Origin of the sequence: Photobacterium aquimaris (assembly GCF_002954455.1) — a bacterium.
Taxonomy (GTDB): Bacteria; Pseudomonadota; Gammaproteobacteria; order Enterobacterales; family Vibrionaceae; genus Photobacterium; species Photobacterium aquimaris.
This window is the reverse complement of the sequence record NZ_MSCC01000002.1, coordinates 1,058,304-1,173,646: the sequence shown is the minus strand read 5'-3', so window position 1 is coordinate 1,173,646 and position 115,343 is coordinate 1,058,304. Positions and strand designations below refer to the sequence as shown.

The 115,343-nt window shown below is 37.6% G+C and carries 106 protein-coding genes and 6 pseudogenes (1 of these 112 only partly in view); 51 read left to right on the top strand and 61 right to left on the bottom strand.

The window, feature by feature from the left end:
- Nucleotides 1–1,125, top strand: partial view of an EAL domain-containing protein gene (locus BTN98_RS15985; RefSeq protein ID WP_231730698.1) — the 3' portion only. It extends 912 nt beyond the left edge of the window; 1,125 of the gene's 2,037 nt are visible here — the last part of the coding sequence; the start codon falls outside the window, past its left edge; it ends in the stop codon at nucleotides 1,123–1,125.
- A 100-nt stretch (nucleotides 1,126–1,225) separates the two neighbouring features.
- Entirely contained in the window at nucleotides 1,226–1,489 is a 264-nt protein-coding gene (locus BTN98_RS15980; RefSeq protein WP_060998403.1) for a DUF2960 family protein, read from the top strand.
- A gap of 62 nt (nucleotides 1,490–1,551) precedes the next feature.
- Here BTN98_RS15980 and BTN98_RS15975 read toward each other — a convergent pair whose 3' ends face one another.
- Together BTN98_RS15975 and rarD are read right to left on the bottom strand one after the other, a co-directional pair.
- The gene (locus BTN98_RS15975; RefSeq protein ID WP_060998404.1) at nucleotides 1,552–1,920 is read right to left on the bottom strand and encodes a nucleotide pyrophosphohydrolase; all 369 of its coding nucleotides are present in this window, start codon (nucleotides 1,918–1,920) and stop codon (nucleotides 1,552–1,554) included.
- Nucleotides 1,921–2,013: 93 nt separating this feature from the next.
- Nucleotides 2,014–2,919, bottom strand: a complete 906-nt coding sequence (gene rarD, locus BTN98_RS15970) for an EamA family transporter RarD (RefSeq protein WP_060998405.1) — start codon at nucleotides 2,917–2,919, stop codon at nucleotides 2,014–2,016.
- Between the two features lie 336 nt (nucleotides 2,920–3,255).
- Between rarD and BTN98_RS15965 the strand changes: the two genes are divergently transcribed.
- Nucleotides 3,256–3,609 (top strand): DUF2750 domain-containing protein, encoded by a 354-nt coding sequence (locus tag BTN98_RS15965; protein WP_060998406.1) that lies wholly within the window; start codon nucleotides 3,256–3,258, stop codon nucleotides 3,607–3,609.
- A gap of 474 nt (nucleotides 3,610–4,083) precedes the next feature.
- Nucleotides 4,084–4,605 carry an NlpC/P60 family protein gene (locus BTN98_RS15960; protein WP_082732158.1) on the top strand — a complete coding sequence of 174 codons (522 nt, stop codon included), beginning with the start codon at nucleotides 4,084–4,086 and terminating at the stop codon, nucleotides 4,603–4,605.
- A 33-nt stretch (nucleotides 4,606–4,638) separates the two neighbouring features.
- Here the strand turns inward: BTN98_RS15960 and BTN98_RS15955 are convergent, their stop codons facing one another.
- From BTN98_RS15955 to BTN98_RS15945, 3 genes are all read right to left on the bottom strand, one after another.
- Nucleotides 4,639–5,187, bottom strand: a complete 549-nt coding sequence (locus BTN98_RS15955; RefSeq protein WP_060998407.1) for a thioredoxin domain-containing protein — start codon at nucleotides 5,185–5,187, stop codon at nucleotides 4,639–4,641.
- Entirely contained in the window at nucleotides 5,187–7,289 is a 2,103-nt protein-coding gene (locus BTN98_RS15950) for a protein-disulfide reductase DsbD family protein (RefSeq protein WP_060998408.1), read from the bottom strand. The genes BTN98_RS15955 and BTN98_RS15950 overlap by 1 nt, the downstream gene beginning before the upstream one ends.
- A gap of 292 nt (nucleotides 7,290–7,581) precedes the next feature.
- Complete coding sequence (locus tag BTN98_RS15945; protein WP_060998409.1) at nucleotides 7,582–8,127, bottom strand: hypothetical protein; 546 nt, start codon at nucleotides 8,125–8,127, stop codon at nucleotides 7,582–7,584.
- A 516-nt stretch (nucleotides 8,128–8,643) separates the two neighbouring features.
- On the opposite strand from BTN98_RS15945, the gene BTN98_RS15940 reads away from it, so the two are divergent.
- Both BTN98_RS15940 and rimK read left to right on the top strand, forming a co-directional pair.
- Nucleotides 8,644–9,108 carry an ATP-dependent zinc protease family protein gene (locus BTN98_RS15940; RefSeq protein ID WP_060998410.1) on the top strand — a complete coding sequence of 155 codons (465 nt, stop codon included), beginning with the start codon at nucleotides 8,644–8,646 and terminating at the stop codon, nucleotides 9,106–9,108.
- Nucleotides 9,109–9,113: 5 nt separating this feature from the next.
- Nucleotides 9,114–10,016: a 30S ribosomal protein S6--L-glutamate ligase gene (gene rimK / locus BTN98_RS15935; RefSeq protein WP_060998411.1), complete on the top strand. Its 903-nt coding sequence runs from the start codon at nucleotides 9,114–9,116 to the stop codon at nucleotides 10,014–10,016.
- A gap of 74 nt (nucleotides 10,017–10,090) precedes the next feature.
- Here the strand turns inward: rimK and BTN98_RS15930 are convergent, their stop codons facing one another.
- Both BTN98_RS15930 and BTN98_RS15925 read right to left on the bottom strand, forming a co-directional pair.
- Entirely contained in the window at nucleotides 10,091–11,620 is a 1,530-nt protein-coding gene (locus BTN98_RS15930) for a phospholipase D family protein (RefSeq protein WP_060998412.1), read from the bottom strand.
- Nucleotides 11,621–11,843: 223 nt separating this feature from the next.
- A complete protein-coding gene (locus BTN98_RS15925; RefSeq protein ID WP_060998413.1) occupies nucleotides 11,844–12,866 on the bottom strand; it encodes a hypothetical protein in 1,023 nt (340 codons plus the stop codon).
- 466 nt (nucleotides 12,867–13,332) lie between these two features.
- Here BTN98_RS15925 and BTN98_RS15920 point away from each other — a divergent pair, with 466 nt between their 5' ends.
- Both BTN98_RS15920 and ansB read left to right on the top strand, forming a co-directional pair.
- Nucleotides 13,333–13,626 carry a hypothetical protein gene (locus BTN98_RS15920; protein WP_129583722.1) on the top strand — a complete coding sequence of 98 codons (294 nt, stop codon included), beginning with the start codon at nucleotides 13,333–13,335 and terminating at the stop codon, nucleotides 13,624–13,626.
- Between the two features lie 227 nt (nucleotides 13,627–13,853).
- Entirely contained in the window at nucleotides 13,854–14,918 is a 1,065-nt protein-coding gene (gene ansB / locus BTN98_RS15915) for an L-asparaginase 2 (protein ID WP_060998415.1), read from the top strand.
- 77 nt (nucleotides 14,919–14,995) lie between these two features.
- Here ansB and BTN98_RS15910 read toward each other — a convergent pair whose 3' ends face one another.
- Nucleotides 14,996–15,778 (bottom strand): DsbA family protein, encoded by a 783-nt coding sequence (locus tag BTN98_RS15910; RefSeq protein WP_060998416.1) that lies wholly within the window; start codon nucleotides 15,776–15,778, stop codon nucleotides 14,996–14,998.
- Between the two features lie 280 nt (nucleotides 15,779–16,058).
- On the opposite strand from BTN98_RS15910, the gene aphA reads away from it, so the two are divergent.
- Complete coding sequence (gene aphA, locus BTN98_RS15905; protein ID WP_060998474.1) at nucleotides 16,059–16,778, top strand: acid phosphatase AphA; 720 nt, start codon at nucleotides 16,059–16,061, stop codon at nucleotides 16,776–16,778.
- Nucleotides 16,779–16,862: 84 nt separating this feature from the next.
- On the opposite strand, the gene BTN98_RS15900 is transcribed toward aphA, so the two are convergent.
- The gene (locus tag BTN98_RS15900; RefSeq protein ID WP_060998475.1) at nucleotides 16,863–17,219 is read right to left on the bottom strand and encodes a DUF333 domain-containing protein; all 357 of its coding nucleotides are present in this window, start codon (nucleotides 17,217–17,219) and stop codon (nucleotides 16,863–16,865) included.
- A 265-nt stretch (nucleotides 17,220–17,484) separates the two neighbouring features.
- Here BTN98_RS15900 and arfB point away from each other — a divergent pair, with 265 nt between their 5' ends.
- The 3 genes from arfB (at nucleotide 17,485) to BTN98_RS15885 (ending at nucleotide 19,490) form a co-directional block, all read left to right on the top strand.
- Nucleotides 17,485–17,898, top strand: coding sequence for an alternative ribosome rescue aminoacyl-tRNA hydrolase ArfB (gene arfB / locus BTN98_RS15895; RefSeq protein WP_060998417.1), 414 nt, complete (start codon nucleotides 17,485–17,487; stop codon nucleotides 17,896–17,898).
- 166 nt (nucleotides 17,899–18,064) lie between these two features.
- Complete coding sequence (locus tag BTN98_RS15890) at nucleotides 18,065–18,508, top strand: hypothetical protein (RefSeq protein ID WP_060998418.1); 444 nt, start codon at nucleotides 18,065–18,067, stop codon at nucleotides 18,506–18,508.
- Between the two features lie 94 nt (nucleotides 18,509–18,602).
- Entirely contained in the window at nucleotides 18,603–19,490 is an 888-nt protein-coding gene (locus BTN98_RS15885; protein ID WP_105030038.1) for an aspartoacylase, read from the top strand.
- Nucleotides 19,491–19,572: 82 nt separating this feature from the next.
- Here BTN98_RS15885 and BTN98_RS15880 read toward each other — a convergent pair whose 3' ends face one another.
- The 3 genes from BTN98_RS15880 to BTN98_RS15870 are packed head-to-tail and all read right to left on the bottom strand — an operon-like array spanning nucleotide 19,573 to nucleotide 22,543.
- Entirely contained in the window at nucleotides 19,573–20,346 is a 774-nt protein-coding gene (locus BTN98_RS15880; RefSeq protein WP_060998420.1) for an ABC transporter ATP-binding protein, read from the bottom strand.
- A complete protein-coding gene (locus BTN98_RS15875) occupies nucleotides 20,346–21,392 on the bottom strand; it encodes a FecCD family ABC transporter permease (protein ID WP_060998421.1) in 1,047 nt (348 codons plus the stop codon). Before BTN98_RS15875 ends, BTN98_RS15880 begins: the two co-directional genes overlap by 1 nt.
- A complete protein-coding gene (locus BTN98_RS15870) occupies nucleotides 21,392–22,543 on the bottom strand; it encodes an ABC transporter substrate-binding protein (RefSeq protein WP_060998422.1) in 1,152 nt (383 codons plus the stop codon). The genes BTN98_RS15875 and BTN98_RS15870 overlap by 1 nt, the downstream gene beginning before the upstream one ends.
- Before the next feature lie 301 nt (nucleotides 22,544–22,844).
- On the opposite strand from BTN98_RS15870, the gene BTN98_RS15865 reads away from it, so the two are divergent.
- The 4 genes from BTN98_RS15865 (at nucleotide 22,845) to BTN98_RS15850 (ending at nucleotide 26,395) form a co-directional block, all read left to right on the top strand.
- A complete protein-coding gene (locus BTN98_RS15865) occupies nucleotides 22,845–23,546 on the top strand; it encodes a DNA alkylation repair protein (protein ID WP_060998423.1) in 702 nt (233 codons plus the stop codon).
- Nucleotides 23,547–23,674: 128 nt separating this feature from the next.
- On the top strand, nucleotides 23,675–24,325 hold the full coding sequence (locus BTN98_RS15860; protein WP_060998476.1) for a DNA-methyltransferase: 651 nt from the start codon (nucleotides 23,675–23,677) through the stop codon (nucleotides 24,323–24,325).
- A gap of 50 nt (nucleotides 24,326–24,375) precedes the next feature.
- Nucleotides 24,376–25,302 carry a LysR substrate-binding domain-containing protein gene (locus BTN98_RS15855; RefSeq protein WP_060998424.1) on the top strand — a complete coding sequence of 309 codons (927 nt, stop codon included), beginning with the start codon at nucleotides 24,376–24,378 and terminating at the stop codon, nucleotides 25,300–25,302.
- Nucleotides 25,303–25,693: 391 nt separating this feature from the next.
- A complete protein-coding gene (locus BTN98_RS15850; protein ID WP_060998425.1) occupies nucleotides 25,694–26,395 on the top strand; it encodes an SH3 domain-containing protein in 702 nt (233 codons plus the stop codon).
- Between the two features lie 88 nt (nucleotides 26,396–26,483).
- Here the strand turns inward: BTN98_RS15850 and BTN98_RS15845 are convergent.
- Nucleotides 26,484–28,341 (bottom strand): annotated as a pseudogene (locus BTN98_RS15845) (MFS transporter).
- A gap of 180 nt (nucleotides 28,342–28,521) precedes the next feature.
- On the opposite strand from BTN98_RS15845, the gene BTN98_RS15840 reads away from it, so the two are divergent.
- Both BTN98_RS15840 and hflX read left to right on the top strand, forming a co-directional pair.
- Complete coding sequence (locus BTN98_RS15840) at nucleotides 28,522–29,280, top strand: TatD family hydrolase (RefSeq protein ID WP_060998427.1); 759 nt, start codon at nucleotides 28,522–28,524, stop codon at nucleotides 29,278–29,280.
- A gap of 124 nt (nucleotides 29,281–29,404) precedes the next feature.
- Entirely contained in the window at nucleotides 29,405–30,751 is a 1,347-nt protein-coding gene (hflX, locus tag BTN98_RS15835) for a GTPase HflX (protein ID WP_060998428.1), read from the top strand.
- Between the two features lie 82 nt (nucleotides 30,752–30,833).
- Here the strand turns inward: hflX and BTN98_RS15830 are convergent, their stop codons facing one another.
- From BTN98_RS15830 to BTN98_RS15810, 5 genes are all read right to left on the bottom strand, one after another.
- Entirely contained in the window at nucleotides 30,834–31,823 is a 990-nt protein-coding gene (locus BTN98_RS15830; RefSeq protein WP_060998429.1) for an LBF_2804 family protein, read from the bottom strand.
- A gap of 184 nt (nucleotides 31,824–32,007) precedes the next feature.
- A complete protein-coding gene (locus BTN98_RS15825; protein ID WP_060998430.1) occupies nucleotides 32,008–32,460 on the bottom strand; it encodes a hypothetical protein in 453 nt (150 codons plus the stop codon).
- 107 nt (nucleotides 32,461–32,567) lie between these two features.
- Entirely contained in the window at nucleotides 32,568–33,479 is a 912-nt protein-coding gene (locus BTN98_RS15820; protein WP_060998431.1) for a DnaJ C-terminal domain-containing protein, read from the bottom strand.
- Nucleotides 33,480–33,745: 266 nt separating this feature from the next.
- Nucleotides 33,746–35,653 carry a molecular chaperone DnaK gene (gene dnaK, locus BTN98_RS15815; protein ID WP_060998432.1) on the bottom strand — a complete coding sequence of 636 codons (1,908 nt, stop codon included), beginning with the start codon at nucleotides 35,651–35,653 and terminating at the stop codon, nucleotides 33,746–33,748.
- Nucleotides 35,654–35,909: 256 nt separating this feature from the next.
- Entirely contained in the window at nucleotides 35,910–36,353 is a 444-nt protein-coding gene (locus BTN98_RS15810; protein WP_060998433.1) for an Hsp20 family protein, read from the bottom strand.
- A gap of 583 nt (nucleotides 36,354–36,936) precedes the next feature.
- Here BTN98_RS15810 and BTN98_RS20805 point away from each other — a divergent pair.
- From BTN98_RS20805 to BTN98_RS15785, 5 genes and pseudogenes are all read left to right on the top strand, one after another.
- Nucleotides 36,937–38,229: pseudogene (locus tag BTN98_RS20805) on the top strand (DUF294 nucleotidyltransferase-like domain-containing protein); the annotation flags it as partial.
- 30 nt (nucleotides 38,230–38,259) lie between these two features.
- Nucleotides 38,260–38,823, top strand: coding sequence for a putative nucleotidyltransferase substrate binding domain-containing protein (locus BTN98_RS15800; protein WP_328585763.1), 564 nt, complete (start codon nucleotides 38,260–38,262; stop codon nucleotides 38,821–38,823).
- The gene (locus BTN98_RS15795) at nucleotides 38,823–39,575 is read left to right on the top strand and encodes a 3'-5' exonuclease (RefSeq protein WP_060998436.1); all 753 of its coding nucleotides are present in this window, start codon (nucleotides 38,823–38,825) and stop codon (nucleotides 39,573–39,575) included. The genes BTN98_RS15800 and BTN98_RS15795 overlap by 1 nt, the downstream gene beginning before the upstream one ends.
- A 108-nt stretch (nucleotides 39,576–39,683) precedes the next feature.
- Entirely contained in the window at nucleotides 39,684–40,907 is a 1,224-nt protein-coding gene (locus BTN98_RS15790; RefSeq protein WP_060998437.1) for an efflux RND transporter periplasmic adaptor subunit, read from the top strand.
- A 3-nt stretch (nucleotides 40,908–40,910) separates the two neighbouring features.
- Complete coding sequence (locus tag BTN98_RS15785) at nucleotides 40,911–44,033, top strand: efflux RND transporter permease subunit (protein ID WP_060998438.1); 3,123 nt, start codon at nucleotides 40,911–40,913, stop codon at nucleotides 44,031–44,033.
- 5 nt (nucleotides 44,034–44,038) lie between these two features.
- Here the strand turns inward: BTN98_RS15785 and BTN98_RS15780 are convergent, their stop codons facing one another.
- The 3 genes from BTN98_RS15780 to BTN98_RS15770 all read right to left on the bottom strand — a co-directional run bounded on the left by BTN98_RS15780 (nucleotide 44,039) and on the right by BTN98_RS15770 (nucleotide 46,194).
- A complete protein-coding gene (locus tag BTN98_RS15780) occupies nucleotides 44,039–45,145 on the bottom strand; it encodes a YadA-like family protein (RefSeq protein ID WP_060998439.1) in 1,107 nt (368 codons plus the stop codon).
- A gap of 344 nt (nucleotides 45,146–45,489) precedes the next feature.
- Entirely contained in the window at nucleotides 45,490–45,807 is a 318-nt protein-coding gene (locus tag BTN98_RS15775; protein WP_060998440.1) for a hypothetical protein, read from the bottom strand.
- Nucleotides 45,808–45,951: 144 nt separating this feature from the next.
- Entirely contained in the window at nucleotides 45,952–46,194 is a 243-nt protein-coding gene (locus tag BTN98_RS15770; RefSeq protein ID WP_060998441.1) for a hypothetical protein, read from the bottom strand.
- Between the two features lie 316 nt (nucleotides 46,195–46,510).
- Here BTN98_RS15770 and BTN98_RS15765 point away from each other — a divergent pair, with 316 nt between their 5' ends.
- Complete coding sequence (locus BTN98_RS15765) at nucleotides 46,511–47,266, top strand: ZIP family metal transporter (protein WP_060998442.1); 756 nt, start codon at nucleotides 46,511–46,513, stop codon at nucleotides 47,264–47,266.
- A 58-nt stretch (nucleotides 47,267–47,324) separates the two neighbouring features.
- On the opposite strand, the pseudogene BTN98_RS15760 reads toward BTN98_RS15765, so the two are convergent.
- Nucleotides 47,325–49,391, bottom strand: a pseudogene (locus tag BTN98_RS15760) (S9 family peptidase).
- Nucleotides 49,392–49,816: 425 nt separating this feature from the next.
- On the opposite strand from BTN98_RS15760, the gene BTN98_RS15755 reads away from it, so the two are divergent.
- From BTN98_RS15755 to BTN98_RS15745, 4 genes are all read left to right on the top strand, one after another.
- Nucleotides 49,817–50,335, top strand: coding sequence for a hypothetical protein (locus BTN98_RS15755; RefSeq protein ID WP_060998443.1), 519 nt, complete (start codon nucleotides 49,817–49,819; stop codon nucleotides 50,333–50,335).
- Nucleotides 50,336–50,481: 146 nt separating this feature from the next.
- The gene (locus tag BTN98_RS20525; RefSeq protein ID WP_197432879.1) at nucleotides 50,482–50,955 is read left to right on the top strand and encodes a transposase; all 474 of its coding nucleotides are present in this window, start codon (nucleotides 50,482–50,484) and stop codon (nucleotides 50,953–50,955) included.
- Nucleotides 50,956–50,992: 37 nt separating this feature from the next.
- Nucleotides 50,993–51,490, top strand: coding sequence for a Mobile element protein (locus BTN98_RS20520; RefSeq protein ID WP_197432880.1), 498 nt, complete (start codon nucleotides 50,993–50,995; stop codon nucleotides 51,488–51,490).
- Nucleotides 51,491–51,872: 382 nt separating this feature from the next.
- A complete protein-coding gene (locus BTN98_RS15745; RefSeq protein WP_240616131.1) occupies nucleotides 51,873–52,181 on the top strand; it encodes a DUF6404 family protein in 309 nt (102 codons plus the stop codon).
- Between the two features lie 163 nt (nucleotides 52,182–52,344).
- Here BTN98_RS15745 and BTN98_RS15740 read toward each other — a convergent pair whose 3' ends face one another.
- The 5 genes and pseudogenes from BTN98_RS15740 to BTN98_RS20700 form a co-directional block, all read right to left on the bottom strand.
- Entirely contained in the window at nucleotides 52,345–52,962 is a 618-nt protein-coding gene (locus BTN98_RS15740) for a TPM domain-containing protein (RefSeq protein WP_060998445.1), read from the bottom strand.
- Entirely contained in the window at nucleotides 52,962–53,714 is a 753-nt protein-coding gene (locus tag BTN98_RS15735; RefSeq protein WP_060998446.1) for a TPM domain-containing protein, read from the bottom strand. The genes BTN98_RS15740 and BTN98_RS15735 overlap by 1 nt, the downstream gene beginning before the upstream one ends.
- A complete protein-coding gene (locus tag BTN98_RS15730; RefSeq protein ID WP_060998447.1) occupies nucleotides 53,715–54,314 on the bottom strand; it encodes a LemA family protein in 600 nt (199 codons plus the stop codon).
- 274 nt (nucleotides 54,315–54,588) lie between these two features.
- Nucleotides 54,589–54,842, bottom strand: a pseudogene (locus BTN98_RS20705) (putative basic amino acid antiporter YfcC); the annotation flags it as partial.
- Complete coding sequence (locus tag BTN98_RS20700) at nucleotides 54,821–55,123, bottom strand: hypothetical protein (RefSeq protein ID WP_060998448.1); 303 nt, start codon at nucleotides 55,121–55,123, stop codon at nucleotides 54,821–54,823. The pseudogene BTN98_RS20705 and the gene BTN98_RS20700, both read right to left, overlap by 22 nt.
- Nucleotides 55,124–55,523: 400 nt before the next feature.
- Between BTN98_RS20700 and BTN98_RS15720 the strand changes: the two genes are divergently transcribed.
- From BTN98_RS15720 to pcp, 3 genes are read left to right on the top strand one after another with little or no spacing between them, the layout of a single operon-like run.
- Nucleotides 55,524–56,231, top strand: coding sequence for a DUF969 domain-containing protein (locus tag BTN98_RS15720; RefSeq protein WP_060998449.1), 708 nt, complete (start codon nucleotides 55,524–55,526; stop codon nucleotides 56,229–56,231).
- Nucleotides 56,224–57,129 (top strand): DUF979 domain-containing protein, encoded by a 906-nt coding sequence (locus BTN98_RS15715; protein WP_060998450.1) that lies wholly within the window; start codon nucleotides 56,224–56,226, stop codon nucleotides 57,127–57,129. The genes BTN98_RS15720 and BTN98_RS15715 overlap by 8 nt, the downstream gene beginning before the upstream one ends.
- A gap of 13 nt (nucleotides 57,130–57,142) precedes the next feature.
- Nucleotides 57,143–57,781 (top strand): pyroglutamyl-peptidase I, encoded by a 639-nt coding sequence (gene pcp / locus BTN98_RS15710; protein WP_060998451.1) that lies wholly within the window; start codon nucleotides 57,143–57,145, stop codon nucleotides 57,779–57,781.
- Nucleotides 57,782–57,807: 26 nt separating this feature from the next.
- On the opposite strand, the gene BTN98_RS15705 is transcribed toward pcp, so the two are convergent.
- From BTN98_RS15705 to gcvH, 5 genes are all read right to left on the bottom strand, one after another.
- Complete coding sequence (locus BTN98_RS15705) at nucleotides 57,808–58,422, bottom strand: HD-GYP domain-containing protein (protein WP_167390209.1); 615 nt, start codon at nucleotides 58,420–58,422, stop codon at nucleotides 57,808–57,810.
- Between the two features lie 106 nt (nucleotides 58,423–58,528).
- Nucleotides 58,529–58,924, bottom strand: a complete 396-nt coding sequence (locus tag BTN98_RS15700) for a hypothetical protein (RefSeq protein WP_105030036.1) — start codon at nucleotides 58,922–58,924, stop codon at nucleotides 58,529–58,531.
- Between the two features lie 147 nt (nucleotides 58,925–59,071).
- A complete protein-coding gene (locus tag BTN98_RS15695; protein WP_060998453.1) occupies nucleotides 59,072–59,749 on the bottom strand; it encodes a hypothetical protein in 678 nt (225 codons plus the stop codon).
- A gap of 362 nt (nucleotides 59,750–60,111) precedes the next feature.
- Complete coding sequence (gene gcvP, locus BTN98_RS15690) at nucleotides 60,112–62,991, bottom strand: aminomethyl-transferring glycine dehydrogenase (RefSeq protein ID WP_060998454.1); 2,880 nt, start codon at nucleotides 62,989–62,991, stop codon at nucleotides 60,112–60,114.
- A gap of 22 nt (nucleotides 62,992–63,013) precedes the next feature.
- Nucleotides 63,014–63,394: a glycine cleavage system protein GcvH gene (gene gcvH, locus BTN98_RS15685; protein WP_060998455.1), complete on the bottom strand. Its 381-nt coding sequence runs from the start codon at nucleotides 63,392–63,394 to the stop codon at nucleotides 63,014–63,016.
- Between the two features lie 250 nt (nucleotides 63,395–63,644).
- Between gcvH and gcvT the strand changes: the two genes are divergently transcribed.
- The gene (gene gcvT / locus BTN98_RS15680) at nucleotides 63,645–64,763 is read left to right on the top strand and encodes a glycine cleavage system aminomethyltransferase GcvT (protein ID WP_060998456.1); all 1,119 of its coding nucleotides are present in this window, start codon (nucleotides 63,645–63,647) and stop codon (nucleotides 64,761–64,763) included.
- Between the two features lie 89 nt (nucleotides 64,764–64,852).
- Here the strand turns inward: gcvT and BTN98_RS20395 are convergent, their stop codons facing one another.
- From BTN98_RS20395 to BTN98_RS20200, 7 genes are all read right to left on the bottom strand, one after another.
- On the bottom strand, nucleotides 64,853–65,023 hold the full coding sequence (locus tag BTN98_RS20395; RefSeq protein ID WP_156451836.1) for a hypothetical protein: 171 nt from the start codon (nucleotides 65,021–65,023) through the stop codon (nucleotides 64,853–64,855).
- Between the two features lie 307 nt (nucleotides 65,024–65,330).
- Nucleotides 65,331–66,443 carry a M20/M25/M40 family metallo-hydrolase gene (locus BTN98_RS15675; RefSeq protein ID WP_060998457.1) on the bottom strand — a complete coding sequence of 371 codons (1,113 nt, stop codon included), beginning with the start codon at nucleotides 66,441–66,443 and terminating at the stop codon, nucleotides 65,331–65,333.
- Nucleotides 66,444–66,742: 299 nt separating this feature from the next.
- Entirely contained in the window at nucleotides 66,743–68,017 is a 1,275-nt protein-coding gene (gene tyrS / locus BTN98_RS15670) for a tyrosine--tRNA ligase (protein WP_060998458.1), read from the bottom strand.
- A gap of 29 nt (nucleotides 68,018–68,046) precedes the next feature.
- Nucleotides 68,047–69,270 carry an aromatic amino acid transporter gene (locus BTN98_RS15665; RefSeq protein ID WP_060998459.1) on the bottom strand — a complete coding sequence of 408 codons (1,224 nt, stop codon included), beginning with the start codon at nucleotides 69,268–69,270 and terminating at the stop codon, nucleotides 68,047–68,049.
- Between the two features lie 159 nt (nucleotides 69,271–69,429).
- Nucleotides 69,430–71,343: a pyridoxal phosphate-dependent decarboxylase family protein gene (locus BTN98_RS15660; RefSeq protein ID WP_060998460.1), complete on the bottom strand. Its 1,914-nt coding sequence runs from the start codon at nucleotides 71,341–71,343 to the stop codon at nucleotides 69,430–69,432.
- Nucleotides 71,344–71,567: 224 nt separating this feature from the next.
- Entirely contained in the window at nucleotides 71,568–73,001 is a 1,434-nt protein-coding gene (locus tag BTN98_RS15655) for an APC family permease (RefSeq protein WP_082732163.1), read from the bottom strand.
- A 259-nt stretch (nucleotides 73,002–73,260) separates the two neighbouring features.
- A complete protein-coding gene (locus BTN98_RS20200; RefSeq protein WP_146107033.1) occupies nucleotides 73,261–73,656 on the bottom strand; it encodes a hypothetical protein in 396 nt (131 codons plus the stop codon).
- A gap of 485 nt (nucleotides 73,657–74,141) precedes the next feature.
- Here BTN98_RS20200 and BTN98_RS15650 point away from each other — a divergent pair, with 485 nt between their 5' ends.
- A complete protein-coding gene (locus tag BTN98_RS15650; protein WP_065190083.1) occupies nucleotides 74,142–74,858 on the top strand; it encodes a GntR family transcriptional regulator in 717 nt (238 codons plus the stop codon).
- Between the two features lie 158 nt (nucleotides 74,859–75,016).
- The gene (locus tag BTN98_RS15645; protein ID WP_060998462.1) at nucleotides 75,017–76,198 is read left to right on the top strand and encodes an amino acid aminotransferase; all 1,182 of its coding nucleotides are present in this window, start codon (nucleotides 75,017–75,019) and stop codon (nucleotides 76,196–76,198) included.
- 74 nt (nucleotides 76,199–76,272) lie between these two features.
- Here the strand turns inward: BTN98_RS15645 and BTN98_RS15640 are convergent, their stop codons facing one another.
- The 3 genes from BTN98_RS15640 to BTN98_RS15630 all read right to left on the bottom strand — a co-directional run bounded on the left by BTN98_RS15640 (nucleotide 76,273) and on the right by BTN98_RS15630 (nucleotide 78,082).
- Complete coding sequence (locus BTN98_RS15640) at nucleotides 76,273–76,653, bottom strand: PH domain-containing protein (RefSeq protein ID WP_060998463.1); 381 nt, start codon at nucleotides 76,651–76,653, stop codon at nucleotides 76,273–76,275.
- A 75-nt stretch (nucleotides 76,654–76,728) separates the two neighbouring features.
- Nucleotides 76,729–77,151 carry a DUF3859 domain-containing protein gene (locus BTN98_RS15635; RefSeq protein ID WP_060998464.1) on the bottom strand — a complete coding sequence of 141 codons (423 nt, stop codon included), beginning with the start codon at nucleotides 77,149–77,151 and terminating at the stop codon, nucleotides 76,729–76,731.
- Nucleotides 77,152–77,257: 106 nt separating this feature from the next.
- Nucleotides 77,258–78,082, bottom strand: coding sequence for a 5'-methylthioadenosine/S-adenosylhomocysteine nucleosidase (locus BTN98_RS15630; protein WP_060998465.1), 825 nt, complete (start codon nucleotides 78,080–78,082; stop codon nucleotides 77,258–77,260).
- Between the two features lie 195 nt (nucleotides 78,083–78,277).
- Between BTN98_RS15630 and BTN98_RS15625 the strand changes: the two genes are divergently transcribed.
- Nucleotides 78,278–81,715, top strand: a complete 3,438-nt coding sequence (locus BTN98_RS15625; protein ID WP_060998466.1) for a M66 family metalloprotease — start codon at nucleotides 78,278–78,280, stop codon at nucleotides 81,713–81,715.
- A 112-nt stretch (nucleotides 81,716–81,827) separates the two neighbouring features.
- Here BTN98_RS15625 and BTN98_RS15620 read toward each other — a convergent pair whose 3' ends face one another.
- Both BTN98_RS15620 and BTN98_RS15615 read right to left on the bottom strand, forming a co-directional pair.
- Nucleotides 81,828–82,745, bottom strand: a complete 918-nt coding sequence (locus BTN98_RS15620; protein WP_060998467.1) for a permease — start codon at nucleotides 82,743–82,745, stop codon at nucleotides 81,828–81,830.
- Nucleotides 82,746–82,890: 145 nt separating this feature from the next.
- Entirely contained in the window at nucleotides 82,891–83,196 is a 306-nt protein-coding gene (locus BTN98_RS15615) for an ArsR/SmtB family transcription factor (protein ID WP_412779387.1), read from the bottom strand.
- A gap of 124 nt (nucleotides 83,197–83,320) precedes the next feature.
- Here BTN98_RS15615 and BTN98_RS20695 point away from each other — a divergent pair.
- Nucleotides 83,321–83,569 (top strand): annotated as a pseudogene (locus tag BTN98_RS20695) (hypothetical protein); the annotation flags it as partial.
- Here BTN98_RS20695 and BTN98_RS15605 read toward each other — a convergent pair.
- Complete coding sequence (locus tag BTN98_RS15605) at nucleotides 83,511–84,836, bottom strand: acyltransferase family protein (protein ID WP_060998468.1); 1,326 nt, start codon at nucleotides 84,834–84,836, stop codon at nucleotides 83,511–83,513. The pseudogene BTN98_RS20695 and the gene BTN98_RS15605 sit on opposite strands and share 59 nt — an antisense overlap.
- A 533-nt stretch (nucleotides 84,837–85,369) precedes the next feature.
- Between BTN98_RS15605 and BTN98_RS15600 the strand changes: the two genes are divergently transcribed.
- Complete coding sequence (locus BTN98_RS15600; protein WP_328585762.1) at nucleotides 85,370–86,155, top strand: acyltransferase family protein; 786 nt, start codon at nucleotides 85,370–85,372, stop codon at nucleotides 86,153–86,155.
- Nucleotides 86,156–86,326: 171 nt separating this feature from the next.
- Here the strand turns inward: BTN98_RS15600 and BTN98_RS20865 are convergent, their stop codons facing one another.
- The 3 genes and pseudogenes from BTN98_RS20865 to BTN98_RS15585 all read right to left on the bottom strand — a co-directional run bounded on the left by BTN98_RS20865 (nucleotide 86,327) and on the right by BTN98_RS15585 (nucleotide 88,044).
- Entirely contained in the window at nucleotides 86,327–86,563 is a 237-nt protein-coding gene (locus tag BTN98_RS20865) for a glycosyltransferase family 9 protein (protein WP_082732166.1), read from the bottom strand.
- A gap of 14 nt (nucleotides 86,564–86,577) precedes the next feature.
- Nucleotides 86,578–86,844: a glycosyltransferase family 9 protein gene (locus tag BTN98_RS15590; RefSeq protein ID WP_060998470.1), complete on the bottom strand. Its 267-nt coding sequence runs from the start codon at nucleotides 86,842–86,844 to the stop codon at nucleotides 86,578–86,580.
- Between the two features lie 42 nt (nucleotides 86,845–86,886).
- Nucleotides 86,887–88,044, bottom strand: a pseudogene (locus BTN98_RS15585) (IS3 family transposase).
- Nucleotides 88,045–88,965: 921 nt separating this feature from the next.
- Here BTN98_RS15585 and ltrA point away from each other — a divergent pair.
- On the top strand, nucleotides 88,966–90,438 hold the full coding sequence (gene ltrA, locus BTN98_RS15580) for a group II intron reverse transcriptase/maturase (RefSeq protein ID WP_061000697.1): 1,473 nt from the start codon (nucleotides 88,966–88,968) through the stop codon (nucleotides 90,436–90,438).
- Nucleotides 90,439–90,764: 326 nt separating this feature from the next.
- Here the strand turns inward: ltrA and BTN98_RS15570 are convergent, their stop codons facing one another.
- Nucleotides 90,765–91,910 carry a M14 family metallopeptidase gene (locus tag BTN98_RS15570; RefSeq protein ID WP_061000688.1) on the bottom strand — a complete coding sequence of 382 codons (1,146 nt, stop codon included), beginning with the start codon at nucleotides 91,908–91,910 and terminating at the stop codon, nucleotides 90,765–90,767.
- Between the two features lie 304 nt (nucleotides 91,911–92,214).
- Between BTN98_RS15570 and BTN98_RS15565 the strand changes: the two genes are divergently transcribed.
- The gene (locus BTN98_RS15565) at nucleotides 92,215–93,261 is read left to right on the top strand and encodes an FUSC family protein (RefSeq protein WP_061000686.1); all 1,047 of its coding nucleotides are present in this window, start codon (nucleotides 92,215–92,217) and stop codon (nucleotides 93,259–93,261) included.
- A gap of 9 nt (nucleotides 93,262–93,270) precedes the next feature.
- Here BTN98_RS15565 and BTN98_RS15560 read toward each other — a convergent pair whose 3' ends face one another.
- Nucleotides 93,271–93,606: a c-type cytochrome gene (locus BTN98_RS15560; protein WP_087820357.1), complete on the bottom strand. Its 336-nt coding sequence runs from the start codon at nucleotides 93,604–93,606 to the stop codon at nucleotides 93,271–93,273.
- A 150-nt stretch (nucleotides 93,607–93,756) separates the two neighbouring features.
- Nucleotides 93,757–94,728, bottom strand: a complete 972-nt coding sequence (locus tag BTN98_RS15555) for a DNA ligase (RefSeq protein WP_105030035.1) — start codon at nucleotides 94,726–94,728, stop codon at nucleotides 93,757–93,759.
- A gap of 286 nt (nucleotides 94,729–95,014) precedes the next feature.
- Here BTN98_RS15555 and BTN98_RS15550 point away from each other — a divergent pair, with 286 nt between their 5' ends.
- A complete protein-coding gene (locus BTN98_RS15550) occupies nucleotides 95,015–96,073 on the top strand; it encodes a PTS sugar transporter subunit IIC (protein ID WP_061000683.1) in 1,059 nt (352 codons plus the stop codon).
- Nucleotides 96,074–96,092: 19 nt separating this feature from the next.
- Here BTN98_RS15550 and BTN98_RS15545 read toward each other — a convergent pair whose 3' ends face one another.
- Nucleotides 96,093–96,596, bottom strand: a complete 504-nt coding sequence (locus tag BTN98_RS15545; protein ID WP_061000682.1) for a hypothetical protein — start codon at nucleotides 96,594–96,596, stop codon at nucleotides 96,093–96,095.
- A 297-nt stretch (nucleotides 96,597–96,893) separates the two neighbouring features.
- Here BTN98_RS15545 and BTN98_RS15540 point away from each other — a divergent pair, with 297 nt between their 5' ends.
- On the top strand, nucleotides 96,894–97,607 hold the full coding sequence (locus BTN98_RS15540; RefSeq protein WP_061000680.1) for a hypothetical protein: 714 nt from the start codon (nucleotides 96,894–96,896) through the stop codon (nucleotides 97,605–97,607).
- 77 nt (nucleotides 97,608–97,684) lie between these two features.
- Here BTN98_RS15540 and BTN98_RS15535 read toward each other — a convergent pair whose 3' ends face one another.
- Nucleotides 97,685–99,157, bottom strand: coding sequence for an FAD-dependent oxidoreductase (locus BTN98_RS15535; RefSeq protein ID WP_061000678.1), 1,473 nt, complete (start codon nucleotides 99,155–99,157; stop codon nucleotides 97,685–97,687).
- A 561-nt stretch (nucleotides 99,158–99,718) separates the two neighbouring features.
- Here BTN98_RS15535 and BTN98_RS15530 point away from each other — a divergent pair.
- The 4 genes from BTN98_RS15530 (at nucleotide 99,719) to BTN98_RS15515 (ending at nucleotide 102,806) form a co-directional block, all read left to right on the top strand.
- On the top strand, nucleotides 99,719–100,762 hold the full coding sequence (locus tag BTN98_RS15530; RefSeq protein ID WP_061000676.1) for an OmpA family protein: 1,044 nt from the start codon (nucleotides 99,719–99,721) through the stop codon (nucleotides 100,760–100,762).
- 203 nt (nucleotides 100,763–100,965) lie between these two features.
- Nucleotides 100,966–101,394, top strand: a complete 429-nt coding sequence (locus tag BTN98_RS15525) for a hotdog fold thioesterase (RefSeq protein WP_061000674.1) — start codon at nucleotides 100,966–100,968, stop codon at nucleotides 101,392–101,394.
- A gap of 5 nt (nucleotides 101,395–101,399) precedes the next feature.
- Entirely contained in the window at nucleotides 101,400–101,636 is a 237-nt protein-coding gene (locus BTN98_RS15520; RefSeq protein ID WP_061000672.1) for a DUF3389 domain-containing protein, read from the top strand.
- Between the two features lie 171 nt (nucleotides 101,637–101,807).
- Nucleotides 101,808–102,806, top strand: coding sequence for an outer membrane beta-barrel protein (locus tag BTN98_RS15515; protein ID WP_061000692.1), 999 nt, complete (start codon nucleotides 101,808–101,810; stop codon nucleotides 102,804–102,806).
- Between the two features lie 96 nt (nucleotides 102,807–102,902).
- Here BTN98_RS15515 and rodA read toward each other — a convergent pair whose 3' ends face one another.
- Nucleotides 102,903–103,994 (bottom strand): rod shape-determining protein RodA, encoded by a 1,092-nt coding sequence (rodA, locus tag BTN98_RS15510; RefSeq protein ID WP_061000670.1) that lies wholly within the window; start codon nucleotides 103,992–103,994, stop codon nucleotides 102,903–102,905.
- 255 nt (nucleotides 103,995–104,249) lie between these two features.
- On the opposite strand from rodA, the gene BTN98_RS15505 reads away from it, so the two are divergent.
- A complete protein-coding gene (locus BTN98_RS15505; RefSeq protein ID WP_061000668.1) occupies nucleotides 104,250–105,155 on the top strand; it encodes an ROK family protein in 906 nt (301 codons plus the stop codon).
- A gap of 72 nt (nucleotides 105,156–105,227) precedes the next feature.
- On the opposite strand, the gene BTN98_RS15500 is transcribed toward BTN98_RS15505, so the two are convergent.
- The 4 genes from BTN98_RS15500 to BTN98_RS15485 all read right to left on the bottom strand — a co-directional run bounded on the left by BTN98_RS15500 (nucleotide 105,228) and on the right by BTN98_RS15485 (nucleotide 109,523).
- Nucleotides 105,228–106,388: an MFS transporter gene (locus tag BTN98_RS15500; RefSeq protein WP_197432893.1), complete on the bottom strand. Its 1,161-nt coding sequence runs from the start codon at nucleotides 106,386–106,388 to the stop codon at nucleotides 105,228–105,230.
- Between the two features lie 554 nt (nucleotides 106,389–106,942).
- Nucleotides 106,943–107,899 (bottom strand): ribosome biogenesis GTPase YlqF, encoded by a 957-nt coding sequence (gene ylqF, locus BTN98_RS15495; protein ID WP_061000665.1) that lies wholly within the window; start codon nucleotides 107,897–107,899, stop codon nucleotides 106,943–106,945.
- 260 nt (nucleotides 107,900–108,159) lie between these two features.
- Nucleotides 108,160–108,675, bottom strand: coding sequence for a macro domain-containing protein (locus BTN98_RS15490; protein WP_061000664.1), 516 nt, complete (start codon nucleotides 108,673–108,675; stop codon nucleotides 108,160–108,162).
- Nucleotides 108,675–109,523: a hypothetical protein gene (locus BTN98_RS15485; RefSeq protein ID WP_105030033.1), complete on the bottom strand. Its 849-nt coding sequence runs from the start codon at nucleotides 109,521–109,523 to the stop codon at nucleotides 108,675–108,677. Before BTN98_RS15485 ends, BTN98_RS15490 begins: the two co-directional genes overlap by 1 nt.
- Before the next feature lie 532 nt (nucleotides 109,524–110,055).
- On the opposite strand from BTN98_RS15485, the gene BTN98_RS15480 reads away from it, so the two are divergent.
- Nucleotides 110,056–110,721 carry an inovirus Gp2 family protein gene (locus BTN98_RS15480; protein ID WP_061000660.1) on the top strand — a complete coding sequence of 222 codons (666 nt, stop codon included), beginning with the start codon at nucleotides 110,056–110,058 and terminating at the stop codon, nucleotides 110,719–110,721.
- 72 nt (nucleotides 110,722–110,793) lie between these two features.
- Here the strand turns inward: BTN98_RS15480 and BTN98_RS15475 are convergent, their stop codons facing one another.
- The 3 genes from BTN98_RS15475 to radC form a co-directional block, all read right to left on the bottom strand.
- Nucleotides 110,794–111,243: a DUF2787 domain-containing protein gene (locus BTN98_RS15475; RefSeq protein WP_061000658.1), complete on the bottom strand. Its 450-nt coding sequence runs from the start codon at nucleotides 111,241–111,243 to the stop codon at nucleotides 110,794–110,796.
- Nucleotides 111,244–111,305: 62 nt separating this feature from the next.
- Complete coding sequence (locus BTN98_RS15470; RefSeq protein ID WP_061000656.1) at nucleotides 111,306–111,731, bottom strand: DUF2787 family protein; 426 nt, start codon at nucleotides 111,729–111,731, stop codon at nucleotides 111,306–111,308.
- Nucleotides 111,728–112,198, bottom strand: a complete 471-nt coding sequence (gene radC / locus BTN98_RS15465) for a RadC family protein (RefSeq protein ID WP_058119145.1) — start codon at nucleotides 112,196–112,198, stop codon at nucleotides 111,728–111,730. The genes BTN98_RS15470 and radC overlap by 4 nt, the downstream gene beginning before the upstream one ends.
- A 178-nt stretch (nucleotides 112,199–112,376) precedes the next feature.
- Between radC and BTN98_RS15460 the strand changes: the two genes are divergently transcribed.
- The 4 genes from BTN98_RS15460 to BTN98_RS20390 form a co-directional block, all read left to right on the top strand.
- Entirely contained in the window at nucleotides 112,377–112,553 is a 177-nt protein-coding gene (locus tag BTN98_RS15460; protein ID WP_061000654.1) for an AlpA family transcriptional regulator, read from the top strand.
- Nucleotides 112,554–112,678: 125 nt separating this feature from the next.
- Nucleotides 112,679–113,821: a CRISPR-associated ring nuclease Csm6 gene (gene csm6, locus BTN98_RS15455; protein WP_061000652.1), complete on the top strand. Its 1,143-nt coding sequence runs from the start codon at nucleotides 112,679–112,681 to the stop codon at nucleotides 113,819–113,821.
- Between the two features lie 111 nt (nucleotides 113,822–113,932).
- Nucleotides 113,933–114,265 carry a hypothetical protein gene (locus tag BTN98_RS15450; protein WP_061000650.1) on the top strand — a complete coding sequence of 111 codons (333 nt, stop codon included), beginning with the start codon at nucleotides 113,933–113,935 and terminating at the stop codon, nucleotides 114,263–114,265.
- Nucleotides 114,266–114,558: 293 nt separating this feature from the next.
- On the top strand, nucleotides 114,559–115,343 hold a 785-nt coding region (locus BTN98_RS20390), incomplete at its 3' end, for an STY4851/ECs_5259 family protein (protein WP_205853518.1).

Genomic DNA, 115,343 nt, shown 5'->3' with positions numbered 1-115,343 from the left:
CCGATTATGATTATTCCATTTTTAGTCGCCCCTGTTGTAAGCTTTGTTATTTCTTATGGTGCTATTTATTTTGGGGTTGTTCCACCATTAAGTGAAATCCATAGTTGGTTCATGCCGCCTTTGATTAGTGGTTATATGGCAACAGGGGGAGCAATTTCTGGAGCGTTGCTACAATTATTATTAATATGTATTGGTATTGCGATATATTTACCATTTTTTAAGCTCATGGATAAGCGTAGTTTAGGTATTGGTGTTTCTGATATACTATCTAATCGGTTATTTACTAGTGATGAAATTGAATCAAAAACACGTTTAACCAGTTTTATTCCATCACTACATAATAATCTTATTGCACAGCGGAATATTGAAAAACTTCAAAATAGCGGTGAATTTATTTTATATTTTCAGCCACAAGTAAATATTGATAATAATCGTGTTGTTGGTTGTGAAGTTTTACTGCGTTTTCAAAATAAGCAAAGTGAAATCTTACCACCGAAATTTATTGAAGATTTTAATCAATTAGGTCTGATGCCGGAACTTGATTTTTGGGTTTTAGATAAAGTCGTAAAATCAGCTGAACGTTTTATTGTGGTTAATCCTGATTTTGTGGTGTCGATTAATATTTCACCAATGACTGTTTTATCAAAAAACTTCGTTAAGATAGTTAAAAAACGTATTATTGAAAGTACATTATCTTTTCATCATATAGAACTTGAGTTTACCGAAGAATTATTGATTCTTGATGAAAAAAAGGTTGCTGAGGTTATCACGGAATTACAATGTTTGGGTATTTCTGTCGCCTTAGATGATTTTGGTACTGGCTACTCATCACTAGCATATTTATCTCGTTTTGAGTTTGATAAGGTGAAGATTGATCGCTCTTTAGTATTGAACCTTGATACACAGCGCGGAAGAGAATTATTTAAAATAGCAGTTCAATTGGGCAAAATTACCAACGCCGATATTGTGGTAGAGGGGGTAGAAAAGCGGTCTGAGTTAGATTTTATTACTTCACTTGGTGTGCGCTATATTCAAGGTTTTTATTTTTATAAGCCAATGGCTGAAGATACCTTGTTTCAACGTGGCTTATTAACACCGCAGCAGTGTGAAGTGGTTGATAATTAACACCCACGCAAGTAAATCGTTATTTGAAATACGGTTCTACTTCCATATTGGACGCTTATACGGTAAATTCGCTCTCCTTTTATGCTCTATTGGGGACGTTATGTCACGCACTATTGTTTATACCTATAAAGAAGAAGAGAAGCGTTTAATTTTCTCTTTTGATATACACCGTAACATTCATGAAGCGGTAGCTGCTGCTGAAGGTATCGACTTAACGGCCTTTTTAAAAATGGAACAACAAGTCGAAGCAGTATCTACGTGCAGTAAAGCTGGACGTGAATATCGTGATAGCTATTTCCGCAAGTTAGGCTTTGGTAAGATTGCACTTGCAAAGAAAGAAAACCGCGGCGTCGGTGAGAAATAAATTATTAAAAAAAGCTGACCATGCGTCAGCTTTTTTAATGGTCGTATTTCAGATGTATGTCGTTAGTCTAATTCATTATATTTTTTAGCAGAGCCGTAGCATTTATCAATCGGATATTTGGCAGCGTTTTGGTGCATCTTTTGTTGGCATGCTTGCATTACGTCAATATCACATTTATCCGCTAAACGTAGTAAATACATCATCACATCAGCAATTTCTTCACTTACATGTTGTTTTTTCTCTGCTGATAATTGTTGGCTTTGTGCTGGCGTTAACCATTGGAAAATTTCGGTTAATTCTCCTACCTCACCGCTAAGTGCCATCACTAAATTTTTGGGTGAGTGAAATTGTTCCCAATCTCGTTGCTGGGCAAATTCAGTGAGAGCTGATTGTAATTGTTTGATGTCTGAACTAAAGGTGGAGGCGGTCATTATAATTATCGATATTGTGGAGTTTGTAATAGCATAAACGTAAACATCGTTAGAAACACGATGTTTACGCTAGGGGCCAAAACTGATGGATGTTTAGTGAGTGGCAATAGAGGTTTTTTTACGGCGAGAAAATGGTGGTAATGCTTCTAGTGTGCAAAAGATCAATCCTAGCCAAATCAAGCTAAAACTGATGGCTTTGGTATGATCAAAGACCTCGCCAAATAAGAAAACGGCTAATAAAAACTGTAGACTTGGCTCAATATATTGCATTAAGCCAACCATCGTCAGGCTGGTACGATTTAATGCTAAGGCAAAAAAGATTAATGGTGCTACGGTAACTGGAGCAGCTCCAGCATATAATAAAAAAGTACTTGTGCCAGAAGATAGTGCAATGCTATCACCATTAAAATATAGCCAGATCATATAGATAAGTGCAAATGGTGTTAGTAGAGCAGCTTCAATCATGACCGAGGTTAGTGCATCATATTTTATGTATTTTTTGGTTAAGCCATAGACTGCAAAAAAGCTACCCATAATTAAAGATAGCCAAGGTAATTGACCATACTGCCAAACTTGATAACCAATGCCAAGAATGGCCAAAATAACAGCCAGCACTTGTGCTTTAGAGAGTTTCTCTTTTAAAAAAAACATCGCCAGAGCAATGGCAAACAAAGGATTAATAAAATAGCCTAAACTGGCAGCTAATACTTGATCATGGGTAATGGACCATGTGAAAGCATACCAAGACACACTCATTATCACACCGGCAAAACCGCACATAGCTAATGATTTTTTATCAGCTAGAATATCTTTAATTGCAGGAATAGGTTGGCGAAGTAACACCATTACAATTAACATGACAGGTACAGAAAATATCAGCCGTAATGCAAGTAACTCATTAGTATTTGCTTGAGGTAAATATTGGTAATAAAGCGGCAATATTCCCCATAGAACGAATGAGAATGCAGCAAGCATGTTACCTGCTCGATGTGATTGCATGTTGTTAACACCTAATGGTAAAAAATGATTATCGGTCTCAATATCATTGCAATATTGAGAAGCAGTTTTGATGAATGATCAAAAGTGGCGCTCAGAGCCTTAGATACCATCCTGGTGTGAAGTGATAACATTCACGGCTATTTTGTCATTGTATTTTTATAAGTCAATATGCGCTGTGAAGAAAAATAATAGCGAAACATTTGGGAGTATACATTCAGCTATTACTAAATAATAATGCTGCTCAGGTGTTTTTTTTGATAAAATATCTAAGTAGAGTAAAGGTTAATATATTTAACCAATAAATTCATGTTATGGCATTTTAATTGAGAGAAGATAATGACTAAATTAACTGCAGATATCCAAGCCAATAAAGCTTTATTCGTAACAGAAACACAAGCAACACGTATTGTTTGGAGTCTTCGTAACGAAGAGGGTGATTGGTTGTCTGTTGCCTCTTCTGAATTTGAAGACTCTGAAGTAATGCCATTTTGGTCAAGTGAAGCTGACGCTAAAGTACAGTGTGCTGATGAGTGGGCAGAGTTTCAACCAAGTGAACTACCATTAGATATTTTCCTTGAAGATTGGATGCTTACTCTAGTTGAAGACGGTGTTTTAGTTGGTCTGAACTGGAATGAATCACTTGAAGGTGTAGAATTAGAGCCTTCAGAAGTGGCTAAACTTTACCTATAATAGTTTTATTTAATATAAAACTGACTCTGTGAATAATTATCAATGTTTATGTTGTGATTATCACAAGGTTTATATTAAAGATAATTACACTGCGGTGTGAATTAGCTCTAAGATTAATAATAGATGTGTCAAAAATTTATTATTTAGCGCGGAAAGATTCACGTCGTGAATGGATGACATTTTATCATGTTTGTCTCTTCTATTGTGTTAATTTAGCTTACGCTTGAGCGTAAGCTTTTTTTTTGCCAATTTTTCGTTGAAATGTATCCATCTGTTTATATAGAAGTATTTGCTATTCTTTAATGGTACGATTATTTATGTATTATTAAATGCACATGATAAGAAGAACGACAACAATTGAATCAACACCACAGTTATTGTATGTAACCTAGGTTAGTATATTGTGAGGATTGATAATATGTAGTTGATTGTATCAAGTATATTTATTTTTATCGAAGGATTGCAGGATAAATAGTGAAGAACGGATTTTTTATAAAAAAAACAATATTGCAGGTATTTGTTCTATTATCAGTAGTTGGGTGCTCATCATCTTCCGTAAATGATACGGTAGATAAAAAGCCGTTAACGTCGACTCCCAAACAGACAGTAGCACAGTTATTACCCGTTAATAATGGTATGTTTGATGGCGTTTATCGTTCTTGGAAAGGTACCCCATACCGTTACGGTGGCTCATCAAAGAAAGGGATTGATTGTTCGGCTTTTGTGCAGGTCGGATACTCAAGTGTTTATCAAAAAATACTCCCTAGAACGACATTAGAGTTGGTTAAAAAAGGTAAGCAAGTTAAACGTCATACCGCTAAGGAAGGGGATTTAGTCTTTTTTCGAACTGGGCGTAACTCACGCCACGTAGGGATTTATTTAGGCAATTCAGAGTTTCTACATGCATCTCAATCAAAAGGGGTTATTATTTCACGATTAGATAATCCTTATTGGAAGCGGCATTTTTGGCAAATACGTCGATTAGATAAATATTAAAAAGAAACCCAGCTATATAGCTGGGTTTCTTTATTACTTCATATCAACCCATGCTAAACGGGCTAATAATCCAGGCGGGGTAACTAACCCAGCTGTCGTATTTTGAATTTTACCATCTTTGATAATTAAAATAGTCGGCGCTCGCGATAGTTTCCACTCTTGAGTTATCAGGTTGCTATTATCATTGACGACAGGGAAATCATAGCCTTTCATATTTAAATAGGCATGTAAGCGACGATCATCCCCTGATCGCATTGCGATGGTCACTATTTTAGTATTTAGCCATGATTGGTTATTGAGCCAATTAATCATTGGTGACACAACCTTACAACTGCCGCACCATGTTGCCCATACATACACCAGCACGGTTTGATCATAACTGTCTTTAAAGATATTGACTGTTTGGCCATCAATAGTAGTAAAGGCAGGTTGAGTGGCTGATATTTGCATTTGATTTAAATGACGGTTACGCCATGCTTCTAATGCTGTAGTGGCAACCGTAAACATGATCATAAAAATAACAATGCTTTTGATCCATCCTCGCCACTTATGGCGAGGTGTTTTATTAGTGTTTATTGACATTATTTTCCTGCTTTTTTGAGTGCATTAAGTACGCTATCGCTAGATAAAATCACTGGTAACTCAATACCTTTTGGTGCATTAGGGCCGTAAACTATATTAAATGGTACTCCAAAACGGCCATGAGACTGTAAAAAGCCAGTTACATAATCAGACGGTTTTGTCCAATCACCACGCATTAAGACAATGTTTTTATTATCCAAAGCGGAATAAACAGGTTGCTGTAAAATAACGCCCATTTTGTTGGCTTTACAAGTAATACACCATTGGGCGGTGACATCGACAAACACCGTTTTACCTTGTGCAACTTCTGTCGCTATTTTCGCTGTATCTAACGGAATCCAATGATGATCAGCAGGTAGATGAGTTGCCCATTTATCGGCGGTGAGGCTGCCTGTAAATAAACTTGCACCAGCACCGAGCAGCATTACCGCTAAGGTAATAATGACAGTTTTACGACCTTTTTTACGGCCTAATAACCATAAAATAGTGATTAAGATAAGTGCACCTAATCCCCATACGATGGTTGCATTAAAGAAACTGGTCATTAAGCTTAGTAACCATACTGAGGTAGCAAGCATCATTAAGCCAAACAGTGTCTTAACACGATCCATCCATTGTCCTGGTTTCGGCATTAATGTCGCGAGCTGTGGGAAAATAGCAATCAATAACCAAGGTGCAGCCATGCCAATCGCAAGCGCCGTGAAAATAGCAAATAAGGTCACTAAATCTGCACCAAGTGCAAACGCAACAGCAGTGCCTAAGAACGGTGCGCTACAAGGTGTTGCGAGTAAAGTTGCAAACATACCTTGAATGAAATGGCCTAAGTGAGAGTTATCTCCTTTAGTTGCTAACCAAGTATTGGTATTGCTTGAAAGACTAATCTCAAATAAGCCTAGCATATTGGCACCAAATAGCACCGTAATTGCCACCATTGCACCGATAAACCATGGGCTTTGGAATTGAATACCCCAACCAAGTGCTTGGCCTGAGACTTTCATGGCTGTAAGAAAGGCTGCTAATAGCCAAAATGAAACAATGATCCCTGCGGCAGAGGCTAAAAATTGAGTACGAATCTGACGACGTTCTAGCCCTTGAGCTGAGATAACACTGCTTAATTTCATCCCTAATACTGGTAATACACACGGCATAATATTAAGAATTAAGCCACCTAATAAGGCTAATCCAATAATTTTTACGAGGTTGCCACTTGTACTTGGAATGTTAACTGGCGTATCAGTCGCCTTTGCTGTCATCTCTACGGCAGTATCATGATCACCTATGGTGACATGCAGCGGTTGTCCTATCAATTTGGGAGTTCCAAACCAACTTGTAACAGGCAGTGTTGCGTAAAGTGTATTGCCTTTTATGGTTGTGGTTGATTTTAGAAATGAGGTGTCTTTAGCTGCTTGAGTATCACCATCAATGATCACATCGGGTTGTTGCCATCCCATGGTGTTGGTTGCAACAATAGTTACTTTCTTTTCAGCTTTATTATAAGAGACGGTGTCTAGCGTTACATTTGGAGACGGTTTTGGTACCTGACTTTCACCTTTGTTATACAAAAACATCGCTTCTGTCGATGGTATTAGCTTACTTGGAGTAAAATCGAATGAAAGCTCGTAATCGGAGAGTACACAAATGCTGGTACATGATGACATGGTTAATTTACCAGCAAGGAATACTGGCTTATTCATATCTTTAACATGAATCGAAAGAGGGAAGATAACATCGTGCTTGTAACCTAATGTTTCAACGCCTAAAAATTCATAGCGTTTAGGTAACGGCCACTGCCAATCTACTTTAGCAATGTTAGATGACATCTTCCAATCAATTGAAGGTGCAACACCGGCTTCACCCGGTGAACGCCAATAGGTTTTCCAGTCAGTATCAAGTTTTACTTCAAGCAGGCCCTGAACAGTCTGTTTTGCCAAATCTTGTTGGCCAGTAAGCATTAGCCTAACTTCAACAGGCGGATGCTGAGGGTTTTTAACCCATCCCGTCGTATATTGAGGTGTTGCTGCGGCAATGGATGAAAAGGTAAGTCCAAACCCGGCGATGAGTAAGGTAAAGGTTAAATAGAGATACTGGTATAACGTTTTCAATCTAGAGCTCCATGTAAACAACGTGTAAAGTGACAGTGTTTAACGTTGTTCAATATATGATTCTTTATGGTTGGCTAAGGCACTATCGTTAATAGTACTTTTTAGAACTGTACGATTTATGAGTAAAGCGAGCAGTATTTATAACATGACTAATAAGACCGTTATTGAAGAGATCTTATTGCATTAAAAATAATGATAGCTGTATTGTCGGTAATTTATGGCGTTAGAACAAGTCAGACGCGACGTAAAAGATAACGGTTATGTCATTTTAAAGTTATAAGATATAACTTGGTTATACTTTTCTGAACCACCGCTTGATGCGTGTACTAAAGTTGGGGCTATTATGGTTTTTTCCTAAGTAGTATGATTGCATAAATTGGCATCTTAGTGACTCAACATCAGTGCTAAACTGAGACGGTAACTGCTCATGTTTGCCATTAATAATACGGCTTTGGGCTTCAGCTTGTTCATTGCTATAACTGTAATCAATGTTACAGGCGCCTTGAACCATTAACCATAAATGCGTTAGAGCGACGAGATAGTGTTGATCTTGATTGGTGAAACTATTGGCATGATCACCGAGTGTGCTGTCAAAAACAGCCTGCATTTTTGTTGCGGCAACACGTTGATGCAACCATTGTTGATGTGCTTGCTGGTGGTGTAAGGTCATAAAACCAAGTAATAAATCTAATAATGTACTATCTGGCCGTTGTAATCGAACACGCTCAAAATGAGCTGATGACGTTGAAATAAATTGCTCTAATTGCTGCTGGGTTGATGTATCAACAGATAAATTGGCCATGCCAAGTAATAGTAATTGTTGTTTTAGTTGTGACATGTCTATTGCGTCTTATTTGTTAATAGTGAAAGTGCAGTACGGGCGAATGATGTAATGAAACAGATTTAAATTAATTTTGTAATTGATTGTTTTTTTAAAATATAAACCATGGAAATTGTCTCTTGTATACGTACCTTATTTTAAGTACTGCTTATTTTAGACTAATGTTTATGTTGTTGTGATCCTGTTAGGAATAAAAACGGGTAAAATCAGGTTTATCACGTAAAAACTTATTGCTTAATGACATGAATAAAAAATCTTATATGGCTAATTTGTGGTAATATATAGCAAGATGACACTAAAAAATAGTCATCTAATGATGGTTTTATCACCGTTATTTGCACTGATTCAGGTCAATTCAGTGCTCAGTTTTGTTAATGACTTCCTTACTTATAGACAACCGTTTAAATCGAGTACAGTCAGCTATGTATAATCTGTAATGATTGATGACAGTTATATATGCTTTATTTCTGTAAGCTGTTTAGGTTAGCTATTAAGGGTGTTTGGGTTATTGTAATGATAAATAAAGAAACAATTGTGAATAAAAATAATAAATTTATTGTTGGTTGGCGCGAAGTTGCCGCTTTGCCTGATCTTGGTGTTGATGATATTCATGTAAAGATTGACACAGGTGCTCGTAGTTCTTGTCTTCACACATTTAAAATTGAAGAATTTACCCAAAATGATGAATTATGGGTAAAATTTTGGCTGCACCCTATCCATAATAATACCGATATTGAACAGGTTTGTATGGCTAAAGTTGCCGACAAACGTGTTGTTAGAAACTCAGGTGGCGATGAACAGTTGCGCTACTTTATTGTTTCAACTATTGATTTTAATGGTCAACAATGGCCAATAGAAATATCGCTAACTAGCCGTGATAACATGGCATTTCGTATGTTGCTTGGACGAACCGCTATGCATGGTCGTATCATTGTAGATCCAGAAGCCTCTTACCTAATTCAAACCAAGGAAAAATAATAGTAATGAAAATCGGTATCTTATCTCGTAATCAGTCATTGTATTCAACGTCTCGCCTTATTGAAGCGGCAGAGCAACGTGGCCATGAAATCAAGGTGATTGATGCACTTCGTTGCTATATGAACATTAACTCGCAAAAGCCATCAATTCACTTTAAAGGTGAAGATTTAGTGGATTTTGATGCAGTTATTCCTCGTATTGGCGCATCAGTAACATTTTACGGTACAGCGGTATTACGTCAGTTTGAAATGATGGGCGTTTATACTGTGAATGAATCGGTTGCGATCAGTCGTTCTCGCGATAAATTACGTTCAATGCAGTTATTGTCACGCAAATGTATTGGTATGCCTGTAACGGGTTTTGCAAGTAAGCCTGATGATGTTAAAGATCTCCTTGATATGGTAGGCGGTGCACCTGTTGTTATTAAATTGCTAGAGGGCACACAAGGTATTGGTGTTGTTCTTGCTGAAACGCGTAAAGCGGCTGAAAGTGTTATCGAAGCATTTATGGGCTTAAAAGCTAATATCATGGTGCAGGAATACATTAAAGAAGCTGGTGGTGCAGATATTCGTTGTTTCGTTATTGGTGATAAAGTGATCGCAGCAATGAAACGTCAAGGTGCAGAAGGTGAATTCCGTTCTAATCTTCACCGTGGCGGTAGTGCTGCTTTGGTTAAGATCACGCCAGAAGAGCGTAAAACAGCTGTAGCTGCAGCGAAAATCATGGGTCTTGGTGTCGCGGGTGTTGACTTACTGCGTTCTGATCGTGGTCCACTAGTGATGGAAGTTAACTCATCACCTGGTTTAGAAGGTATTGAGAAGGCAACCGGTAAAGATATTGCTGGTATGATCATCGAATATATCGAGAAGAATGCATCGAAAAAACCAACTACACGCGGACGTGGTTAATATATTAACTATTTGATTAGGTAAATAAAAAGGCGTCCGTTGAACGCCTTTTTTATTTGCTATTATATATTTAATTAAAGCTGATTTTCGATAGGTAGTACGCCGGCTGCCCAAGCACCCATCTTCAACCACATGCTACTGTCTGGTTCAGAGGTATATTGTTTACCTGTTACATCGTCATTCCATACAATGTCACCGTTCTCATCAAGAGATAGGCGGTAAGCTTCTTTCAGCATTGAGTCACTGATCTGGTTATATACTTGGCCAGAAAATTCTGGTGAATCAACAATCACACCTAGCTCCGTATTTAAATATGCTGAGCGAGGATCAAAGTTGAATGAACCAACAAAAATTTTAGATTTATCAAGAATAAACGTTTTTGCATGTAGGCTAGTACGTGAGTGACTTAGCCATTTGTGTTTTGTTTTCTGCTCTGGTTCAACTTTCACTTCGTACAGCTTAACCCCACCTTCTAGCATGATTTTACGGTACTTTGCATACCAGCCATGCACTGCAAATACATCATTAGATGCTAGTGAGTTAGTGACGATAGTAATGTTTTTACCGTTCTTAGCTGCTTGTGCTAACTCTTTTGCGCCTTCTTCGGTTGGTACGAAGTAAGGAGAGACAAGGAAGAAGTTGTGATCTGCTTTTGCAATCATTTCAGAGAGCTTATGCAGTAATAGATTGTCTTTGCTGTTAGCCACTTTGTATGGTGTATCGTATAGCAGTTCAGCGTCTGTCCAGAATAATGGCAGAGTTTGATTAATTAATTGTTTGACCATCGGATGGTTTTTCAATGAGCGCGCGTAATCCGTTGTCATGTATTTAAGCTGCGCTTGTTTCCATTGTGCAAGTTGCTCTGGTGTTGGCTCATGTGCAGAGCTTACAAGCGCTTCAATCGGGGTTGCTGGTTTGCTGTTCCAGTATTCATCAAACTGACGTGAAACCTGAGGAATTATTTCCCCCATCATTAATAAGTCAAAATCGCCAAATTCAACGCTATTATTAGCTGAAAAATATTCATCACCAATATTACGTCCACCGGTAATTGCAAATACACCATCAGCAATGATGGATTTATTATGCATGCGACGGTTAAGCCGATCAAAGTCAGTCAAAAAGCTAAGAGGTTTAAAACTGCGATTACCAAAAGGGTTAAATAAGCGTACTTCGACGTTAGGGTGCGCAGAAAGGCTCGCTAAGGCTTGGTCATCACGATTTTGCATATCGTCAAGTAATAGACGTACTCGCACACCACGCTCTGCCGCTTGATATAAATACCATGTTAGTAGGTTACTGGTTGCGTCATCACGGTAGATATAATATTGCACATCGATAGTTTTTTGTGCGCCTTCAATAACGGCTAAACGAGCAAGAAGTGCTGCTTGACCGTCACCAAGTGGGTAAAAGCCTGTTTTATTGGGATTTGCTTGAGTATAAGGTCGCGTATGCTGATAAAAGGAAGTAGTGAAGTTATCAATATTACTGTAAGTCGATGTTTTTGAAGTCGATAGTGGTTGTGCACATCCAACTAATGTTAGTGCGCTAGTCGCAATCAGTGAGTGCGTAAATAATTGTTTGAAACGATTAAAAGTAATCATTATAAAAAATTAGGTCTGAAAAAAAGTGCCGCGATTTTACCTGTAATTATATATTTGTGCTTTAGATAAATAATGATATAGGTATTTTTGATTACTATGTATGTTTATTTGGAATAATTAATGTTTTTCATGTCATTGTTGACACTTTTTCAGTGTGAAAAAGCCCAAAATAACATCAATATTTTGGGCTTTTACATATTAAGCAACACATTGAATCGAATAATTAACTGGTTACAGTATCAGTACCATGCCATTGATAATGGTTATTAGGTTTCTTACTTACGATGCCTTGGGTTAATAACTCATGAAAAATCGTATCGACTTCATCTGTAGTCAGTTTCAGTAATTGACTTACTGCCCGTTTACTGCAATTAACTTGGTTTTTAGAGAGCGCTTCAACAGCTTGTTCATAGGCTGTTTTCGGCTGTTCTGGTTCGGCTTCTTCGACAATAATTTCATCTTCATCATTAACATCGGTAATTGATGAGATACCAACAGCAGAGGGGTCAAAATGCGTTAATAGCTGAGGTTGATCTTGCATATTGTAGCCATTAACTGACAGTAATTGCTGGCGCTTAAATTGGTAGCGGAAACGGTTTTCCTCGCCAATCAAACCAACAAAAAAAGCAGCGAAGAAATCAAGCAACACGGATAAGAAAATAACCAAACCCAGTTGTGCGGCTTGATTGCTGACATTGAATGTTGTCGCTAAACTATCAATTAATCCAAGCACTGAACCCTGACCCACAACAGGCGTTGTGTCACGCTCAATAGCAATTTGTTGCTGTTGTTTGCGTAGCTGTTCGTTTTCTTTTTGAATGCGAGTTACACCTGAAGCGATGCGCTCCATTTGGATATATTTCTCAGCTGCAACATTATTGAGATCAATTTGCTTTTCAATGGCTTGAATTTGCATATTAAAGGCATTGATCTTACTTTGTTGAACATTGGCTTCACTGTGTGCCTTATTGGTCGCACTATTGATGCCACCAACAGAGCCACCAATAGAAATCGCAGCTAATACGGCATAAAACGTAAAAGCGGTGAAGGTGCCGGTGTAATTTCGGCGTGCTTTGCGTTCTCCAACTTCATACCACGCAAAGAATTTACCCAATTCAAAAATGACAGCTAAGCCGCCAAAGAGGAACTTCATCAGTGGGTCATCATCAATAGATAAAAACAGCAACAGTGAGAACACGATTGATGCAAGAATAGCGGCACCAGTGAAGCTATAAACACTCCACATGGCGAAAATCCCTTTAGGGGAGCGAACTGGTATATTTTGGTTGAAATGCATAAAAATGTCTAAGTGAAGGAGCATTTGTTCAGCTGGTCGCATTATAGCGACAAGCATATAAAAGATGGCTAGGATACAGTAAAACCTTTGTTAACCCCTTATAAAAAGTGATACTCAAAAACCTTGTGAGGTTAATTTATACAGTATTGATAACATTGCTTAAATAACGCGCCGAAAATGTAAAATAAAAAATCATTATTAATAAATTCTAACATATCTGTATATCAGTATATTTAATCTTATCGATAGTTAATAAGTAACCATAGTTTGGGTTTGGTTATTTAAAGGCGTTTTAAGATGATATCTATAATGAATTGATAATATATATAACGATTTGATCAATTAACATTCGTTTCATGTGAGTGTTATCTTTTATGTGATGAATAAACTTTGCTGAATATCGAGTGCCTATTTTGTGTCTACAATTAAAGGTAATTATTCTAACGAGGGGCATGCCTTTATGTTTTATGCCAGTTGTCATCAACGTCAAGATCAAGCACAAAATGTCAATGATATTGCTATTTTTGAGCAACCGTTACCTAAGAATATGATTTTGCATTCAACATTTGTTTATATCGAGGAGGGGTATTTTCAGTGTTTATGGGAAGCGAGTGATGTTGATATAATTCAACAATATATTACAACGACATTAGGGGATGTATGTTTGCATGATTATTATAGTGTAGATCCGATAACAGCTATTGCATAATCGATTCAGCGGCCATAGTAATGCGTGGTCTGATATATAAAATATAAATAAGGTTTTGTTGTGTAAGTGTTTGTATTTTGTTGTTTTTTATGGGCGAGGTTACTCTTGTGTGATTGTGGTCACTAGGTGTGTGCATAAACAGTGACATTTAGCGCAAAAATATATTCTATTCATAATATCATTCACGCCATAAATAAAGTTTAACAATATGACTTATGGTGTAAGTAATGAATAAAAATCCTATTGGTGTAGCAATGCTAATTGCAGGTTTATGTGCAAGTTCGTTGGCTATTGCGGCTGATGACTTACCTAATATTAAAATATTAGCTACAGGTGGAACAATCGCTGGCGCGGGTCAGTCAGCAACAGAATCAGCTTATACATCAGGTCAAGTTGGAGTTGATTCATTAATTAAAGCAGTACCTGCAATGACTAAAATTGCAGATATAACCGGTGAGCAAGTGGTTAATATTGGCTCTCAAGATATGAATGACCAAGTATGGCTGAAGTTATCTAAGCGTATTAATGAATTACTTGCACAAGATGATGTTGACGGTGTTGTGGTAACACACGGTACCGATACTATGGAAGAAACGGCCTATTTCCTCGATCTGACGATTAAAAGTGATAAACCTGTGGTGCTCGTTGGATCTATGCGTCCATCAACAGCCGTCAGTGCTGATGGTCCTGCTAACTTATATAATGCTGTTATTACCGCTGTTGATGAAGACTCAAAAGGGCGTGGTGTATTGTTAGCAATGAACGATACAGTATTAGATGCACGAGATGTTACCAAAACCAATACTACAGCCGTTGATACCTTTCAATCACCAAACTTTGGACCGCTAGGCTATATTCACAATAACGATGTTACCTACCAACGTGCGGCAGAGCGTCATCATACGACAGCAACGCATTTTGATGTATCCAAATTAGCCAGTCTACCTAAAGTAGGGATTGTTTATAATTATTCAAATGCATCGCCATTACCGGTGACAGCGTTAGTTAACGCAAAATTTGATGGTATTGTCAGTGCTGGAGTCGGTAATGGGAATATGTATAACGCTATTTTTGATGAATTAGCAAAGGCAAGTAAAGATGGAACCTTGATTGTGCGTAGTTCTCGAGTGCCTACAGGATCAACGACATTAGCTGCAGAAGTAGATGATGCAAAATATGGTTTTGTTGCTGCGGGTACACTTAATCCACAAAAAGCACGAGTTTTATTAATGTTGTCGCTAACTCAAACTAAAAATTATCAAGAAATTCAACAAATGTTTAAGTATTACTAAGTGTATTTATAAGCGAAAAAACACAACAAGACATATACCTGTCTTGTTGTGTAATACGGCCTTATGTGAAGCCACTATTATTTAGTGCTTGCTTCTACGTCTTTGATTGCTTTAGCTAACGCATCCGGGTTATAGCCATTAATAATATGGATATTATCTTCGGTTATGTTGCTACTTGGCATAACAATCAGTGCTGGTGTGCCTTGGAAGCCTAGCTTGCTAAATAACTCAAAGTTATTCGTAAAGGTATTGTTAGCATTAAATTTAGACACATCAACGCCAACGCTGGTAGCGATAGTATTGATATCTTGTTTGGTTAACTTACCTTCATCTTTACCTGTTGCAAATACAGCGTTATGGTATTTAGCATAAGTGGCACCACCTTTTTGCTGGTAGATCCAATTACCCATATCAGCGGCATATTTTGAAGCTTCCCAACGAGATGCGAAAATAGGTGTTTCTTTAAAGATGAATTTCACATCTGGATTTTTAGCTTCTAATTGCTTAACAGTATCTGCAATCTTAGAACAGTACATGCATTGATAATCAAAGAACTCGATCACATTGACTTTTGCATCTTTAGGACCAATAAAAGGTGTTGTTTTATCTTTTAGAAGTTGGTCAGCATTGGCAATAACAGCTTGTTTAGCATCATTTTGTTGAGCTTGCATTTGTTGTTGTTGCAATGTCTGTGAAGCTTTTACTAATACCTCTGGGTGGTTAATAATATATTGGCTAGCAATTTGTTCAATTTGTGCTTTTTGTTGAGCCGTAAACTCGCCATTGTTATTAACTGTTGTTGTTTCATTACAGCCAGTAAGTAATGCACCTAGCATAATAGGTAGAAGCAGTTTTTTCATTTTATTATCAATCACTATAAATATTTATTGGGTTAGAGTAATAGTAGAATAAATTAGTTCAATCTGTTTCAGTAAAATGTTAGTTCTTAATAATTATAATAGCGCGTATGACAATTGTTTTATAAATATGATGACGTAATTGACGTGTATTATTTTGCGTTTACTTTTTATGGAACTTATATTCCAAATAATATATTGATTCAATGTGATAATTATCACGTTATCTATGGAATTGAATCGTTAAATTATATGCACAAATATTATAGTGACCGATTATAAAATGAAAAAAACATTTGCAGCACTTACAATTTCTTCTTTATTAGCTTTAAGCCTTGTTTCTTGCTCTGCAATGGCAGCACAAAAAGTGACTCCTCCTGATACGGGTTATACAACTGTTCAGTTAGCTCAGATGGGTCAACCTAAGAGTGTAGATTGGGTAACTGTTAATCAAATTGCTCAGCAGCTTAAAGGTAAGCCGCCAATGGCCGTTGGCTTTGATGTTGATGACACTGTATTATTTAGCTCTCCTGGCTTTTATCGTGGTCAAAAAGAATTTTCTCCAAACAGTTTGAGTTTTTTAAATAATCAGAAATTTTGGAATAAAATGAACTGTGGCTGGGATAAATTCAGCATACCTAAAAAAATTGGGCGTGAATTAATAGCAATGCACCAAAAGCGTGGTGATGATATTTACTTTATTACCGGTCGCGATCCATCTAAATGTGAAATTACCACTCAATATTTAAAAAATGTTTTTGGCATCAAAAACATGCATAAAGTTATTTTTGCTGGTACAAGTAAAACAACTAATACTAAAACACCGTATATAAAAGCAAATAATATTAAAATTTATTACGGTGACTCAGATACTGATATTACTGCAGCACGTGCTGCTGGTGCTGTTGGTATTCGTGTAATGCGCGCCGCAAATTCAACTAACCGTCCACTTGCTAAAAATGGTGATTATGGCGAAGAGGTTGTTGTTAATTCTCAGTATTAATTACAGTTTTTGAATTTAGTTTAGTGAATATAAAAATGCTCAATCTATGAATAATAGGTTGAGCATTTTTATATAGCATATTAATTAATATACCTTCGGGTGTTTGGGTTTTTTCTTACAAGTACCATTATAAAATTTCTTTAAATCACAGCTTGTGCCTTGCTTATTAAAGTGACAATTAGAGCCAATTGCTGTGCCTTTCTGCTTTACGCAGTATTTGATCCATTTCTCTTGTTTTGGTTTTGATGATGAACACTGACCCTTCTGAAACGCCCATTCATCGCACATCTTTCCGCTAGGTAAACGGCAATAACCTTGACCATCAACAAGCACTGATTTACCGCCATGGTTAACACAGTAAATAGAAGCGGGGTTACCGTGAGGCATTGCAAAAGCAGAACTTGAAACGATTAGTGATACTAAAAATAGTAATTTTTTCATGGAATAACCTCGATGTTGTTTGTGAATCAATAACAATGCATCGATCATAATTAAAAACACCGTTCAAATGTCAATGAAATGCAAGCTTTGTAAATAGCATTAATGGATTGTGGTTATTTGTTAATGGAATCAGCCGTGTATCAACAGAAAGAAATTAATAACGATAGAATACAAGTGAGTGTTTACTTGTAGATTGGACTGATTTGAGCAATCTATGTGGTAATATAAGATTAATATAAATACAGTGTTGAAGGGGTAAATATCGATGCTAGTGATTTCTAATTCAGTCACCTTAGGTGATTGGGAGATTGAATTAACCGCAATTCGAGCTCAAGGTGCAGGTGGGCAAAATGTTAATAAAGTATCAAGTGCTATCCACCTACGGTTTGATATAAATCGTTCATCACTGCCTGATTTTTATAAAGAACGTTTACTGAAGCTATCTGATAGTCGTATAACGAAAGACGGTGTTATTGTGCTTAAGAGTCAGCAACATCGAACTCAAGAAATGAACCGTGAAGAAGCATTGTCTCGATTAAAAGAATTGATTCAAAGTGCGATGGTGATCCAAAAAGCACGTCGAGCGACGAAGCCCACTAAAGGTTCGCAAGTACGAAGAATGGATAAAAAAAATCAACGTGGTAAAACTAAACAACTGCGTGGAAAAGTGCAAATGTAGCTGTGAATAAGCGCCATAATCACCACTGTTAGCGTAATAAAATATTTTTGTGATATTGGCTGCATAATCACCTTAGTTGTTAGTCGCTGCTGTGGCTATCTATTAATATCTGACAATATTATACGGCGGTTAACCGTAACATTTGCTAATCAGTTGGTGAACAAGGATGTTTGAAAAAAAGACCTTACAATTATTACAATTGTTTTATCGAGAAACAGAACGTGTACGTTTATTGGATGTTGATCAATTACCACCATTAGGTATTGAATTACAGCAAGTGATGAATCAATGGCTTGAGACTAAACGTAATTTTCAACGTGATGAAATATGCGAGCAGTATTGGATCAAAACCTGTAGTGCGGGCTATATCACCGAATTACGGTTACATGCTGATGGCTCTTTAGATGAATATACACTGTTTAATCGTATGCATACTCAAGGACATTGGCAGTTAGTTGATGGGGTTATTGAAATTGAAATAATCAAAGGAGATAACCGTTATCGTTGTGCTGTATACGCTAATCGTTATGTTAATATCCATTCCGCTATAGAATATAAAAATGAACAATTGCATTCCTATTTGAAATTGGCTCAAACTCGACCAATTTAGGGATATCTAATAGCTTTTTTGTCTGATAAATACACTTCCAATAGCGATTAAATTCAGTACACTAAAATGAATGACTGAATATTAGGACACACGGATGAGTAAAATAAAAACAGTAGCAGTGGTTGGTGGCACTCACGGTAATGAATTTAGTGGCATTTACTTATTACGTAAATGGCAGCAATCAGCAGCATTAGCACGTGATAGTTTTAGCGTTGAAACAGTATTTGCAAACCCTAAAGCTCATAATGATAACAAGCGTTATATTGATCATGATTTAAACCGTCAATTTAGTTTGGCTGACTTAACCAATAATGAGCTAGCTAGCTACGAACAAAGTCGAGCCAAAGCAATTAATCAACAAATTGGCCCTAAAGGGGACGCTAAAGTTGATTTTATTATCGATTTGCATAATACCACCAGTAATATGGGTCCATCGTTAATTTTATTGCAATCTGATCGCTTTAATCGCCAATTAGGCGCGTATGTAAAAATGCACATGCCTAATGCCGTGATTGTACTAGAGGATCATACTTCCGTTGAGCAGCATCATTTCTTAAGTTCAATTGCACCTCAAGGGGTGATTGTTGAAATTGGTCCTCAACCTCAGTCAGTGATCCGTCAAGATGTGCTTGATTGGATGGATGAAATGACCCAGCATATTCTTGATTTTGTGCACTTATATAACACCGATGAGCTATTACCGTTAATTCCAAGTTATGAAGCTTTCCGTTACCACGAAACGCTATCATTACCATTAGATGAACAGGGGCAACGTATCGGCATGGTGCACCGTTCTGTGCAAGATAATGATTTTGAACCGCTGCACAGTGGTGATCCAATCTTTACCTTGTTTGATGGTAGTGAGGTTTTCTGGAAGGGGGATTATGAAGCCTTTCCACATTTCATCAATGAAGCGGCGTATTACGATAATAATTTAGCAATGTCTTTAGCGAAGAAAGTCGTGATAACAACTCAGGATTAATTGTTGCTATCAAATTTGTATTAAAAAAGCCTCTATAAGCGCGGTGCGAATAGAGGTTTTTGCATATATTAAGCGTTAATAACTAAGTACTAATAGATTCTATATTACCAGATGACTTAACTACCACAATCGGACGTTCATCAATAATTGCCACGTGCGCATCAACATCAAATACTGCAGCAATTAACGCTGGAGTAATGGTTGTAATCGGAGCGCCATAAGCAAAAAGCTGACCTTGATGCAATGCAGCAACTTTGGTTGAATATTGAATGGCTAAATTAAGATCATGGATAACCATCAATACACAAGCTTGGTTTTGTTGAGCGTATAGTTTAACAAAATCAAGTAACTTCATTTGGTTATGCATATCAAGTGCTGATGTTGGTTCATCAAGAATAAGCATTTTAGGTTGGTTAACTACCGCTTGCGCGAGTCCTACCATTTGGCTTTCACCGCCAGAGAGTTCAGTACAAATCTTATTAGCTAAATGTAAAATACCCATTTGTTGTAATAACTGTAAGCTTTTCTCTGCACTGTTTGCTTTGGCAAATAAAGAATGCGACCCCATATTGAGGGTGGTAATTAATAACTCAACCACTGTGATGGTGGCTGAAATACGGTGATCTTGGGGTAAATAGCCAATATTATCTAAACTCAATGGCTTATCGTGTAATAAGATCTGCTGTGAATGCTGATTCAAATGTTGGGTGATATGCCGTAATAAAGTTGATTTTCCAGCGCCATTTTTACCAATGATGGCCACCATTTCTCCTGCAGTAATCACTGGTAGTGATAATTTATTTAGAATCGTTTTATCACCAAATGCGACCGAAATATTATTAATAGTAAGAGCCATTAAAAACGCCCACCTTTTTTAATGATCAAATAGATAAAGAAAGGAATACCAATGATCGACATTACTACCGTTAACGGCAGAATAATGCCCGGCATAATGCTTTTACTGGCGATAGAGGCGAGCTCAAGTAACACAGCACCGACAAGACAAGATGCAGGCAGAAAATAACGTTGATCTTCGCCTAATACCATACGAGCAATATGCGGTGCAACTAATCCGACAAAACTAACAGCGCCAACAAATGAAACCGCGAGAGAGGTGATAACAGATACTAATAATAGGGTTTTGATACGCAGCCGCTTAACGTTTATTCCCATTACTTGAGCACGTTCGTGACCAATTTTAAGGGTTGATAATTGCCAAGCATCTTTCATCATAATCAACAGCACAATCGGTAACACAATCGCAAGCACGGTAATTTTTGCCCAACTGCCACGATCAAGAGATCCCATTTGCCAGAATACTAATGTTTGTAATTGGGTTTCGCTGGCAACATATTGCATCATGGTCAGTAAGCTGTCGTAAGCAAACATCACCGCAATACCAAACAGCATTACCCCTTCAATAGAAATTCGCTTTACTGATGAAATAGCAGCAATTAAAAATGTGGTTAATAAACACATAATAAATGCCATCAATGCGATTTGATATTGGGCAGGCACGAAGGGGATCGCGATGACATGAGTGATCACCAATGATGCGCCAAATCCAGCCGCAGCCGAGACTCCAAAAGTATAGGGATCAGCTAAAGGGTTATTTAATGTGGTTTGCATTTGTGCGCCTGCTAACGCTAAGGCGGCCCCGATTAAGGGCGCCATTAGTGCCATTGGCATTCGAATATTCCACACAATAATTTTGCTGGCAATATCACTGGTTTGAGGATGAATCAGGGCGTGAATAACTTGAGTAAAAGTCAGTCCTTGTGAACCAATAAAAATATCAGCAATGACACACACAATACTCAGCACTAACAAAATAGCCAGCGCCACTTTCTTGTTACGGTTACGAGTATTGTGGGTGTTTAACTCAAGTAACAATGCGCTCATTATTGCATTGCCTTAAAGTTATTCAGGCCAAAGTCGCCACTGACAATACGATGCCCAAATTGCTTATTCATTTCTTCAAAAGTTTGTTGTGGGTGTAAGTCTTTAAATACGTTTGGATGGATCCATTTCGCAAAATATTCCATCGCGACTAAGTTATAAGGTGAATTATAAAATGGCATATAAATCGAATAGACATTCTTGGTTTGATAAGCACTAACAGCTTGTAACCAATCACGATCCATTAATGCTTTAGTGGCTGTTTTTATCGCAGTAGAATTCGGGTTATAACCTAATGGAATGCCATGAGTTGGTTGGCCTTTATCGTTAATCCAACCTGTGGTCTGCATTATGTATACATCAGGACGAGCGGTAATCACAGTTTCTGATGACATCTGACCTGTGATTGCACCTTTGAGTGGTTTATCTGCAATGTTAATCGCTTTTAAGAATGGGATGTAAGCACCCATATTACCGCCAGCAAAGGTACGACAACAAGAATCACTGTAACCGGCTGCACGTTCAATAAATACTCGTTTAGGGGCTAGGTTCGAGTGCTGAGCTAGGGTTTGTTCGAGTGCAGTAACGTGATCGAGATAGTAGTGCGCGAATGTTTGTCCTTGTGCTTCTCGGCCAACAGTTTTAGCCACTGTTTCTACCGATTTTACCGTATTCTTGATAGGGTTTTCACGAAAATCAACTGCAATCACTTTAATGCCTGCCGCCGCTAATTTTTTTAATAAACCGTTATCTTGAGCTAATTTAATATTAGATAAATCAACGATAAATAAATCTGGTTTAGGGTTTAAATTAATGAATCGTTCTGCATCAAATTCACCTGACTTTATGAGGCCAATTTTTGGTACGTGTTGTAGTGAAGGATAGTGTTTTACATAGTTAGCATACATGCTTGGTGCGGAAAATTGCATATCATCACGTGCAGCGACAAGATGCTTAGCAGCGTCTTGTTGATAGATGATTTCAAGTAATGGAAAAATGCGACTGGTTGATAGCGCAATATTTTGTGGCTGGTGGTCAAAGGTAATAGTACGTCCAGCTACGTCAGTTACTGTAACAGGGTAGGTAGCAGCAAAAGAGGTCAGTGGACAAAGAGTAGCTGCACAAATTGTAAGGATTTTTAGCTTAATTTTCACAACGATACCTGTAAAGAATGATTTTTACGAATACTAATGAGAATGGTTATTATTTTGAACTGCAATAGGTGCAAACTTACAATTCAAATATAAATGCGTGTAGTTATCATTATTGTTATTGTTATTGCTGTAAATTAATTGAAACCGTGATAAATGATTTGAGATTTAGGTCGCAATATGAAAAAGTCGAGGAACTTATTTTTATAAGCTAAAAAATACAACAATATTGATTATAAAAAAGTTATTACCATTACTAGCATTAATGCTCGGCAGTAATGAGAAGTAACAAAGAGGAAAGACTATGTCATTAGTTATACCAATGGTTATTCTTATGCAGCAGCACCTAGTCGCAGCTGGCAGCACACTTGTTGCCAAAAAAATGCAGTATGATTTGAATATTCGACAGCCTTTCTATGGCGTTAGTCCGGAAAAACGCCATAAAATATTCAAACTCGCGCAAGCTCATACCACGATTAACAACATCGAGGACTATCAGCGTTTATTATTATGGTTATGGTCGGGTATTTATCGAGAAGAGCGTTATTTAGCTTTAGATGCAGGTGAATATTATACCGATTATCAAACATTAGCATCTTTTGATATTTACCTTGAAATGTTAGATGCGGCTGATAATGTCGATATTTTAGATCGCCTTGCGAGTAACTTGATAGGTAAGGTGATACTACAACATCGAGATTTAGAACATTACCTTATTCAATGGCGTGAGTCAGATAACGTATGGCTGAAACGAGCATCATTACTAGCACATTTACATCATCAGCAACAAACCAATGTAACCTTATTAAGTGAAACTATTTTATATCTTGCTGCTGATAAGTCGATGTTAGTTCAACAAGCGATGGGACAAGTATTAAATGCCTACAGCCAAATTGATTTTGATTTTGTTGATAGTTTTATTAAAAATAATATCGCGCTATTAACGCCGTTGTGTCGACGTGAAGCAAGAAAACTCACAATGATGGAAAATAGCACAGTTAATTAAAATTACCGCTGTTTAAAGGCTTGTTACTATCTATATTGTGCTTTTTTTGCTAAAACACGTAACCAAATTAACGCCTCATCGATGGTATGCAGGCGTTATTATTTCTATTGTTTAGTGTGGGTTTTTCAATGCAATTACATCAACAAGATGCAGTCGAATGGCTGTCTTCATTAGCGGATAACAGTATTGATCTGTTGATCACTGATCCTCCGTATGAATCGTTAGAGAAGCATCGGAAAATAGGTACAACAACCCGCTTAAAGAACAGTAAATCATCAAGTAATCAATGGTTTGATATTTTCCCTAATCAACGATTTGAGGCATTATTAGAACATGCTTACCGTGTATTAAAATCTAATAGCCATTTCTATTTGTTTTGCGATCAAGAAACCATGTTTTACATTAAACCGATTGCTGAACAAGCCGGGTTTAAATTTTGGAAACCGATTGTATGGGACAAAGTCGCAATCGGTATGGGTTATCATTATCGTGCACGTTATGAGTTCATTCTTTTCTTTGAAAAAGGTAAGCGTAAACTATCAAACTTATCCATTCCTGATGTGCTTGAATTTAAACGTATTTATCGTGGTTATCCCACAGAAAAACCAGTACCACTGCTTGAAACGTTAATAGAACAAAGCTCTGTTGCTGGTGATATTGTGGCAGATCCTTTTTTTGGATCAGGTTCAACCTTAGTTGCTGCGCAACGCTTACAACGTCAAGCATGGGGAAATGATATCTCAGACGCTGCTCATCAACATTTGCGTAGCAGAATATAATTATGGTGATGGTCGTAACTAGATTTAAATGTTTGATAGGAAAGTAGTAGATGAAAAATTTTGATATAAATTTATTACGCATATTGAATGTCTTGCTAGAAGAGCAAAGTGTAACGGCAGCTGCAGCGCGACTGCATTTGAGTCAATCTGCTGTCAGTAAGCAATTGGCTAAATTACGCCAAACATTTGCAGATCCTTTGTTTGAACGTACACCTTATGGTTTACGACCAACGCCTAAAGCACTGTTATTATCAGACTCTGTGTATGATATTTTACAGCGGGTTAATCAGCTGACACGGGCTGAAGCGTTTGATCCAGCGCTGAGTCAACGTCAGTTTCATATTGATCTAGTAGAAACTGCTTATTCATTAACTTATCCTCGTTTTATGCCACAACTGCTACAGCAAGCGCCTGACATTAGTTTATCTAGCAAAACCTGGAATGACGATAGTTTACAGCGTTTATTACGCTGTGAAATTGATTTTGGTATTGGTATCTTTGAATGGGATGAGCGTTCATCAAGTCATTACCGTCATGTACCGTCATCATTAAATTATATTGAGTTAGCACGTGACTATCCAGTATGCTTAATGCGTAAAGGCCATCCCGCATTGAGTGAACCTTGGAGCCTAGATGTGTTTTTAAAATATCGTCATTTACAAGTCAGTATTGGTGGGCTAAAGCGATGGTTATTAGATGAGATTTTAGCGCTTGAACATAAAAAACTTGATAATGCCGTTAATATGACCGATTGCTATGCCGCAATAAAACTGTGTGAGCAAAGTGATTTATTGATGTGTTACCCTTCAGTATCGGCATTAGCAATGATTGAGAATACCGAACTTGTTAGCCGTCCTATTCCAATTGAATTAGAACCCGGTGGCTACCTTTTATTGTGGAATAAACATTTTGATTTAGATCCTAGTCATCAATGGTTACGGCAGCTAATTACTGATGGGATGGGAATAACAAAATAAAGCCATACAAATGAAAAATTAGTGACCATTTTCAATAATATAAGCCTCTAGAATATTAAGTATAACGGCGTATCTTATTCACATAGATTGTTCTTGTTTTTATTAAAAGAGACTGAAGTTCAGTTCTATCGTTATATGTTAGTGATAGAACTTTTATTTGTGTTTTGTGAATAAATAGTAAACTTATAAAAATGAAATAACTATGCTATTTTTTAAAAATGTATTTTTAAATAGTTAGATTGCATTTTAGTTTTATTTTGTTGGCTATTAGAATACGAATATTCATTTTGGATTCATTTTTATTGATTAATATAACAGACATTGATTACGTTATTTATACATCCAGTTTTTTTAATTACTTTTAAGTTATAAATACACATCAGAGGTTGATATGAAACGTTTAGCGGTGGCAATTTCAGGTATCATTGCTATTACTTGTTTAAGTACAGCAGCATGGGCTGATTCTAGTATCAAAACGGTCAAGGTTTATGAAAAACCAAGTGTCACTTCTCCTGTTGTAGAAACAATAAAATCAGATGTGCAATTAATTACTATTTACCAAAATAATGGTTGGGAAAAAGTAGGTGATACTACTAATGGTAATACTGGTTGGATTCAAAGTGTTGATCGACAAATGCTGGCTAAATCTAATACTAAGGTTTTACCCGATCAAACAACCAATACAGTAAAAACTAAAGATGGTGAAAAGAGTGTCACTAAAGGAGTTCTTCAAACACCACAAGGTCCGTTCCATTATGAAATTGTGCAGTTCCAAGGTAATGGTCATAACCAAAAAGTGAATAAGACATTTTTTGATGCGATGCAAAAGCAACAGCTTGAAATGAATCAAGCATTTGCAAATTCTTGGAATACAATGGGTAACCCAAGTGATTTTAATACTATGCAAGCTAATATGACGAAGTTGATGCATCAGCAGCAACAGCAAATGTTAGCGATGCAGCAACAATTTAACCAAGCGGGCATAACATCACCAACGCAGGTTAAACTAAATACTCATGTTGTAACTCCTGCAAAAGATACAGCAGCAACTGCGACTACACCAGCAGATGTGGCGACAACAACGACTAAATAAAATCATTGTATTATCCAGTGAAATTTAGTGGATAATATAATCTGACTAACCCTCTATTAATATTCTAATTAATAGAGGGTTTTTATTATTAAGAGGTTATAAGGTTCTGAGTAATACGCTGTAATTTATTTGCGGTAACTTCTTGTGGTGGCACAGGAGTAGATGCAACTACTTCTAATTGTGAACGAAAGCGCTTAATGACTGTTATTATATTTGATTTTCTCTGATAGCTAAAAATAGAACCATATACGCCTTTTAATGCCATCGGTATAACAGGTACGGGAGTTCGTGCAATTATTATCTCAATACCACGTTTAAAGTCATTTAACTCACCTGTGCGGGTGATTTTACCTTCGGGGAAAATACAGACAAGGTGACCATCCAATAGTTCTTTTTCTACTTGATTAAACGCATTACGGTAGACTTCTGGTGATAATTTCTGAGAACAAATAGGGATTGTTTTTGCCCATTTAAAGAAATATTTCGCAAGTGGTAAGTTTGCGATGCCTTTATCCATGACGAAACGTATTGGACGGCGGCTAGCTGCACCGATTAATAGCGCATCGACAAAACTAACATGATTACAAATTAATACGGCAGGGCCTGTTTGAGGAATATTATTTAACCCTGTAGATTTAATACGGTATAGCACTCGTGTGATCATCCATACTACAAATCGTAATACAAACTCTTGAACTTGGCTAAAGACATACAGAGCAACGCCGGCATTAATAATCGCAATAATTAATAATAACGTTGGAATCGAGACATTAAATACCGTTAACATTACAATTGAAAATACGGCACTTAACACCATAAATAGAGCATTAAGTACATTATTACCGGCAATAATTTGGGCTCGGTGAGCAACATCGCTTCGCTGCTGAATTAACGCATGTAGTGGCACGACAAAAATACTGCCGGACATGCTTAATAGCATTAAATCTAACAGCATTCGTATGTTTTTACTTAAAAAATCAGTCATAGCTATTTGATCATGAGTGACAATGTGTTGACTTGCAAAATACAGGTCAATGCCAAAGATACTAATGCCAAGTGCGCCAAGAGGAATAATACCAAGTTCGACTTGATCACCTGATAAGGTTTCACAAACTAATGCACCAAAGGCTATACCCACTGAAAAGATCGTTAATAATAAAGTGACATAGTGTGGATTATCGTTAATGAGTAGTTTAGCGAAATTAGGTAGTTGAGTAAGGTAGGTTGCTCCAACAAACCAAAACCAACTAATGGCTAAGATGGATAAATACACAGTACGGTTTTGTTTTGTGATATGAACCGTATGTATGATTTGCGTAATAGGGTTCCAATTAATCTTTAGCTGAGGATTATTTGCTGTTGCTTTGGGAATGAATAGACTACTGATTAAACCTGTCAAAGAGATTATAACCACAGCTATAGCGGCAACTATTTCTCGATTCTCGTGGCTAAAAATAAATCCTGCGGTTAATGTACCACCTAAAATAGCCACAAATGTTCCCATCTCAACGAGAGCGTTGCCAGCGAGTAATATTTTTGATGATAAATGTTGCGGCATTAAGGCGAATTTTACGGGGCCAAAGAAAGCAGATTGTGCTCCCATAATAAATAATAACATCAATAGTGCAGGCATGGACTGCCAATAAATAGCCATAGCACCTGTAAGCATAATACAAAATTCAATTATCTTTAGGTATCTTATCAATGTGGATTTTTCATATTTATCTGCTAATTGGCCGCCAATAGGAGACAATAAAAAAAGGGATAATAAATAAAGCCGCTGCAATATTAACTAATACATTACTGTCGGTTTGACTATAAACGCTAGAAAATACGACGATTAATAATATAAAATTCTTATATAAATTATCGTTAAATGCGCCTAATGCTTGGGTAACAAAAAAAGGCAGAAAGCGTTGTTGTTTCAATAAAGAAAACTGACTCATGGTTATCCTTATACTTGTTGCATGACTACGATAGTGTCTGAATATAAAATAGCACAGCACTCAATAAAACATTGTACAATTAAGTGTGTCTTTTATTTTAAATACAATTAGAGATTAAACAAAAATAGCAGCCTGAGATTATTTTGCGTATGGTGTTTATTTCGATTGATAGGTGAAAGAATGATCACTGATATTCATTGCCATTTAGAGTCTGTCGCGCCTGAAAGCCTGGCAGCTTTTATTGCTGCCGGTAACAAAATTGGTGCTGTATCGATGACACTTGAGAGTGCACAGCAGTTAATTACGCTAAAACAGCAATATCCTGATGCGATTGCATTATTTTTAGGTGTTCACCCTGAAGTTAGCGCTGATGAAACCATGATAGAAGCGATGATAGCCTTGATCCATCAGCATCATGGTTTGCTCAGTGGTATTGGCGAAATTGGTATACCGTTTTTTTATCTTGATGACAAAACGGTGATCGAAAAGCAGCAGTTAAAACAGCAGGGCGCACAATTAATGGCGCGGTTTGTTGCTCTAGCAGCTGAGTATAATTTACCCGTTAATCTTCATGTGGTGGAAGATGATATTGAGTTAGCACTGCCAATATTGCAGCAATATGGTATTGAAGGGGCGTTATTTCATTGGTACGAAGGCTCAGCAATACAGCTAGCTCAACTACATCAATGCGGGCATTTTATTTCAGCAAGTCCGTGGATTTTTGTTGATGATCATTATTGGCAATTTGTGCAAACCATACCACTATCAATGTTATTAGTTGAATCTGATGCGCCATGTAAATATAACGGTGAAAAAGGTGATCCAAGTATGACGGTGAATGTTGTTGCAGCATTGGCCAAGCACCACCAAATATCGATTGAGCAGTTAACCAACATATTAGCAGCTAACACTTGCCATTATTTGAGAAAGTCGCTGTAAATAGCAATGTAGTTACCTTGATAACTTCAACACCAGTCTATTTTTATATAAAGCGGGCTAATAACAGCGTAGGATGAACCAAATATAAAAAATAGGGTGCACATAGGTGTACGAATAGAAAATTATGCAATTGACAGCAAAAGCCTCACAAAATCGCGCTTTACTTATTTCAATCCAAACCCCGCAATTTAAAGGTGATGAAGCAAAAGCGTCACTGGCTGAATTAGCTCGCCTTGTTACCACGCTTGGTTTTAAAGTTGTTGGTACTCAATCACAAAAACTCAGCTCAACCCAACGCATGAATGTGCTTGGTTCTGGAAAAATGGCGGAAATAGCCCATTTGACGGGCAATCAAGGCATTGTTGACGATTTTGATTTCGACGATGATGACATTGTTGATGAGATGCTTTTTAGCGAACTACCGTCTGAAGATTTACCTTTTGGTAGTGCCGATGTGGTGGTATTTGATTGTGATTTAAGCCCATCACAATTACGTAATGTTGAAAATCAATTAGGTGTCGAGGTATTTGATCGTACTGGTATTATTATTGAAATATTTAGTCGTCATGCGCGTACTCGAACAGCACGATTACAAGTAGAAATTGCTCGCCTTAACTATCTAGCGCCACGCCTGCGTGAATCAACCAGTGGTAATAAAGAGCGTCAAATGGGCAAAGGTGCAGGTGAAACCACACTTGAACTTGATCGCCGTAAAATACGTGATCAATTAGCTGAGTTACGCCGTGAGCTTGCAAGTGTTCAAAATGAACTGAAAGGCCGTCGTGCTCAACGTTCAGAATTGTTCTGTGTCGCGTTAGTGGGTTATACCAATGCGGGTAAGTCATCAATGATGCGCGCCTTAACTGGTAGTGAAGTGTTAGTGGAAAACAAATTGTTTGCAACGCTAGATACTACTGTACGGGCATTACAGCCGATCACTCAGCCACGTATTTTAGTGTCAGATACAGTAGGTTTTATTAAGAAACTTCCCCATGATTTAGTGGCGTCGTTTCACTCAACATTGGCAGAAGCGCATGATGCTTCTTTATTACTCTATGTGGTTGATGCCTCAGATCCTTCTTTCCGTTCGCAACTTGATGTAGTTCATGAAGTGCTACAAGAAGTAGGTGTGGATGATATATCTAAACAATTAGTGTTAAATAAATCTGACCAATTGAGTATCGAGCAACAACACGCATTAATGGCTGAGTTCCCTGATGCGATCATGACATCGACCCGTAATCCAGCCGATATTACTAAACTGCATCAATATATCGTCGGTGTTGCACAAGACGAGATGGTTGAGGATGAAATTGTCGTGCCATATACCGCCAACGGTATTATTGGTGAAATTCGCTCAAGCATGAGTGTGACTAAGGAGGAATATGAATATGAGCATATTACTTTCACTGTTCGCTCTAACCCAATCAACTTAGCCCGTCTTAAAAAACAAATGCAAAACCAAGGCTAATCAATAAACGCCGCAATCAATAATCCAAATAATAGTGATAATAGATTGCGGCGTATTTAATCACAGTGGCGTTGTTTTGCAGTTATGCTAATAACGGATTGATTTTTTGTTGCTCAATAATACCGCATTGAACCAAGAGCTTTTTCTCATTAGCTGTTAACCGTTGACGGAAGTACAGTAATGTCGTCAGTATATCTATAACATCATTATATTCGGCTGGGTTTAACAGGCTTAAACTTTGTAATAGTAGCGTCGGTGACTCAATATCCGTCAGTGTTATTGGTGCCTGCTTATAAATCTCGTCATAAAACATTTCTAAATTGACATCACATTCTTGCTTATAGCTTTGGCGTACGGCGATACTGCGTAATAGGGCGGTACGATAAGTCATCGATATTTGCTTCTGCTGGTGACGCGCTACTTGATTAAGTACATAAATTCGCGCTGAAATCCGCAGTCTTACTTCACGTAGTGCTTTTTGCTGAACCCAAGCATCCCAAAACCCGGTAATTAAGGTTGAAATTAATGGGATATAAACGCGTACGCTGCTGCGAGACATTGATTTTTGTAAGATAGCTTTAATTAAAAAATTACTCAGAATATCTTTACCTGAATAAAGAGCAACTTTGATATAACGAAATTTACTGAGCTCTTTATAGGGTTTAATACCGTGAATATTATCAATCGGTTCAGAGAGCTCCATAACAGCACGGACTAATGATGCTTTCATTTTGTCACAGAAGTGATTTTCAGCACTGGCACGGTTAATAAGTAATGCTGTCGTCATAAAACCAATTTCAAATAGCAACAGTAACTCTAAACCAATAAAGCCAATATTGATAAGTACCAGTTTAATCAGGTTATCCCACGCTAACCAATTCTCACCTAAGAGTTCAAGATAAATTTCAAATGCGACAATAACAAATGTTGTCGTGAAACCAATCAAGAATGATAGCCCCACACAAAGCTGACAGAGTTTTTTATCTGATATACGTGCAAATAGTGGTTGCTTACGGCTAAGGTGTTTTTCAACGCGGCGAATGCCCCATTGTTCAATTTTATGTTCAATCATGGCGGGTAAAAATTGGACTCACAATTTAGTCTAGAAATAACGCAACAGAGTAATTGCTGCGTATTCTAAATCGAGTTTGGCTAAAGGCGTACCAATTTTACTGAATTATTTATAGGTTCACAGTAAAGTGATTTTATTGTCGATAATTAGACGATTGTTGACGTTAATATGAGCGACTATTAACTCATTTTTGTTCTTTATCGCCACCTTTAAAGCCTAAAAATGATAGTTGCTTTTTAGCCGCCGCTGGTGGTGTATAACTATTATCGCCATCATTTTCTTCAACAACGGGATGGGTTGAAATAGGCAGTAATCGAAAGATAGCAAAGCCGCCTTCTTTGCGAACAAATGCAATTTGACGGTTAAGTAGCCTATCTGTCTCACTGGTTGCTGCTAAGGTTTTATCTTTTATTAATGCAAGTGGGGCGATCATGGCTTGGCAGTGATAGATTTTGTAGCTGTAATCAGTAAAGAAGCGGCAAGGCTCATCAAGAGTGAAGGTTTCCCCTGGAAGCAGGTGGCGACTATTTTCTACTGCACGGTTGATATCCATAACATTTGCAGCGAATGCACAAGAGGCGCTAAAGCTGATGCCTGTAATCACTAACAAGCTGGTGGTAATGATTTTTTTCAGCATGGTTGTTCCTACTGTTAATCTAAGTTGAATGCAAAAAGCCAATATCTTGGAATGATAACATTCGTTGATATTGGCTTCATTATTGAATGCGTTTAATTTAGTGTAGGCTAAGCTGCTGCAAACTCATTAAGTAATTCTTTCTGACGCTCACTAAGGTTCAATGGTGTTTCAATCACAAGTTGAACAATTAAATCACCGGTATTGCCTTTACGATCAGTAACCCCTTTGCCTTTAAGGCGGAATTTACGACCATTTTGAGTACCTTCTGGTATTTTCAAACTAATAGCACCGCCTAAGGTATTCACTTCCACTTTACCGCCTAATGCTGCGGTAACAAAATCAGTAGTTGCTTTACAGAGTAGGTTATTGCCTTCACGCGTATAACGAGGGTGAGGGAGGATATTCATTTGAATATAAACATCACCTTGACTACCGCCGTTAATTCCGGGATGACCTTTACCGGTTAAGCGAATGCGACCGCCATCTTCGATACCAGCTGGAATTTTAATATTAAGTTTTTTATTGGTTTGGGTGCTGCCTTCAAACACAGGTAAATCAATAACTCGTGATGCGCCACTGATAGCATCTTCAAGGTCGATTTCCATGGTGTATTGAAGATCTTCACCTTTTTGAGGACGAGTAGAATGACGACCACCGAAACCGCCTCGACCACCACGCGCATTAGAGAACATGTCACCAAAAGCACCGCCAAACATGTCTTCAAAATCGCTGTAGCCACCTTGCTGACCAAAACCGTGATGGCCGCCGCGTTGACCACCACCCATGCCTGGATTTTCAAACGCATTATGACCAAATTGATCGTAAGCGGTGCGTTTTTCTTTATCCATTAAAATCTCATAGGCTGCCTTTACTTCTTTGAATTTATCAGCAGCGGTTGGATCATCAGGGTTTTTATCTGGGTGGAATTTCATTGCTAGCTTTTTATAAGCTTTCTTAATTTCTTTCTCAGAAGCAGTTTTGGCGACACCAAGAACTTCATAAAAATCGCGTTTTGACATTGGTAACACCTCTTATCCCTATCGGGACAACTATCTGGAACATTCTAAATCATCTAATTAAGTCTATAATAACCAAAAACAGCATCACACTTAAATGGTTAATGATTTAAACAGGCACAGATAGTTAGCCTAATGGGATTCTCTCTTAATGTAATCGTCGAAAAGGGCGAGAGATTAAGATCTCTTCGCCCATTGTTATTGTGAAGTTTTTACTATGTGCTGTTGATTACGGCATAGCCAATTATCGATACAGTAACAATAGTGTTTTACTTCATTTCTTCAAACTCAGCATCGACAACGTCATCATCTTTCGCTGTTTGTTGTTGGTTAGCGTCAGATTGTCCTTGAGGATTTGCTTGGGTTTGAGCCTGAGCATGTTCCATTAATTTTTGTGCCGCAGCCATTAACGCTTGAGTTTGAGTATCTATCGCGGCTTTATCATCGCCAGATTTTACCGCTTCAAGTGCTGTGATAGCTGCTTCAATGTTCGTTTTTTCTGTTTCAGGGAAACTATCACCTGCTTCAGCTATTTGCTTACGGGTACTGTGAATTAATTGGTCAGCTTGGTTACGGGCTGTCACTAACTCTTCAAACTGTTTGTCTGCGTCTTTGTTAGCTTCTGCTTCTTGAACCATCTTTTCAATTTCAGCGTCCGTCAAACCACCTGAAGCTTGAATAGTGATTTTTTGTGCTTTACCTGTCGCTTTATCTGTGGCTGATACATTCAAAATACCATCCGCATCTAAGTCAAATGTCACATCAATTTGTGGCATACCACGTGGTGCAGCTTGAATACCTTCAAGGTTAAACTGACCTAATGACTTATTATGTACCGCTTGTTTACGCTCACCTTGAAGAACATGGATCGTTACTGCATTTTGGTTATCTTCAGCAGTAGAGAACACTTGATTCGCTTTGGTTGGAATAGTTGTGTTCTTATCAATCAAGGTTGTCATCACGCCACCCATGGTTTCAATACCAAATGATAGCGGTGTTACATCAAGTAATAATACATCTTTAACATCACCAGCTAAGACACCACCTTGAATAGCTGCACCCATAGCAACAGCTTCATCTGGATTAACGTCTTTACGTGGCACTTTGCCAAAGAAGTCAGTCACTACTTTTTGTACCATAGGCATACGTGTTTGACCACCAACCAAGATAACATCAGTAATGTCACTTATGTTCAAGTTAGCATCTTTTAAAGCTAATTTTACAGGCTCTAGTGTGCCTTGTACTAGGTCTTCAACCAGTGATTCCAATTTTGCACGTGTGATCTTAACATTCAAGTGTTTAGGACCTGTTGCATCCGCTGTGACGTAAGGTAAATTGACATCAGTTTGTTGTGCTGACGATAATTCAATCTTCGCTTTTTCTGCGGCTTCTTTTACACGTTGCATGGCAAGCGGATCATGTTTAAGGTCGATACCTTGATCTTTCTTAAATTCGCTCACAAGGTAGTTAATTAGGCGCGTATCAAAGTCCTCACCACCAAGATGGGTATCGCCATTGGTTGCTAATACTTCAAAGGTTTGCTCGCCATCAACGTTATCAATTTCAATAATAGAAATATCAAACGTACCACCACCTAAATCATAAACCGCAATTACGCTGTCACCGGCTTTTTTATCAAGACCATAAGCCAATGCAGCAGCTGTTGGTTCGTTGATAATACGCTTAACATCGAGACCTGCAATACGACCCGCATCTTTTGTTGCTTGACGTTGAGCATCATTAAAGTAAGCAGGAACAGTAATAACCGCACCAGTGACTTTTTCACCTAAGTATTCTTCTGCTGTTTTTTTCATTTTCTTTAATATTTCAGCAGAAACTTGTGGTGCTGCCATTTTTTGGCCTTTCGCTTCAACCCATGCGTCGCCATTATCTGCTTTGACAATTTTGTAAGGCATAATATCAAGATCGCGTTGGATCTCGTCATCTTCAAAACGACGACCAATTAAACGTTTAATTGCAAACAACGTATTCTCAGGGTTAGTAACTGCCTGACGTTTTGCTGGTTGTCCTACTAAGGTTTCACCATCAGTGTAGGCAATAATTGATGCTGTGGTACGCTCACCTTCCGCATTTTCAATAACACGTGCTGTATCACCGTCTAAAACAGCAACACAAGAGTTAGTTGTACCTAAGTCAATACCGATAATCTTACTCATATTTAATATCCTTTGCGTGCCAGATTGATTAGTTTTTCTTATTCGAATAGCGGGTTATTAATCTGCTATTAAGATCCATGAAAATCGTTCATGTGATTCTTTGGAATAGTAAGAATCAATCTAACTAAATTTTTTGAATAACCCATAATAGGGTTGGAATACTGACGGAGCTATTAGGTCATTGCCAAATAGTGGCGATATTGATGAGGCTAATAGCTCAACGTTATTACTAGAGGAGCACTGATAATGGCGAGCTTTACTCAGCCGTTGGTGCTACTGATGCTGATTGTCCAATCGTGATTTTACGTGGTTGCATCGCTTCTGGTACCTCACGGAAAAGATCAATATGTAGCAGACCATTTTCAAGATTAGCACCAACAACGCTTACGTAATCAGCAAGTTGGAATTTACGTTCAAAGTTACGCTCAGCAATACCCTGGTAAATAAAGTTCTTGTCTTCTTCTGGTGCACGAGTACCAGTTACAACAAGCATATTCTCATTTTGAGTAAGATCTAAACGCTCTTCAGAGAAACCTGCAACGGCCATAGTGATACGGTAGTTGTTCTCATCTGTTTGTTCGATATTGTACGGAGGGTATCCCGTTGCTTGGGTTTTAGTATTGCTTGCTTCAACAAGATTAAACAAGCGATCAAAGCCAATAGCATGACGGTATAGGGGAGTGAAATCTACATTACGCATAAAAACTATCCTCAATAATAAGCAATAGTCTTAGTTGTTTGTTAAGTATGTCGTTAGCGACAAGGTGACTTAACAGCAAACTAAGTGAATCAGTCCGTAATAGGATCTTGATTCGATATATAAAGTGCTAATAAGGCATTCCCTAATAAGGCGAATCTTAATAGCGGTTTGAACTCCATTTGGCAGTTCGTGTAATTAATATATGCTTCCGGTAGTGACTCGTCAACACTTTTTGATTAGATTTTCTAATGTTTTTTAGCGGTTTTTTCTAACATTTTGATTTTTTTAAAAATATTCGCGCTAAAATATTGCATTGCGTTTTATTAAATAGGTGTCTTGGTTGATGATCTATCAGCATTTTAGCGTATTCTCATCTTTGTTTAGTAATAGATGAGGCAAAAAATGCCTTTTCAAGCGTTATAAGTAGAGAAACTTTACAGGTGAGTATCGCAATATTATTTATGTGGTGTTTATTACAGTAATCATACGCTAAGCATGGTAAAAAATAATAATATCTATATTATCAAATGGTTAAGAATGCTTATTTAAATGCTATGATGCAGTAATACGAGTGACTATTGATATGTCTGAAACCTTGATTCCTAATATTGTTGAGTTTATGGCGGCGGTTGACCCATTTGATAAGCTCGATCGAAAAACATTGCGTGATATCGCTGGAATGATCACTATTCGCTATTTGGGTAAGGGAGAGGTGATTGACTTACAAGAAAGTGATCATCTGTATTTATTGCGAACAGGGGCTGTTGAACAGCGTAACCTTGATGGTAGCTTACGAGCTAAATTAGCCGCAGAAGACTTTTTTGGCTTTTCTCGATTAACTCAGCAAGAGACGAATATCGCTAGTGATCCTTATACCATTACCGTTATTGAAGATGCGCTAATTTATTGTTTGTCTATTAACACATTGCTAGCCAAATTAAATGATCAGCCGAATGCTTTAGCTCATTTTGCATCACATGCGCAAAGTCGACTTCAGAGTGGATTAAATGTTGTATGGTCACAACATGAAAAAGGGTTATTTTTTAAACCGATTATTGAGGTACTTAATCCCCAAATCGTGTTAGTTGAAAGTACCCAAACCATTCAAACTGTCGCCACGGCGATGCGGGTAAATGCCAATTCTTCGTGTGCTTTTATTATGCATAATAATGACTTTATTGGCTTAATTACCGACAAAGATATGACTAAGCGGGTGGTGGCTGACGGTATACCTATTACAGAGCAAATCACAACAGTGATGACGGAGATGCCTTATACCGTTAACCGTGATGATTTGGTGATCAAAGCTGCTGCATTGATGATGCAACATGGCATCAAAAACATTCCAGTGGTTGATAACGGCTTGCCAATTGGGCTCATTACACCCTCAGATTTAGTTCAAAATCATCGTATTCAAGCGATCTTTTTGATCGATAAAATTAATAAGATTGAACGGTTAGAGCAGCTGGCGGCATTTACAATTGAGCGACAAGCTATTTTTGAAGCTTTAGTTGAAGCAAAAGTTGCTATTAACGTGATTGGTCAAGTGATGGCTATGATTATGGATGCTTACAATCGTCGTTTAGTGATGATGGCTGAAGCCTATTTAGGCACACCTCCTTGTGATTATTGCTGGATAGTGGCGGGCTCTCATGCACGAAATGAAGTACATATGCTGTCTGATCAAGATCATGGCTTAATTTTAGCGAATAACGCGACCGAGGCTGATAAGGTATATTTTCATCATTTAGCCATGTATGTAAGTAAAGGGATGGCGTTGTGTGGTTACTAGTTATGCAGTGGGCGTTTTATGGCCGTTACTCACAAGTGGTGTCAGCCATTAGCGGTGTGGCAAGCGTATTATCAAAAGTGGGCAGTAAATCCTGAATATGATTTATTGCTTGAAATGAGTGTTTTTCTTGATTGCCGCTATATTGCAGGAAACCCTCAGTTAGCGAATGAGTTGCAAACATGTATGTGTCAGCAATTAGCTAACAATGTACGGCTCATATCTGCACTCGCTCGTAATGCATTAGTACAAAAGCCACCACTGAGTATTTTTAGAAATTGGGTGTTAGTTAAAGAGGGCGAAAATGCCAATACTCTTGATATAAAAACAGCTGCCTTGAGTATTATTGTTAATCTAATACGGGTGCAATATTTGCAATTAGTGTCACGATTATTCAGTAATAATGGTAGCGTGATCTATAAAACGAACACCGAAGAACGATTACAATTATTGTTAACGCATAAGGTAATTAATGAAGTCACGTTTAAAGATTTATTAGGCGCGTTTCAATTTATCACTCAGATCCGTTATAGCCATCAACTTCAAGCATTACAGCAAGGTAAAATACCGAATAACCATATTAATCCAAATGCTTTTAATAGTTTTGAACGTACACATTTACGCGAAACGTTTAAGTTGATCAGCCGTTATCAAGAAATAATCAGGATGAAGTATTGCTAGTGGAGACGATTAAGAAAGGACTCTTTAAGTGGTATCGCCATCAATGGTGGCAACGCTTATTTGGTGATCATCTACGTGATTTACATCAGCGTAGAATAACGTTATTGCAACAATATCCTGATTTACCGCAACCAATTAAAGCGTTATTTAGTGCGCCGTTACCACCGCCATCAATCTTGATTAATCAGTGGCCATTGTTGGCGCTTGATTTTGAAACAACGGGCTTTGATCCTCTGCAAGATCAGATCTTATCGGTGGGCTATGTGGTTATGACAGCTAATACCATTGATATGAGCACATGTGTCAGTGAATTTGTTAACTCTGATGCGATCATTAAACCTAATAGCGCGGTTATTAACCATATTGATCATGCGATGCTATTGCAAGGCTTAACCTTAGATGAGGTTATGACACGAATGTTGGTTGCTTTAACGGGCAAAATTGGTGTCGCTCATGGTTGCTTTATGGAGCAAGGTTTTATAAGTGCTTATTTACAACATAAATATCACCTCAATGATTGTCCGTTATTGTGGCTAGATACGCTGCCATTGTATCAATCTTTATACAGTAACCAAATATCACATCAGGATGCACGTTTAGGCTCTGCTCGTCAGCGTGTAGGTTTACCTGAATATCAGGCCCATCATGCATTATTTGACGCTGTGGCCTGTGGAGAACTTTTAATGGTACTCTTTCATAAAATTTACGGTAATAACGTGCCGAATTTAATCCAATTATTAAAGCGATACTAAAGCTAATATCTGTTAATTATATATATAAACATCACACTCTGCGCATATGTTCTACACTGAAATTAAAGCGAAATTTCGTTTTGGTTTGCTAGTAAGGGATTAGATAGCATGAATGTTTTTATCCGGCGTTATTTACCGGTGATGATTTTATTGTTATTTGTGGCATTGTCGGTCGGGCTATTTTTAAATCGTTCCCAGCCTCAGCAGAAAGTCGCTGAGGTGATCATGCCTGTGCTTGAAGTGGTGGCAATTAAAAAACAGCAGTATCCGTTTGATATTAATTCTTATGGTATGGTGCAGCCTAAGCATCAGGCAGAAATTGTCGTACAAGTTAGCGGCATTGTTGATCGTGTAGCACCGTTATTTGCGGTGGGTCAATTTGTTCGAAAAGGTGATATTTTAGCGTATTTAGATGACGATGATTATCACGCTGATCTTGCTCAAGCACAGGCAACATTAGCACAAGCGAAAGCATTATTAGAGCAAGAAATTGCGCGTGGGATTGTAGCAAAGAAAAGTTTACGGAATATTGCGACAGCTAAGCAATCAGCATTAGGGTTACGCATTCCACAACGGCAACAGCAACAAGCAAATGTTAAATTTGCACAAGCAGCGTTAGCTCGTGCTCAACGTAATGTTATGCGTACAATAATTACCGCGCCCTTTGATGGTTTAATTACCGAAAAGCATATTAATGTTGGTAGCCACGTCAATATTGGTGAACAGCTAGGTATGATATATGGCACCGATATGGCACGGATTCGGCTGCCAGTTACACCACAAGCTTTTTCCTTTATTGATTCAAATCCACTTAATACTAGTGTTACTCTCTCCAGTCAACCTCATGCTCAAGCAATGCAACAGTGGAGCGCTCGCTTTATCGGCACAGAAGAGGTTATCGATCCACAAACTCGAATGATTTACCTCCTTGTTGATGTTACTGATCCTTACCAATTGACTTTGCCAAATCAACAACGCACTGAGGTGTTAAATTTTGGCACCTTTGTGACCGCAAAAATTGCAGCAAAACCTATTGCTAATGCGGTGCGATTACAGCGACATATGATCAGGAATGAACATGTGGTGTTAGTTGGTGCTAATGGACGAACCCAAGTGCGAAAAGTTGAAATTGCACGAACAGATCTTGAGCATGCTTATATAAGTGCCGGATTAGATGAAGGGGAATTAGTGTCAATAACTTGGCCTGATAATCATCTTGAAGGGACAACTGTCAAAACAGTATTAAATAAGCCGCTATTGAGATCGACTGATTTGAAACAGCAACCTGCACTTACGGTTATTCATTCTAAGGTTGCAGATAACGGGGAGTAGGGAATGGAATCATCGGGGATCATTGCTTGGTTTACGCGTAACCATGTCGCTGCTAATTTATTAATGTTACTGATCATTATTGGTGGTTTATTTTCAGTCAAACTGATTAATAAAGAAATATTTCCTGCCTTTGGTACCAATAAAATAACTATATCTAGCCAATATACCGGGGCTGCTGCCGCTAATATCGAGCAAGGGATCATCATTAAAATAGAGCAAGCGGTTGATGATATAGCCAATATTAAACGGGTTACTGCGATTGCAAACCAAGGCACAGGGGTTGTAACACTGGAGCTCGATAATGACGCCGATGTTGATAAGGTATTAGATCAAGTAAAACAGCGTGTTGATGCTATAACGACGTTTCCTGCGCAAATGGAACCGCCGTTGATTCAACGCGCTGAGTTCATGAGCAACGTAATGTTTTTATCATTATATGGTGACTTAAGTGATCGACAATTAAAACGTTATGCGCAAATAGTTAAAGAAGAAATAATTCAGCAAACCAGCGCCACATCAGTCAATGTTACTGGGGTAAAAAATGATGAAATCGCCATTGAAATATCTGCTCAGCAGTTACGTAATTATAACTTAACCATTGAACAGGTTGCGCAGGCGTTACAGCAACACTCACTGGATTTACCCGCAGGAACGATAAAAGCACAAGATGGCGATGTATTAGTACGTACCACCGAACAGCTTTATCATGGTGATCAATTTGCTAATATCGTATTGCGTACTAATGCTGATGGCAGTCAATTACGGTTATTGGATATTGCAAAAGTTACCGATGGTTTTGTTGAGAAAGCAGTATTAAATCGTTTTAATAAACAACGTGCTGCTGTTATACAAATCCGCAATCTTCCGAACCAAGACGCCACTCAAATATCGCAACAAATTAGTGATTATGTTACCAATAAGAAAGCGCAATTGCCGCCAGGTGTATATATAGATACATGGGCCGATATGTCACATTACTTAGAAGGGCGGCTCAATATGATGCTGTCTAATATGTTGTATGGTGGGTTATTGGTATTTATTATTCTGGCGTTATTTTTAGAAATGAGATTAGCGTTCTGGGTATTATTAGGATTACCATTTTGTTTTTTAGGTACGCTACTCTTTATGCCACTAGAGAGTATTAATATATCAATTAACTTATTGTCGTTATTTGGTTTTATTTTAGTACTGGGTATTGTGGTTGATGATGCAATTGTGGTTGGAGAAAGCGTTTATTCTGAAGTTGAGCAGCATGGGCAAACCATAAACAATGTTATTAAAGGTGCTCAACGAGTGGCGATCCCCGCGACCTTTGGTGTTTTAACTACTATGGCGGCCTTTGTGCCGATGCTGTTGTCGGATAATCCACGCACCGAATTTTTTAAAGCTATTGGGTGGGTGGTTATTCTATGTTTAACCTTTTCATTGATTGAGTCGAAACTGATTTTACCTGCGCATTTAGCCCGTTCTAGATTAGCTCAACCACCGCGGCAGAATAATCCACTACTGCGTATAAAATTACGATTTAATCAGGCGGTAAATCGGTTTATTGATGTTCATTATCGACGTTTTATTATGGCTACTATCGCACATCGGTATAGTGTATTAGCGACTTTTGTTGGTGTGTTGTGTTTAGCATTGGCGTTAGTGTTTAGTGGTCAATTACGGTGGGTGTTTTTTCCTAAATTGCCGTCTGATTATATTCAAGTGCTAGTGGAAATGAATGACTCCAACTCAACAACAAATAATATTAAGGTTATTAATCAATTAGAACAGGCTCTTTATAAAACAGATGAAGAAATTTATCAGCAACAAGGCATTCATGTTATCAAACACAGTTTCGTTAATATGCAAGACAGTAACGACATGTTTGTGCTGGTTGAATTAGAAAAAAGTGAAAGCTTACCGATAACGAGTTTTGATATTTTACAACAATGGAAAGGCAATATTCCGCCTTTGGTTGGCGTAAAAAAAATCACCTATAAAGCCTCAATAGACCGTCAGAAAAGTGATATTCAATACCGATTACAAGGGAATAATAATCAGCAACTTATACAAGCTGCAACGCAATTAAAACAGCAGTTAGCGCGTTATCAAGGGGTGTTTAATATTGAAGATGATTTATCAGCTCCGACACAAGAGATAAATATTACGCTAACTCCGATTGGGAAATTATTAGGATTATCGGTAGCAAGTCTTACTCATCAAGTACAACACGCTTTTCAAGGAATTGAAGTTCAGCGGATTTTACGCAATAACGAAGAAGTAAAAGTCATTGTCCGTTATCCCTTTAGTGAACGGCGCAGTATTGGGGATCTTCAAAATATGCAAGTCACTCTAGCGGATGGCAGTTTGGTACCTTTTTCGGAAGTAGCAACGTTAACTGTCATTCCGGCGCTGAACAGTATTAATCGAGTAGATAAACGCCGTACGTTGGTGGTAAGTGCTAATATACACAAAGATAAAGTCTCTCCCTCAGAAATATATACCAATATTAATAAAAACTATTTACCGCAATTACGCCAACAATATTCAGCGATCACGATTCAATTGGATGGACAAGCAAAGGAAGAGCAACAAACCAAAGGTAGCTTAATTCGAGATGCGGTATTGGCACTATTTGCTATTTTTGCTCTGATGGCTATTCCACTACGATCATATAGCCAGCCATTGATTGTTATGTCAGTGATCCCATTTGGTATTATTGGTGCGATTGCTGGGCATTATTTTGCAGATATTTCACTTAATTTATTGAGTGTGTTTGGAATCTTGGCGTTGTCTGGGGTGGTGGTAAATGATTCTTTAGTGCTGGTGGTGTTTATTAATCGCGCCTTAACACAGGGAATGCCATTGTATAATGCTGTTACCGAAGCTGGATGTCGACGTTTTCGAGCGATTGTATTAACGTCGCTAACAACTTTTTTTGGATTAGCTCCAATATTATTAGAAACCAGTTTGCAGGCACAAATTGTTATTCCAATGGCAACCTCGCTTGCGTTTGGCATTTTATTCGCAACCGTTGTCACTCTAGTATTAGTGCCTGCTTTATATTTAATTTTGAATGATATTAAACGAGGCTATCGGCGCTTATTTAATGTCTGGTGGCAGCCATCGCTTGATGAATAGCGTTGTTAAAAACCGAAACCAAAACCAGCCGCAATACCGGCATTGTGTTGGCTATCATCAGAAGCAGCTAAAGTAATAATGCTATGTTGGCCAATATCAAACTTTCCTCCAATCGCCATTGCTGATTGGTTGCCATAGTTTGCTGCACCCATACCTATCGTGTAATGGTAACCTTGTCGCATTGGAATCGAGCTCATAGCCATCGCACTTGCAATACCGGCATTGGCTTGGTTATGTACTTTTTCAATACGATGAGTCAGCAGATTTACTTTTTGATCTGTGTACTGATTTGCCGCTGATAACGTTGTAACAGATTGTTGATCGGTATATATCTTGGCATTGTTTAAGGTTGTGATGTTTTGTTGTGCAACATAGTGTTTCGTTTCCGTAACCGCAATTTGTTGTTGTTTATCCAGATAATGTTTAGCTTCTATGATAGCGTTATTTTTTTGTTGCTGAATATAAATATGGTTTTGAGTAATTTGTTGGTGTAATTGACCCATATTAACGGCATCAGTATTAGCTTTACCATTTGCAACATGCTCTAAACGACGCTGAACCTTGGCATTACCAAAAGAAACTTGGCCATCGTTTGATTGTGAGTTATTACCAATAGCAATCGAGTTTTTACCTGTTGCTTGAGTATGATCACCCAAAGCAATGGTAGTTGCATTTGCTGTCGCAGCACGTCCGATCGCAATAGCATTATCACCCTTCGTTATAGAGCTATCTCCCATAGCAATGGCATTAGATCCTGTTGCCTTGGACTCTGCTCCTATCGCAATAGAACGGTAACTATTTGCAGTTGCGCCAGATCCAAATGCAGACGCGGCATGACCATAAGTTTTAGCACGAGAGCCTATTGCAGTACTTTGGACACCTGTTGCCGATGCGCCAGCACCAAAAACAGCTGCGCTATCACTATTTGCAGCAGTATTAGTACCAATTGCAATTGCTGAATCTTTGCCTGAATCTGTTTTTGCTTGATAGCCAAGAGTAATGTTATGAGACAAAAGGTTTGATGGGCTATGAGCATTGATAGGTGATGCGTAGGTTATTGTTGATGTTGATAACATTGCAAGTACAGCACATGTTTTTTGATAGCTATTCATGATTAGCTCCATATGAAATAAGTAGTAATACTATTTCTTTCATATGAAAAAGTTAGAGCTATAAATAGAATTATATTTACCATTTTTCAAGTAAATATAACTATTATCAATAAGACGTCAATAATATAGAAAATAAGTATGTAAATATATTATTGATATCAATGAAAGCTTAAAATGATTGTTTTTTGACCTTGATATAATGTTTTTATTGATGTGATAAAAAATATGGGGTTGTTATTTATATAAACTAGAGCTAAAGCTCTAAATTTCATGATTGACACTACTAATTGTAGTATAACTAAATAGTCATATTGCCTATCGGTAGGGTTGTTTAGTGTTTGTTTCTATTGTTTTTTCTTTGGTTTGTTTTTGTCGGATAAACAGGCGCTATAATCATTAAAGCCTTTTTTTTGACATTCAATAACCTTTTGTTTCATTTGTTCTAATTGTTGTCGATCACGTACCGAGTAAATATTTCCATTGAGACAAGATATCGAAATAACGCCATTCGGTTCAAATTGATAGCCCTCAACTTCACTCCCACAAGGATTAAATCCTAAGCCAGCATTGACACTTACTTTTGTTGGAATGGTTCGTACACTTTCTGTTACGCACCCAACTAATAGCAGTGAAAATAAGCATGTAATGATAAATTGTTTCATAGAATAAACAGTTTTAGAGTGAGAATTAAGTAGCTCTATTATAAATGAAACAAAAACAGATTTCTTGTTGGTAAATAAATCATTAGGAAATTAAAAACATGCGGATATCTGTATCCACATGTTTATTTTACATCTGTGGGGGGATTATTCTTCATCACCATTGATAATAGTAACTGGGCCATAATAGTGATGGTGATGATGGGTTGTATGATGATGGTGATGAGTTTCTTTATGCGCAGCACCGACACCACCGTGAATATGGTGCCCATGTGATGGCTCATGATCGCGGTATTGTTGATGATCTTTATCATGTTTATGTTTGGCATCGTCAGAGTAATGGCGTTCCATTGTCTCATGTGTTGATTCTTTTGTTTTTTGAGTAGCCATATTAAAGCCTCTATTTTTCTATGAAATATCGAGATTCACTAAGCGTAGTTTATTTTAAAAAATAAGTGCGATTATCGTGTCTTTTTTTATATCAAAAAATAAAACAGTGGGCGAGGTTGATATTAACAAATTGATTTTAATTGTTTATTTTGTGTTTTATATTTTTTGAAATATTGTGGTGATTATCATTTATCGCGTAAAGTGAGTCGATAAATAATATTATTGCAATATGGAATTAATGTTTTACATTCAAATCGTTCGCAGAGTAAGAGCGTAAGTGCTATAAAGTTGGCTGTTTAACGATGCGGAATACACCATGAATCTCGACGAATTTAAAATATTATCAGTAGTACTTATTTTTGTGACTACTGTTCTTGCTGGTTTGTATCCGTTTTTACGTAAATTTAAAACGACACGACCTTTAGAATCTCCTGCAGCAGAAGCATTAGCCTCGGGCGTTTTTCTTGGTGCCGGTTTAATTCATATGTTAGGTGATGCCTCAACATCATTTTTAGCTCATGGTATCGAGTATCCCATTGCTTTCGTATTAGCTGGTTGTGTATTTTTACTTCTATTATGGTTTGAACATTTAGGTCGCCGCTTAGATGAACATGGTGACAGTAATAGTCCCGCATTTGCTATTTTAGCGATGATTATTTTATCTATTCATTCGTTATTAGCCGGTACAGTACTAGGATTAAGCGGTTCTATTACTATGATGGTGATGATTCTAATCGCCATATTAGCGCATAAATGGGCAGCAAGTTTCTCATTAGCCGTCCAATTAAGTAAAAGTCGTTTATCATTGCGCCAGTCTTTATTAATGTTTGGGTTATTTACTTTAATGTTACCGCTAGGGGTAGCGTTAGGGTCTGGTATTTTAGAATACACTAGCAGTTACCCATTATTAGAGCCGATTTTTTATTCATTAGCAGCGGGCACATTTTTGTATCTCGGCACATTACACGGCTTAAAACAATCGACGATGGTTGATAAATGCTGTGATTTAAAAAACTTCACTTTCGTTGTGGTTGGCTTTCTATTAATGGCTGTAGTGGCTATTTGGACTTAAAATAATAATGGCGACTGAGTAAGTCGCCATTGGTTAACTTATTTGTATGTAGTTAGCGTTATTTCTGTTCAGCTAACAAGTCAATAAAGAACGCATATTCTAAAGCATCTTCATGGAGTGCTTTAAAGCGACCAGATGCGCCGCCGTGGCCTGCTTCCATATCAACTTTAAACAACAAACGATTATCGTTTGTCTTAACATCACGCAGCTTAGCAACCCATTTCATAGGCTCAAAATACTGCACTTGTGAGTCATGTAATCCTGTAGTCACCAATAGGTGAGGGTAGTTATGAGCAGTAATATTATCGTAGGGTGAATAGCTCAACATGTAGTCGTAGTATTCTTTATGGTTTGGATTACCCCACTCATCATATTCGTTAGTTGTTAATGGAATAGATTCATCAAGCATCGTTGTAACAATATCAACAAATGGTACGTGAGCTGCAACACCACAGTATAGCTCAGGTGCTTGGTTGATAATCGCGCCCATTAATAAACCGCCTGCAGAACCACCAACAGCAAAGATCTTATCTTTCGCGCCATAACCTTGTTCGACTTATGAACGTGTCACATCAATAAAGTCATTAAAGGTGTTTTGCTTGGTGAGTTTTTTACCGTCGTCATACCATGGACGCCCCAACATTTCAGAGCCACGAATATGAGCAATCGCATACACAAAACCGCGATCTAATAAGCTTAAACGGGTTGATGAAAAGCTAGGATCGATAATGGCACCGTATGATCCATAACCATATTGGTACAACGGGTTAGTGCCATCTTTTTTAAAGCAATCTTTACGATAAACTAATGATACAGGAACAGATTTATCATCACGAGCAGGCACCATTATGCGTTCAGAGCGGTAATTGCTCGCGTTAAAATCGCCTAAAACTTGTGCTTGTTTTAATACTACTTTACTGCCATCACTAAGATTAAAATCATAGTGAGTACCAGGGGTGGTCATGCTTGAGTAATACAGACGTAATTTGTCAGTATCGATCTCTTTATTACCGTAAAGGTAAAGCGTGAATGCCTCATCATTGAACTGTAATTGTTGCTGTTGTTGAGTGTGAAGATCACGCACAGTTACGCGTGTTAAGCCATTTTCACGCTGCTGATAGACTAGATAATCATTAAAGATCTCATAATCTTCCAGCATGGCTCCTTCTTGAGCAGGGATCACATCTTGCCAATGATTTTTATTACCAATATCGGTCGTTGCGACTTTCATTAAACGAAAGTTAACTGCTTTATAGTTGGTTAAAATATAGAACCAGTTATCAAGTTTAGAAATACTGTATTCCAAACCTACTTCACGATCTAAGAACGAGATTGCTTGCGCATTGGCATCGTTAGCATCAATAACAGAGACGGCACTGGTTTCGGTGCTTGAATGCCAAATATAGATAAGTGAGTTATCTTTACTTTTACCGATTGAAGTATAAAAAGTTGGATCGGTTTCTTCAAAAATGAGCTGATCGTCTGCTTGTGGTGTACCTAAGCGGTGACGATAAACTTGATAGCCTAATAAGGTTTGAGGGTCTTTATGGATATAGTAAAACGCTAGGTTGTCATTTTTCCAAGCGACAGAGCCACTGGTGCCGGTGATCTCATCAGCAAGATATTGACCTGTTGTAAGATCTTTAATCTTAATCGTGTATATACGACGGCTGACAGTATCTTCTCCATAAGCCAATAAATTTTCATTAAGGCTAATGCTTAAACTTGAGACATCATAGTAATCATGCTCAGATGCAAGTTGATTAAGATCGAGTAATACTTGCTTATTGATGCCTGCAAAATCAGTTGCACGAACAGAAATAGGGTACTCGTTATCACCTGATACTTCGCTTGAATAATAATAACTGCCTTGCTTTACAGGAACCGTATTATCATCTTTAACAATACGTTCTTTTAATTCATCAAATAATATTTTTTGTAGCCCTTTGGTGTGCGCCATCACTGCGTCGGTATAGCTATTTTCAGCATTAAGATGCGCGATGATCTCAGGATCAGTTCGGCTGTCATCTCTCATCCAATAATAATCATCAATGCGGGTATCGTTATGAATGCTCATCTCATGAGGGATCTTTTTAGCAATCGGTGCAATAACGGCTCGATTGATGTTGTCATCATGAGATGTCGCTGATGTTGTGTCGTTCACAGTGTTGTCCTTTTGTGGCAACTGAATGTAATAAATCCACTCAGTAAGGCCAATAGATACAGCAATATTATTTGCTTTGATGATAATAATCTTGGGGCGAATAAGCGTTTTTTCAATCCTTGATTCGACAAAACAAAATGGTCAATAGTAACCCGAGTTAATATTGATCATTGATGGTAAATGCTAGGATGGTAATTGATGTTTCCATTATTGACCAAATTGACTTAAACTTTTGATTTTTAATGTTTTAGTTGTACGTTTTTATGTTTGTTATTCCATATTGTGAGAATGAATAAAAAACCACAAGTTAACGTGATCTTTATCATAAAAACTATCAACTAATTATTTATGATGAAAAACAATATAAGTTATCTGATTGTAATAAAATGAAAAAAAGCAATGTTATTGCGATAGGTGTGCTTGTTTTAGCTGGACTTATCAGTACGAGAAATTTGTATACAACCCTATACCCACAACATGTAATAAATATTAATGGTAACACACTGAATTTAGGGCAAGTCTACTCACAGAATTTATTATCTACTGTGACGATAACAGCAGATGGAGCAACATTATTAACTGTCACTTCACCACTTACAACCATAGTTAAGCAGCTCACCATGGAGCTTAAACATGACGTTAATAAAGGTAATCGTGAGCTTGTTAATGGTGAAAAAGTGCAGTTAGCGACCGCATATTTCAATACTAATATTGCCATTCGTTTATCGACAGTTGTGACGTATAACAGCCGACATTATAAAGCGATCTCTATGCCACTAGAGGCTGTGACCGTAAATTATACCGCTAAGGATGAACTGCATTTTAATGACATTATAGAGTTAGCTCAGCGCTATCAAAATAAGACCCAACAGACATTTAATAATAACTATAATTTTATAGATTAAGAGCCTTATAAAAATGACGCATTACTGTTTGGTATGAAAGATTTTGATAAATGAGAGTTGTGATTTTTTATTTAAGGACAGCCATATTTTTGCACATTAGCCATGAGCTACTACAATTAAGCTTCAAGTTGCTTATGGTAAAGCCAATGACAATCTCAAGACGTAAATTAATAGAGCCTCAAATTACACCTTTTTATCATGTGATTAATCGCTGTGTACGACGGGCATATTTATGTGGCGATGATCCATATAGCGGCAAAAATTATCATCATCGTCGCAGTTGGATAGTAAATAAAATCAAGCAACTAGCCGCTGTATTTTGTATTGATGTGTGTGCTTATGCGGTGATGAGCAACCATTATCATTTGGTACTGAAAATAGATACTGAGCAACAGAAAAAGTTAACTCCGCAAGCGGTAATATCGCGCTGGTTGCAGCTATTTAATGGTCATCCTATTGCGGTCGATTTCTTAAAAGAAGGACAAGTAGGCGCAGAAAAACAGCAGGCGTTATCAAATTTAGTCACTGAATGGCAGCAACGATTAGGCAGTATTAGCTGGTTTATGCGCTGTCTTAATGAAGGAATTGCCCGCAAAGCCAATAAAATAAGATCAATGTAAAGGCGCGTTTTGGGAAGGGCTATTTAAGTCTCAAGCTTTGCTGGATGAACAAGCGTTACTGTCGTGTATGATGTATGTTGATTTAAACCCGATCAGGGCAGGCGTTACACCGTCACTAGAAAAATCAGATTTCACCTCTATTCAGCAGCGCATTCGTGAATATCAGCACCCGAAAAGTGTCGCTAAACTATCACCATCAAATAAAGCGCGCTTCCAATTATTACCCTTTGTGGGGGCTGAGCATCAGTCAAAAACTGCCGGAATAAACTTTTCCTTTGCCGATTATCTCGAACTTATCGACTGGACTGGTCGTTGTATTCGCGAAGATAAACAAGGGGTTATATCATCGAATCAACCCAAGATTTTACAACAATTGGGAATAACATCGAATGCTTGGCTTGAGCATAGTGAACAATTTATGGAACGTTACGCTAATGTAAGCGGTAAATGGTCCAGAATGTGTGCCTTTAAACAACATGCTGGTGGGCATTGGTGTAAAGGAAAATCGGCGAGTCACCAGTTACATCCTAATTAAAAATGGCTTTTGATAATTGAATTAAAAAACTGCAATTATTGTCAGAATTGTAGGTATTGTCGATCCTGAAATCTGGGAATTGAACCGATTTACTCAATGATTTCAATTATATGCTGTAATATTCATCGTCGAAGAGTTTGTTGCTGGTGGAATGATTTATTTCTTAGGTACTACATGCAATAACTAATAAATTTGGCTGTCCAAGCATAATAGTCCAAGCATAAGAATGTAATTAGTCCAAGCATAAGAATGTGATGTAACCCGCGATTATAAATATGAACAGTTGTTAGTGCTTATATATCATCATAATAATGGTTGATTATTGTCGCTGAGTTTTACATTAAATCAGTGATCTATTTTATTTAAAATATAGGGAGAGGTAATGAAGCGAGCTGATTTTATCCAACTGTATTTAGAGGAAAAAGGTGTCAATAGGTACCTAACGAAACCTTATCCTGCATGTTTAATCTTATTTCAAGCAAATCCTAAGCCTCGTCTATTTGAGTCACCGTTGAAGTTGTTTGTTTTACAATCAGTATTTGGATCTCTGTCATGGGGATTTTTTATGTGGCTGATTATATGGAAATTTGAAGAGTTTTCTGCTTATTATTTATATGCGATTGTATTTTTTGGTGTGTTTACTGCGGCAATATTAGCGGTGAATGTAGCAAGGGCTCAAAAAAAGGTTTAAGATTGATAGTTGGGAGCAATGGCAGCAAGATAACCATTTTGACGAATCGTGCAATGAATAAAGGTATCGATGGAGGAGTTGTAATTGATGGGGGTAAATAAATTGTTGAAATAACCAAACGGCTATTTCAACAATTAATATTAATAACAGACTGCTGTATAAATTAATCAATTACGATTAAGCAATTAGGCAACTCATTTTTTTCTTCTGTATAAGGTAGGGCATTAGTCAATAACTTCCCCGACTGTTGTAAGCATTGAATAAAGCCTTCAAAGGTTTTGCCTGTTTTAACATCTTTGGTAAAATCACGAACTAAACTTTGCCATGCTTCATCGCTGATTCGTTCGCTAATGCCATAATCCGTTAGAATTTCTACATAATGCTCGGCTTCACAAACAAAGATCATTACACCTAAATGTTGTTTAGTGCGATGAACCCCATTGGCTAAAAACTGCTCACGAGCAATAAGGCTTGCGCGACGATGTTTTACAGCTTTAGGTAATAAACGGTATTTTATCGCTGGAAGACGAAAAATTAATGTCAAAATAATAAAGGTGCTTAATTGTACCCATAAAATATCTGTTAGCTCTAACCATAACGGAGTAATCGTTAACAGAGCCGGAACAAATAACGCAATAATGGCAGCCCACAGTGTAGGTACAAAGTAATAGTCATCAGCTTTAGTTGCCATTACGGTGATTAACTCAGCATCGGTGGTTTTTTCCATATCACTGATGGTTTGACTAATTGTTTGTAGCTGCTCGTTTGTAAATAATTTCATTACCATCCTCCTGATGCACCGCCGCCGCCAAAGCCACCGCCGCCGCCACTAAAACCACCGCTGCTGTTTCCGCCACTGCCGCCAAAACCACCATTAGATCCCCCGCGGTTTGATGAACCAAAACCACCACTAGTGAAAACATCGCCATCACGGCCATAATAGGTTGAACGATTATGGCGTCGACGACTAAAGGCAATTATTTGAATGATCACTACAAACAGAATGAACAAATAGAAATCGTATGGCGGTTTATCTTCAGTAGCGACGGGTTTATATTCACCATGAATTGCAGCAATAATGGCGTTGACACCATTTTCAATACCGGTGGCAAATTTACCCGCTTTGAACGCAGGTTTGATTTGATGATTAATAATATTTATCGCAATGGCATCAGGTAGTGCGCCTTCTAAGCCATAACCGACTTCAATGCGCATTTTTTTGTCATTTTTAGCGATAATTAATAGCACGCCATTGTCATGTTTTTTCTGACCAATTCCCCATGCTCGACCTAACTGGTAGCCATAATCAGCAATAGGAATACCGTTGGTTGAAGGGATTGTTACCACTACAACTTGGTTTGATGATGATTTTTCTTCTGCGGCCAGAATCTGATCGAGTTGTTGTGTTTGCGCTTGATTAAGCATATGGGCGTCGTCGACCACTCTTCCCGTTAAGGCAGGAAAAGTGATCGCAGCCAAAACGTTTTGGCTGACGAGCAATAAAAGTCCACATGCTAAAAGGACTTTTTTCATTTAAAACTCAACCTTAGGTGCAACATCAGCATTGGCAGTGGTCGCAGTAAAATTTGGTTTAATTTTTAGATCGCTATACATTGCCCAATGCCATAAACGACCAGGGAAAGTACGAATCTCAGTATTAAAGGCTTTTACTGCATTAATATAATCACGACGAGCAACAGCAATGCGATTTTCTGTGCCTTCTAATTGTGCTTGAAGCGCAATAAATTGTTGGTTCGCTTTAAGATCAGGATAACGCTCAGACACAACCATTAACCGAGAGAGTGCACTGCTTAATTGACCTTGAGCGGCTTCAAATTTCTTAAAGGCTGCTGGGTTATTTAATGTTTCTGGTGTCACTTGCATCGAAGATACTTTTGCTCGCGCTTCAGTAACGGCAGTTAAAGTATCTTTTTCGTGTTCGGCATAGCCTTTCACGGTGGCGACGAGATTAGGGATCAAATCAGCACGGCGTTGATAGTTATTTTGTACTTGTGCCCAGTCAGCATTAACTTGTTCATCAAGAGTGGGAATAGTATTAATACCACAGCCCGTTAATTGAGCTAGCAATAATACTATAAATAAATATTTAATTGATTTTAGATACTTCACCATAAAATTCCTTTGTTATGCTTTTAAGTGATTATTATTAATCAAGTAAAGCATAAATTTCATCATAGTTGGTAAATGATTATCTATAATTATGACTATTTTATGTTGGAGCGTCGTTTTTTGAATAAAATTAATCATAACAGCGCTAAGGAAGAGGAAATCAAATTCCATTGAGGAATGGCGGGAGTATAAAAACAACCCATGCTAATGATTAGTTTAGCCTGGGTATGATGATGTTTTAATCGTGTATTGGGTCTTTATCGTCGGTGTCATGTGGTTAATTAAATCCAACTAGGTGAGCACAAATCACAATTACACTTGATGTGATAAATAGCAGTAACATAAAGCGCCAGCTAAAGCGGATCCCGTCACCCCAATCAATACGGCAAACCTCTAATGTTCCCATTAGTGATGCAAATGTTGGCACAACGATATTGGTAAACCATCGCCTAATTGGAATGTAAGTACCGTCACTTGATGATAAATACCAGCAATGTCACCTAAAGGTGTCAGTAATGGCATGGCCAGAGCCTGAAGTTACTGCCTGACACTAAGCCTTCAAATATAAAGTTCATTAAGCCTACGCCGTCACCGGCACTAAAGAAGCCGACAGTGTTATAAATCTTATCGCCACTGGCATCTATTGCATAAGTAAACGAGGTTGGATCGATCACTGTGCGTTTTTTTTCAACCCCATCTGCGATAAAACTGACAGTTTGTTGAGAGAAGCTACCCTCAGGAATTAAGTCAGTCAGTAGGGTTGCTAATATTCCGACTATAAAAATAATGATTAATGTGTCAGGTACTGCCATGATTTTTTGGTGTTAGTAGTGATGGGATGATCTATTGAACTTTGAAAAATATAATCTGTTACAAAATGATATTGCATGCATAAAATATCAATTATTATGCGTATTGTATCAATTTAATCTTTTTGTTATCACCATGAGTAGTATTATATTTTGCATGATAACTAAGGATATTTATTTGTTGTGAGAATAATCCAAGTCTTTAATTTTGTTGTTTTTATAAATTATTGTTTATTAGTCTTTTTTTTGTTTTTTTTGTGCTGTTTTTTGCTCACGAAAATTAACTGGAAACCACAAATTTATTTTCGTAATCTCCGTTAAATATCACGATTATTAATAGCGATAGCTGCACGCTCAATGAGTATGGGGTTATTGCTTGTTATTCAAATAGCAGGAGACGTACATGGTAGATTTATGGCCATTAATTGGTGTAGTGATCATTACAGTAGGATTAGCATTTAAATTAAATACCTTACTCGTTATTTTAACCGCAGGTGTTGTTACGGGTTTAGTGGCTCACATTCCATTATTTGAGATTTTATCTATTTTAGGGGAGTCATTTACCAAAAACCGTTACATGTCACTGTTTATCCTTATATTACCTATGATCGGTATTTTAGAACGTTATGGCTTACGTCAACGCGCTGAAACCTTAATTGGAAGTATGAAAAGTGCTTCAGTAAGTCGTGTATTACTGACCTACCTTGCGCTACGTAAATTAACCAATGCTATGGGGTTACATTTAGGTGGGCACCCATCAATGATACGTCCGCTAATTGCGCCAATGGCAGAAGCCGCAGCAGAAAAGCAAGTCGGTGAATTAACCGATAACCAAAGTCAGCGAATTCGGTGTTTATCTGCCGTGAGTGAAAACTTTGGTAATTTCTTTAGTCAGCTATTGTTCATTGGTGCTGGTGGATTGTTACTAATCAAAGGTGTGATGGAAGATAACGGTATTAAGGTTGAACTTGAACAAATGTATTTGTGGGCATTACCAACAGCGGTTGCTTCTTTCGCCGTCTTTGCTGTGTGTTGCAAATTGGAAGATATGCGATTAGCACGTCATTTGGCCATCCAATCAGTGCCACAAAAGGAGCACAATAATGCTTGAGTATGTTTATCAAACCACAGGCTTATTACTGATTGCTTTTGCGATACAAAGTTTTGCTGATAAGAACAGTGCTAAACGGTGGGGAACCGGTACGTTTTGGCTGATTTATGGTATCACTTTCATGTGTGGCCCTTTGATGCCTCATTGGGTAACCGGCTTATTAGTACTGGCATTAACCTTGCTCGCAACTGGTGGCTTTATGGGAGTTGGCACTTATAACAGTACCGATGATAGTACCAAAGCCAAGAGTGCGCTTACGCTTAAAAATAAACTGTTTATTCCGGCAGTGCTGATTCCAATTGGTACCATTGTGGTCAGTCAATGTACTGATTTAGGTGCGCTTACTGGGCTTGGTATTAGTTCAGTGCTGGCAATTGGTGTCGCGTTAGTGATCACTAAAGGATCAGCAACCCAAAGTATCAATGAGGGCCGTCGTTTAATTGATGGCATTGGCTGGGCGGCAATATTGTCACAATTCTTAGCCGCATTGGGCTATTTATTTAGCCAAGCTGGGGTTGGTGATACCGTTTCACAACTGGTTAAAATGATTGTGCCAGATAATAATCTACAAGCATATGTTGTGGCTTATTGTGTGGGGATGATGTTATTTACGGTAGTTATGGGTAATGGATTTGCTGCGTTTGCGGTGATCACAACCGGTATTGGTATTCCATTATTGATTATTGAACAAGGCGGTAATCCTGCAATCGTTGGAGTATTAGGTATGCTATCTGGTTATTGCGGTACATTGATGACCCCTATGGCTGCTAACTTCAATGTTGTTCCTGCTGCATTATTAGAACTCAAAAATAAAAACCATATAATTATGACGCAATTTTTACCGGGCTTAGTGATGCTGGCTTTCAATATTGTCTTAATGTACATGTTGGCTTTTTAAAGGACGAATAACCATGAAAAAAATACTAATTACTGGATTTGAACCTTTTGGTGGTGCTGCAATTAACCCTGCATTAGAAGCCGTTAAGTTACTTGAGGGCGTTGCACTTAATAACGGTGAAATTGTTATCTGCCAAGTCCCTGTTACGCGTTTTAAAGCAATCGATGCTGTGATTGAGGCAATTAAATATCATCAGCCAGATTATGTGATCACTGTAGGTCAAGCGGGTGGGCGTGCGGCGATCACACCAGAGCGTGTGGCGATTAATATTGATGATTTTCGTATTGCAGATAACGAAGGTAATCAACCGATTGATCAACCGATTGTCGTTGATGGTCCTGATGGGTATTTCTCAACTTTACCAATTAAAGCGATGACACAAGCGTTGCAACAAGCAGGAATTCCGTGTCAGGTTTCTAATACAGCGGGTACTTTTGTTTGTAATCACTTATTTTATGGTGTGCAGCATTATTTACGTGATACTCGCATTGCGCATGGTTTTATTCATATTCCACTATTACCTGAGCAAGCAGCGCTCACTGAACAACCGAGTATGTCGTTAGCTATGATTGCTGAAGGTTTAAAAGTGGCCGCTCAAGCTGTGATTGATAATGAGCAAGATATTCAATTAACTGGTGGTACTATCTGCTAGTTATTGTTGAGAAATTGATATAAGAGCTACACAGGTAGCTCTTCTTCAATAATATCGGGATAGCGACTTTGAATCAGTGCGATTTTATCAAGTGAATGTAAAATGGCATCAATGCACAAGGGATCAAACAGTGTCCCTGAACCATTGATTAAATACCGTTCAACATCATCGATTGACCACGGTTGTTTATAAGGTCGGTGACTTAACAATGCATCAATAACATCAGCTACAGTTACTATGCGTGCTTCTAATGGAATATCAGTGCCTTTGAGTTGATTAGGATATCCTTTACCATCATAGCGTTCATGGTGATGACGAATAATGTTTAAAATAATATCCAGTTCTTGGTTATTATCATATTTAAAGGTAGTTAATATGTTGGATAATAACTGACACCCTAATTCAGGATGTTGGTTCATTATCGCTCGTTGCTCAGTAGTATATATATCTGTTGAGTATAAAATATCTTCTGGAATAAGAGACTTACCGATATCGTGCATGTCGGAGAAATGATAAACCGAATCAACAAAGTCACCATTACACTTTTCCATTTTGGCTAAATAGAGCCCGATTAATCGGCTATATTCAGCCACTCTTTTTAAATGGTTTTGAGTTTCTGGATCTTTGTGGTGACTTAACAATAAGACTGTTTTAACAATAGAATGAAATGCTTTTTTATTATTAAAATCATCACTAATAAGAAGCGTGATAAGAAGAGAGAAAGCTGTAAAATAATTGACTTTTTCGCTAAAAAAAATCTTTTACGCTGGCATTAATAAACAGGATACCAATAAAAGTGCCATTAGTGTAAATTGGACAGGTCATGCTTGAAATACAATTACTTTGTAATAGCCGTAAATGAATATGCTTTATGGACGATTGATGACAAAGCATATTATCAATAATACTTGGCTCTAATGACGAGCGCATTTTACTTAAGCGTGGTGATTTATTGATAGACTCAATAAATGTTGGAAAATTATCGCCATAATCAGCACTTCGATAAACTGAATATAAATTATCGTGATCATCTATTCGAGTTACAGCGATACCGATAACTTCGGGATATAAATTTTGCACTGAAGCAACGAATAGATTTAACCGCTCTTTAAGAGTACGGGTTGAGTTTAGGAATGAATACATCAAAAAATCCTTTTCATAACATATGCACATTGGTTTATAGTTTATCAGGAAAATTTGTTTGTATAGCTATTTATTTACTATAAGCACGATTTTTTACATTGAAAAGTGGAATAGCGCTATATTGACGCTATTCCTATGTCATGATGATTATTTCAAAACGACTTTCCCCATTGTATCTGTTGACCAGCTATAGCTTTTTTTGTCTTTTCCTATCAGTTTGGCTTGACCCTCAGTGAGTGCGATAAGTTGAGTGTTTTCGTCATCAGTGAAGATAAAAGATTGGTCTTTGATCGATTCAGTTGTCCAAGAACCATTATCAGAAAGACTACCGTCAGTATAAAAACCACGGAAACTGGTGGTGAGTATTTGTTCGTCTTCACCTGATATTTGAACGGTAATACTATTATCGCTACTTAGGCGGTAACGAAGAGTATCGCTGCTAATTGTCGGCGCTTTAAACTTCACATCTTCGTCTGTTTTGATAATAAACCGTGCGTTATTTTCACGAGTAATATCAAGTTTTCCATCAACCAGTGTAATCGTTGAATATTCAGTTTTAGCGATATCAGTAAGATGATCGACAATATTACATCTTAATGTTGTGAAATCAGCGTTGATCTGTTCTTGTTTATCAACACAAGTGCCTGCCACATATAAAACAAATGCATTGATGTCTGTAGAAATTTGAGCGTAATCTTGTTTTTGTTGATCAGTTAGAGCCGAAATATCTAATCCAACTTTATCAACAATAATATCTTCACCATCATTAGAGTTACAGCCAAATAATGGTGTTGTAATGAATGCAGCTAAAATAAATTTATTCATAACACTTCCTTTGTATATTTATATTGTCGATCAAATTCAAATGTGATTTTTTAGTTATTTAAAACAAGTATATTTACAGGGTAGGTTATTAATAAATAAAATCTATTAATGCTTTTTGCTGTTTATTATTGGTTTTTTTAATTGTTAATCATGGTGTTATGTTTTGTGGTGGCATTTTTTATTGTTGGTGTTTATTTAAGGTGGGCTTTTATTTTAATGCTAACTATATGTTGTGGTTATATAAAAGCGTGATAGGCTTTTGGCGGTTCTTAAATATAAGAAAAGTGTCTTAAAAATATAAAAAAACGGATCAAAAGATCCGCTTATTAATTATGTGAATAAATTAGTTCTTGATCATTATATTACTCATCAAGATAACTATCTATTGGCGGACATGCGCAAACTAAATTGCGATCCCCATAAACATTATCAACACGATTCACACTTGGCCAATATTTCGCGGTTTGAGTGTGTGGTGATGGGAAGCAAGCAACTTCGCGGCTATAACAATGAGTCCATTTAGCGTCACGCAGATCAGCTTGAGTGTGAGGAGCATTAACCAACGGATTATCATCTAAAGGCCATGCGCCAGTTTGTACTTGATTAATTTCCTCGCGAATGGCGATCATCGCTTCACAGAAACGATCTAATTCGGTTAAATCTTCTGATTCTGTGGGCTCAATCATTAACGTACCTGCGACAGGGAACGACATGGTTGGTGCATGGAAACCATAGTCCATTAAGCGTTTCGCAATGTCTTCTTCAGATATGCCTGATGCTGCTTTTAATGGACGAATATCAATAATACATTCGTGGGCGACGTGACCTTGTGTACCGCGATACAAAACAGGGTAATGAGGTCGTAAACGTTCCATTATGTAGTTCGCATTTAATATCGCGATCTCGGTAGCTTGTTTTAGTCCTGCTTCACCCATCATCGAAATATAGGCATATGAAATCGGCAGAATTGAAGCTGAGCCTAGTGCTGCTGCTGATACTGCGTATTGATTTTCCTGTGAGTGTTGATTATCGATATGCCCCGGTAAGAAAGGACTAAGATGCGATTTAACCCCAATAGGTCCAACACCCGGACCACCACCGCCATGGGGAATACAAAAGGTTTTATGAAGGTTTAAGTGAGAAACATCCGATCCAATAAATCCAGGACTGGTTAATCCCACTTGTGCGTTCATATTTGCGCCATCAAGGTAGACTTGTCCGCCAGCGGCATGCACACGTTCACATACTTGCTGTACGCCTTCTTCATACACACCGTGGGTTGAAGGGTAGGTGATCATGATGCAAGATAAATTATCGCAGTGTAGGTCAATTTTTTGTTGTAAATCATTAAGATCAATATTGCCTTGCTCATCACAAGCCACCACAACCACTTTCATTGATACCATTGCCGCAGAAGCAGGGTTGGTACCATGGGCTGAGCTTGGAATTAAACACACATTGCGATGGTGATCACCGTTGGCTTGATGATAACGTTGAATCGCAATAAGCCCTGCATATTCACCCTGTGCACCAGAGTTTGGTTGTAGCGAGAACGCATCATAACCCGTGATTGAGCACAGCATTTCAGATAGGTTTTTAGCTAATTCTTGGTAACCTAATGTTTGTGCTGGTGGAGCAAATGGGTGGAGTTGACTAAATTCAGGCCAAGTGACAGGGATCATTTCTGTGGCAGCATTGAGTTTCATCGTGCAGCTACCAAGCGGTATCATGCCGTGGGTGAGTGAATAGTCCTTATTTTCGAGTTGTTTCATGTAACGCATCATGTTGGTTTCGCTATGGTAGCGATTAAATACCGGATGGGTCAGAAACTTACTTTGGCGACGGCAACGCTCAGGAATTGCAGCAAACTCATCAGTAGCAATGGCTTCAGTATAATAACTTAGATCAAGAGCTTGATTGGTGAGTAAATGAAACAGAGTTCGAATATCATCAATTGAGGTCGTTTCATCAAGGCTAATACCCAGTTTATTGGAATATTTGCGCAAGTTAATGCCAGCGTTCAATGTTTGTTGATACAGGCTGTCTGTTTGTTCTGCGGTAACTAATGTGAGCGTATCAAAGAAACTGCTGTTTTCAATAATAAAGCCGTTATCTTTTAAACTAGCAGCCAAAATCGCGGTAAAGTGATGCACACGGCGGCCGATTTTTTGAAGCCCTTCTGGCCCATGATATAACGCATAAAAAGCAGCCATATTGGCAAGTAACGCTTGGGCGGTACAGATATTAGATGTCGCTTTTTCACGGCGAATATGTTGTTCACGAGTTTGCATTGCCATGCGCAGTGCGCGGTTACCTTTGGTATCTTTTGATACGCCAATAACGCGTCCTGGCATAGTACGTTTGTATTGATCTTTGGTTGCCATAAAGCCAGCATGAGGGCCACCAAAGCCCATTGGCACCCCAAATCGTTGCGCACTGCCAATCACTACATCGGCTCCCATTTCACTTGGTGGCGTTAATAAGGTTAATGCTAGCAAATCACTGGCAACGGTGACCAAGGTCTTTTTAGTGTGTGCAGTAGCAATAATATCCGTTAAATCTTCAACTTGACCATTAGTGGCAGGGTATTGTAATAATGCGCCAAAGACATCGTAGTTTTGGAGGTGTTGTGGCTCATCGATAACAACGTCAATACCAATAAATTGGGCACGGGTTTTAACTACATCAATCGTTTGTGGATGAACATTAGCGGCAATGAAAAACTGTGTGCTTTTACTTTTACCTGCACGAAGGCACAGTGTCATTGCTTCAGCGGCTGCGGTTGCCTCATCTAATAACGAGGCATTGGCAAGATCCATGCCTGTCATATCCATCACTACTTGCTGAAAATTAAGCAATGACTCCAAACGGCCTTGTGATATTTCAGGCTGATAGGGCGTATAAGCGGTATACCACCCTGGATTTTCTAAAATATTACGTAAAATCACACTCGGGGTATAAGTATTGTAATAGCCCTGACCAATATAACTTTTGTTGATAATATTTTTAGATGCGATCTGTTTGAGTGAAGCTAGCATATTGGCTTCACTTTGTGGCATTGGTAATGCCATTGGCTCAGGTAATGCAATTGCCGCAGGCAGAGTCTGCTGAATAAGTTGCTCAATGCTTAATACACCAATTGCCGCTAACATCTGTTGTTGCTGCGACAGGTTAGGCCCATTATGTCGCTGAGCAAAACGAGAGTCATCACTAAGAATGCTAAGTAATGTAGTAGACGTCATTATTGTTTCCTTGGCGATGGCATTATACTTCAGCAATAGATGCTAGGTACGTATCGCTATCCATAAGTGCGGCGAGTTGTGACATATCGTCTAATTTTATTTTAGCAATCCATCCACCGAGATAAGGTTCCTCATTGATGAGCTCTGGGCTGTCTTCAAGTTCGCTATTGGTTTCAAGAATTTGACCGCTAACGGGCGCATAAATATCAGAAGCTGCTTTAACCGATTCGACTAATGAAAAGGTTTCTCCTGCATCAGTAACATCCCCAATATCAGGCAGATCAACAAAAACAACATCACCTAACAATTGTTGTGCATGCTCTGAAATGCCCATGGTGATAGTACCGTCACCGTTATCACGTACCCATTCATGGCTGGTTGTAAATTTTAGTGTCGTTTCCATGGTTATACTCCTGTAGGGAAGATTGTATGAGTAACAATGTTGATTAATATTGTTAGTATTTGTATTCAAGCTGCAAATGTTAAGTTATTGGTTCAAATTCTACGTAACCGTTTGCTAGTTGTCATAGCTATTTAACAATATTGCGGATGCGATCAAGATATCGGTTATTGGCTTTTCCGTTCTAGTGGTGCTTTTGATAGGGTGGATCAATCATTGGATATCGCCTGTGGCTATTTGGGAGTAAATCATCATGTCTCAACCTTTATTACAGACTCCGTTATATGATCTACATGTCAGAATGGGGGCCAAAATGGTGCCTTTTGCAGGTTATGAAATGCCTGTGCAGTATAATTTAGGCGTTAAAAAGGAGCATTTGCATTGTCGTGATGCAGCAGGATTGTTTGATGTGTCACACATGGGACAGCTACGTTTACGGGGCGAAAATGCGGCAAAAATGCTCGAAATGTTAGTTCCTGTGGATATTATTGATTTACCTGAAGGTAAACAGCGCTATGCATTTTTTACCAATGAAGCGGGTGGTATTGAAGATGATTTGATGGTGACGAATTTTGGCGATCACTTGTTTATTGTGGTCAATGCAGCTTGTAAAGCGCAAGATATCGCACATTTACAATCACATTTGCAAGCAGGTGTAGAGTTGGAAGTCGTTACCGATCGCGCATTATTAGCATTGCAAGGTCCTAAAGCTGTTGAGGTGTTAGCACAATTGAACCCTCAAGTGCGTGACATGGTATTTATGGATGCGGTACGTATTGAGCTGTTAGGGCAAGAGTGCTACGTCAGTCGTTCAGGCTATACCGGTGAAGATGGATTTGAAATATCAGTGGCGAATTCACATGCACAGACACTGGCTATCGCTTTACTGAAAAATGATAATGTTGAATGGATTGGCTTGGGCGCCCGTGATTCACTGCGCTTAGAATGTGGATTATGCCTATATGGTCATGATCTGGATTCAACAACCACGCCCATTGAAGCAAGCTTATTATGGGGTATAAGTAAAGTTCGTCGTACTGATGGTGAACGTGATGGTGGCTTTATCGGCGCTGATGTTATCTTAACGCAAATGGCGACTAAAGCAGTGAGTCGTAAGCGAGTGGGGTTAATTGGTCAGACAAAAGCGCCAGTTCGAGAAGGTAGCCTATTATTTGATGCGAATGACAATCATGTCGGAGTGGTCACTAGTGGCAGTTTTGGTCCTTCAGTCTCGATTCCTGTTGCCATGGCTTATGTCGCGTCGACATATAGTGAGGTTGATACAGTATTATTTGCAGAAGTACGTGGTAAGCGATTGCCAATGACAGTCACTAAAATGCCTTTTGTTTCTCAACGTTATTATCGTGGATAAATGGTCGTAGGTGATAGGTGTTTATTGTAATTCATAATCTTTATTGAGGCGTCTAGTTATACGCCTCAGTGCTTAACTATAAAAAATAATTAAGTCATATTATTTATATCTTTATAAACTGATCGAAACATTAATTGAAACCCATCTTTTGTGAGTTCTTTTGCTTCTATTTTTGCTGCTTTTAGACGTCGATAACACTCAGCTAATGTTGTAATAAACAGATCTTTTTCGTTTGGTGTTAGATGTTGAATATCCATCATTAAATCTTCTTTCTTTAGGCTGCTGCACTCTATATCTAAGATAAGATGATTGGATATAGAATAGTCATGGTATGTGTTTAAGCATCCTGCTTGTATTTTTTTAATGGGTACACTATATACCTTTTTTAAAATGTCATGGTAGTGACATAAATTTCAAAATAGAAAAATAAATATTAATATTATTGATTGGTTGTGTGGTTTGATGAGTGTTTGGTGTCAATACTGCGACTTACTTGTTTTTGTTATGGGTATTTAAAGTAAGTCGCTGTAAATTATGTGTTTTTTTATTGTTAATCTGTATTATATGTTAGTCATTTTTACATAGGAATGTATATAAAAATTCAGTGATTTTTGTCATATCATCAACGGTAATAAATTCTTCAGTTGTATGAACTTTACTCATCCCAGTAGATAGATTGACAGTTTTTAAGCCATTACCATTAAACACATTAGCGTCACTGCCGCCACCGGTTGATTTTGTAAACGGGGTTAAGCCATTTGCGGTAAATGCCGACATAATACTTTGTACGTGCGGATCATTATCATCAATATGATAAGCGTTGTAAGAACGGCTTGATTCGATATTGATCTGAGCGCCGTGTTTCGAAGCTGCTTGCTCAAAAGTTTCAATCATATGTGCAGTTTGGCGTTCAAGTTTAGCGTCATTTAACGAACGCGCTTCAGCGGCAAGATAAAGCGAAGGCATCACAATATTAGTCACTTGTCCGCCTTGAACAACGCCAATGTTAGCCGTGGTTTCTTCGTCGATACGTGATAGACGCATATTGGTAATTGCATCAGCAGCAACGGTTAACGCGTTAATGCCTTCTTCAGGTGCTAAACCAGCATGGGCAGGCTTACCTGTAATCGTTACTTTTAAGCTTTGTTGACCGGGGGCTGTTGTCACAATCGCACCAATTGCGCCGCCTGAATCTAACACAATCGCTTTTTCTGCGGTAATGTAGCTCATATCAAACAGTTTAGAGCCTTGTAAGCCACCTTCTTCATGAACCGTGAACGCTAATTCAATGGTTTTGTGATCACGGTTGTCAGCTTGAATACAACGTACCGCTTCCATAATTGCAGCAATGCCTGATTTATCATCACCGCCTAAAATGGTGTCGCCTTTTGAGCGGATCACGCCATTTTCAATAATAGGTTCGATATCATTACCCGGATTGACGGTGTCCATATGGCAACTAATTGCGATAGTGTCATTGATATTACCGTCTAAACGCGCATAAATATTAAAGCCGTTAGATACCGCTTCTGGCACTGGTAAACGATGAACACTGAAACCTAATTCACCTAATTGTTCAGCTAGGGCTTCAGCAATGGCTTTTTCATTGCGTGATTCACTGTTGATTTTGATCAGTTCAATAAAGTGGTTAATAAGGCGTTGTTGATTAATAGTCGACATAATTTAGCTTCACGTTGATATGGAATGCTATGACTGTAAACGCAAACGTAAGATTAGGGGTTGGGGTTAAATCAAATTAAGTCGCAATTTATTAATAAAAATATCAAATTGTGTTAGCGGTACCGTATTTATGGGAAAGGATTTAGGTGCAAGGTGCAAGGTGCAAGGTGCAAAAGAGGCGAGTGGATAAAAATAATGTTGCAATGTGCTTGTTATAGAAAATAAAAAACCACCGCTAGTATAACTAACGGTGGTTTTAGCGGTTATCTATAATCAAGATAACAATTATCGGTCAAGGATTAACCCCAAACGATAAGGCTGTAGTTTTTCTTACCACGGCGGATAAGTGTGTAACGCCCAAACAGTTTGTCAGCATCTTGGAAAGCGTAGTAAGCATCACTTACTTTTTCGCCGTTAACCATGATTGCATTTGACGAAATGTGAGTTTTCGCTTGGCTACGAGATGTTGCAAGCTCAGCGTTAACAAGAACTTGTTGAAGATCGTCTTCACCAGATGCTTGTGCAGTTGGCATGCCATCTTGTGCTAGTTGCGCAAAATCAGACTCTGATAAGTGCTCAAGGTCATTTTCAAATAGGCAACGAGTAATGTTCTGCGCTGCTGCTAATTGCTCTTCACCGTGTACTAGTGCCGTTGCTTTTTCTGCAAGAATACGTTGTGCCTGAGGTGCTTTACCACTGTTACGATCATCTTCTTCGATCTGTTGAATTTCTTCTTCAGAAAGGAAAGTAAAGAAACGTAGGAAACGGTATACATCAGCATCTGCAGTGTTCATCCAGAATTGGTAGAACTTATATGGGCTAGTTTTGCTTGGATCTAACCAAACAGCGCCGCCTTCAGTTTTACCAAACTTAGTACCATCAGACTTAGTAATTAGCGGTACAGTCATACCGAATACTTGCTGTTGGTTCATACGACGAGTTAGGTCGATACCCGCAGTGATGTTACCCCACTGGTCAGAACCACCGATTTGCAGTTCCATACCCATATCTTTGTTCATGCTTGCAAAGTCATAAGACTGTAGCAAGCTGTAAGCGAACTCAGTAAAAGAGATACCTACTTCGTCACGATTAATACGTTGCTTAACAGATTCTTTGCTGATCATTTGGTTCACAGAGAAGTGCTTACCAATATCACGTAAGAATGTTAGAACATCCATATTACCAAACCAGTCATGGTTGTTTACCATGCGAGCAGGGTTTGTTGCATTGTCAAAATCAAGGAAAGGAGAAACTTGACGTTGGATTTTAGTAACCCAGTCTGCAACAATATCTAAAGTGTTAAGTGAACGCTCAGTCGCTTTAAAGCTTGGATCACCAATCATACCGGTAGCGCCGCCAACCAAGGCTACTGGATTATGACCCGCTTCTTGGAAGCGCTTAAGGCAAAGTAGAGGTACCAGATGACCTAGGTGTAAACTATCTGCCGTTGGATCAAAGCCGCAATATAATGTAATCGGACCCTTCGCTAAACGTTCGCTTAAAGCTTCTTCATCCGTAATTTGAGCGATCAGACCGCGATCTTTAAGCTCCTGAATTAAATTCAAATGATTCATGTGTTCTCCAATAATCATTTTATTTACGTTTATTTAAAAATAGGTACGGCATTATTCAATGTCAGTATCTGGTTTATTATGACTTGTAGACCAATAAATCCTACAACAAATAACGCTATATTATTTGTCGCTACATTATATTCAATTTGATGTTGTTTACCACGAAGTTTTCTAAGGGCAAGCACAGGAAACAGAATTGCTAGGATTGTTAAGAAAATTGCTGCGGCACCTAAAGCTGGAACAAAGCCATTAGGATACACAAGCGTGAAAACCAAAGGTGGCAAGTAGCAAAGTACAGCAGTCATTAATCTGTCTATGGTATTATTACCACGTTTAAAGGTGCTTGCCAATGAATCAAATAACCCTAATGAAACACATAGATAGGAAGTGAACATCGCGATGGATGAGAAAGCACCAATTAAGTAAATAATGTTGTTATTTTGAATAAATATCTGCATTTGTTGAAGCATAACGCCAACACTTGAGCCGTGTTGTGCAACATATTGAAAACTATGGTTACCAAATCGAGGTAACGAGCCCAACATGCTAATTTCCCAAATAATATAAACAACGAGGGGAAGTAAACCGCCTGCTACAAAAATATTACGCAGTGTTTTAGGTTTATCACGGCCAATATATTTAACCATACTTGGAACACTGCCATGAAAACCAAATGCAGTAATAAATACAGGGATTGCAGCAAAGGCATATTTTGCCGAATCATGATCGTTGACTAAAAAATGACCATGAAGGTAGGGGATAATCGTAGTAACAAGAATAAAGAAAATAACGATATTACTGGTAAATAATACTCGATTGGCAATATCAACCGCTTTAGTGCTGATAAATACAATGGTAGCAATGATTATTGTAAATATGATTGCAATGGTATGTGATGATACCGATATATGAAAATAATCGGTGAAATCATTTTTATATATAGAAGAAGCACCTGCTATATAAGCACACGATAGTGCATATAATAATAATAATAGTGATATATTAATTACCCATTTACCAGGCTTGCCAAATAAATCATAAGCAATGGCTTCAAGGCCTGTACCTTCAGGATAATTAAGACAAACTTCTAATAGAATTAATCCGGTATAGGTCATTATTGCCCATAAAACGGTTAATAATAAAATAGTGTTATAAATGCCTAACCCTGCGGAAATTAAGGGTAAAGCAAGCATTCCAGCACCTAACATAGTACCTGAAATAAGTAATGTCGCGCCAATAGACTTTACATTCATGACGATTGTCCTGTGAATAGTACCTAATATTTACCAAGGTATTAGGTAATAAGAACTTAACCATCGATAATAAATAATCGACGATAATTAATTAAAATATAAATTGGTTTCATTGTTATAAAAAAACGCCAGTCATATAGACTGGCGCTGTATTCCTTATTAAGCAGCAGTATGTGCTAATTTTTGTTTATTTTCTTCATCAATAATTTCACTTAGAAGGCTTGTGAATACATCACGAAGGTTATTCCAGTAATTATTAAAGCGAATTTCATCACGTAGGAAGTGAGTCATTACCGCTGAACGAAGAATATAAACAGAACCCACAGTGTTCCACTCATTTTCACTAAAGCCACGGCTTTCTGCATAGATGCGTGGAGTTTGACCGTATTCTTCTTCTGATAGAGAAGTAGAAGAGGTTAGGAAGTCTTTAGTGTAAGTACGACCTGTTGCGTAAGAGCATAGTTCGTAAATGCGTTGGTTTAGTTTGTTATGCGCTTCTAAGCTATCGTTACCGATTTCTTTGAACGTAAAGTCAACCATGTGGAAGTCAGGGTGCATAAGAGGACGAACCTCAAAACGACGACCATCAACCACGAATGGTTCAGCAGTTGCTAGTTTTTTCGCAAACCAATCAGCAGTTACAATACCACGGCCAATAACATGACCGTAGCCACTTACGTTTAGTGGTACTAGACGGTGTGCAGCCCAAACTGCAGCCGCTGTTGCACCAGCTTTTGAGCCTTCCATGATAGAAGAACCAAGTACTACTTGCTTATCTTCTTCATTATCATCACCCGCTTCTTCAAATACATAAGCTGCGTGGTAAGAAATCAAGTCAACAATACGCTTATCTTTCATTGCAACAGCACCCGCTGCATATTGAATGAAACCAACCTTATGTGGATCGACAGTAATTGAATCTGCTTCAGACATTGCCGCAAACGCATCGTATACTGCACGTTTTGGCCATACAACACCTTCAGGGATCACATCATCGTTACGATAACGTTCGATCAGTGCATCGTATTCCATGAATTGGTTATCATCATCAAGGAACATTGAACGTACGTAACCACCATATGCAGCATCAACGTGAACATAGAAAGATGCGCCGTATTTCTCTTCACACTCTTGACGAAGTTTGATCACTTCATGAACAGCATCAATAGAACCTTCTTCAGTGGTACCTACTACAGATACCATACCAAGAATTGGTGTGCCTTCTTCCATTAGTTTGAACGTTACTTCACGCATTTTTTCAACGTCTGTACGGTAATTTCCGTCAACGTCTAGTGGAACAATGTGCTCTTGACCTAGGCCAAGTACGTCCATTGCTTTCATCCATGAATAGTGCTTAGAACGAGGCACTAAGAACTTACCTAGTTTACCTGCATCAACCCCGACACCACGTGCAGTTAATGCACGTACTTCTTCAAAAATACCGCGTTTTTTCAATTCATCTGTTAAATCAAGAATCTCTTTAGATTTCATATTCAGTAACTGGTGTTCAGTCATACCTTCAACAAGATCTTTTGATTTCTCACAAGCAGCAATTGCTAGTGGCATTGTTTTAAGGTTACGTGCAACCCAAACACCTTCGTAGTTCGCAACAGTACCGCCTGAAGTGATATGTGCCCATGATTTGTTTACATCGTAGCCAAACATGCGGCATAGGTCATGACCTGCAGCCAACTCAAGTTCTGTAGTCACAGGAGAAGCTTCGTGCGCACAGTTATTTGGGTTGTAAAGCATGGTCATCACGTATGCAAGGTTTGACACCATTAATGTATCAGCATTCATGTGGCCAAGGTAACGAGGAGAGAACCAAGGCACTGACTTTGTTTTAAGGCGTGCTGATAGATCTTGCAGAATACCTTCAGTACGGTAAAGCGTATCGCGGAAATCAGGTTGATGTTGAGTAACAGGCGTCATTAATGGCGCATCTTCAGGGTGGAAATCAGAACGCCAGTGCATATGTTCACTAACAGCGTAATCTATCATTTCTTTGAAGAATACTTGGTTTTCTGATTTTGGACCTAAGAATAGGGCATCTACGTTCATTTTGTCGCTCATAATAAAACCTATTTACTTATTAACAAACGCAATTCAAAAGACGGTTTTTAAGTCGTTATGAATATATTGTTTTTAGTAGTTATTTAATAATTTTTGGTCTGAGACCGCTAAATCGATTGTTATAAGAGAGGAAAGCCATTACTGATAAATCATTAATTTTATTTAATGGCTTTCTCTCTGTTACCTGCGATAGCGTTGATAAACGTTAAGGAGGTTATTGACTATTAATGTGTTTTCGCTGCAACTTTAGCTAATTCTGCTTTGTTTGAGCGTTTACCCCATGCGTATACGATAATTGGAATAATCACCATGATAACTAAGCCGAAGAACTGGAAGTTGAAGTAACTGCTTGCAGTACCGACGTAGCTTGATGGTGCTTGAAAACCAAAGTAACCCGCTAGTAGACATGTTGCGATACCTAAGCCAGAGCAGATCCACATACCGATGTTGCCACCAGGAACAGTAAAGCTACGCTTGATATCAGGACGTTTGTAGCGAAGGTAAATAGCTGCAGAGAACATCAATAAGTAAGCAACGATGTAAACTAAAGACGTTAAACCTAGAAGCATAAAGTAGAAAGAGTCTACGTTAGGCATTACACAGATAAGCACACCCACAATTGAGATTAGGATAGCTTGAAGGTAAATAAGGTTAACCGGCACGCCTTGTTTGTTGGTTTTTTGTAGAACCTTAGGTAGTGCGCCAGCGTTAGCTGTTGCTTGTAGACCACGAACAGGACCAAGAACCCATGAGTTCACCTGACCTGCAAGACCGATAGCCATACAAATTGCCATGATAGGTGTTAACCAACCTAGACCCCACATCTTGAAGTAAGTCTGGAATGCTTGGATAAGACCTGCTGTCATTGAAATATGTTTAGTTGGAATACCAATGAAGATAGCAAATGAACCAACAACAGACACAATAACTACAAATAATGCAACTAAGAACACTGCAATAGGATAGTTACGCTCGGCATTTTTAACGTGAGATACGTTAGATGCTGATACTTCCATACCCATTACTACGAATACGAAGCCGATAAACAGTGCCCAAGTACCTTTGTCTGAAAAATCAGGAATAAGGTTAGCTGTAGTAAATGAAAGGTCAGTAACAATTGGGTGACCACCAACAAGGTAGGCAATCGCACATGCTACAAGTACAAAGAATGGTAAAAATACACCCAAGATTACACAAAGAGTAGATACCCAACCCAGTGTTTTAACACCACGCATATTACCTAGCGTACATGCCCAGTAAACCACTAAGATTACGGCAAGAATGTACATCTTGTTTTGTGCTAATGCAGGATCAAAAGCATAAGCAAAAATTGCACCGACAATCATCAAGATAGATGTCATGCCGAATACCATTTGAATCCATTGCATCCATACAGCAACGAAACCCATGCGCTCGCCAAATGCTTCACGAACCCAGATAAAGATACCACCATCTTCAGGCCAAGCTGTTGCTAGTTCTGCCGAAACAAGTGCCGTTGGAATCATGAAACAAATTGCTGCTGCTAGCGTCAAGAATATCGTCATCATTCCTGGCTGCGCTGTCATAGGGAGTGTACGAACACTCATAACAACCGCAGCGGTAATCATGACGAAACTAAATACGCCAATTTTAGCGGGTGAAGAATTGGAGCTTGCCATTGTAGACCTCAAAATCTATCAGTTAAGCAGTAAAGACTTAAAAAACGATACTCTATAAATATTAAAAATATCGATATTTAAACTGTCTGTCCGTAAAAATCGATTTTATAGTAATGATCGATTTTAGTTTTGGGAAGCGAATTTAGCTGCCAAATTCTGATAGTTTAATTTGCATTTTTAAGCAATTGTCGTTTTGGTGATAGTTGTATATTTAGAGGAAACAAATACTAAGCAATATGCATATTGTATAGGATGGTGATTAACGCACTAGTCGAGCAACAATGATGGTTATTAAGCTGGCGATAAACGCAGCAATACTGGCGACGAATAAACTAACGGCAGGCGATAAGAGATACAGTGAAATATAATGGTCACTGGTTTCACTAATCACATTTACAGCGTAAGGCATTGTTATAGAAAAACATATACACGTTATCCAAGCAAAGAATAATACCCAAGCAGAATATGATTTGATGACGGTAAGTGCTTTATTATGGAAAACTTCATAGTGTTTAATAACATAATGTAAACCAAAAAGAGGGACTAACGACCATAGAATGATAGAAAAACTGAATACACTGTGTTGATTATGCCAATTAAACATTATGAGATTAATGATAAATACGCAAACAATAGAATAAATACGATTAGTCATGACAATAAAAGGTCAGTTAGGCATTAATGTCTAATATTATATTTTTTATTTAGTATAAATATCGCTACATTGCTCATAAAACAGCATAAGAAGTAGTTTTTCTAAATATAATGGTTAAAAATATAACCTTTATTAAATTTGTATATGTTTATGGTATATTTAAATGTCAGTAAGGGGTTCTATATTATTAGTGTGACTTATTTAACTTATTGATTTTTAATTTTATAAGTAATCGATGAGCTATAAATAGTCATTATTCGTATAAAAAATGCATTATTGTAGATAACACATAATTTAAGTTAACAACAAAAACATGAGTACGCATTTGTTGTTGTGAATAGTTACCCATTTTAGCAGCATTAAAATAAAGTGCAATTATTCATAAATAATGCAGTTTTGGGTGTGTGAGAGTAATGAAATTTGGTTAATTGTCTGTGATGATTGTTAGTGAGACAAGTTTTATATTTAATCTGATGAAAGACTAGATGGTTGGTATGACTAAAAATAACTTTGCAACCATAAGCGATAGAATAATGTGCCAAATCAGGCACGATATCTTATGTGGTGAGTTTGAAGCTGGACAGAAACTGCTTTTAAGTGAATTAAAAGAGCGTTATCAAGTTGGTGGAACACCGTTACGAGAAGCGATGGTGCAATTATCGTGGCAAAAGTATGTCACTATGAAACCACAAAAAGGGTTTTGGGTTGCAGATGTATCCCTTGATGAGCTACGAGGGATTTTAAAAGCTCGTTTGGCACTAGGACACGTTGCGTTAAAAGATGCGATTAAAAAAGGTGATGAGGCTTGGGAGTTACAGATTTTAACTGCTTTTCATAAGCTCAATCGCTTAGATCCTGAATCAGCCTTGTTTGATTATGATGAATGGGAATTACGCCATAAAGAGTTTCATTTATCGTTAGTAGCGTGTGAAGGATCAGAGTTTATTCGAGGTATGATTTCGCATGTTTACGATCAGCAAGAACGTTATCGCCATTTTTTACTCAACGCACGCTTATCACCAGAAAAGCAATATCATGATAACGGTGAACATGAAGCGTTGATGAAAGCGGTATTAGCCCGTAATGTTGAGCTGGCATGCCAATTACTAGAAGAACACAGTGAGCGTTTGTATTCTTTATTGGAAAAAGCACCATCATTAAAAGCATTACTAAACTTACCTGATGATGAAACCATTTGGTAATACCACCCATTAATAATTGATTAAGTTATGAAGTTTAACTTAATCAATTAATCCATCTTGTCTCTTTATAATAAATGTGTATTAGGTGATTATTTCTAATGACGGCATGAAATTGAAATGCTAATTTGAATTCATGCTTGTTAAATGGAATTTAATTAATGTTCACACAACTCTCAGCGGCACAACCAGATCCTATTTTATCATTATCACTTATTTATAATGCTGATCAGCGCGAAAATAAGATGGATCTTGGCATTGGCGTTTATCGTAATAACCATGGTCAAACCCCGATCATGACGGCAATCTCACAGGCCGAAAACCGCTTATTGCAAACCCAAACTACTAAATCTTATGTGGGGCTTGCGGGAAGCGAAGTGTTTAACCAAGCAATGATTGATTTATTGCTTGCTAATACATCAGCACATAGCCGTACTGTGGGTGTTCAAACACCAGGTGCTAGTGGTGCATTGCGTATGCTAGCAGATCTACTTCATGTGGCTAATGCTAATACTACTGTTTGGCTGACCGATCCAAGTTATGTTAACCATAAACCAGTTATGGAAGCTGCTGGGCTCAAGGTCAAATTTTATCCCTACTTTGATCGTGTTACTAAACAAGTAAATACTGATGCCATGCTATCGGCATTAGCACAGGCTGGCAGTAATGACGTAGTATTGTTACATGGTTGTTGTCATAACCCTACTGGTGCTGATATTAGCCTTGAAGATTGGCAAGCGATCACAGCGCTCGCTAATAAAAATGGTTTTTTGCCGTTTGTTGATATGGCATACCTTGGTTTTGGTGATAGCTTAGAGCAAGATGGCGCTGGCTTGAAGTTCATGGCTGACAATATAGAAGAAATGATGATTGCGACATCATGTTCAAAGAACTTTGGTTTATACCGTGAACGTACGGGCGCAGCATTGTTAGTCGGCGGTAATATTAGCGATGCTCAAAAAGCTAAAGGACGTATTCTGACACTTGCTCGTGCAAGTTATACCATGCCGCCGGATCATGGTGCTGCGCTTGTTGCTGATATTTTGACGGACAGTGCGCTAACAGTGGTCTGGAAACAAGAATTGACGATGATGCAACAGCGTATTATTGGGTTACGTCAGCACTTAGTACAAACATTAACAGCCAAAGGTTGCGATCAATTTACGTTTATTGCTGATCATAAAGGCATGTTCTCAATGACAGGGTTATCGCCTGAGCAAATTATGCGTTTACGTGATGAGTTCGCTATTTATGCGGTCGGTGATGGACGCGTTAATATTGCTGGTCTACAAGAGCAGCAGATTGATTATCTCGCAGATGCATTGATCGCCGTTACTCAGTGATTGTTTTGATTTAATAGCATAATTGCAAAAGGTTCGCTATTTGGCGAACCTTTTTTATTTGTTAGACAATATGGTTACTTACCCGCAATTTTTGCTGCAAGTAAGCCTTGTAATGCATAGATATTTGTTGAACCGTTAAATTCAAGTGCAATTGGATCATGCTGACCTGAGATCCACAGTTTTAATTCAGCATCGAGATCAAAGTGACCTGTTGTTTCAACCGTGTACATTGTAATTGATTTATAAGGTAAAGAGCGGTATTCCACTTTACGGCCGGTTAACCCTTGCTTATTAATTAAAATTAAACGGCGATCGGTTAGAATGATCATATCGCGAATTAATTTATAAGCTAATTCAATCTGTTCACCTTCGCCTAAAATCGTTGCTAACTCTTCTGTAGCATCGTCAAGACTCATTTCACCCGCATTACCTAAAATAGCGTTAAACAGACCCATGATTTATATCCTATAAAATAATTAACTGGTGGTGGTTGCTGCAGTCTAATCGAATTGTGTTTTTTATGCTAGTGACTAGCAGCCGCGACGCTTCCAAAATTGGTTTTCATCGTGGCTATACACGTTAAAGGTTTTCTCTGCGATGATGGTATTGTTTATTTCTAGTGTCATTCGCCACGGCCCAATTTTATTATCAATCGGTGCCCAAATAGTATCGCCGAGATAGAAATCCCAATCGTTATTGCGAATATATAATTCACCATCAAATGGTGCCATAATCTCGCCATCAGCATCGGTAATCTCAGGGTGGTAAATACAGTAACGGATCTTTTCACCTTTGGCTTTTTTGATATTAACGGTAAAACCAAACTCAATATCAATTTCAGCAGGTACATCGAGCGTGAACTGCTGCACTTTGGGTAATTTTTTTGATTCAGAATCCCATGTTGAGTAAATACCGTATGAGTCGATACGAACAATTGCTTTTGATTTTGCCATTATAGAGTCGTCTATTGCTGGTGGATAAGGTGCTATTATAGCGACAAAATACGTCGTTATCGAATGACAAGGGCGCTGATAACACCCTTGCTATTTTTGATGCTTTTTAATTACGTATCATGATAACTTTTTTTGTGTAATCAAGTACAAATTGCTGACAATCGACAGCTGTTTGAGGATCAAAATCTTGATTATGCAGATCAGTATTAGACAATATACGAATGCCAATAAAAGGCACTTTATAAGCTTGTGCCACTAATGCCGCTGATGAGGTTTCCATTTCTTCAACCGCAGTATTGAAATTGCTATGTAGCCAATTAATACGATCAACTTCGCGGTTCCATTCATCAGCCGTACCGATAATACCTGTCACAACCTTGCCTTTTTTATAAGTGCTTGCCATTGATTGGGCGATATTGATTAAACCTTGATCGGCATAGAAAGCATTATGTTCGACTAATTTACCTTGATCACGTAACCGCATAGTAACGCTAAAATTCTGCCATTTGGTTGGATCAATCCCTTGGCCTTTTTCAGTAAATTCTGATTTATATGCACCCATATTAAAACTGGTTTTACCAATCACGATATCACCACGTTGTAACTGTGGATCATGCCCACCAGATGTTCCCTGATTAATAATTAATGCTGGCTTAAAGCGCTCAATGGCAACGGTCGTTGCTGCTGCTGCATTAGCAATACCCACTTCTGTTCGAGAGATAATAACAGGGTAATCGTTAATCGTACCTTGCCAAAAAGTCCATGAACCTACTTTTGTTTGTGATGTGTTTTTAAGCGCATTAACAAGGGTAGTGGTTTCAATATCCATCGCGCCCTGAATCAATATTGGTGCAGAGACTGGTGTTGATGCAATGCTCACCGAGGATAAAAAAAGACAGCAAAGTAAAAAAAAACGTTTAAGTAAAGACATTGAGAACCTTTGAATAATGAAAGATAAAATCAGCGCGTAATGTAATTAAAGCAAACGATTGCGTCAATGGCTTTTTAGTGCTTTGTAAATAACTAATTTTAATGGTTGATATAATTTTTAATTGTATGTTTGTGAGGTGTAATATATCTTATTGGTAGCAATATAGTGCCCACCTTGATGCGTAGGAGTTACGTAATGAAAATTAAATTGTTAGCTGTACTTATTGGTGGAAGTTTGTTCAGTACTGGTGCTTTGGCAACAGATAATTCATTGACTGATATAGCAACAAATACCTTTGATATACTCAATAATATGCAAGCATTAGCTCAACAACCAAGCAATGTTATTGAGCGTGATGGTCAACAATATTTGCAATATAAAGGTAAAGAATATCGATTGAATCATGAACAATCACCGATGTTTCCTTTAAATGATACCAATGGTGAATACAGCACCGCTTTTCCATTTGTCGGTCCAGAGTGGGAATATGTTGCATATAACGGCGGTTTTTATTTACTTCATCGCCAATTTGGTATCATGAATTCTGATGATACTGGGTGCTTTGTAGAATATATTCCGGCAGCACGTGGTTCTCAACATGATGATGGTAGTTACATTTGGGAAAGTGAATTAGTACAGCGAACAGTAACGTCTGATTGTGGTGATTTATCTATGCCTATTATTTCAGAGTTTAAGACCGGATCTGTGTCAGATATTGGTGTTGAACTGGTTTGGAATGATACGGCAGTCGGTAATAGCTACAAAATTGAATTAACGGCATACCGAGAAGGCGAATCTTCAATTACTTATAATTACTCAGCGAAGAACTCGGGTTTTTATATCGCAGATCTTGAGCCAAATACACAATATGATGTCAAGTTGGTCGAGTGTAATCAACTTGGATGTGATGAAAAAAGCCTTTCTTTTAATACGTTATCTTCACGTTTAAGTTATAACGATAGTCGTCAAGCTGTTAATCATTTAGTCGGTAACTTAAAAGCCAATGTGGCACTAGCACAAACACATACTAGCGTCGCCCCTTATGGTAATGATGAGGTTAAACATCCTAATTTAGTGATGAATCGTGAGAGTTTATTGCTTGTTACGCCTAAATTAAGAAATGTAAATCAGCTATGGGTTGATGTTGAGTTAGATGGTGTGAGCATGGGACGTTTCTTGATGAATCCACCAAGTGCATTACCTGATACTGATCAGCTCGATAACGGTAAAAGTAAAGTAATTTTCTCTCACTATGCATGGAGTTTGCCGTTAAACTGGGAGTGGATGAAGCCTGGTTTATCTCTAAAATTTAGCGATAATCGTGATCGCGAAGGTGAAATAACTCAAGATCTGTTGGCCTTTGGTGGTGCGCCAGAGCTTGTTATTCAAAATATTGATATTGGTATGCTAGTTGAACCTCGTAATCAATATGACATGATTAATAACATGGAGCAGTTAGCCACTGATTACTTCCAAAAAATACCAGTTTCTAAAATGGTTGTGGCTGATTATACCCCGTTGCATTTGCGTAAAGTGACATTGCCAAACGGTAAGGTTTATACTAAAGCCAGTGAATATGCAACACCTGGAATTTACGAAGGTGATATGCGTGAATATATCGGTAAGCGATTAATTTCTATTGGTATTAATAATGCTAACTTTGGTGTCGTTGATACTGCTGGAGGGGATGCAAGTTGGCCGCGCCCATTTAGCCATATCACAGCACATAATAATCGTGGTCGTTATTTAGTTAAAGATAAAGAAAGTGGTGTTATTACGTCTACTGTTGTTAACCACGGTTTAAGTGGTGGTGGTGGCATAGTAACGTTAAGTGGTACTCGTGGTAACGAATGGTCGCATGAACTAGGGCATAATTTTGGTCGTGGCCATCACCCGAAAAATGCGTCTCTTCATGATATGGAATCTGGCTGGGGCTGGGATGCGCGTTATAAGCGTTTCATTGGTAACATTCATTGGTCTGATGCAGCAATTACCATGACTAATAATAATAGTGGTGAAAGTGTACCACCATTTGCAAATGAATTCCGTTTTATGCGTGAAGCAATGGCTGACGGTGAAGTTGCGTTAACAGGTTTAATTAGCAATTATACCCTAGAGCACCCAATGGCAACTCGTGTAACTCAAGATTGGTTTAATCGCTCTAATAATCTTGATATGAATAGCTCAACAGGTTTTGTTAAATGGGATCAAACTAGCCAACGTTATGTTGAATCAGATACAGGTTTTGCAGTGCCTACACAGCAAGGCGTGCCAGTGATCACTGTACTTGGAATTTATGATCCAACTGAAACAAATTCGAGCCAGATATACCCATTAACCTACTCAAATTACGGTAATTTATTTGATCTACCAGCGCCAAGTACAATAGCTCCTCAACGTGAGGGTTGGGTTGCGATCACCGATCTTAATGATACAGATCGAGAGCTAACACAATGGCAACAAATTAAAATAGACAATCAATGGCTGCCGTTATGTCAGTTTAGCTACACCAACACGAATGGTGAAATAGCCAATTTTGTGGGTTATGAAGACACGACAACAGCAATGTGTCGAGTATCATCTGATATGTTCTGGTCGGTTAACAATCAACGTGAAGTACCTGTTTCTAGCGTTAATGATTACCAATTGCTAGCATCTAAAGGTGATAAACTGGGTAATGTTACTTATACGCCAACAGTTGAATTAGGTGAAAAGACATTGTGTTCATTGGATAAACCAGGCACATCAAATGATGGTGCTGGATTTATTGAAAATGATAAGTGTGTGCAAATTGCCAATGTTAAACATATTAACGGTGCTAATTGGGCGTATGCAACTCACCAAGGTGGTATTAAGCAATATAGTTTAACTTCACAAAAGCAGTGCCAGTTGATCGTTGAAGGTGAAAATGGCGATATTACAAATATTGCGTTAAGTGGTTTTCGCTACAACAGCAGTGAAAGTAATAAATTGCACCTTAATTTACCTGCAGATAATCACCCTGCGCGTATTAGTATCGAATGTGCATCAATTTCTGGAACTGAATCAGTGCTCGATACTGTTACAACACCACGTAATCCGGCAGTTGCTGATCTAAGAGAACCGGTAATTATTGGTCAAGAGCATGGCTATAAAGTACTGGAGTCTTCAATACCAGCTGGTTGGTTTGCACATACTGAAGGGTTTGATCCTGCAACATTATCAGTTCGAGATCGCACCTTACTAGCGACCTTAAGCGTAGGCAGTGAAAGACCTAATGTTTGTCGTTTTCCTTTAACCATTAATGGTGTTGAGCAAACGGTACACGGTTATGTTGAAAACTTTGGTAACGGTGATTTCCAATGTACAGGTGGTACAGAAATTACAGTGACAGATAGTCAAGGTGAGATGCCATTAGTATCGGCTGTTAATCAATTCGAATGGATATCGCTCAATAATCCACAACAAGTAGGTCAACGAGTAAAAGCAGTTGCAGATAATGATGCTAATTTATGTAGTGTAACTCGCAGTGGTTTTTATGGGGCTGGTTTTATCAATGCTGGTGGTCAGTGTACTCAAGTACAGGGTATAAAATGGTCAAATGGTAATCACTGGACCTTCTCTAGTAGTCACGGTCAGTATAGTTACCAGTAAAAGATGAACTGTTGCCAGTGATAGCTAATATAGCTGTTTATAAATATTATTATTAATGTTTAACCTAATAAATCCCTCATTCAAAAAGAGTGAGGGATTTTTTAAGATTATTTTAAAACAGCAATTGATACAGAAAACCTGCGCTGATAGCCATACCAATAATAACCGCTAAAAAAACGATAATCATTTGATTCTTAAAGATAGATTTTAGTAGTATCACTTCAGTTAAACTTGCACCTGCACTGCCAATAATCAATGCCATTACCGCACCTAGGCTCATACCTTTAGCTGCTAGTGCAGCACTTAATGGAATTACGGCCTCAGCACGAATATAAAGTGGAATACCAATAATAGCCGCAACAGGGATCGCAAATGGGTTATTTTCACTGGCAACCTTCGCCACAAATTCAGTTGGCATAAAACCATAAATCATCGAACCTAATGCAATTCCGCCAATTAAATAGGGCAATACTTTTTTAAAATCTGTCCATGTTGTTTGCCAAATTTGAAGCCATTTATTGGTCGGTTGTGGAGTCGCATTACAGCTGGATCCGCAACATGATGGTTTAAGCTCGCTATAAGCTTCGGCTTTAATGTATTTTTCAAAGCCTAATTTTTCTAATAAATAACCGGCAATAATAGAAACACCCATTGCGATCACAAAATAAAACACCGTCACTTTTATGCCAAAGGTCACCGCAAATAAACCAATAATAATCGGGTTAAGCAGTGGGCTTGCAAACAAAAATACCATCATGGTGCCAAATCCGGCTTTAGCACGTAACAACCCTTTTAAAAATGGAATGGTAGAACATGAGCAAAAGGGAGTGATAGCGCCAAGTAATCCTGCAATAAAGTAGCCTTTGCCATTTTTGCTACTAAGGATCGCCTGAATTTTTGCTGGTGGAATATAAACCTGCAACACGCCAACTAAATAACTAATCGCAAGAAAAAGTATAGTTAGCTCTAGCGCAAGAAAACCAAACATATGAAGGGTATTCATTATCATTTCTGAAGTAATGGTAAACATAATATTTATCTTTGTATTTCTAGTATTATCGAAATATAAGTTCGGGAAAGATCTTTGTCAAAAGAATAATTCGATATTTATGGAAATATTTAAGGCTAGAAAAGTTGATATTGTTTAATATGTTGAATAATAAGAATATTATTTTTTATTGTTCATCAATACAACATTCATCTTGGAGAAAGTTGATCACATTGGTTAAAGCATCGTATTGGGCAACGCAAAAAAGAGTTCGTCCTTCACGGCGTTGAATTAGTAATCCAGCCGAAGCAAGGCTAGAAATATGGTGCGATAGAGTAGAGCCTGGGATCGCAAGTTGTAGCTGAATATCACCAACAGCAATACCCTGACGACCTGCTTTTATTACGCGTTTAAAGATAGCTAAACGGGTTGGATGACCAAGTTCTTTGAGTGATTTTGCAATATGGTTAATGTCTATTGAATGAGTTGTCATCGTAAAAGCGGCCTTTATTGTAGTATTTATTTCCGTTGATATCGAAATATAACTAACTGTAGCTTAAAAAGAAAGTGTACTCATGTCGTAAATTATCTACAACTATTACAGTAACGACACTAGCTGTCATGTCCATGACCCTTCAGCAATTGCTTATGTGATTGGCCCAACGTTATTTACCATACGAAAAGGTGCAGTGCGGGTTGTGTGTGATGGCCCAGCGTCAGGAATGACATTACAAAAATTAGATAATAGACAGTACCAAACTGATGAATGGTCATCGATGCCGAGCCAACAGGCTGTTCTACATTTGATCAAAGAGATCTTCCTAAAGCTTGTCCATATCCTATCCATGGTATTTCTATTTTATTAAAGGTTAATAGTGATAAGTAACAAATAAAGAACCACATTAGAGTGCTACAAAAATAAAAGATATATGAGATATGAAGTATATTAAAATGAAGTAATGTCTTATTTATAATGAACCAACCAATAGAGTGAAGTAAATATAAACTAAAACTAGCATTTCCTAATCTAATAACACCTTTTAAATTAAGGAAATTAAACAAACTTGCACCGGATAGTAAAATAATAAAGAAAACTGAACATGAAAAAACAAAACTAAAAGATAGATAGCTTTTTTTATGAAAAATAACAAAAGGAATAAGGAATGAAATTATGAGTAGAATGTTTAAAATAAAACTTGGTATTTTTGAAATTAAAGGTCTGAAAAATGATTTATATTGATTACATAATGCGCCAACAATAAAAGAGGCACATATCACAGAGTCTTTGTAAATATAATGACTAAAATAAGAAGATAAAATTAATAATATAATTAAAGTTAATGTTACAGTGTTATACTTTTTGATATTAAAAAGAGACATTAAAAATGGTAGAAGAAAACTGATTGTAAAAATGGAAATAAATAGTGAAATAAATGATTTTGATGAGTAATTATAATTTTGAAAAACATAAAAAAACAAGAACAGTGATGCAAGTAGGATGTTGTATTTATTTGTTTTTCCCATTAATACACAAATAAAAGGTAGTGAAAAATATAACATCCACTCCCATTGAAGAGTCCATATAACACCACCCATAGTGACCCAAGATTGATGAATACCAAATATATCTGGTCGTAATGCTGATATACCACCATTGAGCCAATAAAAAATAGAATAAATATTATCTATATCTATTATCTGATTAATTGTTTGTTTTGTTAATATTAATAATATTGCAATACAAACTAAGGATTGAAATGTTATCATAGGGAATATTCTAGTAAATCTTTTTATATAGAAACTTTTCCATTTTATATCATTGTTGTTGCAGCATGAAACAAATAAATATCCAGAAATTAAGAAAAACACACATACAGAAAATACACCAAGGTAATCATTAAAAATATTGTGTTTAGATATACTCCATCCCTTACCTGAAAAATAGTTATAGCTAAAAATAAAATGGTGCATAGCAACAAAAGAAGCTAATAAAAATCGTATACCATCAATATTTGACTCTCTATTATAGTTATTTTTTTTATCTAAAAAATCAAAATATTTTGAACTAAACAAAAAACCTGAACTAATAATAATTAATATTACCCAAATTAAATTATATAAAGGATTTATCATGATATTCACAAGAAAATATTATTTAATTATTCGATAATAAACAATTATGAATATAAAAGCCATAATATCCATATTAAATTTATAACGCCAATTTTTTACTTCTATGTATTCGTGATAGTAATGTTTTTCTCTTGTAGACTATTTCGTAATTGATATGAACGTTAAATAGTGATTTCAAATTTGGAACAGGTTGTTAAATTAAATATCAATATTTAAATTTTCAAAGTAGATATATAACTAGCAAGAATATATTTCACGTAAATAACAAAAATATGTTTACGAGATTTAATCTTCAAGCGTTATACTCTCGGGGTATTATTATGGGTTGGTTTAGCATTTGAAAAATAGAAATATAACATTAGATCTTTTTAAAATATTACTAGCATTTATGGTGTTGGTTTGCATGGAGACATCCTTTCTACGTTTAGTCCGTTAGATTGTTTTTTGACAACCAACGGGATATTCAGAATAGCAGTACCTATCTTTTTTATTATTAATGGATATTATTTCACTACTGTGAATAATACATATAAATTAAAAAATGGCTTTATCGAGTATTTTTACTATATGTATTTTGGATGATATTATATTGTTATGAATGGTTCATTTTTCAACCATTTACTTTCACTTCGATGATCAAAAATATTATTAACTTTATTATTGGATATCATCAATTGTGGTATCTACCAGGAATGATTGGTGCAGGAATATTGACTTTTATATTCAGAGATAAAGTTAAATTAGGAATCATCATGACATTTACTTTATTTATTATTGGAGTGTTGATTCAATATTTAGCAAGCTATCATGTTTTCTCAAAACCAATACTCGATAAATTTGTAAATTATACATTTATACATCGTAACTTTTTATTTTTAGGATTTCCTTTTTTCTATATTGGTTACTTTATAAAAAATAGTAAGTCATTGGTTAAATTAAGTTTACCTGTTTTGATTTCAATATCCATTTTAGGCTTGGGGTTATTATTAGGTGAGAGCTGGTATAACTACAATAATCCACAAGAAAATGGTGGATTTGATAATTATTTATCTTTGATTTTAATATGCCCAGCTTTATTCTTACTATTTATTAATCCTAAATTAGCAAGATTAAGTAATAATGGTAATTTAGCTTTAATATCATCATCAATATATTTTATTCATCCATTTTGGTTCATTGTTTTAAATGAAGTCACAACATTTAATAAATTTGTTATGACACTATTTTGTTTTGCGTTGTCATTGATATCATCTTATTTATTAATAGCATTGTATAAGGTAAAAGTACAAAACAAACAGATATTTAAATTTATTCTATAATGTAGTGTATATATATTATAGCTGTAATGTATCCATGTTTGAATTTTTTAGTACAAATTAAGACCAATAAAAAATTAACCCTAGGTGACCGTCTCTATCGAGGCGGTCTTTATCTGTATAACTACGTTCATTACCATCAATTAAAGTCGTGCGTTAAGATAATGATTTTAATCATTTTAAAACTGTTAAATCAACAATATATTGTGCAGAATCATTCATCAATGCACTATGCTTTTTATCACTGTTTGGTTTCCAGTTTTTAGTATGAAGTTCAGACTGTGAATATAAACCTATTATTGGTTTATTATATGCTGTAGATATATGAACAAGAGCAGTATCAACAGATATAACACCATTAGATCTTTTTATAAGACAGATAGAATCTTGTATTGATGAAACAGTTAAAATATGACAGTTATGGCCTAATGCATGTGTCCATTTTTTTTGTTTTTAATATAATCGGGAACTATAAAAACACATATTAGGTTTTTTGTTTTTAACTCGTTAATTATTTCTTTACTTTTTTCTACCGTTATACACCTTTTCTTAGATGATGCAAATGGATTAAAAACGATATAATCTTTAATGTTTTTTTCAGTTAGAATTTTATCTGTTGATATTAAGTTATCTTGATTTTCATAAACTTTAAACATACCACTGACATGATCAAATCCATAAGCAGCCATCATATTTGAATAAACTATTGGTTGAAATAAGCCTTTATGAAGTGGTCAATAAATACTGGCCACAGTTTTAGAGGTTAACCAATATAATCGTTCAGATTCATTAGGGGTTAATCCACCATTATATTGGTGAGGCCTTAATTGGCTGTAATAGCCAATAATATATCGAGTGATTTCATGTTTTGCTTCAGCAAAACTACGATAGCCAACATTTGGAACCCATTCTGTTTTTAAACTTCTAAAGAAACGTTCCATTGGTGCGTTATCCCAACAATTTCCCCGACGAGATAAACTTTGTTTAATCTGGCATCGCCATAATAATTGTCGATAGTAGCGACTTGTATAATGACTACCTTGATCGCTGTGGAACATAACCTCTTTAGGTTTATGTCGTGATTCATAAGCCATCAGAAGTGCTTTACCTGTTAATCGACTATCAGGCGATAGAGACATCGCCCAACCAACAGGTTTTCTCGAAAATAGATCGATAACTACAGCAAGATACATCCAACGATTTCCAGTCCAAACATAGGTCACATCACCGACCCAAACTTGATTTGGTGATGTAACCGCAAATTGACGATCAAGGTGATTAGGAATCGCAATATGTTCCTGTTTTACTTTACGGTATCGATGTTTCGGCGATTGGCAACTAACAAGATTAAGGCCTTTCATTAGCTTAGATGCACGATATCGGCTTAACCATACCTGCAATACTTCTAGCCCCAGCAGAACCATCGCTAGCTGCATGTACCTCTTTGATTAAACAACGAAGTTTAATCAATTCAATAGAAATAAACTTTGGCCGTCTCTGCCAATATTTATAGCTACTGCGATGAACACCTAATACTTTGCATAACGTTGTTATGCTGTGGCTCTTCTTGATTTTCTCGATTAACGAGAATTGTTCAATGAGTCTGACATCAAGAGAGCGGTGGCTTTTTTTAATATTTCATTATGCTCTTCAAGTGTCGCTAACTTCTTTTTTAATTCTCGTATTTCAATTTGTTCAGGCGTCATTGGCGATGCTTTTGGAGCTTTTCCTTGGCGCTCCTCTTTAAGCTGTCGAACCCACTTATCCATAGTAGATTTACCCACATTCATTGCTTGGGCTGCTTCTGTTACTGAGTAATTTTGTTCTAGAACTAATTGTGCTGCTTCAAGCTTAAATTCAGCACTAAATAATCGTCTTGTACGCTTTGTCATAATGTCACCTATCCATGTTATGAGGTGATGATATCACCTCTGAGTAGGTGGCCAAATTTAATGTACCACTACAGCCTGCCATATCCAGTCATTATTATCGAACGAAGAAATAAAAAAACCATAGCTTAAAAATATTATAGAGAATATTTTTATGAATTTAATAGAATTATCCTTTTTCATTTTAGCTCTATCTTTATTCAGTAGTTAATGAAGATGTTTTACTCTTTTTGGTTAAATTGTGGTGTTTTTTTGTATCTGCGCAGTAGCTGAGTTAATTGGCTACTTCTAAATGCTGCTATCCATATCTCTTTAGTAGAGTTTGAACTCTAATTCATTTCTGTCCGTGCGACCTGAAGTCGTATGAAGCGTTGTTCACCGCTTTATGAGTGAACCGTCTGTATCACCAGATGAACCTACGAGCCTGAATAAAGCAGCGGCTCGGACAATGTAACGAAACTTGGCCGTTTGGCTGAGTGGGAAAAGAATCGTGAGAGGACGTTCCTCCTGAAAACCACAATTCGGGTAAGTGCTAGGTAGTCAGTATGATGAACGTATGTGAATCCATTCAAGGTGCGTTATGTGATGAAGCAGCGGAAGTGGTTAATACGCTGTGGCCAAAATGGCAATGAGAGTTGGAAAGAAGTTGGACAGTATTCTTTCGTGATCGCAGTACTCTCCGCACTATAGTGGGCATCTAAGCTGACATTTTACGTGACATACGGAACAGGGTAAGCCTGTATCACTCCCTCTGGGAAAGCCGCAGTGGCCGATAGTGATGCAGGTATAGGAGGTCGGAAAAAGCGAAAGCTACATTGTAATGATGTAGATACAGACTCATGTCTGATCACGAAAGTGAGCCCACTTCCGACTGGTCTCCCTTTGCGAGAGAGTTTGAAGAACTTTATTCAAGGAGAAAAGCAAATGGTGATCTCGAAAGAGATTAGTGCATCTTCTGACGGTGCTCAATGGCAGTCAATAGACTGGAAATCCGTTGAAGCGCACGTATTAAAGCTTCAAATGCGTATCGCAAAAGCAACTAGAGAAAAGAAATACGGTAAGGTGAACTCCTTACAGTGGCTCTTAACTCATTCTCGCTCAGCTAAGCTTCTTGCGGTTAGGCGAGTATCTCAAAACAAAGGCAGTAAAACGCCTGGAATAGATGGTGTCATCTGGAACACAGATGCACGCCGTATGAAAGCAGTCAATCAGCTTAGTCGCAAGACTTATAAAGCGAAGCCACTTAAACGTATCTACATTCCCAAAAAGAACGGCAAACTCAGGCCATTAGGCATTCCATGCATGGTTGATAGAGCGCAACAAGCACTCCACCTACTAGCACTAGAGCCTGTGTCTGAAACACTTGCTGATCCCAATAGTTATGGATTTAGATCTAATCGCAGTACTGCTGACGCAGTCAGTCAATGCTTCAAATGTTTGGCTCTAAAGAAATCAGCTAAATGGATACTTGAAGGGGATATCAAAGCCTGTTTCGACAAGATCGGCCATCAATGGCTTCTTGATAACATCGCTGTAGATAAGCGAATGTTGAAACAATGGCTAAGGTCTGGCTTTATGGACAAAGGTCTGTTCTATGATACTGATGAGGGTACACCACAAGGCGGAATTATATCTCCGACCTTGATGTTAATGACTCTCTCAGGGCTAGAGCAGTGCATAAAATCCACTGCGCTCAAAAAGAGCGCTAGAGCCAACTTTATTGGTTATGCGGATGATTCCGTGGTCACCTGCTCATCAACGGAAGTGCTAGTGAACGATATCAAACCGTTGATTGCTGACTTTTTGGCAGAAAGAGGGTTAACCCTCTCCGTAGAGAAAACGAAGCTTACTCACATTGATGATGGCTTTGACTTTCTGGGCTTCAACCATAGGAAGTACAAAGGAAAATTGCTTATTAAGCCGAGCAAATCCAACACGCTGTTATTTTTGAGAAACCTACGTGAACTCATCAAAAAGCACGCAACCATTCCTGTTAACGATCTCATCAAGTTGATAAATCCGAAACTCAGGGGATGGGCGAATTACTATCGCCACTGTGTTGCTAAGCAGATATTCGGGTATGTCGGGCACAATCTATTCCAAGCATTATGGTACTGGGCAGTTAGACGTCATCCAACCAAGTCCAAGGACTGGGTTGTTCATAAATACTTCCTCAACCGTAAAGGCCAATGGCAATTTCACGGTTGGCAGAAAGTCATGAACATGGATTGCCTGTTTAACCTATTCCAAATAGCAAAAGTGCCCATTGAGCGACATGTAAAAATCAAGAGTGCGGCGACTCCTTTTGACCCTGAATACCAAGAATACTTGGCAAAGCGGAAGTCAAAAAGACAAGCTCGTAACTCATGGGTTGATCCTGCTCTGACTGCTTTATAAGTTGCTGGGTGTCAAACGATGCCTTAGTGGAGGCTTGAGCCGTATGCAGTGAAAGTTGCACGTACGGTTCTTAGAGGGGCGGCACTTGGTAACAAGTGTCGTCTACTCGACATAAATGTGTTAACGATTAATTGAGAGTAAATGTGATCACCAAGCGATTCTGTCGTATCGTAATTACCAAGCGACTTTGTCGCCACTAGGCAAGTATCGACACTTAAAATCACTAATTTCATATTTTAATACATTTGTTATTTTATTCATATTGGTGAATAAAAACGGCCAACTAAATAGGTGGCCGCTGGCTTGGTGCTTATAGAGAGTCTGTATTAACGAAGCTCATCAGTAACAGCAAGCACTGCTGCTAGGGCATCGTGACCAAAGCCAATGCTACGCTCTGGAGACCAGCCGTATAGACTATCTGGCTGATTATTATGATCTTTAAATGGCATTTCAACAGTGTAAGATAAGCAGTTAAATTGCTCGCCAACCCAGTTTGAAGCTACAGTAAGGTTCGCTTCGCCTGGTTTATCTTTTCCGTAGCCGTGTTCGTCTTGGAATTCTGGCGTTACAGTTAATAGCGCTTGTTTGAATTTATTTTCAAGATTTTCAAGGCGCGCATCGTATGATGGAATACCTTCAGAACCCGCAACGAAGTTAAATGGAATTGCCTCATCGCCGTGAATATCAAGGAACATATCTACGCCTGTTGCTAGCATTTTCTCGCGTACGTAGAATACTTCAGGGCTGTTTTCTAATGATGGTGTTTGCCACTCGCGGTTAAGGTTTACACCGATTGCATTTAAGCGTAGGTGACCACGTGCGCTGCCGTCTGGGTTCATGTTTGGTACTACATAGAAGACGGCTTTGTTTAGTAGGGCACGACCAACAGTGTCGGTTTCATCTAATAAGCGTTGTACTAAGCCTTCAACAAACCATTCTGCCATGGTTTCACCTGGGTGCTGACGTGCAATAACCCAGATCTTTTTCTTTGGTGCTTCTTCGCTATCAGCGGCGTGCTCATCGCCAATCACTAATAGGCTAACATCACGGTTATCTAATGTATGACCGAGTGTTTCTAGGCGGCAGTTGTAATGACTTTGTGCAAGATGCAATAGATCTTGATGACGATCGTAGCTGTACGGTGCAAAGTAAGCAAAGTACATTGATTCATTTTCAGGGATCACGTTAAACGTTAATGTGTCGCCATCAAATTCTGAAGGAATACGGAACCACTCTTCACGATCGTAAGAAGCAACAACATCATAGCCATTCCAACCTTCAGGGTAGGCTGAGTTAGCAAGATCTAATAATTTAATGGTATGTGGCTGTTGAGCTTCTGACTCTAAACGGAAGTGAAACCATTGATGTAATTCAGATTGGTTATCGTTAGGAATACTAAGTTGAATGTCGTCTTTGCTTTCTGCTTTAACTACATTGATGCTACCGCTTTCAAAGTTACTGAAAATTTTCATGGTGTTTACTCGTTATCGTTATAAGTATTAATTTAGGCTATCACAAACGATGGCTATCGATAATGATTTTTGTTTATCAAAATAAGGTTTCATTGTTAGCTTAAGAGATGACATAACAATAAAAATGCATAGATTTTATTAAAACAATGATTAAAGCACATTAATGTGATTAAGTTGGCTTTTATAGTGATAACTTATGCAGCAATACTATAGATACAGCGTTTATGTGGCTGGTTATCTTAAAAGGGGTATGGTATTTGTATCAACCTATCCATAGTAAACATTGGTGTGGTTACACTTCTAAATGAAAGCCTTACATCTCAAAATTATTAAGTACATGCGCCTATTTCATGTATTACGTATTATTAGCGCCTGTATTATTGCTTTTTCTATCGATATATTTTTTAAGATTCCTTACGCAACTTGGGCACCGATTACGATCATCGTAGTGATGTCAGCTAAGTATTCTGGTGAAGTATCAGATAAAGCCAGTCAGCGAATCTTGGGAACGACAATCGGGGCTATTCTCGGTTTATCACTGTATTTTTTTCCAAGTGATAATGTCTATTGGCACTATGGATTATTAGTGGCAATGCTGAGTGTGTCACTTTACTTTACGCTTGGTAAATATTCATACAGCGCTATTTTAACATCTGTCACTTTAGTATTAGTTGCCGGTAGTGGCCCCGGGGATTTACATATCGCATTATGGCGTACTACCAATGTGCTGTGGGGCGGATTAGTAGCAATTATCGCGAGCCAATATTTATTTCCAGCCAAAGCCACTGATCATTTTAAATTAGCCTGTGGTGATTTTTTACGTTTGTTTCATCAAAACTATTCTGAACATAATGCGTTGGTAAACAGTGATGATGCTTATCGTGAAGTTCAGCTAGTAAAATTGCGTCAAACACTTAATAAGATCACGGCATTAGAGTCGAGTATTGGTCACGAGACACCAGAGATGAAGCTATCAGTCAAAAAGGCGATTGCTTGTCAGGTGAGAATGTTTAATTTGCTGGAGAATATCGTTCAAACCCAGTGGCGACATCAATACAGCAAAGAAAAAGTGCAGGAAATACGGGCATTATCAAAAGCTAAAGAGCAATTATCTCAAATGTGTGAATTATTGGGTGAGGATTTACTGGACTTAGAAAACCCACTTATAGTACTCAATAAAAAACAGTTAGAGATATTAGCCCTATATCCGAAATTATCAGCAAGTGTTGATAGCCGTACTGATATTAGTTACTACGGCTATTTATGGCTTAATCGAGAATTGGCACGTCAGGTAGCAGAGCTTTCTGAGTGGTTGTGCCAATTTGAAACGATTAAAAACGATCTACTTTAATGTAAGCCGTTATTTCATTGCCGAATAATAAGCCGCAATATCTGCCAGATCTTGTGAATTAAGGTTTTGTAATTGTCCCTTCATCATCGTTGCCATCGGGCCTGTTCGAGTGCCATTAGTATAGGCAGCCATCGCATCATACAAGTATTGCTGCTGTTGACCGGCAAGGTTAGGGTAGCTTGGTTGTGATGCGATGCCATTACTGCCATGACAAAAACGGCAACTTGGCGTTTTGAGTTCACCCTTAGTGGCATCACCTTTAGGCATTGCGTTAGCGTGACTACTGAGACCAACAGTAAGCACAATAGCGGTTGTTAGAATGCGAGAAATGTTTAATAGCGTCATGATTAATAGTCCATTATAAATGTAGATATATGATCGTATAGTAAAGGCATACGATAACTAATCAATGACTTGAAGTTGGTTTTTGTTTGAATAATGTAACAATAAATGTCGTATATAATGACATTTTTGCTCTCTGGCTTGCTGATGACGTTAGCTATCAGGTGTATTTCTTATGCGTACAAAACGTGCAAAACGAGGAATTCCTCGGTCGGTATAGCCGTTATAACGATATTGAATGGTTGAACCAATAGCTGGAGGTGACAGCCGTTGTTGATCATTAAAGCCTGAGCCTATTTTAAAGGTATTATTTGTTGCTGTTTTCACCCATACCGCACCCATCATTCCTTGATATTTTCCATTCCCTTCTTCATAGCCAATAATAATTGCTTCGGCGTCTTGGTGGTTTTTAAGCTTTAACAAATGTTCAGTACGACCAGCAGTATACTTATTTAATTTATGATGCAGCATTAAGCCTTCACCATCATGACTGCTGACTATATCTAACCATTGGACTAAGATTGCCAAATTATCGAGAGATTTATGCTCAACCCATTGTAGGTGATTGATTGGTCGATGATTATGATCCCGTTGTTGGTCAATCAATGTTTGTAACTGACGATAGCGTTGTTCAAAGGGGGCTGTGTTATGTGGAAGATCAAACACCATGTAATTAACCCGTTGCCACGCTTCATGGTTAGGGGTGGCATCAAGCACAATACGTGTTAATGCTTGAAATTGACCGCGTTCAATCCACAGTTCACCATCAAGCGGCACTGGCGGGAAATCAGCATAAAACCAGCTTGGCGCATGGATTATTTTACCTGTTTTTGTCAGTAACTGGTTACCATTCCAATAAGCACGAATACCATCTAGCTTTTCACTGACTAAATAATCCGCAATGGTAAAATTGTCGTGGATTTGACTATCATCACTGTAATGAACGGCATTGAGTTGATCACTTGGTAAGCTTTTAGCCAGCATCAATGACAGCTGTTCTGCAGTAACTGGAAAACTGAGTGAAAGGCTAACTAATGCAGCAATTGAGGTTAATCGCTTACTAACATATTGAAAATTTTGCGTATCATGAGAATTGGAACATGGTTGGAATGGTAATGATGACATGTTATCGATCCCTCGTGAACATTAAGTTATAACAGTAATTAAAGGGGCTAAGTGGGTAAATTATAGTGGTCTATTTTTAGCTGTATTTGTGCCAAAGGTGGAATTACAGAATGTGAATCAAGTTACGGTTACATTATTTATGTGTTTGAGGTGCTAAATAAGAATTAAGTATGTTGATTATCAATATAGTCAAGATGCTAAAAAAGGGTTATTTATTGACTGTATTTATAGGCGGGCTAAGGTAAACTTTCGTCATTATTGAGCTTTTCATACGGTATTTGCTGTAATGCAACCTTCTTTATCCGGCTTTTTTTCTCGCGTTAACACGTTTTTAGTGTCTAAAAATATTAAGATTTCGTTTCATTGTTATTTTATCCATGCCATGAGTTTTATGGCACTCGGTTTGTTCTCTTCGTTGTTAATTGGTTCAATTCTAAACACTATCGGTATTAAGTTTTCAATCCCGTTACTGAGTGATGTTTTGTGGCCGATTGCAAAACAAATGACAGGACCAGCTATTGGTGTAGCGATAGCTTATGCACTAAAAGCGCCACCATTAGTATTATTTTCATCCACTATTGCTGGTGCTGCCGGGGCGGCAATGGGAGGGCCTGTTGGTGCATTTGTTGCGACTATTTGTGCTGTTGAGTGCGGTAAAGTTGTTGCAGGGGAAACCAAGGTGGATATTTTAGTGACGCCAGCAGTTACGGTGTTAGTTGGTGTCTTTATTGGTAGTTGGATTGGGCCATTGGTCGGTGCTGTTATGACCCAATTTGGTCAATTAATTATGTCGACGACTCAATTGCAACCATTGCTGATGGGCGCATTGGTAGCGGTACTAATGGGCATGGCATTAACCTTACCTATTAGCAGTGCTGCGATTGCAATTATGTTGAGCTTAAATGGCTTGGCTGCTGGGGCTGCGACTGTTGGCTGTGCAGCACAAATGGTTGGTTTTGCTGTTATGAGTTATCGCGTTAACGGCTGGGCGGGCATATTTGCTCAGGGGTTAGGCACATCTATGTTACAAATGCCTAATATTGTTAAGAATTATAAAATATGGATTCCGCCGATTATTGCTTCAGCTGTGCTTGGACCTATCGCGACGGTGGTATTTCATATGGAAAATACGCCTCTTGGCGCAGGTATGGGAACATCAGGTTTAGTGGGGCAAATACAAACGTTGATTGCGATGGAACAACCAGGTGTGAGTAGTGGCTATATATATGGCTTAATAGTGCTGATGCATTTTGTTTTACCCGCTCTGATCACACTTATTATTGCTTATATAATGCGCCGTCAAGGCTGGATCAAAGACAGTGATCTGATTCTAAAATTAAGCTAGCAGTGGTTATTGGTTATGACTAACGCTTAGCAAGGGTCGATATTTGTTGTTCTGCACAGCGAAAAAAGGCATCGGCTTGGCGTTGGCTAGCAATAAAAGTAAAAGGTTTCAGTCCCTCAAGGTGTAATGTGGTGCGATAGCTGTGGGTCTTAAATGCTTGAGTAAAACGTTGAGGGCTAAAATTATCGTTGGCAATGGTGGCGGTATAAATCGCTGTTTGGTTATCAAGCCGTTTAAATAAGTTGTGGTCGACAATATAGTCAAAGGATGGATGTTGTTCGATATTATCCATTGAATGCTGGCTTAATTCACCTCGAGATGGCGCTTGAAGATCATTGAGATGGTAAATTTTAACATCAAAGTTATTATGCTTATCTGTAGACATGGTGAGAACAGTATTCTCTGGTAAATGTTGTTCTTTTACTGTGAGTGTACATTTAGTTTCTGTCTGACTATAGGTAGAGTTCTCAAGTAAAGGCAGCGAAAATGCTGAAACAGTTAAGGCAATCAGTGATGTGATCATAAACATACCTATATATTTTGCGGTGTATTGAAGTATTGAAATCCGTTAAATTAATCCTAGTGTGGTTGAGCAATATTTATGGACTAATATCACAATATATTATGGTTGAAACACATTATTAGAATTGAGAATTGGCAAGGGATTGATGCGAATTAACTAATAATTAAGATCTTTTTAAAACAATAAAAGATTATTTGATGCAAAATTAACAATCTATCATGAGGAAAGTGATAATTTCATAGATAGATAAAACTATTAGTGATTCTTAATCCAATAAATAAAATGGAGAAAGTGATTATGTCTACTAAGTCGACGAGTAAAAACCCTTTGTTGTTATCTCTTTTAGCGCTCATCGCTGGTGGTGCAATTGGTTATGGTGTGGGAATGAAAGTAGAGCAGAACAGTAGCGCACCTAGCCTACAAGCTTGTCAGCAACAACTGCAGTCTCAAACAGATCAGCTTCAGCATAGCACTGAACAATATCAAGCATTAGTAACTAAAAATGAACAGCAGCAACAACAGTTAACTCAAGCAACAACAGAGTTAGCGACAATGACTGCATTAGCAGAAAAACAAAAAAAGGACTTTGCAAAACAACTGGCATCTTTGGCACAAAAAAAGCAGCAGTTATCTGTAAGTCAACAAAAATTAGAAGTGACGAAAAAGAAACTAAATACTGAAGTTGTTAAGTTAAAAACCACCACTAATAAACAGCAAGTGGTGATTGATAAGTCGCAGCAGTATTTTAAACGTCAAGCTGAGATGAAAGCCAATGTGGAAGCAACTCAAGCACAAATTGTTGAATTAACCAAAACAACGAAAGGCTTTAAAAAGACCTGTGACGAGTTTAAATCTGGCAATAGTTGGAATTGGGTATCACAAAAAGATTGTGATAATTATGAACAACAATTGGGATTATTAAAGACCCAACAAGCAACGTTAGTTTCTCAGCAACAGGCTTTAACGGCGATTAATAAAGAAATAGGTAATAAAGAAATAAGCAAAAAATAATGTTTATTGTTGTTACTAAATAAAATAAAAATAGCTGCAATTGCAGCTATTTTTGTATTAGTTATCGTAGTATGTATCTAGTGACCAATTGGACGCGCAAGTGAGGTTGGAAAACCACGCTCTGCTGCTAATTTTTCAGCATAACTAACGATTTCATTGAGGCTTAATTGCTGAGCCACAGGAAATGCGTTTTCACGGGTTTGCGGTGGTGGTGACTGAATTAAATTCAATGCTGCCAGTTGTTCAATGATCGCATCAGCTACAGATAATGCCGATGAGGCTTTAACAATTTCAGAGCGCGCATAGCGTTGATGAGAATAAGAAACATCAGCGGCACGTAAAGTTGGATCATTCCCTGGAATTTGCTGAGCACCAAATAAAGGTTTACCACCCACCGTCGCTTGATCAAAGTGATTAACAAACTGTGCCATATGGTTAATGGCGCGTTGAGTGCGCTGTTCTATTTCTTGTTGCGTCCAATGTTGCTGCAACTTCTCTTTAAAAGATGCATCTAATTGTGGTTGAGCACTATTGCCATTGGATGCTACTAAGCCATTCTTAAACAAGGTAATATCTTGTGTCATACCGTGAAGTTGGAAGAAACCGTCAGGGTAAGGTGTTAGTTGAGCCATACCATTAGGCGTGCCACGTTCACCATGAAAAATAACTTCTGGCCATTGTGCATCACATTGTGACCAATGGGCAACATAGGCCGCTTTAAATTCCACCATTCGTTGACGGGGAATATGTGCTAAATCATCAATCGTTCCAGTACGATAGCCGCCAGCGTTAACTAAGTAATCGACATTAATCTGTTGTTGATGATTAGTCGCGTCTTGGCTGCTAACTTGCCAACCATTAGGTAGCTCAGCTAACGACGTTACTTTAGTATTGGTATTAACGTGACAATGGGGCAGCCTTTGTAGGGCAAGTGCCAATGTTGCGGCAATTCTAAAAACACTTAGGCCATATTCCTGGACCATGACTAATGGGTATTTAAACTGATCTAAATTAATCGATTTAGCTACCGGGATCATCCACTGATCGGGCGTTAAAGGCTGTTGAGGATTATCTTGTAATGCTAGACGTTCTAAATCACTGCGTTGATACAGTTTAAAATAATCATTTGGATTTCCTAACACACAATTTTTCGCATCGTCTGCAACCAGAGCTTGGTAAGTTTGCTGTAATAAAGTTAATCGAGGTAATAAATCATCAGGATGGCCAGCGTCATTGCAAGGGATCGCAATAACAGTTGGTCGAATATTTGAGGTGTGCTGGTAAACGCGCAATGTATCAATAGATTGTTTAAGTAGCGTTATACATTGTTGATCTGAGATCTCACGATAAAGATTACCGCCAGCATGTAAATGACAAATAGGCGGACCATTTACGAGACTTTTCCCTTCTTCAAACAACTGAACATTTACACCTTGTTCAGCTAATCGAAGTGCAATAGTCGATCCCGCTATACCGCCACCAATAATACCTACCGTAATCGGCGAATCAGCGATAAGCAGGGATGTCGTTTTACTTTCAATTAAATTCATAATGCTTGAACACGTCAATCAGCTAAAAAAAATAAAAGGGTTTATGCGCTAAAGGTATATGCAATAAATCCCTTGAATGCATGAGTAAACTTATTTTACGTTGTAATAAGATAAAGAGAAATAGCCGTTAATTAAAATCCAATTAAAAGCGGAAAAGTACTATTTTTCTCATGGATGGTTTGATTGATCAGTATGTTGAATTCTTTATAAGTATTTGTTGGTTTTTGGTATGTGTTTTAGATGGTGCTTTATGCATATTTAACATATAGATTCTTGCTTATAATTTTTTTTATGAATGTTTTGTATTCTTTTTAAAAATAATTCACGTGTTTTATTGAATAAATATAGTAAGTGTTGTTTTTATTTAGTTGTTTTATTTCAATTACTTATGTTTTTCATTGGATGCTATTATTTATTTATTATGGATTTTTATTTTTTCTTTTGCTAAATTGCATCAAGTTTTTTGAACTTAAATGTAAAAGTGTGGTCACGGATTACATTTCTATGTTGGAATGTCGATAAAACAGCAGTAGTGGTAATAAGTATAATAAAGGATAAGTAATGTCTAAAATGAATCTAGTAGTTTTACCTCTTGCACTTCTTGTTTCTGGTGCAGTAAACGCAGCAACAGTAAATCCATACTATGTGGGTGCTCGTGCTGGTGGTGTTCATTACGCTGATTTCGATGCGAAAACAGGTAATGATCATTGGAACCCAAGCCAATCAAAGTCTATTGATAAAGATGATTTTGCTGGTGGTGTATTTATGGGTTACAACGTAACACCATGGTTTGCTGTTGAGACAGGTTATACTTGGCTAGGCGAAGCAACGCTAAAAGGCGATAACGCACATAACGAGAAAATTGAACAGCAAGCAATCGATCTTGTTGGTAAATTTACTTACCAAGCAACCGATGCCTTAGATCTATACACTAAAGTCGGTGGTGCATGGCAGTTCTCTCATTACAAAAATAAAGCAACAGGTGTGTCAGATCGTGATGATAGCCTAGTCGCTACTGCTGGTCTTGGTGCTGAATATCACTTCACAAACAACCTTTCTGCTCGTGCTGAATACCAGTACTACCACGATATGGAAGTGAAACCTGCTGATACTAAAATCAACTGGGATGCACACTACTACGGTGTGAGCCTTGTATACGGTTGGGGCGCACCAGCGGCAGTTGCTCCTGTTGTTGCTGAAGTTGTTGAAGCTACAACTATTCAACTAGAGCCGATTTCTGCTGAAATGCCATTCGCATTTGATAGCAACAAACTATCTGCAGCAGATAAGCAACGCCTAGAGCCAATCGCACAACGTCTTGTGAACTTCCCTGAAGCACAACTTGTTGTTATTGGTCACACAGATAGCACTGGTGCTGAAGCATACAACCAGAAGCTATCTGAGCAACGTGCACTTACTGTTGCTACATACTTAACTAAGCACTTCAACATTGATCCTAGCCGTGTATCTGCGGAAGGTCGTGGTGAACTAGATCCTGCAGCATCAAACGATACTTCAGAAGGTCGTGCTCAAAACCGTCGTGCAGATGTAACGACTCCTGGTTTTGAAATTGAACAAGAAGCTGTAGCGGCTGTTGCTCAATAAGTATTACTTAAATGTATTTTTAAAAGCGCCTAGTTGGCGCTTTTTTTTCATCTGTTAGTTGTTAACTGCAGCATATTGACTAAGCCATAACGACGATTGCTGTTGATAATCGGAGTATTTTTTTCTGACTTAGCTTGAGAGTGATATCATAATACTATTTAGCAACCGTAGGTGTTATACCTAATAACTAACCAGAGAATATTATGGCGATTTGGCAACGACCGTTTACGTTAGCACTTTTTAATCAGACCTCTAAAAATACCTTAGTTGAACATTTAGGTATTAAATATGTTGCGTTTGATGATTCATCGTTGTCTGCAACTATGCCAGTGGATTGTCGTACTCATCAACCATTAGGTATGTTACATGGTGGCGCATCTGTTGTTTTAGCAGAAACATTAGGTTCATTAGCGGCTAATTTTGCAGTAACCACTGATTATTACTGTGTGGGTTTAGATATTAATGCTAACCATATTCGCGCTGTACGTAGCGGCGTGGTGACAGGAAAGGCAACCCCATTGCATCTTGGTGCGACAACGCAAGTATGGCAGATTGAAATTCGTGATGAACGTCAGCGACTCGTTTGTACCAGTCGTTTAACGATGGCCGTTTTAAAACATAAAAAGCAGTAAATACAATGATCATTACTTTTTCTCAAGGAAAAATTATTGCAACTCAACATGAAGTTGTTATTCGAATCGAAGGCGATTGCCGAATCATGATGCAAGCACAAGTTGACGAATTAACCTTAATTGGTGGTGCCAATGTGATCACCGCTGTTGGTAGTGGTTTAAATTGGTCAGTGAAATTAGATACTGATGATCAAATGCAGCAGTTAGCCGCTGAAATAGGAATTGCAATTACGCATTACTGATTATTTGATCTATTGCTGGTATTTTGCGATTGAATCTTGATGTTAATCATCACTGAATAGTTTTATTTTTATTTAATTATGACAAATAAATACTATTTTGGCATTATTGGTGATTGTGCAGTTAATTGCATCGAAAATATATCTAATATTAATCATTATAAAGTAAATAGTATGTCTAAAAAATATTTTGCGCTGTTACCGCTTGCTGTTCTTATTTCTGGCGTTGCTCATGCAGCACCTGCTAATCCTTATTATGTTGGTGTTCGTGTAGGTGATGCTAACTATTCACACTTTGAACAGAATGGCCATACCTCTAACCTTGGTTTGAAACAAAACGATCTGGGTGCAGGTATTTTTGCTGGTTATAATATTACGCCATGGTTTGCTGTTGAGACTGGTTATACGTGGCTAGGTGATGCGCAGATTAATCATCAAAATATTAAACAACATGCGTTTGATTTAACTGGTAAGGCAACATGGCATCTAAATGATAGCTGGGGCTTATTTGCCAAAGCGGGCGGCAGTTACATGCTAACGGCTTACCATGGCAATGGTGTTAGTGATACAGATGATCATGTTGTAGGTACTGTGGGTGCGGGTGTTGAATATCAATTAACCGATCACCTGTCTACACGTCTTGAATACCAGTATTACCATGATTTAACCTCAAAACCTCGTGGTACTGATTTAAGCTATAAATTTGATACTAACTTCTATGGTTTAAGCTTGGTTTACAATTGGGGAGCGAAGCCTGTTGTCGTTGATACGATTGCGCCTGCAATGGCACAAACAGTAACGATCGAGCCATCAACATTATCATTAGGTTATGGTGTTAATCAGTATAAATTAACCGCTGATAATGAAAAAGCACTGCAACCTATGAAGCAGCGTTTAACCCGTTATCCTAACGCTACCGTTGTTGTAACAGGCTATACGTCTAATACAGGTACAGCGGCTTATAACCAAACATTATCTGAAAAGCGTGCTAATGCTGTTGCTTCTGAATTAGCAAAATATGTTGCAGATCCTGCACAAGTTACTGCGCAAGGTATGGGTGAACAACATCCTGTAGCTAGCAATGATACTGCTGAAGGACGCGCACAGAATCGCCGTGTAGAAATTACATCTCCTGCGTTAAAGATTGCGACAGAAGCCGCTTCTGAGCGTTAATCTGACCTTGATGTCATATTGTAAATAATAAAAAGCCAATCATGCAAATAATAACCATGATTGCTTTTTGATATCGTTTTTTGAAACTAGAAAGGGTTATTTACTTGGTGCACAAATAGACTTTTTGCGTAAACATAATGACATTATCATGCCAAAGATTGCTCCTTGAGTAATAATGGCAGAACCACCATAGCTAAAGAAAGGTAACGGACTTCCCATTACAGGTAACACGCCACTCACCATGCCAATATTAATAAAGCTATATAAAAAGAAGCTAAGTGCAAAAGAGGCACTGACTAAGCGCGCAAACGGTGATTCCGATTGATTAGCTAACCAAATAACACGAAAGGTCATAAAAGCGTAAACCCCTAATAACAGTACGCTGCCCCAATAGCCCCATTCTTCAGCGAAGGTTGAGAAAATAAAGTCAGTATGGCTTTCAGGTATAAAGCCCAAATTACCTTGAGTGGCATCTGTCCAACCTTTACCGCGCAAGCCTCCAGAACCAATTGCAATTTTTGATTGAATGATTTGATAACCCGAGCCAAGCGGATCCGATTCTGGATTAAGAAATTGCAGTACACGTTTTTTTTGGTAAGTTGCCATTACAAAATACCAAGCAAGAGGAATAGTAACACCAACAATGCCTAACACTGTTGATATTAACCTCCAACTCATGCCAGCATAATAAAGTACAAATAACGCATATAAAATGGTAAAGATAGCACCATCAAGATCAGGCTGAATAAAAATAAGCCCAGCAGGAATCGCTGTTATCATCAAACAAATCAGCACTTTTTTAAGTGTTGGACGTCCTGCTTCTGCAATTAAAATCCACGCCATCATTAACGGCACAGCTACTTTTACCAGTTCAGATGGCTGGAAACGAATCGGCCCAAGTGCTAACCAGCGTTGTGAACCGTTGGTACTGTCACCGCTAACAAAAACACCAAGTAATAAAATTACCGTTAGCATAAATAAATAGGGTGTATAACGTTGATAAGTGGCTGGCGCGATTGAAGACATCACAATTAATGCACCAATAGCTAGCATGCCACGAATGAGATGACGCTCAATGATGGGTACACTAAAGCTGCTTGCACTCCATACGGTTAATGAACTAAATGTAATCAAAAGGAGAATTGATATACAAAGAGGCATATCAAGATAAGGACGGTATTTATTCATTTAGTACTACTGTAAGCCACGCGAAATTGCGCATCGATAAAAAGTACCGCTACTTTAAAATATTATTGCTTCGCTACAAGAGATATTTTGCAAGAAAATGTATTTCTGTTGCAGTGAGCTAATAAATGCATAATTTTTGCGTTTAAATAGCCTTAATTTTAAATATTATCGAGTGAATTTTCGGCAAGATCGCAGAACTTACTCCTATGCCTCAAGTATACTAATTCGAAATAATAAAATAGCAGTGGAGTGACAATGGATCGTTATTATTGGGGTGTTGATTTAGGCGGTACCAAAATTGAGTGTGCAGTGATTGAACGTAGCACTGATACTTGTGTAGTACGAGAGCGTATCGCAACAGAAAGCGATCAAGGCTATGATCATATTTTAAATCAAATTGAGATATTGATTAACCACTGTGCTGAGCAATTAGGACAACGACCTCAAGCTATTGGGTTTGGTACACCGGGTACGTTAGATCCTCACTATGGCGTGATGAAAAATTGTAATTCAACCGCGCTTAATGGCAAACCGCTTGATAAAGATCTGACCAAACGACTTGGCGCCAAGGTGGTGTTAGCTAACGATGCCAATTGTTTCGCATTAGCAGAAGCACACTTTGGGGCTGCAAAACGAGTCAAACCCAATGCAGAAGTGGTGTTTGGGATCATTATGGGTACTGGAGTGGGCTCTGGTATTGTCGTTAATGGTAAAGGATTATATGGCTGTCATGGTATTGCCGGTGAGTGGGGCCACAATGTAATCGAACCTAACGGTGCGCCTTGTTATTGTGGTCAATCAGGCTGTTTAGAAACCGTGATTTCAGGCAAAGGATTAGAACGGTTTTATTTTGAACAAACAGGAAAAGCACTCTCATTGCCTGAGATTGTTGAATTAGCGGCTGATAAGGAACCTCATGCACAAGCAACCTTGACAAGAATGTCGCATTACTTTGGAATTGCAGCGGCGCAGATCATCAATGTATTAGATCCTGATGTGATTGTTATTGGTGGTGGTGTGGGAAATATTGATGCGTTATATCAACATGCTAAAGCGGCGATTTTACCACATCTCTTTAATGGTGAGCTCAATACTCAAATAGTGAAGCCAGATTTGGGCGACAGTGCGGGTGTTTTTGGTGCTGCGGCATTAGTAAAATAAACGTTGCTTAGAATAGTAAAAAGGCACAACGGTATTAACCATTGTGCCTTTTTTATCAATATCGAATCGTTATTAACTGGCCAATACTTGTGGCTTGCGTTGCAAACTAGCAATTAACATATAAATGGCTGTCGCAAGCAGTACGATAAAGAAGAAATCCATCAAACCATTTTGCTCACTCATGAAGCTGTTAGCACCAATAGGACCTAATGCCGAGCCGATACTGTAACTAAATAGCATTACTTGCGTAGCTGCAACAATATATGATGAATCTAAATTATCACACGCTAACGTGATTGCAATTGGATAAAGAGCAAATGCAGACATACCTAGTAATGCCAATGCACTGATTAATACTACGTAATCTGTTGATAAATAAGTTAGACCCATTGCAAAAACACCAAGTAATGACATTAATGCAAGTAATAACGTCTTACTCATTACAGTAGAAAGCTTACTAATAATAGGCTGAATAACCATACCGCCAAGAATAATAGCAGCCATTAGTACACCAACCTGATTGGTAGAAAGCGAGCTAGCTTTAAGCGCTAACGGCATTAAACCATAAATGCTTCCCATTACCACGCCTGATGTAATACAACCAATGATCGCAGGCTTACTTAAACGTGTAATTTGCTTAAGTGATAGAACTTGATGACCATGACTATCAGGCTGACCTTGTTTAATAAACAATGGCGGTAAAATAGCAATGAATAATAGTGCTAAGATAACGACGAAAGGTACAAAACCTTGCACGCCAAAGTAACCAACAGCAAGTTGACCGATAGTTGTGCCGCCGTATAAAGACGTCATGTAAAAACCAAGACGTTTAGCACGCTCTTTTGCACTATCACCAATCAATAGCCATGACTCAACCACCACAAAAATACCCGCTACTGCCATACCTGCTACTAAACGTGCAAATAGCCATAGTTCTTTATGTGGAAAGAAAGGCAATACAGCAACCGTTGCTGCTAATAATGTGAGAAAGCTAATAAAGGCAATACGGTGACCTATTTTGGCAATAATAGGTTCAATCATTAATGAGCCAATTAATAAGCCAATATAATAGATACTCGCTAACCAACTTGCATAACTACTATCAATATTAAAGTTTGCTAATGATAGCGGGATCAAGCTCATTAGGTAGCCTGAAGCAATTGCAAATACAGTTAGTCCTGCAACTGGCACAAGCATGCCGTTGCTTTGGTGACAAGTAGTGGTTTGTTGCACTACCGTACTCTCCACATAAATTCGGTTTAGAATATCTGTCTCTTTTAATAAAAGGAGTAACCCTGAAAGAGTATCAAACCCATCAACCAGAAAGGCTAATAAGCTAGAAGAGACAGTGCTGTTTAGGTTTGCTTTCGACTGAAAACGGAGCGATTATTCACGCAACTGAGGTGGGAGTAAAATGAGAAAAACTAATCCGAAATGATATTTTTAATTATAATGTTGCTGATAGAAAAAAAATGATTAGAGTTATGTTTAATCCAATGCATTCAATAGAGTGGTTTCAAGGTGAAATTATCGTTTATTTAATGAGTTACAATGATTGTGCAGGTGAATAAATCAATTAATAACAACAAATTCGTTAGTGTTGTAATTGAGTTTAATGATTAATTTTTGGGTATTTAAGAAGAAAAAAATTAATGATGACCAATAAAATTTTTTCTTAATGGACGGTATTTATTGATTGTTCAAAAAAAGTCACTCCATCAGATATAAATTAATAAATAGATGGAAGTGACTATTAAAACTTATGTAAAAAAATATTGTTTTATTAATTAACGTTTATTTTTAAGGTAACGCTTGCGACGCTCTTCTTTCTTCTTAATTTTTTCTTCAGTTTTACGTTCTTCAGCAATCGCAACATTAATCAGCTCTTCAGTGATCATCTCTGGATGCTCAAGAGTAATGTTACCCAAAGTACCATTACGTAATTCATTAATTAAAATAACTGACGTTTTGTGTAAATCCACACGACCGCCGCCTTTTAAACAACCACGCTTGCGACCGATCGCTTCTATTAGTTCAATTTCAGAGTCAGGAAGGTCATCATCAAGGTTATAACGTGATTTAATTAATTCTGGGTAAGCCTTAATAAGGTACTCAATAGTAAAGAAGCCAACATCAATGTAATCCATGGCAGTATCTTTAATCGCACCTGTTGCCGCTAAACGAAAACCACTGTGCGGGTTTTCCACTTTCGGCCATAAAATTCCTGGTGTATCAGAAAGTAAAATACCATTATCTAAATTAATGCGTTGCTGTTGACGAGTAACTGCAGGTTGGTTACCTGTAATGGCAACAGTACGACCTGCTAGCGCATTAATGATGGTTGATTTACCAACGTTAGGAATACCCATGATCATAGTACGAATTTTTTTACCGGCTTCTTCACGCTGTGGCGCAAGCTTACGGCATAAATCCATGATCTGGTTTACTTCGTTTAAATTCTCGGTAGTGATCGCAATTGCTTTTACACCTTGTTCTTTTTCAAGGTGATTGATCCAAAGTTGGGTCATTTCAGGATCAGCTAAATCACGCTTGTTAAGTACTTTAACAACCGGTTTGCCATCATTAGTTTCACGGAATGATTTGATCAGTGGGTTTTCACTACTAAAAGGAATACGGGCATCTAGCACTTCGATGATCACATCGACTTTTGGCATTGCCTCTTCAATTTCTTTACGGGCTTTGTGCATATGGCCCGGGAACCACTGGATACTCTGACTACTCATTTGATTTATATACTCTTTATTTTTGCTAGTAGCCCCATGGGGTACATCAGGGGGTACTAAAAACTTTTGTAAAAGATAGCAGTGGACATCATTTTCTATCCACATTGGTAATGCTGCTATCGCTTACATACAAATACTTATCACTGAGTTTACCATAACTGTTAGGGGATGCTTGCCCGTTAATGTATTTAGACTCTATAGCACGGTAAGCATGGCTAGTTATTGTTCAGTAGCTATTCCCTATGGTTATTGCTCAGCTGCTATTGCTCAGTCGCAGTTAAGGCTTGTTGCCAGATATTAACCAAGCTTTGATCAAATAAGTAAAAGCTAATATCGAGTTGTTTAAATGCAGCCTCATTACAGACGTTAATTGCAATGGTAGCTGCTTGTGCTGGTGGATAACGATAAATGCCGCACGAGATAGCAGGGAAGGCAATAGACTGGCACTGGTGGCTAATAGCCAGTTGCAGAGAATGTCGATAAGCGTTTTCTAATGTGAGTGCCGGATTTTTATGGCCGTAATACATTGGTCCAACAGTATGAATAATATATTTAGCATTCAGTTCTCCCGCTTCAGTAATACGAGCTTCGCCAACAGGACAACGGATGCCATTTATTTCAGGAACCTCATAACACGCTTTTAATAAAGCAGGTCCAGCAGCACGATGTATTGCACCATCAACGCCTCCACCACCTAACATGCGAGAATTAGCAGCATTAACAATAGCATCTGATATAGCGGTTGTTATATCACCAGTAATAATCTTGATTGTCATTATTTTACTCCTAGCTCAAGTATTTTATTGTTGATAAGTGATTCTAGAATATGATTTTTAGGTACACCTTGAAGATCAGATAATAAAGATAATTGTTGAATAGCTTTTTCTGAAAGATTAAATGAACATTGCTTCTTTCCTACTTGTTTATCTCTGAATTTTTTCTGAGAATAGGCTTTTTTAATTGATTGGATAAAAAGTTTTTTAGTATCAGGAAGGCAAATCAAGCTATCAAATAATAAGATAAACTTATAATAATCACTCTCAACTTTAACGTCTGATATCATGAAAAAGGAGAGGTTATTTTTTTGTGAGTATTCATTAATATAATTAATGGCCCAAGTACATAAATCTGGGTTGTTTTTATTGATCCAGCTAAAATCATCAACGGTTTCGATATCATGCCAGTCATTGTTTATATTGTTTAATATTTGAATTTTGTCTGTCTTTGTGACTGCGACTAAATCAAAAAAATCTATAATAATATCTTTCTTTTCTTTAGTTGAAATAGGTGTTTTGTTTAATTTAAAAAAATCTAAAATATCAATAGTGTTAGTATCTGTTTGTTGTTGAACTGATAATGGAGTTATGTTTTTAAATTGCTTTGTCAAACTAGAACTTAACATGAAAATATTTCTAGAGGAGAGTATTTTAACCCATAGCCAATTTATATATCTTTCATTACCAAATTTCAATGAATGTATTTGTTCTTCATTAAGTAAGTGTTGTGTAGATGTTAAGTTAATAGCATTAATTATATTATTTTTATCTGGCTTGTATTTATCTAATAATTGCAAAGCTATATCTTTCGTTTTTTTATAATCATTTGGTCTTTCAAAAAAAAACATTGAAAGATTTACAAATATATCCCCAGCAAAAAGTAGCTTCTCTTTTGTTTCTTATATTTAAAGTCATAATATCAAATCCTATATTTCTACTATGTAGTATTTATAGTGATTTTACAGTGTATTTAAAGATGATTTTGTGATGGTTTTAGCATAAATTTATTGGCGATTTATAGTAATCATATGCGACTGGTTCTTTGTGGATACTGGGGCTGGGGCAGATACAAAGTTGGGATATCTCCAGAGTAACACAGTTATGGAGTTACCGTCACTAAGGTTGACATTGTTCTCGGTAGCTTCGATGTTTTTAATTAGCTTATTTGTCTGTATGTTAATACTAGTATATTTAATAGTAAGGAATGTATAAGTGAACTAATAACACTAATACTTAAAGTACTATCAATAACTAGAATTATATTTATTGAAATATGAATGGAACGGTTACTAATACCTGTAATGTAAGAGGTAGTGATATTGGTTAAATAATAAATTACGCATGTTGTCTCTCTTATGTAATTACTAACGGAGATAAAACATGAATAACTATTTACAACAATCAAACCAAAATACAAACCCTACATATATGGGACTTGCTATCATTCCTGGTTATACGATGATAGATGACTACTTAGCTAAAATTAAAATAGTATTAGATAAAGCTATTACAGAACACCCTAGAACTTTTGTCGTTCGATTTGATTTACATTTACCAATACAACCTAATTGTGTTGATATGCCAAATGTATATGACTCTACTGTTATATCGAGATTTATTGAGTCATTTAAAGCTCATGTTAAATATGATCTTATTGCCAAGCAAAGAGAAGGCAAAAGAGTACATGACTGTACAATCAGATATATATGGTCGAAAGAAAAAAATGAATCACAGCAAGCACATTATCATGTGGCACTATTATTAAACCATGATACCTATTTTACACTGGGTAATTATGATGGTAGTGGTAATAACCTAGCATCTAAGGTTTATTCAGCCTGGGCGAGTGCACTTGCTATCGAATATTTTTCAATTAGTCGTTATGTTCATTTTCCGCAAGATACACCTACCTATTGTGTGAACATTAATAGTTCAACCTATATTAACGATTATAATCGAGTGTTTTATCGCTTAAGTTATTTAGCTAAAATAGAAACGAAGGTATTTGGTACAAAAGAAAAGAGTTTTGGTTATAGCTTAAAGTAATCAATAAGTGTTTTTTTTAAGGTAATATGTGTTTGAGAATAAGAGCCCGTTCTGGGCTCTTATTTTTTATGCTTATAGTGTTATTTTTATTTGATCGTAAGCGTCCATATCAACATAAGCTAAGAAGTTACCCTCCCATAGTTGATATAACTCTTTTGCATCTTGCTGGTGGGTTTTAAGCGATAACCAGCCACTATAAGAAGTAAACCAACAATTATTACTAATATCGAAATCCATGCTTCTTTCTAACTCAGGGTAATAATTTCCGAAGTACGCAAACTCAGTAATATATTCAATATTCCATTCTCCTGATGATTGTTGATTAATAGCAATTTCAACCGGACGGAATCCACCATTTTCAGCATTATAGCTAGTGTCTCTAAAATTGAAGGTATAGCGATCTGCTGATTGTTGATTGAGTTGTGTTGCTTGAGTGAGATAGTCGCATAGCGTTTGATTCAGTAGTGATTTAAGCTTATTTGAAACAGGCAATAGAGTAGGTGTAAATAAAATTACAGACATAATGAAGCCTCCTGTGGCGACAAGATATTGGTTGTGAAATAGGTATTAAAACTAGATAAGAATTAGCGCAGAACAGTTAGGCTAATATCATCGAATTGCTTGTATTGAATGTGACGCAGAAAAGCTGCGATCCAAGTATGGAACAGATCCATAACGGCTGGATGAAGCAGATCACAACGGCCACCAGCGTCAGGCTGATAACACCAGTGGTTGATTAAGTGCAAATATAATTCAACATCGACAGATTTATGATGCGTGTTGATAAATGAAAAACTAGCAATAAATACCACTAGCCATTGATCACCATTTTTCTTGAGTTGTATTTCTACCGGGTGGAGTCCTTGTTTGGTTTGATAATAATCTAACGCCCTATAATTTATTACTAAGCGTGTTGCTTGAACGGGGATCGTATAACAGCTTAATAGCTTTTCAAGGTGACGGTGTAATGCGAGTGGCAATTGTAATTCGCCATAGTGTTGTTCAATCATAAATACCCCCGTTCAGCAAAAGAGACACATGTTTCTCCCACTACAAAATGATCAAGTACACGAATATCAATCAGTGCTAACGCATCTCTGAGTTTTTGCGTGATGTGTTTATCAGCATTAGACGGCTCAGCGATTCCTGATGGATGGTTATGAGCAAAGATCACCGCAGCAGCATTGCAGTTAAACGCCACTTTCACCACCTCCCTTGGATACACGCTTGCCGCATCAATGGTGCCAAAGAACAGTTCTTGGTATTCAATTAACCGATGCTGGTTATCTAGCAGTAATACCGCAAACACTTCACGTTCATAGCCTGCCATTTTGTATTGTAGAAAATCTTTTGTTGCTTGCGGATTGGTAAATACATCACCACGTAAATATCGGTTAGCCACAATCTCTGCGGCTTTTTCTAATACTTGATCTGCTGTCATTGGAGTATGAACAACATAGTCGTTTGGTTTGTGCATAGCCTTGATTCCTTATGCTTAATGGGCTTCTACACAAGGATGATATGTGTTTGAAATTTCTTTGATTTCGGATTTATGAGGGCAGTGAGGTAAGACGGAATGGTGGAAGCTGGTAGGCATAATTAAAAAATACGGATTCCGCCAATTTGATGAATGAAACAACTTAAAGGAATTCATCATGAGATTCATCCGCTTAAAAGAAGTCATGCACGTAACAGGTTTAGGCCGTTCAAGTATTTATAACTACATGGCAGAAGGGCGCTTTCCTAAAACGGTATCGTTAGGTGGCAGAGCTGTGGCTTGGGTTGAGAGTGAAATAACAGATTGGATGCTAGAGAGAGTGTCAGGACGATAATAATTATTGCTGATATAAATATTCCATTAAAAATATTAGAAGTTGTATCTTGAGAATACATATCTTTAGATATATGCAATTAATTGTTTTAAACTAAGACTACATTTTAATGGTGTAGTAACGTGATGAAAAATATCCTCTTATCGACAACAGGCGCCAGTCCTCAGGTTCTAACCGAAACACTTTATTCTATTTATCAAAGTAGGCGCCCATTTCCGAATGAAGTGTATGTGATAACAACAAAAAGTTGTTACGATTCTTTAGTTAATGGTTTGTTTCGTGATGGTCATTTACAAGCATTAAAAGACGAATATGCTCTTCCTGATTTTGTGTTCAATGAAAGTCATATTTGCTTGATTGAAGATGAGAATGGTAAGCAAATTGATGATGCCAAATCTGTTGAAGATCAAACGTCAATGGCAAATTTTATTACACGTAAAGTGTATGAAATAACCGAAGACAACAATACTGCGATTCATGCATCACTTGCTGGTGGACGTAAGACAATGGCATTTTATTTTGGTTATGCAATGTCAATGTTTGGTCGTGAGCAAGATACCTTAAGCCATGTCTTTGTCGATGACCAATATGAGTTTGTACGTGATTTCTGGTACCCGACTAAACAATCTAAGTGGGTGACAGGAAAACATGGTCAAGGTGAAATAGATCTTAGCCAAGCAAAAGTGACATTAGCTGAAATTCCCTTTGTACGCATGCGAACATCAATAGAGCCTAGTTTATTTTCCTCGTTGGCAAACCAATCATTTAGTCAAACGGTTGGTATGCTTAATGCGAGTAATCATCAACAGCTAAATATCACAATCGATAAATCTGCAAAACTAATCTCTACATTAGGCGTTGATATAAAGTTTACAGCCAAAGAGATGGCTTTTTATATTTGGCTTTTTAATAAAGGTGAAGAAGGTTTACTTGTTGATCGTTATTTTGATGAAAACATCGCACATAGTATTAGTTTTCTTGAAACATATAGTCGTGTTGCGACTGATCCTCGTATATTTAATAGCTTTAAGACAACTCCAGAAGATTTTAATGAAGGTAAATATTCAACTATAACAGGGATGGGAAAGGCGTTTCTTCAACCAATATGTTCAACAATAAATACTAAATTAAGAAATAAATTACCGTTACAAGTTGCTGATAAATTAGAAATTAGGTCAGTACCTGAAAGCACCGAACAACGTTATTCTGTTGCATTAACAAATAGTGATTGTCAAATTCAATGGGTCAAATTCAAATCAGTTAATTAATTTAATCGAAGTAAGTTAATAAAACGCTAACTTATTTTGTAAGCTTATGAAAATATATTTTTAATCCTATGTATTATTCTCTTTATGTACTTTAAATAAATGAGGTGATATATGAAAATGGCTTTGATTACTCGCTTAACAACATTATTTGGTGAACCAACGCGTAAAACAAAAAAACTAGTTTCTTGGACGATTACACCTAGTTTTGGTATTGCCGTTCAAATTGATAGTCCTTCTCATAATGAATTTGCTTGGCTATGGGTACCCGCAAGCACTCAAGCATTAGATACATTACAGGTTGAAAAATATTATTATGCAGAAGATAAAGGGCGTCATAGTAATACGTATCAGGTATCAAGTTTAGAAAAAGGCGTAGCAGTCGTTCGTATTAAAATCATTAATAATAGTGAAATGAATGATTTTATAACCCTTATTGGTGAATAATTAACTTGATAATTTACAGCGTGTTAGGTTTGTTTTATATATGAAGGGAATATTAAATCTAATGTTTGTTAATTGAGATAGTTATCATGATTTAGATATCAATAGGAAGGTATAATTTCATAGTGTTTTGCTAGGTGTAAAGTTTACTTTTTATTCGATTATATTTTGCTTATAAAAGCTAATGAAAAGATATAAAGGTATTAGGAGAAGTATGGAGGGTTAGGCATCAAATTAACATGGCTGTAAATTAACCTTGATATTCAAAATGCAATCATATAAGGAAGAATATATAAATGATGCCAAATCCACTATACCAGCTACTCCAAGAAGTATTTACTAAAAATGGTCATACTATGCCAACGGGGAAACCTTTATATTCTTATCGCTGTACAGATCGACAGTATAAGTCTCTTGAGGAATCACTTATTAAATTAGGTAAATTCATGTCTTATGGCAAGAAGGCTCCTATTTATGTTCATGAGGCTTTTTGTTTGTATGCTGCGGAGTGGGTAAGACGTAATCATACTACTGGTCATGTTCGTTGGACAGATATTACAAGCTCCTTACAGTGGTCTCAAATATCTAATTCATCATTAACTTATCTTACTGAAAAAGGTCTAACATTTTGGCAACGACCTTTGCGAGTTAAAGGTAATAATCCTGCGTATCTTCTTACGTTAATATTAGAGGGCGGGTTACCTTTAAAAATGATGATTAACAATAAAGGTACGTTAGTTGATTACTTTAAAAAGGTTCTTTCTGGGGTTCGTAAGAATACAAATTCTCAACTATGTGCAGCAGATATCGCAGAGCAACTTGAAGATTATTTACCCAGTTCATTAAGAAATGATGTGGTCTTTACTTTGGCAGGTGAAATTTGTGAGAAGTTAAATTTCTTTGCTAAGAATGCGGAGGCATATAACAATGATATTGTTGATAAAATTAGGTTATCTTCTCCATTATGGTATACACAATTACCTGTTGTATTAAGTGAAAAAGATGCAGAAGAATTAGCAAAAGCTGTATTTAGCATTGATGAAAAAGGCACATCATATCGCACAACATTAAAGATCCAACT

What these genes read in the sequence shown, in the direction of transcription:
- BTN98_RS15980 (WP_060998403.1), top strand. Translation starts at nt 1,226, where the DNA reads ATGTCACGCACTATTGTTTATACCTATAAAGAAGAAGAGAAGCGTTTA.
- BTN98_RS15975 (WP_060998404.1), bottom strand. Translation starts at nt 1,920, where the DNA reads ATGACCGCCTCCACCTTTAGTTCAGACATCAAACAATTACAATCAGCT.
- rarD (WP_060998405.1), bottom strand. Translation starts at nt 2,919, where the DNA reads ATGCAATCACATCGAGCAGGTAACATGCTTGCTGCATTCTCATTCGTT.
- BTN98_RS15965 (WP_060998406.1), top strand. Translation starts at nt 3,256, where the DNA reads ATGACTAAATTAACTGCAGATATCCAAGCCAATAAAGCTTTATTCGTA.
- BTN98_RS15955 (WP_060998407.1), bottom strand. Translation starts at nt 5,187, where the DNA reads ATGTCAATAAACACTAATAAAACACCTCGCCATAAGTGGCGAGGATGG.
- BTN98_RS15945 (WP_060998409.1), bottom strand. Translation starts at nt 8,127, where the DNA reads ATGTCACAACTAAAACAACAATTACTATTACTTGGCATGGCCAATTTA.
- BTN98_RS15940 (WP_060998410.1), top strand. Translation starts at nt 8,644, where the DNA reads ATGATAAATAAAGAAACAATTGTGAATAAAAATAATAAATTTATTGTT.
- rimK (WP_060998411.1), top strand. Translation starts at nt 9,114, where the DNA reads ATGAAAATCGGTATCTTATCTCGTAATCAGTCATTGTATTCAACGTCT.
- BTN98_RS15930 (WP_060998412.1), bottom strand. Translation starts at nt 11,620, where the DNA reads ATGATTACTTTTAATCGTTTCAAACAATTATTTACGCACTCACTGATT.
- BTN98_RS15925 (WP_060998413.1), bottom strand. Translation starts at nt 12,866, where the DNA reads ATGTGGAGTGTTTATAGCTTCACTGGTGCCGCTATTCTTGCATCAATC.
- ansB (WP_060998415.1), top strand. Translation starts at nt 13,854, where the DNA reads ATGAATAAAAATCCTATTGGTGTAGCAATGCTAATTGCAGGTTTATGT.
- BTN98_RS15910 (WP_060998416.1), bottom strand. Translation starts at nt 15,778, where the DNA reads ATGAAAAAACTGCTTCTACCTATTATGCTAGGTGCATTACTTACTGGC.
- aphA (WP_060998474.1), top strand. Translation starts at nt 16,059, where the DNA reads ATGAAAAAAACATTTGCAGCACTTACAATTTCTTCTTTATTAGCTTTA.
- BTN98_RS15900 (WP_060998475.1), bottom strand. Translation starts at nt 17,219, where the DNA reads ATGAAAAAATTACTATTTTTAGTATCACTAATCGTTTCAAGTTCTGCT.
- arfB (WP_060998417.1), top strand. Translation starts at nt 17,485, where the DNA reads ATGCTAGTGATTTCTAATTCAGTCACCTTAGGTGATTGGGAGATTGAA.
- BTN98_RS15890 (WP_060998418.1), top strand. Translation starts at nt 18,065, where the DNA reads ATGTTTGAAAAAAAGACCTTACAATTATTACAATTGTTTTATCGAGAA.
- BTN98_RS15885 (WP_105030038.1), top strand. Translation starts at nt 18,603, where the DNA reads ATGAGTAAAATAAAAACAGTAGCAGTGGTTGGTGGCACTCACGGTAAT.
- BTN98_RS15880 (WP_060998420.1), bottom strand. Translation starts at nt 20,346, where the DNA reads ATGGCTCTTACTATTAATAATATTTCGGTCGCATTTGGTGATAAAACG.
- BTN98_RS15875 (WP_060998421.1), bottom strand. Translation starts at nt 21,392, where the DNA reads ATGAGCGCATTGTTACTTGAGTTAAACACCCACAATACTCGTAACCGT.
- BTN98_RS15865 (WP_060998423.1), top strand. Translation starts at nt 22,845, where the DNA reads ATGTCATTAGTTATACCAATGGTTATTCTTATGCAGCAGCACCTAGTC.
- BTN98_RS15860 (WP_060998476.1), top strand. Translation starts at nt 23,675, where the DNA reads ATGCAATTACATCAACAAGATGCAGTCGAATGGCTGTCTTCATTAGCG.
- BTN98_RS15855 (WP_060998424.1), top strand. Translation starts at nt 24,376, where the DNA reads ATGAAAAATTTTGATATAAATTTATTACGCATATTGAATGTCTTGCTA.
- BTN98_RS15850 (WP_060998425.1), top strand. Translation starts at nt 25,694, where the DNA reads ATGAAACGTTTAGCGGTGGCAATTTCAGGTATCATTGCTATTACTTGT.
- BTN98_RS15840 (WP_060998427.1), top strand. Translation starts at nt 28,522, where the DNA reads ATGATCACTGATATTCATTGCCATTTAGAGTCTGTCGCGCCTGAAAGC.
- hflX (WP_060998428.1), top strand. Translation starts at nt 29,405, where the DNA reads ATGCAATTGACAGCAAAAGCCTCACAAAATCGCGCTTTACTTATTTCA.
- BTN98_RS15830 (WP_060998429.1), bottom strand. Translation starts at nt 31,823, where the DNA reads ATGATTGAACATAAAATTGAACAATGGGGCATTCGCCGCGTTGAAAAA.
- BTN98_RS15825 (WP_060998430.1), bottom strand. Translation starts at nt 32,460, where the DNA reads ATGCTGAAAAAAATCATTACCACCAGCTTGTTAGTGATTACAGGCATC.
- BTN98_RS15820 (WP_060998431.1), bottom strand. Translation starts at nt 33,479, where the DNA reads ATGTCAAAACGCGATTTTTATGAAGTTCTTGGTGTCGCCAAAACTGCT.
- dnaK (WP_060998432.1), bottom strand. Translation starts at nt 35,653, where the DNA reads ATGAGTAAGATTATCGGTATTGACTTAGGTACAACTAACTCTTGTGTT.
- BTN98_RS15810 (WP_060998433.1), bottom strand. Translation starts at nt 36,353, where the DNA reads ATGCGTAATGTAGATTTCACTCCCCTATACCGTCATGCTATTGGCTTT.
- BTN98_RS15800 (WP_328585763.1), top strand. Translation starts at nt 38,260, where the DNA reads ATGAGTGTTTTTCTTGATTGCCGCTATATTGCAGGAAACCCTCAGTTA.
- BTN98_RS15790 (WP_060998437.1), top strand. Translation starts at nt 39,684, where the DNA reads ATGAATGTTTTTATCCGGCGTTATTTACCGGTGATGATTTTATTGTTA.
- BTN98_RS15785 (WP_060998438.1), top strand. Translation starts at nt 40,911, where the DNA reads ATGGAATCATCGGGGATCATTGCTTGGTTTACGCGTAACCATGTCGCT.
- BTN98_RS15780 (WP_060998439.1), bottom strand. Translation starts at nt 45,145, where the DNA reads ATGAATAGCTATCAAAAAACATGTGCTGTACTTGCAATGTTATCAACA.
- BTN98_RS15775 (WP_060998440.1), bottom strand. Translation starts at nt 45,807, where the DNA reads ATGAAACAATTTATCATTACATGCTTATTTTCACTGCTATTAGTTGGG.
- BTN98_RS15770 (WP_060998441.1), bottom strand. Translation starts at nt 46,194, where the DNA reads ATGGCTACTCAAAAAACAAAAGAATCAACACATGAGACAATGGAACGC.
- BTN98_RS15765 (WP_060998442.1), top strand. Translation starts at nt 46,511, where the DNA reads ATGAATCTCGACGAATTTAAAATATTATCAGTAGTACTTATTTTTGTG.
- BTN98_RS15755 (WP_060998443.1), top strand. Translation starts at nt 49,817, where the DNA reads ATGAAAAAAAGCAATGTTATTGCGATAGGTGTGCTTGTTTTAGCTGGA.
- BTN98_RS20525 (WP_197432879.1), top strand. Translation starts at nt 50,482, where the DNA reads ATGACAATCTCAAGACGTAAATTAATAGAGCCTCAAATTACACCTTTT.
- BTN98_RS15745 (WP_240616131.1), top strand. Translation starts at nt 51,873, where the DNA reads ATGAAGCGAGCTGATTTTATCCAACTGTATTTAGAGGAAAAAGGTGTC.
- BTN98_RS15740 (WP_060998445.1), bottom strand. Translation starts at nt 52,962, where the DNA reads ATGAAATTATTTACAAACGAGCAGCTACAAACAATTAGTCAAACCATC.
- BTN98_RS15735 (WP_060998446.1), bottom strand. Translation starts at nt 53,714, where the DNA reads ATGAAAAAAGTCCTTTTAGCATGTGGACTTTTATTGCTCGTCAGCCAA.
- BTN98_RS15730 (WP_060998447.1), bottom strand. Translation starts at nt 54,314, where the DNA reads ATGGTGAAGTATCTAAAATCAATTAAATATTTATTTATAGTATTATTG.
- BTN98_RS20700 (WP_060998448.1), bottom strand. Translation starts at nt 55,123, where the DNA reads ATGGCAGTACCTGACACATTAATCATTATTTTTATAGTCGGAATATTA.
- BTN98_RS15720 (WP_060998449.1), top strand. Translation starts at nt 55,524, where the DNA reads ATGGTAGATTTATGGCCATTAATTGGTGTAGTGATCATTACAGTAGGA.
- BTN98_RS15715 (WP_060998450.1), top strand. Translation starts at nt 56,224, where the DNA reads ATGCTTGAGTATGTTTATCAAACCACAGGCTTATTACTGATTGCTTTT.
- pcp (WP_060998451.1), top strand. Translation starts at nt 57,143, where the DNA reads ATGAAAAAAATACTAATTACTGGATTTGAACCTTTTGGTGGTGCTGCA.
- BTN98_RS15700 (WP_105030036.1), bottom strand. Translation starts at nt 58,924, where the DNA reads ATGTATTCATTCCTAAACTCAACCCGTACTCTTAAAGAGCGGTTAAAT.
- BTN98_RS15695 (WP_060998453.1), bottom strand. Translation starts at nt 59,749, where the DNA reads ATGAATAAATTTATTTTAGCTGCATTCATTACAACACCATTATTTGGC.
- gcvP (WP_060998454.1), bottom strand. Translation starts at nt 62,991, where the DNA reads ATGACGTCTACTACATTACTTAGCATTCTTAGTGATGACTCTCGTTTT.
- gcvH (WP_060998455.1), bottom strand. Translation starts at nt 63,394, where the DNA reads ATGGAAACGACACTAAAATTTACAACCAGCCATGAATGGGTACGTGAT.
- gcvT (WP_060998456.1), top strand. Translation starts at nt 63,645, where the DNA reads ATGTCTCAACCTTTATTACAGACTCCGTTATATGATCTACATGTCAGA.
- BTN98_RS20395 (WP_156451836.1), bottom strand. Translation starts at nt 65,023, where the DNA reads ATGATGGATATTCAACATCTAACACCAAACGAAAAAGATCTGTTTATT.
- BTN98_RS15675 (WP_060998457.1), bottom strand. Translation starts at nt 66,443, where the DNA reads ATGTCGACTATTAATCAACAACGCCTTATTAACCACTTTATTGAACTG.
- tyrS (WP_060998458.1), bottom strand. Translation starts at nt 68,017, where the DNA reads ATGAATCATTTGAATTTAATTCAGGAGCTTAAAGATCGCGGTCTGATC.
- BTN98_RS15665 (WP_060998459.1), bottom strand. Translation starts at nt 69,270, where the DNA reads ATGAATGTAAAGTCTATTGGCGCGACATTACTTATTTCAGGTACTATG.
- BTN98_RS15660 (WP_060998460.1), bottom strand. Translation starts at nt 71,343, where the DNA reads ATGAGCGACAAAATGAACGTAGATGCCCTATTCTTAGGTCCAAAATCA.
- BTN98_RS15655 (WP_082732163.1), bottom strand. Translation starts at nt 73,001, where the DNA reads ATGGCAAGCTCCAATTCTTCACCCGCTAAAATTGGCGTATTTAGTTTC.
- BTN98_RS20200 (WP_146107033.1), bottom strand. Translation starts at nt 73,656, where the DNA reads ATGACTAATCGTATTTATTCTATTGTTTGCGTATTTATCATTAATCTC.
- BTN98_RS15650 (WP_065190083.1), top strand. Translation starts at nt 74,142, where the DNA reads ATGGTTGGTATGACTAAAAATAACTTTGCAACCATAAGCGATAGAATA.
- BTN98_RS15645 (WP_060998462.1), top strand. Translation starts at nt 75,017, where the DNA reads ATGTTCACACAACTCTCAGCGGCACAACCAGATCCTATTTTATCATTA.
- BTN98_RS15640 (WP_060998463.1), bottom strand. Translation starts at nt 76,653, where the DNA reads ATGGGTCTGTTTAACGCTATTTTAGGTAATGCGGGTGAAATGAGTCTT.
- BTN98_RS15635 (WP_060998464.1), bottom strand. Translation starts at nt 77,151, where the DNA reads ATGGCAAAATCAAAAGCAATTGTTCGTATCGACTCATACGGTATTTAC.
- BTN98_RS15630 (WP_060998465.1), bottom strand. Translation starts at nt 78,082, where the DNA reads ATGTCTTTACTTAAACGTTTTTTTTTACTTTGCTGTCTTTTTTTATCC.
- BTN98_RS15625 (WP_060998466.1), top strand. Translation starts at nt 78,278, where the DNA reads ATGAAAATTAAATTGTTAGCTGTACTTATTGGTGGAAGTTTGTTCAGT.
- BTN98_RS15620 (WP_060998467.1), bottom strand. Translation starts at nt 82,745, where the DNA reads ATGTTTACCATTACTTCAGAAATGATAATGAATACCCTTCATATGTTT.
- BTN98_RS15615 (WP_412779387.1), bottom strand. Translation starts at nt 83,196, where the DNA reads ATGACAACTCATTCAATAGACATTAACCATATTGCAAAATCACTCAAA.
- BTN98_RS15605 (WP_060998468.1), bottom strand. Translation starts at nt 84,836, where the DNA reads ATGATAAATCCTTTATATAATTTAATTTGGGTAATATTAATTATTATT.
- BTN98_RS15590 (WP_060998470.1), bottom strand. Translation starts at nt 86,844, where the DNA reads ATGATGGCTGCTTATGGATTTGATCATGTCAGTGGTATGTTTAAAGTT.
- ltrA (WP_061000697.1), top strand. Translation starts at nt 88,966, where the DNA reads ATGGTGATCTCGAAAGAGATTAGTGCATCTTCTGACGGTGCTCAATGG.
- BTN98_RS15570 (WP_061000688.1), bottom strand. Translation starts at nt 91,910, where the DNA reads ATGAAAATTTTCAGTAACTTTGAAAGCGGTAGCATCAATGTAGTTAAA.
- BTN98_RS15565 (WP_061000686.1), top strand. Translation starts at nt 92,215, where the DNA reads ATGAAAGCCTTACATCTCAAAATTATTAAGTACATGCGCCTATTTCAT.
- BTN98_RS15560 (WP_087820357.1), bottom strand. Translation starts at nt 93,606, where the DNA reads ATGACGCTATTAAACATTTCTCGCATTCTAACAACCGCTATTGTGCTT.
- BTN98_RS15555 (WP_105030035.1), bottom strand. Translation starts at nt 94,728, where the DNA reads ATGTCATCATTACCATTCCAACCATGTTCCAATTCTCATGATACGCAA.
- BTN98_RS15550 (WP_061000683.1), top strand. Translation starts at nt 95,015, where the DNA reads ATGCAACCTTCTTTATCCGGCTTTTTTTCTCGCGTTAACACGTTTTTA.
- BTN98_RS15545 (WP_061000682.1), bottom strand. Translation starts at nt 96,596, where the DNA reads ATGATCACATCACTGATTGCCTTAACTGTTTCAGCATTTTCGCTGCCT.
- BTN98_RS15540 (WP_061000680.1), top strand. Translation starts at nt 96,894, where the DNA reads ATGTCTACTAAGTCGACGAGTAAAAACCCTTTGTTGTTATCTCTTTTA.
- BTN98_RS15535 (WP_061000678.1), bottom strand. Translation starts at nt 99,157, where the DNA reads ATGAATTTAATTGAAAGTAAAACGACATCCCTGCTTATCGCTGATTCG.
- BTN98_RS15530 (WP_061000676.1), top strand. Translation starts at nt 99,719, where the DNA reads ATGTCTAAAATGAATCTAGTAGTTTTACCTCTTGCACTTCTTGTTTCT.
- BTN98_RS15525 (WP_061000674.1), top strand. Translation starts at nt 100,966, where the DNA reads ATGGCGATTTGGCAACGACCGTTTACGTTAGCACTTTTTAATCAGACC.
- BTN98_RS15520 (WP_061000672.1), top strand. Translation starts at nt 101,400, where the DNA reads ATGATCATTACTTTTTCTCAAGGAAAAATTATTGCAACTCAACATGAA.
- BTN98_RS15515 (WP_061000692.1), top strand. Translation starts at nt 101,808, where the DNA reads ATGTCTAAAAAATATTTTGCGCTGTTACCGCTTGCTGTTCTTATTTCT.
- rodA (WP_061000670.1), bottom strand. Translation starts at nt 103,994, where the DNA reads ATGAATAAATACCGTCCTTATCTTGATATGCCTCTTTGTATATCAATT.
- BTN98_RS15505 (WP_061000668.1), top strand. Translation starts at nt 104,250, where the DNA reads ATGGATCGTTATTATTGGGGTGTTGATTTAGGCGGTACCAAAATTGAG.
- ylqF (WP_061000665.1), bottom strand. Translation starts at nt 107,899, where the DNA reads ATGAGTAGTCAGAGTATCCAGTGGTTCCCGGGCCATATGCACAAAGCC.
- BTN98_RS15490 (WP_061000664.1), bottom strand. Translation starts at nt 108,675, where the DNA reads ATGACAATCAAGATTATTACTGGTGATATAACAACCGCTATATCAGAT.
- BTN98_RS15485 (WP_105030033.1), bottom strand. Translation starts at nt 109,523, where the DNA reads ATGTTTTTTTTTGAAAGACCAAATGATTATAAAAAAACGAAAGATATA.
- BTN98_RS15480 (WP_061000660.1), top strand. Translation starts at nt 110,056, where the DNA reads ATGAATAACTATTTACAACAATCAAACCAAAATACAAACCCTACATAT.
- BTN98_RS15475 (WP_061000658.1), bottom strand. Translation starts at nt 111,243, where the DNA reads ATGTCTGTAATTTTATTTACACCTACTCTATTGCCTGTTTCAAATAAG.
- BTN98_RS15470 (WP_061000656.1), bottom strand. Translation starts at nt 111,731, where the DNA reads ATGATTGAACAACACTATGGCGAATTACAATTGCCACTCGCATTACAC.
- radC (WP_058119145.1), bottom strand. Translation starts at nt 112,198, where the DNA reads ATGCACAAACCAAACGACTATGTTGTTCATACTCCAATGACAGCAGAT.
- BTN98_RS15460 (WP_061000654.1), top strand. Translation starts at nt 112,377, where the DNA reads ATGAGATTCATCCGCTTAAAAGAAGTCATGCACGTAACAGGTTTAGGC.
- csm6 (WP_061000652.1), top strand. Translation starts at nt 112,679, where the DNA reads ATGAAAAATATCCTCTTATCGACAACAGGCGCCAGTCCTCAGGTTCTA.
- BTN98_RS15450 (WP_061000650.1), top strand. Translation starts at nt 113,933, where the DNA reads ATGAAAATGGCTTTGATTACTCGCTTAACAACATTATTTGGTGAACCA.